This is a genomic window from Rhodococcus erythropolis NBRC 15567 (assembly GCF_001552595.1).
Taxonomy (GTDB): Bacteria; Actinomycetota; Actinomycetes; order Mycobacteriales; family Mycobacteriaceae; genus Rhodococcus_F; species Rhodococcus_F erythropolis.
Map to the genome: position 1 here is coordinate 1 of NZ_BCRM01000003.1, position 115,343 is coordinate 115,343.

At 62.6% G+C, this 115,343-nt stretch carries 89 protein-coding genes, 1 tRNA gene and 1 riboswitch (1 of these 91 running past the window's edge); of the genes, 37 read left to right on the top strand and 53 right to left on the bottom strand.

The window, feature by feature from the left end:
• Positions 1 to 130 precede the first annotated feature (130 nt).
• Positions 131 to 1,444: a sensor histidine kinase gene (locus tag RE4_RS07755; RefSeq protein ID WP_223257921.1), complete on the bottom strand. Its 1,314-nt coding sequence runs from the start codon at positions 1,442 to 1,444 to the stop codon at positions 131 to 133.
• Positions 1,445 to 1,555: 111 nt separating this feature from the next.
• The gene (gene fepB, locus RE4_RS07760) at positions 1,556 to 2,551 is read right to left on the bottom strand and encodes a Fe2+-enterobactin ABC transporter substrate-binding protein (protein ID WP_047889107.1); all 996 of its coding nucleotides are present in this window, start codon (positions 2,549 to 2,551) and stop codon (positions 1,556 to 1,558) included.
• 66 nt (positions 2,552 to 2,617) lie between these two features.
• Between fepB and fes the strand changes: the two genes are divergently transcribed.
• Positions 2,618 to 3,853: an enterochelin esterase gene (fes, locus tag RE4_RS07765; RefSeq protein ID WP_060938450.1), complete on the top strand. Its 1,236-nt coding sequence runs from the start codon at positions 2,618 to 2,620 to the stop codon at positions 3,851 to 3,853.
• 15 nt (positions 3,854 to 3,868) lie between these two features.
• Here fes and RE4_RS07770 read toward each other — a convergent pair whose 3' ends face one another.
• From RE4_RS07770 to RE4_RS07785, 4 genes are all read right to left on the bottom strand, one after another.
• A complete protein-coding gene (locus RE4_RS07770; RefSeq protein ID WP_019747060.1) occupies positions 3,869 to 4,282 on the bottom strand; it encodes an HIT family protein in 414 nt (137 codons plus the stop codon).
• A gap of 66 nt (positions 4,283 to 4,348) precedes the next feature.
• A complete protein-coding gene (gene purB / locus RE4_RS07775) occupies positions 4,349 to 5,770 on the bottom strand; it encodes an adenylosuccinate lyase (RefSeq protein ID WP_019747059.1) in 1,422 nt (473 codons plus the stop codon).
• A 68-nt stretch (positions 5,771 to 5,838) separates the two neighbouring features.
• Positions 5,839 to 6,444 carry a TetR/AcrR family transcriptional regulator gene (locus RE4_RS07780; protein WP_046379784.1) on the bottom strand — a complete coding sequence of 202 codons (606 nt, stop codon included), beginning with the start codon at positions 6,442 to 6,444 and terminating at the stop codon, positions 5,839 to 5,841.
• Between the two features lie 64 nt (positions 6,445 to 6,508).
• The gene (locus RE4_RS07785) at positions 6,509 to 7,624 is read right to left on the bottom strand and encodes a pyridoxal phosphate-dependent aminotransferase (protein WP_179154745.1); all 1,116 of its coding nucleotides are present in this window, start codon (positions 7,622 to 7,624) and stop codon (positions 6,509 to 6,511) included.
• A 207-nt stretch (positions 7,625 to 7,831) separates the two neighbouring features.
• Between RE4_RS07785 and RE4_RS07790 the strand changes: the two genes are divergently transcribed.
• From RE4_RS07790 to RE4_RS07805, 4 genes are all read left to right on the top strand, one after another.
• A complete protein-coding gene (locus RE4_RS07790; RefSeq protein ID WP_020968549.1) occupies positions 7,832 to 9,442 on the top strand; it encodes an ABC transporter substrate-binding protein in 1,611 nt (536 codons plus the stop codon).
• Positions 9,443 to 9,496: 54 nt separating this feature from the next.
• Positions 9,497 to 12,865 (top strand): serine hydrolase, encoded by a 3,369-nt coding sequence (locus RE4_RS07795; protein WP_019747055.1) that lies wholly within the window; start codon positions 9,497 to 9,499, stop codon positions 12,863 to 12,865.
• A gap of 20 nt (positions 12,866 to 12,885) precedes the next feature.
• On the top strand, positions 12,886 to 14,283 hold the full coding sequence (locus RE4_RS07800) for a serine hydrolase domain-containing protein (protein ID WP_021342978.1): 1,398 nt from the start codon (positions 12,886 to 12,888) through the stop codon (positions 14,281 to 14,283).
• Positions 14,284 to 14,389: 106 nt separating this feature from the next.
• Complete coding sequence (locus RE4_RS07805; protein ID WP_060938376.1) at positions 14,390 to 15,778, top strand: sensor histidine kinase; 1,389 nt, start codon at positions 14,390 to 14,392, stop codon at positions 15,776 to 15,778.
• A gap of 3 nt (positions 15,779 to 15,781) precedes the next feature.
• On the opposite strand, the gene RE4_RS07810 is transcribed toward RE4_RS07805, so the two are convergent.
• Positions 15,782 to 16,456, bottom strand: a complete 675-nt coding sequence (locus tag RE4_RS07810) for a response regulator transcription factor (RefSeq protein ID WP_060938451.1) — start codon at positions 16,454 to 16,456, stop codon at positions 15,782 to 15,784.
• Between the two features lie 117 nt (positions 16,457 to 16,573).
• On the opposite strand from RE4_RS07810, the gene RE4_RS07815 reads away from it, so the two are divergent.
• Entirely contained in the window at positions 16,574 to 17,407 is an 834-nt protein-coding gene (locus RE4_RS07815; protein ID WP_238077126.1) for a phosphatase PAP2 family protein, read from the top strand.
• On the opposite strand, the gene RE4_RS07820 is transcribed toward RE4_RS07815, so the two are convergent.
• Positions 17,343 to 18,422: an ABC transporter substrate-binding protein gene (locus RE4_RS07820; RefSeq protein WP_238077127.1), complete on the bottom strand. Its 1,080-nt coding sequence runs from the start codon at positions 18,420 to 18,422 to the stop codon at positions 17,343 to 17,345. The two genes, RE4_RS07815 and RE4_RS07820, sit on opposite strands and share 65 nt — an antisense overlap.
• Positions 18,423 to 18,521: 99 nt before the next feature.
• On the opposite strand from RE4_RS07820, the gene RE4_RS07825 reads away from it, so the two are divergent.
• Entirely contained in the window at positions 18,522 to 18,977 is a 456-nt protein-coding gene (locus RE4_RS07825) for a MarR family winged helix-turn-helix transcriptional regulator (RefSeq protein WP_020968542.1), read from the top strand.
• Positions 18,978 to 18,983: 6 nt separating this feature from the next.
• On the opposite strand, the gene RE4_RS07830 is transcribed toward RE4_RS07825, so the two are convergent.
• From RE4_RS07830 to purD, 4 genes are all read right to left on the bottom strand, one after another.
• On the bottom strand, positions 18,984 to 19,925 hold the full coding sequence (locus RE4_RS07830) for a substrate-binding domain-containing protein (RefSeq protein ID WP_047889098.1): 942 nt from the start codon (positions 19,923 to 19,925) through the stop codon (positions 18,984 to 18,986).
• A gap of 191 nt (positions 19,926 to 20,116) precedes the next feature.
• The gene (locus tag RE4_RS07835; protein ID WP_050768575.1) at positions 20,117 to 20,950 is read right to left on the bottom strand and encodes a helix-turn-helix domain-containing protein; all 834 of its coding nucleotides are present in this window, start codon (positions 20,948 to 20,950) and stop codon (positions 20,117 to 20,119) included.
• A 111-nt stretch (positions 20,951 to 21,061) separates the two neighbouring features.
• On the bottom strand, positions 21,062 to 22,720 hold the full coding sequence (locus RE4_RS07840; protein ID WP_029254543.1) for a GMC oxidoreductase: 1,659 nt from the start codon (positions 22,718 to 22,720) through the stop codon (positions 21,062 to 21,064).
• 152 nt (positions 22,721 to 22,872) lie between these two features.
• Positions 22,873 to 24,129: a phosphoribosylamine--glycine ligase gene (gene purD / locus RE4_RS07845; protein ID WP_020968538.1), complete on the bottom strand. Its 1,257-nt coding sequence runs from the start codon at positions 24,127 to 24,129 to the stop codon at positions 22,873 to 22,875.
• Between the two features lie 171 nt (positions 24,130 to 24,300).
• Here purD and RE4_RS07850 point away from each other — a divergent pair, with 171 nt between their 5' ends.
• The 6 genes from RE4_RS07850 to RE4_RS31840 are packed head-to-tail and all read left to right on the top strand — an operon-like array spanning position 24,301 to position 29,613.
• Entirely contained in the window at positions 24,301 to 25,923 is a 1,623-nt protein-coding gene (locus tag RE4_RS07850) for an ABC transporter substrate-binding protein (protein ID WP_060938378.1), read from the top strand.
• Positions 25,920 to 26,954: an ABC transporter permease gene (locus RE4_RS07855; protein ID WP_031332876.1), complete on the top strand. Its 1,035-nt coding sequence runs from the start codon at positions 25,920 to 25,922 to the stop codon at positions 26,952 to 26,954. The genes RE4_RS07850 and RE4_RS07855 overlap by 4 nt, the downstream gene beginning before the upstream one ends.
• Complete coding sequence (locus RE4_RS07860; RefSeq protein ID WP_020906350.1) at positions 26,947 to 27,768, top strand: ABC transporter permease; 822 nt, start codon at positions 26,947 to 26,949, stop codon at positions 27,766 to 27,768. The genes RE4_RS07855 and RE4_RS07860 overlap by 8 nt, the downstream gene beginning before the upstream one ends.
• A complete protein-coding gene (locus RE4_RS07865; protein WP_021342968.1) occupies positions 27,765 to 28,682 on the top strand; it encodes an ATP-binding cassette domain-containing protein in 918 nt (305 codons plus the stop codon). Before RE4_RS07860 ends, RE4_RS07865 begins: the two co-directional genes overlap by 4 nt.
• Before the next feature lies 1 nt (position 28,683).
• A complete protein-coding gene (locus RE4_RS07870) occupies positions 28,684 to 29,331 on the top strand; it encodes an ABC transporter ATP-binding protein (RefSeq protein WP_060938379.1) in 648 nt (215 codons plus the stop codon).
• A 51-nt stretch (positions 29,332 to 29,382) separates the two neighbouring features.
• Entirely contained in the window at positions 29,383 to 29,613 is a 231-nt protein-coding gene (locus RE4_RS31840; protein WP_080656729.1) for a transposase, read from the top strand.
• On the opposite strand, the gene RE4_RS07875 is transcribed toward RE4_RS31840, so the two are convergent.
• On the bottom strand, positions 29,591 to 29,839 hold the full coding sequence (locus RE4_RS07875; protein ID WP_238077129.1) for a hypothetical protein: 249 nt from the start codon (positions 29,837 to 29,839) through the stop codon (positions 29,591 to 29,593). The two genes, RE4_RS31840 and RE4_RS07875, sit on opposite strands and share 23 nt — an antisense overlap.
• A 200-nt stretch (positions 29,840 to 30,039) precedes the next feature.
• Here RE4_RS07875 and RE4_RS07880 point away from each other — a divergent pair, with 200 nt between their 5' ends.
• A complete protein-coding gene (locus RE4_RS07880) occupies positions 30,040 to 31,344 on the top strand; it encodes an HNH endonuclease signature motif containing protein (RefSeq protein ID WP_060938381.1) in 1,305 nt (434 codons plus the stop codon).
• Positions 31,345 to 31,429: 85 nt separating this feature from the next.
• On the opposite strand, the gene RE4_RS07885 is transcribed toward RE4_RS07880, so the two are convergent.
• Together RE4_RS07885 and RE4_RS07890 are read right to left on the bottom strand one after the other, a co-directional pair.
• Entirely contained in the window at positions 31,430 to 33,580 is a 2,151-nt protein-coding gene (locus tag RE4_RS07885) for a glycosyltransferase family 39 protein (RefSeq protein WP_060938382.1), read from the bottom strand.
• Entirely contained in the window at positions 33,577 to 34,818 is a 1,242-nt protein-coding gene (locus RE4_RS07890; RefSeq protein WP_060938383.1) for a bifunctional glycosyltransferase family 2/GtrA family protein, read from the bottom strand. Before RE4_RS07890 ends, RE4_RS07885 begins: the two co-directional genes overlap by 4 nt.
• Before the next feature lie 87 nt (positions 34,819 to 34,905).
• Here RE4_RS07890 and RE4_RS07895 point away from each other — a divergent pair, with 87 nt between their 5' ends.
• The 3 genes from RE4_RS07895 to RE4_RS07905 all read left to right on the top strand — a co-directional run bounded on the left by RE4_RS07895 (position 34,906) and on the right by RE4_RS07905 (position 37,278).
• Complete coding sequence (locus RE4_RS07895; RefSeq protein WP_046377986.1) at positions 34,906 to 35,334, top strand: HIT family protein; 429 nt, start codon at positions 34,906 to 34,908, stop codon at positions 35,332 to 35,334.
• A 238-nt stretch (positions 35,335 to 35,572) separates the two neighbouring features.
• The gene (locus RE4_RS07900) at positions 35,573 to 36,208 is read left to right on the top strand and encodes a ScbR family autoregulator-binding transcription factor (protein ID WP_019747034.1); all 636 of its coding nucleotides are present in this window, start codon (positions 35,573 to 35,575) and stop codon (positions 36,206 to 36,208) included.
• A gap of 173 nt (positions 36,209 to 36,381) precedes the next feature.
• Entirely contained in the window at positions 36,382 to 37,278 is an 897-nt protein-coding gene (locus tag RE4_RS07905; protein WP_020906342.1) for a serine hydrolase, read from the top strand.
• A 71-nt stretch (positions 37,279 to 37,349) separates the two neighbouring features.
• Here the strand turns inward: RE4_RS07905 and RE4_RS07910 are convergent, their stop codons facing one another.
• The 7 genes from RE4_RS07910 to RE4_RS07940 all read right to left on the bottom strand — a co-directional run bounded on the left by RE4_RS07910 (position 37,350) and on the right by RE4_RS07940 (position 45,531).
• The gene (locus RE4_RS07910) at positions 37,350 to 38,969 is read right to left on the bottom strand and encodes a PucR family transcriptional regulator (protein WP_020968527.1); all 1,620 of its coding nucleotides are present in this window, start codon (positions 38,967 to 38,969) and stop codon (positions 37,350 to 37,352) included.
• 47 nt (positions 38,970 to 39,016) lie between these two features.
• Complete coding sequence (gene menC / locus RE4_RS07915; protein ID WP_060938384.1) at positions 39,017 to 40,132, bottom strand: o-succinylbenzoate synthase; 1,116 nt, start codon at positions 40,130 to 40,132, stop codon at positions 39,017 to 39,019.
• Positions 40,129 to 41,067, bottom strand: coding sequence for a GNAT family N-acetyltransferase (locus RE4_RS07920; RefSeq protein WP_003945514.1), 939 nt, complete (start codon positions 41,065 to 41,067; stop codon positions 40,129 to 40,131). Before RE4_RS07920 ends, menC begins: the two co-directional genes overlap by 4 nt.
• Positions 41,068 to 41,069: 2 nt before the next feature.
• A complete protein-coding gene (locus RE4_RS07925) occupies positions 41,070 to 42,164 on the bottom strand; it encodes a M20 family metallopeptidase (RefSeq protein ID WP_020968524.1) in 1,095 nt (364 codons plus the stop codon).
• Positions 42,165 to 42,324: 160 nt separating this feature from the next.
• Complete coding sequence (locus tag RE4_RS07930; protein ID WP_019747028.1) at positions 42,325 to 43,182, bottom strand: tryptophan 2,3-dioxygenase; 858 nt, start codon at positions 43,180 to 43,182, stop codon at positions 42,325 to 42,327.
• 14 nt (positions 43,183 to 43,196) lie between these two features.
• Complete coding sequence (locus RE4_RS07935) at positions 43,197 to 44,477, bottom strand: MFS transporter (RefSeq protein ID WP_021342959.1); 1,281 nt, start codon at positions 44,475 to 44,477, stop codon at positions 43,197 to 43,199.
• Between the two features lie 208 nt (positions 44,478 to 44,685).
• A complete protein-coding gene (locus RE4_RS07940; protein WP_019747026.1) occupies positions 44,686 to 45,531 on the bottom strand; it encodes a M55 family metallopeptidase in 846 nt (281 codons plus the stop codon).
• Positions 45,532 to 45,734: 203 nt separating this feature from the next.
• Between RE4_RS07940 and RE4_RS07945 the strand changes: the two genes are divergently transcribed.
• On the top strand, positions 45,735 to 47,210 hold the full coding sequence (locus RE4_RS07945) for an amidohydrolase family protein (RefSeq protein WP_019747024.1): 1,476 nt from the start codon (positions 45,735 to 45,737) through the stop codon (positions 47,208 to 47,210).
• Positions 47,211 to 47,296: 86 nt separating this feature from the next.
• Positions 47,297 to 48,568 (top strand): alanine racemase, encoded by a 1,272-nt coding sequence (locus RE4_RS07950; protein ID WP_238077130.1) that lies wholly within the window; start codon positions 47,297 to 47,299, stop codon positions 48,566 to 48,568.
• A 24-nt stretch (positions 48,569 to 48,592) separates the two neighbouring features.
• On the opposite strand, the gene RE4_RS07955 is transcribed toward RE4_RS07950, so the two are convergent.
• Positions 48,593 to 50,044: a sensor histidine kinase gene (locus RE4_RS07955; RefSeq protein WP_060938386.1), complete on the bottom strand. Its 1,452-nt coding sequence runs from the start codon at positions 50,042 to 50,044 to the stop codon at positions 48,593 to 48,595.
• Positions 50,041 to 50,757: a response regulator transcription factor gene (locus RE4_RS07960; RefSeq protein WP_007734368.1), complete on the bottom strand. Its 717-nt coding sequence runs from the start codon at positions 50,755 to 50,757 to the stop codon at positions 50,041 to 50,043. The genes RE4_RS07955 and RE4_RS07960 overlap by 4 nt, the downstream gene beginning before the upstream one ends.
• A gap of 170 nt (positions 50,758 to 50,927) precedes the next feature.
• Here RE4_RS07960 and RE4_RS07965 point away from each other — a divergent pair, with 170 nt between their 5' ends.
• The 5 genes from RE4_RS07965 to RE4_RS07985 all read left to right on the top strand — a co-directional run bounded on the left by RE4_RS07965 (position 50,928) and on the right by RE4_RS07985 (position 55,241).
• Positions 50,928 to 51,404 carry a hypothetical protein gene (locus tag RE4_RS07965; RefSeq protein ID WP_060938387.1) on the top strand — a complete coding sequence of 159 codons (477 nt, stop codon included), beginning with the start codon at positions 50,928 to 50,930 and terminating at the stop codon, positions 51,402 to 51,404.
• Entirely contained in the window at positions 51,391 to 52,665 is a 1,275-nt protein-coding gene (locus RE4_RS07970) for a hypothetical protein (RefSeq protein WP_060938388.1), read from the top strand. The genes RE4_RS07965 and RE4_RS07970 overlap by 14 nt, the downstream gene beginning before the upstream one ends.
• Before the next feature lie 43 nt (positions 52,666 to 52,708).
• Positions 52,709 to 52,774: riboswitch (guanidine-III (ykkC-III) riboswitch) on the top strand.
• Positions 52,775 to 52,788: 14 nt separating this feature from the next.
• On the top strand, positions 52,789 to 53,103 hold the full coding sequence (locus tag RE4_RS07975; RefSeq protein ID WP_020906330.1) for a DMT family transporter: 315 nt from the start codon (positions 52,789 to 52,791) through the stop codon (positions 53,101 to 53,103).
• Positions 53,104 to 53,150: 47 nt separating this feature from the next.
• A complete protein-coding gene (locus RE4_RS07980; protein WP_060938389.1) occupies positions 53,151 to 53,966 on the top strand; it encodes a hypothetical protein in 816 nt (271 codons plus the stop codon).
• A 477-nt stretch (positions 53,967 to 54,443) separates the two neighbouring features.
• The gene (locus tag RE4_RS07985; protein WP_020968516.1) at positions 54,444 to 55,241 is read left to right on the top strand and encodes a GAF and ANTAR domain-containing protein; all 798 of its coding nucleotides are present in this window, start codon (positions 54,444 to 54,446) and stop codon (positions 55,239 to 55,241) included.
• A gap of 89 nt (positions 55,242 to 55,330) precedes the next feature.
• Here RE4_RS07985 and RE4_RS07990 read toward each other — a convergent pair.
• A tRNA-Thr gene (locus tag RE4_RS07990) sits at positions 55,331 to 55,402 on the bottom strand.
• A 122-nt stretch (positions 55,403 to 55,524) separates the two neighbouring features.
• Between RE4_RS07990 and RE4_RS07995 the strand changes: the two genes are divergently transcribed.
• On the top strand, positions 55,525 to 56,952 hold the full coding sequence (locus RE4_RS07995; RefSeq protein WP_019747016.1) for a threonine/serine exporter family protein: 1,428 nt from the start codon (positions 55,525 to 55,527) through the stop codon (positions 56,950 to 56,952).
• A gap of 83 nt (positions 56,953 to 57,035) precedes the next feature.
• Here RE4_RS07995 and RE4_RS08000 read toward each other — a convergent pair whose 3' ends face one another.
• The 4 genes from RE4_RS08000 to RE4_RS08015 all read right to left on the bottom strand — a co-directional run bounded on the left by RE4_RS08000 (position 57,036) and on the right by RE4_RS08015 (position 76,158).
• Positions 57,036 to 57,284 (bottom strand): MbtH family protein, encoded by a 249-nt coding sequence (locus RE4_RS08000; protein WP_003945538.1) that lies wholly within the window; start codon positions 57,282 to 57,284, stop codon positions 57,036 to 57,038.
• A complete protein-coding gene (locus tag RE4_RS08005; protein WP_019747015.1) occupies positions 57,281 to 58,627 on the bottom strand; it encodes a lysine N(6)-hydroxylase/L-ornithine N(5)-oxygenase family protein in 1,347 nt (448 codons plus the stop codon). Before RE4_RS08005 ends, RE4_RS08000 begins: the two co-directional genes overlap by 4 nt.
• Before the next feature lie 150 nt (positions 58,628 to 58,777).
• Entirely contained in the window at positions 58,778 to 75,472 is a 16,695-nt protein-coding gene (locus RE4_RS08010) for a non-ribosomal peptide synthetase (RefSeq protein WP_060938390.1), read from the bottom strand.
• Positions 75,473 to 75,573: 101 nt separating this feature from the next.
• Positions 75,574 to 76,158: a class I SAM-dependent methyltransferase gene (locus RE4_RS08015; protein ID WP_060938453.1), complete on the bottom strand. Its 585-nt coding sequence runs from the start codon at positions 76,156 to 76,158 to the stop codon at positions 75,574 to 75,576.
• Between the two features lie 161 nt (positions 76,159 to 76,319).
• Here RE4_RS08015 and RE4_RS08020 point away from each other — a divergent pair, with 161 nt between their 5' ends.
• The 3 genes from RE4_RS08020 to RE4_RS08030 all read left to right on the top strand — a co-directional run bounded on the left by RE4_RS08020 (position 76,320) and on the right by RE4_RS08030 (position 79,355).
• A complete protein-coding gene (locus RE4_RS08020) occupies positions 76,320 to 78,467 on the top strand; it encodes an MMPL family transporter (RefSeq protein ID WP_081098326.1) in 2,148 nt (715 codons plus the stop codon).
• Between the two features lie 117 nt (positions 78,468 to 78,584).
• Positions 78,585 to 78,995, top strand: coding sequence for a DUF302 domain-containing protein (locus RE4_RS08025; protein ID WP_020968512.1), 411 nt, complete (start codon positions 78,585 to 78,587; stop codon positions 78,993 to 78,995).
• Between the two features lie 90 nt (positions 78,996 to 79,085).
• Positions 79,086 to 79,355, top strand: coding sequence for a metal-sensitive transcriptional regulator (locus tag RE4_RS08030; RefSeq protein WP_007734349.1), 270 nt, complete (start codon positions 79,086 to 79,088; stop codon positions 79,353 to 79,355).
• A 59-nt stretch (positions 79,356 to 79,414) separates the two neighbouring features.
• Here the strand turns inward: RE4_RS08030 and RE4_RS08035 are convergent, their stop codons facing one another.
• Positions 79,415 to 80,218, bottom strand: a complete 804-nt coding sequence (locus RE4_RS08035) for an alpha/beta fold hydrolase (RefSeq protein ID WP_020906324.1) — start codon at positions 80,216 to 80,218, stop codon at positions 79,415 to 79,417.
• A gap of 110 nt (positions 80,219 to 80,328) precedes the next feature.
• Between RE4_RS08035 and RE4_RS08040 the strand changes: the two genes are divergently transcribed.
• Positions 80,329 to 81,264: a methionyl-tRNA formyltransferase gene (locus RE4_RS08040; RefSeq protein WP_020906323.1), complete on the top strand. Its 936-nt coding sequence runs from the start codon at positions 80,329 to 80,331 to the stop codon at positions 81,262 to 81,264.
• 17 nt (positions 81,265 to 81,281) lie between these two features.
• Here the strand turns inward: RE4_RS08040 and RE4_RS08045 are convergent, their stop codons facing one another.
• Together RE4_RS08045 and RE4_RS08050 are read right to left on the bottom strand one after the other, a co-directional pair.
• On the bottom strand, positions 81,282 to 83,069 hold the full coding sequence (locus RE4_RS08045; protein ID WP_370671293.1) for an ABC transporter ATP-binding protein: 1,788 nt from the start codon (positions 83,067 to 83,069) through the stop codon (positions 81,282 to 81,284).
• A gap of 11 nt (positions 83,070 to 83,080) precedes the next feature.
• Positions 83,081 to 84,835: an ABC transporter ATP-binding protein gene (locus tag RE4_RS08050; protein WP_081098327.1), complete on the bottom strand. Its 1,755-nt coding sequence runs from the start codon at positions 84,833 to 84,835 to the stop codon at positions 83,081 to 83,083.
• Positions 84,836 to 84,988: 153 nt separating this feature from the next.
• Between RE4_RS08050 and RE4_RS31260 the strand changes: the two genes are divergently transcribed.
• Positions 84,989 to 85,165, top strand: a complete 177-nt coding sequence (locus tag RE4_RS31260; protein ID WP_019747006.1) for a hypothetical protein — start codon at positions 84,989 to 84,991, stop codon at positions 85,163 to 85,165.
• A 103-nt stretch (positions 85,166 to 85,268) separates the two neighbouring features.
• On the top strand, positions 85,269 to 86,732 hold the full coding sequence (locus RE4_RS08055; RefSeq protein WP_127159967.1) for an alpha,alpha-trehalose-phosphate synthase (UDP-forming): 1,464 nt from the start codon (positions 85,269 to 85,271) through the stop codon (positions 86,730 to 86,732).
• Positions 86,733 to 86,797: 65 nt separating this feature from the next.
• Here RE4_RS08055 and RE4_RS08060 read toward each other — a convergent pair whose 3' ends face one another.
• The 12 genes from RE4_RS08060 to RE4_RS08115 all read right to left on the bottom strand — a co-directional run bounded on the left by RE4_RS08060 (position 86,798) and on the right by RE4_RS08115 (position 98,726).
• Complete coding sequence (locus tag RE4_RS08060; protein WP_019747004.1) at positions 86,798 to 87,331, bottom strand: twin-arginine translocation pathway signal; 534 nt, start codon at positions 87,329 to 87,331, stop codon at positions 86,798 to 86,800.
• A complete protein-coding gene (locus tag RE4_RS31405; protein ID WP_081098328.1) occupies positions 87,328 to 88,116 on the bottom strand; it encodes an Rv1363c family protein in 789 nt (262 codons plus the stop codon). Before RE4_RS31405 ends, RE4_RS08060 begins: the two co-directional genes overlap by 4 nt.
• Positions 88,116 to 89,510: an MCE family protein gene (locus RE4_RS08070; protein ID WP_019747002.1), complete on the bottom strand. Its 1,395-nt coding sequence runs from the start codon at positions 89,508 to 89,510 to the stop codon at positions 88,116 to 88,118. Before RE4_RS08070 ends, RE4_RS31405 begins: the two co-directional genes overlap by 1 nt.
• On the bottom strand, positions 89,507 to 90,754 hold the full coding sequence (locus tag RE4_RS08075) for an MCE family protein (protein WP_019747001.1): 1,248 nt from the start codon (positions 90,752 to 90,754) through the stop codon (positions 89,507 to 89,509). The genes RE4_RS08070 and RE4_RS08075 overlap by 4 nt, the downstream gene beginning before the upstream one ends.
• Entirely contained in the window at positions 90,754 to 92,058 is a 1,305-nt protein-coding gene (locus RE4_RS08080; protein ID WP_019747000.1) for an MCE family protein, read from the bottom strand. The genes RE4_RS08075 and RE4_RS08080 overlap by 1 nt, the downstream gene beginning before the upstream one ends.
• Positions 92,055 to 93,113, bottom strand: coding sequence for an MCE family protein (locus tag RE4_RS08085; RefSeq protein ID WP_021332433.1), 1,059 nt, complete (start codon positions 93,111 to 93,113; stop codon positions 92,055 to 92,057). Before RE4_RS08085 ends, RE4_RS08080 begins: the two co-directional genes overlap by 4 nt.
• Complete coding sequence (locus tag RE4_RS08090) at positions 93,110 to 94,129, bottom strand: MCE family protein (RefSeq protein WP_019746999.1); 1,020 nt, start codon at positions 94,127 to 94,129, stop codon at positions 93,110 to 93,112. The genes RE4_RS08085 and RE4_RS08090 overlap by 4 nt, the downstream gene beginning before the upstream one ends.
• Complete coding sequence (locus tag RE4_RS08095) at positions 94,129 to 95,313, bottom strand: MCE family protein (protein WP_003945815.1); 1,185 nt, start codon at positions 95,311 to 95,313, stop codon at positions 94,129 to 94,131. Before RE4_RS08095 ends, RE4_RS08090 begins: the two co-directional genes overlap by 1 nt.
• Positions 95,314 to 95,324: 11 nt before the next feature.
• The gene (locus RE4_RS08100) at positions 95,325 to 96,176 is read right to left on the bottom strand and encodes an MlaE family ABC transporter permease (RefSeq protein WP_003945759.1); all 852 of its coding nucleotides are present in this window, start codon (positions 96,174 to 96,176) and stop codon (positions 95,325 to 95,327) included.
• A gap of 64 nt (positions 96,177 to 96,240) precedes the next feature.
• Positions 96,241 to 97,005, bottom strand: coding sequence for an MlaE family ABC transporter permease (locus RE4_RS08105; protein ID WP_003945687.1), 765 nt, complete (start codon positions 97,003 to 97,005; stop codon positions 96,241 to 96,243).
• A 502-nt stretch (positions 97,006 to 97,507) separates the two neighbouring features.
• Entirely contained in the window at positions 97,508 to 98,425 is a 918-nt protein-coding gene (locus tag RE4_RS08110) for a 3-oxoacyl-ACP reductase (RefSeq protein ID WP_007734334.1), read from the bottom strand.
• A gap of 109 nt (positions 98,426 to 98,534) precedes the next feature.
• Positions 98,535 to 98,726, bottom strand: coding sequence for a ferredoxin (locus tag RE4_RS08115; RefSeq protein ID WP_007734330.1), 192 nt, complete (start codon positions 98,724 to 98,726; stop codon positions 98,535 to 98,537).
• Positions 98,727 to 98,991: 265 nt separating this feature from the next.
• On the opposite strand from RE4_RS08115, the gene RE4_RS08120 reads away from it, so the two are divergent.
• From RE4_RS08120 to RE4_RS08130, 3 genes are all read left to right on the top strand, one after another.
• Positions 98,992 to 100,173 carry an acyl-CoA dehydrogenase family protein gene (locus tag RE4_RS08120; protein WP_003945878.1) on the top strand — a complete coding sequence of 394 codons (1,182 nt, stop codon included), beginning with the start codon at positions 98,992 to 98,994 and terminating at the stop codon, positions 100,171 to 100,173.
• Positions 100,174 to 100,185: 12 nt separating this feature from the next.
• A complete protein-coding gene (locus RE4_RS08125) occupies positions 100,186 to 101,307 on the top strand; it encodes an acyl-CoA dehydrogenase family protein (RefSeq protein WP_020968503.1) in 1,122 nt (373 codons plus the stop codon).
• 61 nt (positions 101,308 to 101,368) lie between these two features.
• Positions 101,369 to 103,000, top strand: a complete 1,632-nt coding sequence (locus RE4_RS08130; RefSeq protein ID WP_060938393.1) for a long-chain-fatty-acid--CoA ligase — start codon at positions 101,369 to 101,371, stop codon at positions 102,998 to 103,000.
• Positions 103,001 to 103,009: 9 nt separating this feature from the next.
• Here the strand turns inward: RE4_RS08130 and nagB are convergent, their stop codons facing one another.
• The 9 genes from nagB to RE4_RS08175 are packed head-to-tail and all read right to left on the bottom strand — an operon-like array spanning position 103,010 to position 111,387.
• Positions 103,010 to 103,789: a glucosamine-6-phosphate deaminase gene (gene nagB, locus RE4_RS08135; RefSeq protein ID WP_021332431.1), complete on the bottom strand. Its 780-nt coding sequence runs from the start codon at positions 103,787 to 103,789 to the stop codon at positions 103,010 to 103,012.
• Between the two features lie 11 nt (positions 103,790 to 103,800).
• Positions 103,801 to 104,985, bottom strand: coding sequence for an N-acetylglucosamine-6-phosphate deacetylase (locus tag RE4_RS08140; protein ID WP_060938394.1), 1,185 nt, complete (start codon positions 104,983 to 104,985; stop codon positions 103,801 to 103,803).
• Positions 104,982 to 105,674, bottom strand: a complete 693-nt coding sequence (locus tag RE4_RS08145; protein WP_021332429.1) for an SGNH/GDSL hydrolase family protein — start codon at positions 105,672 to 105,674, stop codon at positions 104,982 to 104,984. The genes RE4_RS08140 and RE4_RS08145 overlap by 4 nt, the downstream gene beginning before the upstream one ends.
• Positions 105,671 to 106,378 carry an N-acetylmannosamine-6-phosphate 2-epimerase gene (locus tag RE4_RS08150; RefSeq protein WP_021332428.1) on the bottom strand — a complete coding sequence of 236 codons (708 nt, stop codon included), beginning with the start codon at positions 106,376 to 106,378 and terminating at the stop codon, positions 105,671 to 105,673. Before RE4_RS08150 ends, RE4_RS08145 begins: the two co-directional genes overlap by 4 nt.
• Entirely contained in the window at positions 106,375 to 107,304 is a 930-nt protein-coding gene (locus tag RE4_RS08155; protein ID WP_060938395.1) for an ROK family protein, read from the bottom strand. The genes RE4_RS08150 and RE4_RS08155 overlap by 4 nt, the downstream gene beginning before the upstream one ends.
• A gap of 1 nt (position 107,305) precedes the next feature.
• Positions 107,306 to 108,235, bottom strand: a complete 930-nt coding sequence (locus tag RE4_RS08160; protein WP_007734313.1) for a dihydrodipicolinate synthase family protein — start codon at positions 108,233 to 108,235, stop codon at positions 107,306 to 107,308.
• 46 nt (positions 108,236 to 108,281) lie between these two features.
• Positions 108,282 to 109,340, bottom strand: a complete 1,059-nt coding sequence (locus tag RE4_RS08165) for a Gfo/Idh/MocA family protein (protein ID WP_029254518.1) — start codon at positions 109,338 to 109,340, stop codon at positions 108,282 to 108,284.
• Entirely contained in the window at positions 109,337 to 110,332 is a 996-nt protein-coding gene (locus RE4_RS08170; protein ID WP_060938396.1) for a Gfo/Idh/MocA family protein, read from the bottom strand. The genes RE4_RS08165 and RE4_RS08170 overlap by 4 nt, the downstream gene beginning before the upstream one ends.
• Positions 110,329 to 111,387 (bottom strand): Gfo/Idh/MocA family protein, encoded by a 1,059-nt coding sequence (locus tag RE4_RS08175; RefSeq protein WP_029254516.1) that lies wholly within the window; start codon positions 111,385 to 111,387, stop codon positions 110,329 to 110,331. The genes RE4_RS08170 and RE4_RS08175 overlap by 4 nt, the downstream gene beginning before the upstream one ends.
• Before the next feature lie 274 nt (positions 111,388 to 111,661).
• Here RE4_RS08175 and RE4_RS08180 point away from each other — a divergent pair, with 274 nt between their 5' ends.
• The 3 genes in view from RE4_RS08180 to RE4_RS08190 are tightly spaced (at most 43 nt apart) and all read left to right on the top strand, a layout consistent with a single transcriptional unit that may run on beyond the window.
• Positions 111,662 to 113,287, top strand: coding sequence for an ABC transporter substrate-binding protein (locus RE4_RS08180; RefSeq protein WP_029254515.1), 1,626 nt, complete (start codon positions 111,662 to 111,664; stop codon positions 113,285 to 113,287).
• A gap of 43 nt (positions 113,288 to 113,330) precedes the next feature.
• Positions 113,331 to 114,290 (top strand): ABC transporter permease, encoded by a 960-nt coding sequence (locus RE4_RS08185; RefSeq protein ID WP_029254514.1) that lies wholly within the window; start codon positions 113,331 to 113,333, stop codon positions 114,288 to 114,290.
• Positions 114,290 to 115,343, top strand: partial view of a dipeptide/oligopeptide/nickel ABC transporter permease/ATP-binding protein gene (locus RE4_RS08190; protein ID WP_051636449.1) — the 5' portion only. 1,025 nt of this gene lie beyond the right edge of the window; only the first 1,054 of its 2,079 coding nucleotides appear in the window; it begins with the start codon at positions 114,290 to 114,292; its stop codon lies beyond the right edge, outside the window. Before RE4_RS08185 ends, RE4_RS08190 begins: the two co-directional genes overlap by 1 nt.

The following is a 115,343-nucleotide window of genomic DNA, read 5'->3' on the forward strand; positions in this document are numbered from 1 at the left end:
GCACGCACCTGCTCGTACGCCTCGACTCCCGTCTTGGCATGCCCGACGACGCGAATCTCGGGGTGACCGGAGAGAAACAGTTCGAACCCCTGCCGTACCACCTGCTGGTCGTCTGCAATAAGGACATCGATCATGCGTTGATCCTCCCGTTCACCGGCACCAGTGCCTGCACAGCCCACTCACCTTCCGAATTCGGTCCGGCGTCCAGTTGACCACCCATGAGCGTCGCGCGTTCGCGCATTCCCACAATTCCGAGGTTTTGCCCGTCGGAGGACGGGCGAGCATTCCCGAGCGTATTGATCACCCGGACTCGCACCGCACCGGCTTCTCGGCTCAGACATACCTTGGACTCGCTACCCGGCGCATGGCGAAGGACGTTCGACAACGCCTCCTGCACGATGCGGTAACACGTCAGCTGGACTCCGCTGTCCAGGTCGTCGAAGCGGCCGACCTTCTCGAGCGAGATCGACGAGATGGTGCGCCTGCAGTCGTCCACCAACTCGTCGATGTCGGAGACCATGGGCGTCGGGAAATCGGGGTCTTCCTCACCCAGACGAAGGATCCCCACGATCTGCCGCAAGCTGTTGAGGGCCCGCTGCCCCTGCTCGATGACGCCGCCCAGGAGGGCTTGCGCTTGTTCGGGATTGCTCGAGAAGAACTTGTCGGCGGCACGGGCCTGGATGATCATGCCGGTCATGTGGTGAGCCGCGACGTCGTGCAACTCACGTGCCATGTCCTGCCGTTCGGCGACAACGGCATTCGCGATCTTGCGTTCGCGGTCCCGGTGCAGATCCGCTACCGCCTGACTGTTCTCCATTGCTTGCTTTCGCAGACGCGCGACGATCTTTCCCATGGCGGCGACGACCAGAAAACTCGTGACGGTGTTTGCCGCCGGTTCGAGGAACAGGTGGGGCAACTCCCCCACCTGAACCTCTGCGACCGTCAGCCCGTCCCGCTCGGTGAGATACATCGCCAAGATCACGTCCATCGCCATTCCGAGGACCAGCAGTCCGACCAGGCGCATGCCGCTCACCCGGATGGACACTGCCATGATCGCGAACCAGAAAAGCGGCGTGGCCCCCAGCGATCGACTCCCGAGGAAGAGCATCAATCCGCCGGATCCTGCCAACGTCAGGAGGTAGTACGCGATCGGGTACCGCCGGCGCGCACACGCCACAACGGTCAACACCGTCAGGAAACCCATGATGCCGACGACGGTTCCCGGATCGCTCAGCACTCGATTGCTCGTCTCGGGTTCAGTCTTGAGACTGGCGAGACCGAACACCCACGGCACACTCAGCAGGCCGACGATCACGGCCGCCGTGGCCGGGTTGTTCAGGTTGAAACGTCCCCACCCTCGCGATGCCAGGGCTTGCCCCGAGACATTCTGACCAGCCGAGTCGAACATCCACTCCCCATTCCGCATCCGATGATTGACGTTCATGGTGGCATGCGCGCACCACTTGGTCCCACATTCGACGAACGTGAAGGGAATGTTCGATTCTCGGCTACAACCAAAGGACTAGTTCGGGGTCAAAGCACTAGTACTTATGGATCAGCCGAACTGCTCGACCAACCGGTTCACCATGTTGGTTGCGCTGTAGTAGTCGAGACGGAAGGTATCGAGCCCCACGGCATAGACATGGTGATCACGAATTGCCGGATGCTGCGCCAACAGGGGAAGTGCCTCGACCGCTTTCACCGCACCGTCGTCGGCGCTGACCAGGATCAGGGTGTTGCCCGCGATACCGTCGTAGAGGTTCTCGGCCGAGACCTGAATGATGTCCTTGCGCTTACCCATGGATTCACTGCTCTTCGCAGACTCGGGAATGTCGGCGACCGTGAAACCCATCGCCGTGAGCAACTTCGCCTGCCCGGACTCGTGCGTCCAGATATTGGCGCCGCTGCCGTCCTCGTAGTAGACGAGCGCGGTGGTCGGCTGCGGGGGAAGTGTGATCTCGGCCTTCGCTGCCTCTACTGCGCTGTCGAATTTCGCGACCGTGGCCGCTGCGTTGTCTTCGAGACCTGTCGCTTCACCCAGCACGGCGGCCACTTCCTGCCAACTACTTCCGCCGTAGTCCACCACTATTGTCGGAGCAATGGCCGTGAACTGTTCGTACAGATCGACGACGGAGTCACCTCCAGTCGCCGAGACGACGATGAGGTCCGGGTTCTGGGCCAGAACGGATTCTGCGTTCGCGCCGCCCATCGGCAGCACTGCGAGTCCACGTTCTCGAGCTATGTCGCCCCACTGTGTGAACAACCCCTGCGCATCCGATACGTCGGTGTTCGGTCCCGTCGATGCGGTAGCCACCACCGGAGCATCGATCGACAACAGTGTGCCCGTCAGCGTCACACTGGTCGAGACGATCCTCTCCGGCTTCGACGTGATCTCCACCGGCCCCTTCGACGTTTCCACCGTGCGGGGCCAATTACCCTGCGATGCAGCCGAATCAGCACCGGAATCGGCATCCGCAGAACTACATCCGGCGAGAGCGAACCCTGCCACCAAGACTGCGGAGAGCACCTTCAAGGCGCGCGATTTTTTCATTGTGACGCCCACTGGCGGACCACTCCTCGAATTCAAAAGCCCATGAAATTAGGTTAGGCTGTGCTCATGCTAACTCAGGCGGTGACAGAATGGTCCGCTTCCCTCGCGGCCTCGCCCGACATCGACACCTTCTGGAACCGGATAGTGCAACAAGGCACGCCGATCATCGAAAGTGTTGACACACATACAGTTCGAGTAACTTTCCTCTGGCGACAGCCCGAGGAGACGGAAGTCGAGCGCGTCTACCTCGACGCAAACTCGTTGACCGACCATCACGCGGAACAACTCAGCGTGATGCAACGGATCGGCGAGAGTCCGGTGTGGTTCTACGCCGCCGAAGTCTCGAACACCTGGCGCAGCAGTTACAGCATCATCCCGGCGCCGAAGTCCGTAGTCGACGAATTCGACTATCCGGGAGCAGGCAAGGAAGACACGACCCGCCGCACCCGCTGGTTGGGGTTGCTCGAACACCGAATTGCCGACCCACTCAATTCGCTCTCCGCAGGCGTGGACACAAGGCGTTCCGTCGCCGAGATGCCCTCGGCGCCGGTCCAGTTCGGTTGGGATGCTCCAGTTTTCAGGAAGTCGATACAGCTCACCTGGGCCAGTTCGACGTTGGACGTCGAGCGGCCGGTGTGGATCTACGAGACCGTGGACGACGGATTGACACCGCTCGAAGAACGGCCGCTCGTGATACTTCTCGACGGGCGCCACTGGGCCGAGGTCATGCCAGCAGGTGCCGCCTTCGATCGTGCAGTCCAGACCGGCAAACTGAAGTCCTGCGTTCTGCTGGCCATTGATTCCGTTGACAATCAACGTCGTTCGAAGGAATTGCCGTGCAACCGCGACTACTGGAGTGCAGTCGTCGACGAACTACTTCCGCAGGTGCGCGCCGTCGCACCCTTCTCGTCTGATCGAACGCGAACGGTGGTGTCAGGGCAGAGTTTCGGCGGCCTGGCCTCGATGTTCGCAGCACTCGAATTCCCCGAACACTTCGCGCTGGTCGCCAGCGGGTCCGGTTCATTCTGGTGGCCGACAGGCTTGAAGCGCGGCGAGGACGGTCCGCCGGGTGGAGACATCGCCGCACGCATCGAGCGCGATGGCGTGCCGGACGGTTTACGCGTTGTCCTCGAAGTAGGTAGGCACGAGTCCGACATGGTCGGGCACAGCGCAGCGGTCGCACAGGCGTTGAAGGCTGCCGGAGCGCAAGTGTCGTATCGGATCTTCGACGGCGGCCACGACTGGTTGTGCTGGCGCAGTGTCCTTCTGGACTCCGTTGTCGAACTGATCGGCAGTCCCTGAAAGTGGCCGGTGCCGCTAGTTCAGTGCACCGCGAATGACGGCAGCCGTGCTGTCGAGAATTGCCCGATTGGGCGTGCGAGGTAGCGCACGCAGGCCGAAGCCGTCGCCGCGATTTCGCGGAATGACGTGCAGATGAACATGGAAGACTTCCTGCCCCGCAACAGCTCCGTCAGAGAGATGCAGATTCACTCCGTCGACGGGGAGAGGTCCGGTACGCATCGCTGCGGCGATCTTCTGTGCGACGGAAAAGATCCTGGCACCGTCGTCGGAATCGAGCGTGGACAATCCACTGGCGTGGCGCTTCGGCACGACCAGGAGATGGCCGGATGTGAACGGCCGAATATCCATGAAGGCAAGGACATTCGCGTCGTCGTAGACGACGCTGGCCTCGGCCTCACCGGCGATGATGGAACAGAAGATGCAGTTCATGCTCTTCGACCCTGTGCGCCTTTTCGGTAGTGGTGACTACCGAAAAGGCGCACGGGGGCGTAGCCCTTACAGAATCGGCGACGGCGCATACGCCGCAGCTTCGGGGTTGGCGTCGACAAGCTTCTGCACCTCGGCGACAACGGCGTCGACCTGAGCAGACGCGGCGCCGACAAAGGCCGCCTTGTCGGCCAGTGCCTCGTCGAGTGCGGCGCGGTCGAGCGGCAAACGGTCGTCGGCGGCAAGGCGATCGAGCAGGTCGGGCTCCTTGCCTTCCTCACGCATCGCCAGCGCGACTGCGACGGCGTTCTCCTTGATCGCCTCGTGAGCGGTCTCGCGTCCGACGCCCGCGCGCACCGCTGCCATGAGAACGCGGGTCGTGGCGAGGAACGGCAGGTAGCGCGTCAGTTCCTTCTCGATGACGGCCGGGTACGCGCCCATCTCGATCAGCACGGTCAGGAAGGTCTCGAACATGCCGTCGATCGCGAAGAACGCGTCCGGGAGAGCGACGCGACGCACGACGGAGCAGAAGACGTCGCCTTCGTTCCACTGTGCACCCGCAAGCTCGGCTGCCATGGAGCCGTAGCCGCGCAGGATCACCTGAAGTCCGTTGACTCGCTCGCACGAGCGGGTGTTCATCTTGTGCGGCATCGCCGAGCTGCCGACCTGGCCGGGCTGGAAGCCTTCGGTGACCAGCTCATGGCCGGCCATCAGGCGGATCGTGTGTGCAAACGACGACGGGCCCGCGCCGACCTGGACGAGCGCGGAGATGACGTCGTGGTCGAGGGAACGCGGGTACACCTGGCCGACGCTGGTCAGTACGTGGGCGAATCCGAGGTGCTCCGCGACCTTCGCTTCGAGCTGCTCGAGCTTGGCCGCATCGCCGTCGAGGAGGTCGAGCATGTCCTGAGCGGTACCCATCGGGCCCTTGATCCCACGCAGCGGGTAGCGGTCGATCAGCTGACGCAGACGTGTCAGTGCAACGAGAAGCTCGTCGGCCGCGGAAGCGAAACGCTTGCCCAAGGTGGTGGCCTGAGCTGCGACGTTGTGCGAGCGGCCGGCCATCACGATGGACGAGTACTCGGCAGCGCGCTCACCCAGACGGGCGGCGACGGCGATGCCGTGGTTGTAGACGTGTTCGAGAGAACGCACGATCTGCAGCTGCTCGACGTTCTCGGTGAGGTCACGGCTGGTCATGCCCTTGTGGACCTGCTCGTGTCCGGCGAGTGCATTGAATTCCTCGATGCGTGCCTTCACGTCGTGGCGGGTGACCCGCTCGCGGTCCGCGATGGACGCCAGGTCGACGTTGTCGATGACGCGCTCGTAGTCGTCGATGGCGTCGGCCGGAATGTCGATGCCCAGCTCTGCCTGCGCACGCAACACCGCCACCCACAATTGACGCTCGAGCACGATCTTGTACTCGGGAGACCACAGAGCAACAAGCTCCGGGCTGGCGTATCGGTTGGCAAGGACATTCGGGATGCGGCTCACGAGGCCTCAGTCTAACGGTGGCCGAGCAGTGCTGTTACCCCCGAGCTAGAGCAGCTGTCACCCCCGAGCTAGACCGGCGGCGCCATCACGTCGATCGATTCCAAGAGCATTCCTCTGGCCAACCCGCGTGGATCCGGGTCGTACTCCCCGAGCGCCGTGATCATCGCGCCGTCGACCATCGCGACAAGACGGCGCAATTGCCCCTCGGGAGCCGTTCGGCCCGAGCGTCGAAGCGCATCGGTCAACAGGTCGTCGAGCTGGGCGCGTAGGCGCAACTGCACGTCACGAAGCGCGGGATGACGGGCACACGCCACAAATCGTTCGTAGCGCGAGATCAATCGTTCGCGGCTCTCCGGCCGCTTCTCTTCGTCTCCGAGCAGCAGCTCGACCAAAAGTTCGACGGTTGATTCCGCGCCCCGCCGACGTTGGGTCACCGCAGCCACTCTGGCGCGCATCGCTTCCATGTCGGCGTTGCCGTTGAGCTCGACGGCACACGCGATCAGATCGTCGAGTGAGTCGAAGTAATAGGTCGTCGAAGCCAGAGGAAGGTCGGCCCTGGTTGCCACCGCTCGGTGACGAACGGCGTCGAACCCGCCCTCCAGCAAAAGTTCAGCAGCGGACGCCACCAGAGCTTGGCGACGTCGTTCACCCTTGGGCGTAGCTGCAGAAGACACCACGACATCGTGCCAGCAGAGGGCACCTCCGCATGGCGAAACAGCTCGAAGACCCTGCTGTTTGTTACCCGAGCCACTTCTCGAGGCGGGTCAGCGCCTCCTGGATGTCGGCTGTCGCGCCCGCGAACGAAAGTCTGACCATCCGGTTTCCGTGGACGGTGTCGAAATCGATTCCGGGTGCCAACGCGACCCCGGTATCTGTCAGCAACCGGGCACACCACGCGGTGGCGCCCTCGTCGCCACACAGATGGCCGATATCCGCGTAGACGTAGAACGCACCGTCGGCGGGAGCCAGCTCGGTGATGCCCAGTTTCGGCAACCCGGTCAACAGCAGTTCACGATTGACGGCGTACCGCTGAACGTGCCCGTCCAACTCGACCTTCGCCTCGTCCGAGAACGCCTCGATGGCGGCGTACTGAGAGATCGCGGGCGGACACACCGTCATGTTCGACGCGAGTCTCTGCAGCGGGCGCCGCAGGTACGTCGGCACCAACATCCACCCGAGCCGCCAACCCGTCATCGAGAAGTACTTGGACACCGAGCCGATCACAACGGATTCGCGTGAGGTCTCCCAGGCGCTCGACGTGTGCTGATCGCCGTATCCGATGCCGTGGTAGATCTCGTCCGAGATCAGAAGGGTGCCGTGCTGCTCGCACCACGTCGCCAACGCAGCGAGCTCCTCGGGCGAGATCACCGTGCCCGTCGGATTTGCCGGGCTGGCGACGATCAGACCGGCAGGCGGCGACGGCAAGGCCTCGAGCATGTCCACCGTCGGCTGGTATCGGGTTGCCGGCCCGCAGTCGAGTTCGACGACGTTGCAGCCGAGAGCGGCAAGGGTGTTGCGGTAGGCGGGATATCCGGGGCGAGCGACCACCACGGTGTCGCCCTCGTCGAACGCGGCCAGGAAAAGCAAGGTGAACGCCCCGGACGAACCTGTCGTCACCACCACGTCTTCGGCGTCGACGGCTATTCCCGATCGCTCGCTGTGGTAGCGCGCAATAGCTTCGCGTAGCGGCAGGATCCCGAAAGTCTCGGTATACCCGAGTAGTTCGGTGCCGAGGATCTCGCGCGTCGCACGTAGCACCGGTGCCGGCGCGGGGGTCGACGGTTGACCGGCAGCCAACGTCAGAACGTCACCGTGCGTCCGCTGACGTTCGGTCGCGGCCTTCCATACATCCATGACATGGAAGGTCTGGATATCTGATCGACGAGATTCTGAGCGCACACCCCGACGGTAGCCGAACCACACTTCCGTGAGAAACGACGACCATCCTTTGTGACGATCCGACAGATTCAGGTGCTCAGCATGAGTCGATTCAACGAGACCTGGGCCACGTCCCTCGCGCAGCATTGATCAACGACATCCTTCGATCAAAAGGTGCATCAGATGAAAGCTCGCTCAGTGCCCACCGCGGCTCTGGTCACGATCGGCGTTCTCACGGTTGCCTCGTGCGGAAGCACCTCTGATCCTGGCGGCGGGACCTCCGGGGACTACGCCAAGGACGGGAGTTTCACGACGATCGTGAACACCGACCCCGGCAACCTTCATCCCCTGATCACCAACCTGACTGCCACGCAGGCAATCAACAGCTATACCAACGACTCGTTGTTGGCCATCGACCCCAAAACCCGTGCAGCGGGCTCGTATCTGGCCGAAAAATGGAGCGAGAACGGAACTTCGCTGAACTTCACCCTCAAAAAAGGGATCACGTGTGAAGACGGCACGACGTTCACTGCCCAGACAGCCGCGAACAACATCAACTGGGTCGTCGACAAGACGAACGGCTCGCCGTGGCTGGGAGCGTCGGTACCCGAAACTGCAGTAGCAACCGCCGATGGCGACGAGCTCACGATCAAGACGGCGGAACCTGCGCCCTTCCTGCTCGAGCGCATCGGTGCTCTCAAACTGGCATGCCAGGCGGCACTCGACGACCCCGCCAGTGTTCGCGGCAGCAGCAACGGAACCGGCCTGTTCAAGATCACCGAAGTAGTGGCAAACGATCACGTGACGCTCGAACGCCGCGACGGATACAACTGGGGACCGAACGGCGAAACCACATCGGACACCCTCGGAGTGCCCAAGGCCGTCACGATCAAGATCGTGACCGACGCGGCGACGACGGCGAACCTGGTCCTCACCGGAACGGTGAACGCAGCTCCGGTGGCCGGTGCGGATATCGAACGTGTGGAAGCGTCCGGCCTGGAATCGATGACGTCGAACACCTTGAGCGGGCAGTTCATCTTCAACCACAATGCTGCTCTTCCCACCAAGGACGAAGCGGTGCGCAGCGCGCTCGTGCAGGCAATCGATCTCGACGACTACACGGACATCAACACCGGTGGCAAGGGTTCGCGCGCTACGGCATTGGCCGTTGTCGATCCGCGGGCATGTGACTACGACAGTGTCACCGGTGTAGTTCCGAAGTTCGACATGGCTGCGGCGAAGAAGACCCTCGCCGACGCCGGCTGGAAGCCCGGATCCGACGGCGTTCTGACCAAGGACGGTCAATCGCTGCAATTGACGGTCATCTTTGCCAACTACCGCGATACCACTTCTGCAGCAGCAGAATACGCGATGAAGCAGTGGCAGGAACTCGGCGCGAAGGTAGAGCTTCGCGGTGGTGACAACAATTTCATCATCTCCAATACGTTCGCGGCAAAGGACCTGACATCCTGGTCGATCTCGATCGGTCTGACCGTCCAGAGTGACACTCCCAGCATCTTCGTTCCGTACTTCTCCGGCCCGACCCCTCCGGCGGGCGTCAACTTCGCATCGATCGACAATCCCGAGTACACCGAACTGGCTGCGAAGGCCTCGGTTCTGCCCGGGCAGGAATCCTGCTCGGTGTGGAAGGAAGCGGAACAGGCGCTGTTCACCTCTTCTGACGTCGTTCCGGTATCCACATCGCCGAACTTCATGTTCTTCAACGGTGCGACGTCCCTGTACGCGCCGATTGGTGGAACCCTGGCGGGCCCAGGCATCCGAGTTCTGAAATAAGCCGGAAGACAAAGCTTTACGTCTGCATCTATTTCTCCGATTCGAAGGATCTACATGACTGACCGTCCATTTGTTCTCGACGACCTCCACCGCGTGGTCACACCCACTGAAACCGCAATCTCGCCCGACGGCACCGTGGTCGTCTTCGTTCGCTCGGAAATTGTTGCCGGAAAGGCAACTACATCTCTCTGGGCAGTGTCCCGCGATTCCCAGGCTCGCCGCCTCACTGCGGGGCCCGCCGATTCGGCACCTCGGTTCTCTCCGGACGGAACTTCGATTGCCTTCCTCCGCAAGGTCGGCGACTCCGCGCAGCTGCACCTGATCCCGCTCGCCGGCGGCGAGGCCGAAACCCTCACCACAGCAGCATCACTCCCCCTCGGTGCCGGCGCACCGGTCTGGAGCCCGGACGGAAATGCCATTGCATTCGCCGCTGTGATCTCACGTTCGGACTCCACCGATCCGAATGCGCCCATCGTCACCGACCGACTCGGATACAAGGTGGACGGCGCCGGTTGGCTCGGCACCTTCCGTCGCCACCTGCACACCGTCGATCTGGAGACGAAGGCAGTACGACGCCTCACCGACGGTGATTGGAATGCGGACGTACCGTCCTGGTCGCCCGACGGCACGGCTCTTGCCTTCACCGCGAATCTCGAACCGGACAGCGATCTGAACCTCACGTTCAGCGCTTACCGAATCCTCGTCGACGATCTGTCAGTTCCGCCGCAGCGACTCGGTCACGCCACCGGGGTGCAGGGCTCCACACTGTGGCACCCGCAAGGAGATTCGGTCGTCGCCATCGGCACCCCCGAGGTCCGTGTCGGAACTGCCGACCTGATCCGTCTGTCCGTCCCCGGCCCAACTGAGACACCGGTCGACGTCACCCTCACAGCTCATCTCGATCGCAACGTGATGCCCGGCGCGCCCGGTTACCCCGGTGGCACACCGGCACTGTCGAATACTCGCGACGAAATCGTGTTCTGCCTCCGCGATCGCGGATGGACGCATCTGTATGCAGCCGACATCGAAACCGGCACCTCTCGCTCCCTCGTCGCCAATCCCAACGAGGTCGTCTCGGCGCTCTCCGTTGCCCGTGACGCCCGCGTCGCCTCCGTCATCGTCACCACACAGCAGTCCTTCGGCGAGGTCGCACTCGTCGATCTCGACAGCGGCGCTGTCACCACGCTGACAAAATTCACCGCAGAAGCACTCCCCGAGGTGACCCTGTTTGCCGCCGAGGAGCGCGAATTCACCATCTCCGACGGCCGTACCGTGCATGGTTGGTTGCTGTCCGCTCCCGAAACTGATGGCGCTGCACCTCTTCTGCTCGACATTCACGGCGGACCGCACAACGCGTGGACCGGCGTTGCCGATACCTATCACCCCGCCCACCAGGTTCTCGCAGCGCAGGGCTGGCGCATCCTGACCCTCAATCCACGTGGATCGGACGGGTACGGCGCAGACTTCATGTATGCCGTCAACGGCGCCTGGGGTACCTCGGACCAAGCCGACTTCCTCGAGCCGATCGACGCACTTGTCGCCGAGGGACTTGTCGACGGGGACCGCCTGGCGATCACCGGGTACAGCTACGGCGGATACAGCACCTGCCACCTCACCTCGCAGACCGATCGCTTTGCCGCGGCGGTGGCCGGTGGGCTGATCTGCGATTTCAACGCCATGGCCGGAGTCTGCGATTTCGGTCCGCACCTCGCGTCGCTCGCCACCGGCACCACTGTTCCCGAGAACTCCGCGGGGCTCCTGGCAGCCTCACCGCTCGCCGCCGTGAAGAACGTGGTGACCCCGACGCTGATCCTGCACGGAAAGTCGGACGAGCGGTGCCCGCTGGGTCAGGCCGAGGCCTGGTTCGCCGCACTTCGCCAGCAGCATGTACCCACCCGACTGGTGGCGTATCCCGGTGCAAGCCACGGGTTCCTCGTCAACGGCTCGATCTCGCACCGAATCGACTACAGCACACGGCTCATCGAGTGGGTCAAGCGATACACCTCCGCGAAGCTGCCCAAGACCGGCCTGGCCAACGCATCTGCCGGCGCCGACGCATGGAAGCGCTCACTGGACGTACTGTGTGAGCGTTACGGCGTCACCGGTGCTCAATTCGGTATTCTCACACTCGATTCCAGCGGCAAGGAAATCACCCGTACGACGGTGGCTTCCGGCGTGATCAATGCAGACACCGGGGTCGAGGTATCCACCGACTCCCTGTTCCAGATCGGATCCATCACCAAGGTATGGACCGCGATGCTGGTCATGCAGCTGGTCGACGAAGGCTTGCTCGACCTGGACGCGACCGTCCGGTCGATCCTGCCCGACTTCGCACTGCAGGACGAGGAAACAGCCGCCCGCATCACGGTTCGCGCACTTCTGAACCATCGCAACGGAATCGACGGTGACCTCTTCATCGACAAGGGTCGCGGAGACGACGTCGTCGAACGCTACGTCGAGGGCCTGCGTGACTTCCGTCAGGTTCATCCACTCGAGGACGGCTTCGCGTACTCGAACTCCGCGTACGTCCTTGCAGCTCGTATCGTCGAGGTTCTTCGCGGCGGCATCTGGGACGACATCCTCAAGGAGCGAATCATCGATCCGCTCGGCCTCGCACACACACTCACGTTGACCGGAGATACTCCGAGATACTCTGTGGCAGCCGGTCATACAGGGAACTCCGTCGTGATGCCCGTCTGGCCGATCACGCGCTCGATGGGGCCCGCCGGCTGCATCACTGCCAGCATCGGAGATCTGCTCACGTTCGCGGAACTCGGCCTTCTCGAAGGTCAGAGCGTCGACGGTGTGCGGATCGTGTCGGAAAAATCAGCCGCAGCGATGCGTACACCCGAAATCGATATCAGCGAACTGTTCCCGGACAAGTCGGGCTGGGGTCTGGGTTGGTTCCACGAAACCTGGTCGGGCGAAGAAATTTTCGGCCACGACGGCAGCACCATCGGGCAGCACGCATATCTGCGCATCTTCCCCCGCCACAATGTCGCGATCGCGCTGCTGACCAGCGGCGGCAAAGCAGACGGCCTCTATCGTGATCTCTTCACCGAAGCCGCGGCCGCATTGGTCGGACTCGAACCTCCGCAAGCCCTCGCCCCGAACCCCGCGAGCGTGGAGTCTATTCCGGATTCGGTTCTGGGTAAGTACAGCTCGGGCGGAATAGCAATCGAGTTCCGTCGTGGAGAGTCCGCTGACGAGGCTGTGATCACCGTCATCGGTGACGTCATCCCGAATCCCGAGGAAGACGAAACAGCTCCGAAGAAGCCTGCAGCGGTGGCCACTCTCGTACCGTCGCAGATCCCGGGGACCTGGACCACCCGTCAACCCGGGGCTGCCGGTTGGACGACGGTACGGCCGCACCGCGACGGCGTGTACGTCGGATTCCGCTTCCTACCACGGGTTAACGCGTGACGACGACCGATACACATACGATGACGGAAACACCGAACGCCGAAACACAGAACGCCAGCGAACTCGAGGAATCAAAGATGCAAGAACAGCTTCAGGAACTCGTCGACCAGTGGAGGGTCGAGGCAAACATCCCCGGCGTCTCGGTCGGTATCGTGCACGGCGACAAGGACATCGTCGTCACCAGTGGCATCGAGAGCGTCGAAACCCAGCTCCCGGTCACCGACAAGACGATGTTCATGATCGGTTCCACCACAAAGGTTTTTGCTGCAACAGCCGCGATGGCACTCGTCGAGGACGGCCTACTCGATCTCGACACCCCACTGGTCGAGTACGTCCCCGAACTGATCCTCGCCGACGACGAAGCCACCCGCACAGTCACGATGCGTCATCTTCTGACGCACACCGGCGGGTTCACCGGCGACGCCAGCCTCTCGGCCGGCTGGGGTGAAGACGCCCTGGGTCGATCGATTTCACGGCTGAAGGAACTACGACAGGAATTTCCCGTCGGAGAGGTCTTCTCCTACAGCAACTCCGGATTCGTCCTCGCCGGATACGTCGTAGCCAAGATCAGTGGACTGACCTTCGAAGAGCTGGTCAAGCAGCGCGTTCTGGACCCACTCGAGATGAAGAACTCGGCGTTCCTGCCCTGGGACGTGATGACCCACCGGTTTGCACTCGGCCACTACATCCGCGAGGGTGAGCCGTTCGTGTCCAACGAGACCGGACTGGACCGCGGTATGACGCCCTGCGGTGGAATGTGGTCCTCGGTGCGCGATCAGCTCGTCTGGGCACGCTACGCACTGTCGGGCGAACACCCGGGTGAGGGACAGCCGCTCGACGAGTCCACCCGGTTGCTGATGCAGAAGCCGCAGCGTCCCGCCGCGATGATGTTCGAGGAAGTCGGCATCGGCTGGCTGCTGACTCGATACGGAACCACCCAGGTAGTGCGGCACGGCGGAAACGTCAGCAACCTCCAGGTCTCCGAGTTCTTGACCGTGCCTGAGAAGAACTTCGCCGTCACCGTGCTGACCAACGCACTCGGCGGCGGAATCGGCAAGAAGATCGTCGACTGGTGCATGGCCAACCTCGCAGAGTTGCCCGCGCCGGCATCTCTCGACGTGGTCGAGCCCGAACCCTCTGCCGTCGACGCCGTCCTGGGCAAGTACCAGGCCGGCAACCTGACCATGACCGTCGCCCCCGGTGACGAGGGAATCGGCGTCCGCATGGGCAGCGCGCAGGACCTCGGCGAATACGAGGACATCGTCTGGCCACCGGCGATCCCGATCGCCTTCGTCAACGATCTCGACTTCGCTGCTCGCGCCGACACCACGCGGACGCTGGGGCGCTTCGTCACCGATGACACCGGACGCGCCGTGATGCTCGAATTCGGCGGCCGAACCGCCAAGCGAGTGGCTTGATCCTCTAGACGGGTGACGCGGTCCGATTACGAGGCCGCGTCACCCGTCTTTGTATATGCACAGCCTTTGTATATATGCACAGCCGCGAAGGTACAGACTGGACGCCATGAACGTCATCGGCGAGTCGATTCTGCACCCGTCCCGGTGGAGCGTGCGCGCCCGGACGACCGTGGCATCGACCCTCGTGATCGCCTTCTGCTTGGTGATCGCCGGGCTTGCACTGGTTTTCGTACTGGCGAACTCCCTGCACCTGTCCGCACTGAACAGCTCCGAGGCCCGTGCCGCACAGTTGGTCCAGCAACTCACCGGGAAGGGCCCAGCCGATCTCGACCCTTCGCTTCTGTCCACCGACAGCCAGATCGGAATCGTGCAGATCGTCGACGCCGATCACCGAATAGTCGCCCAATCGCCTGGAACTGACAGCGACCTACTGTCCGAACGCATTCTCGGCCCTGACGAATCGGACACCTATGGAAGGGTCAAGAAGTCCGACAACGAGGACTACTGGCTGATCGGACAAGGCGCTCAGACGCCGGCCGGACCGGTCACCGTTTTCGTCGGCGCCGACCGTGAACCGGTTGAAACCGTGGTGACCACCGTTGCCGTTCTGCTCGCCATCGCCGGGCCCCTGGTTCTTGGACTGGCCGCGTTTGCCACTTACCGCCTGGTGGGTTCGGCTCTCGCTCCCGTGGAACGCATCCGCGCTCGGGTTGCCTCGATTTCGAGTGGCCGTCAAGGTGAACGAGTCCCCGTCCCGTCCGGGAACGACGAGATAGCCCGACTGGCAACAACAATGAACGACATGCTGGCGCGCCTCGACGAAGGCGCACTTGCTCAACAACGATTCGTCAGCGATGCCTCCCACGAATTACGTAGTCCACTGTCCACGATCACTACGGCTCTCGAACTGGCACACCGACGCCCGGATCTCCTCGACGACGCACTGATCGAAGACGCGCTACTTCCCGAGGCGCGACGGATGCGGCAGTTGATCGAGGATCTGTTGATTCTCGCGCGCTCGGACGAAAGCGAACTCGAATCCATCGGTACCGTCGTCGACGTCGACCTCGACGACATTCTGTTCGCCGAGCAGAAGCGGATCGACGGTATCTCCGAGATCGCGGTCACCGCCACCGTTGCTCCGGTTCGCGTGTCCGGAGACCCGAGGGCGTTGGCGCGCATGGTGCGAAACCTGGTCGACAACGCAGTGCGGCACTCCGAGACCCTCGTGCATCTCGAGTGTTCCGAAGCCGGCCACGAAGCCCATATCGTGATCGAGGACGACGGGCCCGGAATCCCTGCAGCAGAACGCGAACGAATCTTCGGACGCTTCGTCCGCCTAGACCAGCCGCGGTCGAGGCAGGGAGGTGGCTCCGGACTCGGACTCGCCATCGCGTCGGAAATCGTTGCGGCGCATCACGGAACCATTTCCGTCAGCGAGAGGGTAGGCGGTGGAAGTCGATTCGAGGTGACAATTCCGCTACCGACCGACTGAAGATCAGGCAGTGCCGACAAAGCGGTACCCGATGCCTCGAATGGTTTCGATGCTGTGGGTTCCGAACGGGAGGTCGACCTTCTTACGTAGGTAACCGATGTAGACCTCGACGATGTTCTCGTCACCTTCGTAGTTGGTGTCCCAGACCGAGCGAACGATCTCGGTCTTCGTGACCACAACTCCGTTGTTGCGCATCAGGAACTCGAGAACGCTGTATTCACGTGGCGTCAGCGTCAATTCGATTCCCGCTCTGAGCACCTGATGTTTGGCGGGGTCGAGGGACAGGTCTCCCACGGTGAGTATCGATGGACGCTGGGGAGCGCCACGCCGCACCAGTGCACGAAGCCGCGCCAGGAATACAACAAACGAGAAGGGCTTGACCAGGTAGTCGTCGGCACCGAGATCGAAAGCATCAGCGAGGTCGTATTCGCCGTCCTTCGCCGAAAGCATGAGGATCGGCGTCCACACCTCCCGGGCGCGTAGGTCCCGCACGATGTCGTAACCGTGTTTGCCCGGCAACATGATGTCGAGAACGATCACGTCGAATTCGTCGCTGCAGGCAATCGCGAATCCGTCGTCCCCGTTGAGTTCCACGGCGGTCACGAATCCCTCGGCTACCAATCCCCGCCGGATCGTCTCGGCCAGGCGTACTTCGTCTTCGACAACCAGTACTCGCACCACCGGCCCCGTTTCGTCGACACGCAGTTGTTCGGATGCACCCAGTAGAGCAGACGGTGGGCCCATGACCGAGTTACGTTCAGCGTTTCTTCAGCTTCTGATCGTCACACTGCATTCATGCCAGCAACTGTGTCGACCGTGCGAAACGTGGTCACCGAAGTCTTGACCGAGAGCACCACCGCAGAAATTGCGGTTGCCGCAATCGTGGTGGCAGCCGCGCTGTTCGCATTCGGTTCGATCTACCGGGCCTCCAGCGTTCGGTCAACAGCGCTACGCGCGTCCGGGCTCGCCCTCGCCCTGGTGACGCTCTCGATCCAGGTATATCGAAACGGGTGGTTGACGAGCTTCGACGGGCCGGTGACCGACTGGATGGTCGATCATCGGAGCGGCGCCCTCAACCAGATCGCGGTCGCCGTCACAGATCTCGGTAGCCCGGTCGCCACCGCGCTGCTCGGGATCACCTGCGGAGTGCTCATATCGTGGCGAGCGCGTTCGGTTGTTCCAGGTTTGATCGTGATCGGAACCGTTGGCGGTGCGGCAGTCGCCAGCACGGTAATCAAAGCGCTCGTCGGTCGCGAACGTCCGCCGACCAACATCCAAGTTCTTCTCGAGACCGGCCACTCGTTCCCGTCCGGTCACGTCACGGGCACAGCAGCGCTGTTCGGCATTGCGGTTCTCGTTGTGAGCGTCGACCGAACACCGGCCGTCAAACAACTTCTGATGCTGCTCGCCGTGACGGTCACCGTTGTCGTCGCGCTCACTCGCCTCTACTTGGGAGCTCACTGGCTCACCGACGTCGTTGCCGGAGCTGTCCTCGCGACGCTTGCCGTCACTGCGGGTGGAGCAGTCTTCCGGTTCGTCGGCACGCACAACCAGTCCGAATCAACTACTGCTGCAGTGCGCTCTGCAGAACCTTCAGCACTTCACGAGCCGCAGTCGGCCCGGTATTGAGGTAGAAGACGTCGTCGTCGACAGCAACGGCATGGTTGGCAATCACCCCACGTAACTGCGCCCACAACGGCGCGTTGGTCAACGTCGCCGGGTCCCCGCCTTGCACTCCGTAGAAGATCCAATCAGCGTCCGCGACGTTCAACTCTTCCTCACTGATGTCTCGGGAGGTGTCGTCGAATTGCTGCGACTCCGGACGCGTCAGGCCGGCATCCTGGGCGATACTGCCGGTGAACGAAGGAATGCCGAAGATGCGCAAGCGATTTCCGTTCTGGCGGGTGAACGACACTGTCGGCGGCGACGAAAGGGACGCACCCAAGGCCGCGGCGTCGGCGTTGAACGTATCCAGCAGTGCCGTCGCCTGCTGCGTCTTACCTACCCCGTCGGCAACCAGCAGGAAGTCCTGCTTCCAGTTGACGCCGGTCCCCTGCGTTGCCACGGTGGGCGCAATTGCCGAAAGCTGGTCGTACAGCGAATCAGCATCCTTCCCTGCAACATTCATCAAGATCAGGTCAGGATCGAGCTTGACGATCGCTTCGAAGTTCGGTGTGAAGCGCCCACCTGCGTCGGCGACATCACCTAGCTGGGTGCGGAATTCGGGGTATGCGGCCAACAGGTACGGCGGCACCAGGTCCGCACCGTCACCACGAGTCGAAGCCGCAGGAACGACGCCGAGAGATAAAAGCGCATCTGCTTGCCCGGTCGAAATGACGACAACCTTTTCGGGCTGCGATTCGATCGTGGTGTCACCTTTGAAGTGTGAAACGGTACGAGGGAATTCGCCGTCCGACTTTCCGCTCCCCATTCCAGCCGGGACTTCTCGCGGAGCGACAAACGCAGAGTCCGCCGGAGTCGACGCACTGATGTCAGTGTCCGTGGGCGAGGCGTCGCTCGAGCAGCCACTGAGAGCTGCCACCAATGTCAGTGCGCCGATCAGCATTACACTGCGTGACTTCTGTCCAAAATTCATGATCGTGTCCCGTACGTCGTGAAGCATGACAGCTTCATCTACCGTCATGGTTAGGTGACCCTACCCTTTGAGGAACTGTAAACTATATCTGTGTCAGATACAGTTTTGGGGCGTGGATCACACGAGGTCGATCGCTACTCTGATCGCGTGCCCACTGCGGAAGAAGCATCGAGATCACTCATCGCTGCGGCGTTCGAATTGCGTCGAGCGCTGCGTGAATACATGGATACGTCGGGTACCGACGCGACTTTGCCAGAGGCACAATCCGAGGTACTTCACGATGTCGCGCACCATCCCGGCACTCGCATCGGGGCCGTGGCCGATCGCCTCTCCAGACGCCCGAACACCGTCAGCACGCTGGTGCGCATCCTCTCCGACAAGGACCTGATCGAGCGGCGACCCGATCCCACAGACGGCCGGGTGAGCACGCTTTTCGTGAAGGACGAGCGAAGCGCGCGCCGGGACCGTCGGTCCGAACTACGCATCGGCGTCCTGGCCCAAGAACTGACAGCCCTCGACGAACGTGACCTCGACACATTGACCACTGCCATCGGCATCCTCGACCGAGTCAATCGATCACTGCGAGTTCACGCACCGCGATGATGCCACTCAGGTGACTTTCCCACTCTTCTCGTAGACGTCGGCAAAACGCCTCATCTGCTCCGTGATGCCCGTCAGGCTGTACCCCGTACGCAGTTCTACCGAGGCAACCTGGCCCGAAACCACAGCCGGAAGCCTGGTGAACGTCGGCGAATTGAGCTCCGGCGCGGCAGACCACGTCGGCGGAATCAGGAGGAGATCGGCCGGAAAGACGCCCGGCTCTTCCCAACTCGCTGATGCCCAGAAACCGTCCTCACTGTCCAGCTTCGCGAATTCGACGCCCATCGTTTCGAGAATACTTCCGAGCGGAGTCCATCCCGGCACCGCGTAGTCAAGGCTCGACTCCAACGGAATCACGTATGCAACAGAGATATTCGTTCGCGATGTGGCCAATTCACGCACCCGGTCACCGAGCGCACTCAACTCTTCCCGTTTTGCCGCGTAGACCGGCGAGGTGTCGGTGCCGCCGATACCCTGAACCAACGAACTGAAGCTGTCCAACGCCGCTTGCGCCCCGTCGGTGATCTTGACACCTGCAATGGGAGCAACCTCTTCGACGCGAGCGATATCGTCGCCCCAGATGCTGCCGAAGTTTCCGCCGTTGTACGAACTCCAGATGTCGATGACCAGATCCGGGTCCACTGCCAGGAGTTTCTCGGCACTGATATCTGTGTCGGTCTCGCTGACATGGGCAATTCCACTGAAGTCGAATGCATTCAACGTGGATTCGTCGAGCCTGGAAAAGCCGATGATACCGACTGGAACGACCCCGTATTCGAGTAGCACCGGCGCGGTGTCCGCCGTCGCCACAATGCGTTCGGGGATCTTGTCGAGTGAAATCTGCTGACCACGCGCATCGACATACGTCCACGCATCACCGTCGGACTTCGCGTCGGTCGTCGAGGTGCCACATGCTGCCAGCACCGTCGAAAGTGCCACTGCCACAGCCATGAAGATGGCCCTGCTACCGCGTTTCGAACGCGGCGCAACAAAATCGATCACTTCTGCCCCATGCTGTCGAGCGAGTTTCGGGAAACTCCCGAACCCGGAAAGTAAAGTAAGCCTCGCCTACATGGCTAACGGTAGAGCGGATCAGGGGATGACGCAATCGCGGAGTTTTGTCAAAGAATGTCGAAATCGGATCAACGATCCGCGTTCTTTCGAAATGCCATCGGCGTGACACCGGTGGACTGTTTGAAAGCGGCGACGAAACTACTGGGCGTCGAGTATCCGATCTGCTCGGCCACGTCGGCGACCGCAACACCTTGGCCGAGTAGGGACATCGCCACGTTCATCCGAAGCAGCACTCGCCACTGGCCGAAACTCACGCCGGTGTCCACCTTGAACCGACGAGCCAAAGTGCTGGTGCTGACGCCGATCTCGTTCGCCCAGTCTCCGAAACTGCGTGGGTCCTCCGGATGAGACAACAGGTCGCGTGCAATCCGCCCGACCGGGCCCGAATCGGGGATCTTCATCGCTCCGCGCTCGTCGCCGGGAACGACGAGGTCGAAGAACACTCGCTCGGCGCGGCGCCTCGCGTCGTCCGACATCTCGCGAGCACTCAGATGCAGAAACAACTCGTAGAGTAGCGGCGTGCCGTGTACCGCAACCGGGTGATCACCGAGCGAAGGCCCCTGCCCTACAGCGCAATACACCGTCAGGAACTGCGCACCCGCGGCAACGCGCACCGAGTGTCGATGCAGTGCCGGTATCCACAGCCCTCGTCCCGGCAACAATGTCCACATCTGGGCGCCCGAGCGAACAACCACAATGCCGGAACGAGGGAACAGAATCTCGTTCGATCGGTGCGCGTGGGTTTCCCATGTCACCGGTTGATCAGCACTCGACGCACCACCCCACAGAACCAAATCTTCGGGCTCGTCGTCTAATTCGTGTTCGGATACCACCAGCTCGTCGCTCGACGGCACGCCCCACCGGAGCCAATCACCGTCGACCTCGGATTTTGTCCGCCTCACGTCTACATCCCTGGATCGACCGTCGTCTGTCCAGGTGACTGTAACCGCTGCCCACGCAGAGCAGGTGCGGCAGGAAGTTGATCCCACCGCACCTGACCCCGAGTCGCCGCTCTAGTTCATGTCGTTCGCAATGATGTTCTCGATGTTCCGTTCGGCCAGAGCGGTGATGGTGACAAACGGATTGACTCCGACATTGCCCGGAACGAGGGATCCGTCCATGACATACAGTCCCGGGTACTCCGGCAGACGACCGTAGCCGTCGGTCGCCTTGCCAAGCACACAACCGCCGAGGGGGTGGTACGTCAACTGGTCGCCCCACGTCTGCACCGGACCGAAGAGGTCGGTCCGGTAGATCGTGCCTTCCTTCTTGTTGATCTTGTCGAAGAGTTTCTTCGCCATGTCGATCGACGGCTGGTTCTGCGAGCGCTGCCAATTCAAACCGACTTTGCCTGTTGCCGAGTTGAATTGGAACTGAGCACGTTGCGGATTCTTGGCAATCGCCAAGTACAGGCTGACCCACAGTTCGGTACCGGCTGGGAAGGGCGCGATTTCCGCGAACACAGGAGCAGATGCGTCGGCCCAGTTGTCGATACCCATCACGGGGATCGCCGACTGCTTCGCGCCGGTGGCGTCCCACATGTGATTGGCGCGACCCACCATCACGTTGCCGTTGTGCCCCCATTCCTGCCCAACCGCACCCGGCAAATTCGCCAGCTGCCCTTGTGCTTTCATCGCGACCAGGAGCTTACTGGTACCGATACTGCCGGCCGCGAAGAAGACCTTGTCCGCGGTCACCGTCTTGGTGCCGACGGTGTTGCCCTGCTCGTTGATCTGGTTCATCACCACTTGATATCCACCACCGGTCGCGGCCGGCGCAACCGAGGTCACGACGTGCAGCGCCGAGATCGTGAGCTTGCCGGTGGCGGATGCCGCAGCGAGGTACGTCTTGTCCAGAGACTTCTTTCCCGCGTTGTTGCCGTAGATGACCTCACTCACCAGGGCAGACTTGGTGACCTGACCAGCAGCTTCCTGCTTCATGTAGTTGAAGTCGTAAACATTCGGCACGAATGTTGTTGTGTAACCGGATCTCTCAGCGGTCTTTCGCCCGGTTCGTGCAAACTTGTAGTACTCGGTCGACTCGAACCAGGCCGGGTCGATGTTGTTGACTCCGAGCGCAGCGTTGGCCCGCGGGAAGTACGTCGAGTACATCTCGTTGGAATCGACCCCGGGCAGGATCTCTTCGAAGTAGTTGCGCTTGGGTGTGACGGCCATGCCGCCGTTGACCAGCGACCCGCCGCCGACCCCTCGGCCTTGGTAGACCTTGATCCCGCCGAAGTCCTCGGCGTCGAGAACGCCGACGTAGCGGCTGATGTTCTTGTCCACCGAGCCGCCGGAGAAGTGTGAAACCGGTTGAACTGTACGGTCTCTGAGCCAGAAGGAACGTCCGTCCGGTGAGAGCATCGGGCAGAAGACCTTGCCGTCGGACCCCGGTGTGGTCCACGACTTCCCCATCTCGACCATGTGTGTGTCGATGCCGGCCTGCGTCAGCCGAAGAGCCGCAACGGCTCCGCCGTATCCGCTGCCGATCACGAGCGCAGGGACACGGTCTCCGTCGCTCAATGCTCGCCTGGGCGCAGCGGCGGCCGTAGTCCACGAGGACGAGAGCGCAGCGGCGCCCACAGCTAATCCTGTTGCTGCCAAGAAGTTTCTACGCGAGAGCGTGGAATTGGTACGTGCGTGCCGTTCGTTGGATCCAGCGCGAATGCTCAAGTGTGCCCTTCTCTTTCCGTGACCCCCGCGCTGAGATATACCGGGAGAAACCGAACGAGAAGTCCATACTCGTGGGTAACTTCGAGGAACCGTTGATTTTCCATGAAAAGGGCCGATGAACAGAAAGTTCACCGGCCCTCCGAAAGAACGAGTCAGGGAAGAGAGATGCGCCCTTCGACGGCGCCGAGTCCGATGTCCGTGCGGAAATGACCGCCGGGAAGCTTGACGTCGGCGATCTTTGCGTAGGCGTCGTCACGCGCTTCGGTCAGATCCTTGCCCACTCCGACAACACTCAGCACACGCCCGCCGGCCGAGACGACGGCTCCGTCTTCACGCTTTTTGGTACCGGCATGCAGGACTCCGTCGGCGTCGGCTCCGGTGATCACGTCGCCGGTGCGGGGGGTCGCCGGGTAGTTCTCGGCAGCAATCACGACCGTGACAGCGGAACCGTCGCGCCACTGCAACGGACCGACCGAATCGAGTGTTCCGTTCGATGCCGCATTGAGTAGACCGCCCAGCGGCGTTTCGAGGAGAGCAAGCACGGCCTGAGTTTCGGGGTCACCGAATCGGCAGTTGAATTCGACGACGGCCGGGCCGTCGACACCGATCGCGAGACCGGCGTAGAGAAGGCCGGAGAAACTGCTACCGCGTGCGACCAACTCGGCAGCGACGGGCTTGACGACGTCGTCGACGATCTGCGTGACCATCTCGTCGGGCAGCCACGGCAAGGGTGTGTACGCGCCCATGCCGCCGGTGTTGGGTCCGGAGTCTCCGTCGCCGACGCGCTTGTGGTCCTGAGCCGGGAGCAGTGGGATCACAGTTTCACCGTCGACGAGGCAGAAGAGCGAAACTTCGGGACCGTCGAGGAAGGATTCGAGAAGAACCGGGTGCCCGGTCTCGAGCAGTTCAGCGGCATGATCGCGCGCGGCGAGACGATCCGTCGTGACGACTACGCCCTTGCCCGCGGCCAGTCCGTCGTCCTTGACCACCCAGTTGGGACCGAAGCGGTCGAGTGCTTCGTCGAGCTTGGCCGGATTGTCGACGATCTCGCTGTGAGCGGTCTTGACGCCGGCGACAGCCATCACGTCCTTGGCGAAAGCCTTCGATCCCTCGATGCGGGCGGCGTCGGCCGAAGGCCCGAAGCAGGCAATACCTGCTGCGCGCACCGCGTCCGCGACGCCGAGGACCAGCGGAACCTCGGGTCCGATGACGACGAGGTCGGCTTCGACCTTCTGGGCCAGCGCGGTAACCGCGTCACCAGAAGCTACGTCGACGGGGTGCTGCTCGGCGATTTTTGCGATCCCGGCATTGCCAGGCGCGCAGATCAGGGCCGTGACACCTGGATCGCGAGCAAGAGAGAGAAGGAGGGCATGTTCACGGGCTCCGGAGCCGATTACTAGTACGCGCACGGGGAACAGACTACGGCCTGCGATAACAGCGCTCTCGGAGTGCCACTGACGGGGCCAAGGTCCCAGCGTTCGACCTTTGTGCGAAATATCCGTTTCGAGATGAGATCATATGAATACCTGAATAGGTGAACAGATGTTTTCGGACACCTGTCCACCAAGGAAAGGACACCCGTGAAACTCCACAAACCCGGCGTTCTGACGCTCACCGCAACCGCCGCAATCGGCGCACTTCTGATCACGTCGTGCAGTAGCCCGACTGGCACCGGCTCCTCGGGCAACAACGACGGCCTGGTCTTGGCCGACGGCTACGAACTGGGCGGCTACAACCCGGTCGCAGGCTTCGGCGCTGCCGGTGAGGCCAAGATGTACGACGGTCTCGTCCGGCTCACCGGAGGCACCGGTATGCCGGGATTCGAGCCGTCTCTGGCCGCGGAGATGCCCACTGCCAACGCCGACGCGACAGTCTGGACGGTCAAACTCCGCGACGGGGTCACCTTCTCCGACGGATCGACCTTCGACGCCGCCGACGTGGTTGCCACGTACAAGGCGATCCTCGATCCCGCTTCCGCCTCCGAAGCGCGGTCGTCGTACGACATGATCAGCGACGTCGTGGCCGTCGACGACAGCACAGTCGAGTTCCGCCTCGCCTACTCGTATGCCCCACTGCTGACGAAGATGCTGATCGGCATGGTTCCGTCGGAGTCCCTCGCGACACCCGGACTTGCCGCCGAATCGCCGTTGAACACCGCACCGGTTGGTACGGGTCCGTACACACTCGTCGACCTCTCACCGGATCGAGCGGTCTTCGAGGCGAACGAGAACTACTGGGACGGTGCGCCGGAGGTCAAGAAGCTGACTCTCCTCTACGTTCCTGACGACAACACCCGCGCCCAACGTATGGTGTCCGGCGAGATCGACGGAACCAATCTCCCTCCACTGCTTGCCAATACGTTCTCAGGCAAGGACAACATGTCCGTGACGGCTCATCAGTCAGCAGACTGGCGCGGGCTCTCACTCCCGACGAACAATCCCGTGGCAGGCGACAAAGCCGTGCGGATGGCGCTCAACCTCGCCGCCAATCGCCAGTCGATGATCGACAACGTCCTGGGCGGACACGGCCGCGTCGCCGCCACTCCGATCCCCGAGGTCTACGGCGATTCGTACAACCCGAACGCAACCTTCGCCTACGACCCGACCCAGGCCGAGCGAATACTCACCGAAGCGGGCTGGATCGAAGGTGCCGACGGAATCCGTTCGAAAGACGGTCAGCGGGCGCAGTTCACGATCATGTACAACTCCGTCGACACCGTTCGACGCGATCTCGCTCAGGCATTTACCTCCGACGCTCTCGCTGTCGGCATCGAAGTGGACCTCGAAGCACTCTCCTGGGACCGCATAGACCCTCGCATCAACCAGGATTCGACGCTTCTCGGTGGCGGCGACGAACCTTTCGACCCCGACACACAGGCGTACGACGCGCTGAACTCGAAGTACATCGCGCCCGGGGTCGGCAGCATCTACGACAACGCCAGTGACTACTCCAATCCAGCAGTCGACGCCGGCTTGGAAGTAGGACGCCGCAGCCTGGATCAGGCAACGCGTGATGCCGCGTATCGCGACGTACAGCAGGCGTACGTCGAAGATCCCGGATTTGTCATCCTCGTGTTCCTCGACCATACGTACGTGTCGAAGGATTCCGACTGGCAGATGTCCGGACCGGTACTCGAACCACACTCACACGGTGTGACCTGGGGTCCATGGTGGTCACTGCAGACGTGGGCCCGAGGGCAATGACAGCGGTCGACGTTCGGCCAGACGCGGGGCCGACACGGGGCCACCGTGACAACTCCCGCCGAAAGGCCATCCTCACGATGGTCGGTCGGCGGGTGTTGTTCATCGTGCCGGTCATCGCCGTGGTGTCCGCGGGACTCTTTGCAGCCGCCGCGATCTCACCGTTCGATCCACTGGTCGGCTACCTCGGCACGCGATACATGACGACAAGCGATGCGGACAAAGCGTTGATCGCCGACCAGATGGGTTTCGACAACCCCTGGTACAGCACGTACTGGAATTGGCTCCAGGGTGTGCTCACCGGCGATCTCGGGATCTCCAGATCGTTCAATCAGCCTGTTTCCCAAGTCATCTTCGAACGTCTGCCATGGACCTTGCTGCTGGTCGGGATCTCACTCCTCATCGCGATTCTCGCCTCGCTGACACTCGGTGTTCTCGCCGGAATCCGCAGTGGAGGATTCCTGGACAAGACCGTGTCCGGGCTGAGCGTCGTGGTCCAAGGACTTCCGCCGTTTGTCCTGTCGCTGGGTGCCATCGCGCTCTTCGCGTTGACTCTCGGCTGGCTCCCGGTCGCCGGACTGACCGACGGGGGCGCCGATCCCACACCGGCACAGGTCATCCGGCACTTGGTCCTACCGGTGACGGTGCTCGCCATTTCGCAAATGCCGTGGCTCCTACTTGCGGTCCGAGAGTCCGTCGTGGGTTCGAAAAGTGAGGGATTTGTCGCGGGCGCCGTAGCACGCGGAATCCCGACGCCGACCATCACGAAACGCCACATACTGCCGACCTCACTGGCGCCTTTCGTCAACATCGTCGGCGTGCGACTGCCCGAGCTGATAGTCGGGGCAGTGCTGGTGGAAGAGGTCTTCAGTTGGCCAGGGATCGCCGGCGCCATCGTCTCGTCAGCCCGTGACCTCGACATGGCACTGCTCGCGTTCCTCACCGTCGGTACGACATTGACGGTCATGCTCGGCTCACTGCTTGCCGACGTGCTGGTTGCAGTGCTCGACCCGAGAGTAGGTACCGATGGCTGAACGACGCTTCAAGATCGCCCTCGGCGTGCTGATCCTCGTTGCGCTGTACGCGGCGTTGGTCCCATGGTTGGCCGACGTCGACGACCGAGTCACAGACTTCTCGGCGGCTCGCCTGGCTCCGTCGTTCGATCACCCGTTCGGAACCGACTCGGCGGGCCGAGACCTATTCGTGCGCATAGCTGCAGGCATCAGAACCTCACTGCTGATCGCACTCGCCTGCGCGTTGCTCGCCACGGTGATCGGCGTCGCCGTCGGCACTACGGCCGGACTGGTCGGCGGCTGGGTGGACAGGTTCGTCATGCGCGGCACCGATGCCGTCAACGCACTCCCCCACCTGTTGCTCGGCATCGTCATCGTCGCGATGTTCCGTGGAAGCATTGCCGCCATCGTGCTTTCGATCGCACTGACCCACTGGACCCAAGTGGCCCGGATCATCCGCTCAGAGATCTTGAGTCTGCGCGAGCGTCCCTATATCGATGCCGCCATTCTCGCGGGAGCAAGTCGACGTCACGTGATCATGCGCCACCTCGTGCCGGCGACGGCGCCACAGGCCTTGATCGCAGTCGTTCTCCTGCTGCCCCATGCCGTCTGGCACGAATCAACATTGTCCTTCCTGGGTTTCGGTCTTCCTCCGCACAAACCCAGTCTCGGGACGCTTCTCGAAGAGGCACGCAGTTCTCTACTCCTCGGCGGTTGGTGGACGCTTGCATTCCCCGCCGCAGTCCTCGTGATCGCCACCGTCGCTGTTGCAGTTGCCGGTTCGGCCCTGCGGTCGATGCTCACGCCCCCTCGACCTTCGGAGCTACGACTGTGAAACGCGGCCTACGCATCGAATCCCTCACCGTCAGGATCCCTTTGCCCGGAGGATCCGTAGTCCACGCTGCGAGCGACATCGACCTCGACGTTCCAGCCGGCACGGTGACCGCGCTTGTCGGCGAATCCGGGTGTGGCAAGTCGATCATCGCCACCTCGGTCATGAACATGTTGCCGCCGAATGCTTCTCGAACCGGAACGGTCACCGTCGGTACAGCGGACCTCGAGATCGACGTCTTCTCCGGCACCGCGTTCCGTGGGCGGCACGTGGCTCTCGTTCCACAATCCGCCGCAACACATCTCACCCCCGTCCGGACTGCGCGATCGCAGCTACAGGAGACGATCGACGCACTCGGCAGCGACCACACTTGCGACGCCTTGGCACTTCGCGTCGGACTCGAACCGTCGGCCCTGGACTGTTACCCGCACGAACTGTCGGGCGGCATGGCGCAACGCGTTGCCATTGCCGGTGCGCTGGCCGGGAATCCATCGGTGATCGTCGCAGACGAACCCACCGCCAACCTCGACCGCGAACTCACCGACCACGTCATGGGATTACTTCGAGAGTGCGCTGACTCCGGGGCGGCTGTCCTGCTCATCACCCATGACCTTGCATCACTCACCCGCAGCGATGTCGCGGATCGACTTGCCGTCATGTACGCATCACGCATCATGGAAACCGGTCCGGCGGCTCTGGTGTTCCAAGATCCGCTTCACGACTACACCCGAGACCTGCTCGGCGCCTTGCCATCCCGAGGCTTGAATCCCATGCCCGGATCACCACCGCAACTCACCGATCTCCCCGACGACTGCGTCTATCACCTACGACGCCCGGAGTCGAAACAATCCGGTGGCCCGACCGAACTGGTCACACTGGGTGACCGCACGTACCGAACGCTGCGGAAGGTGGGCTGACATGAGTTTGCAAGCTCTGGGAATTACCAGCGGTTACCACCGGAACCGACCGGTGCTCGAGAACGTCTCGCTCGAAATTCCGCCGGGAAGGCTGATCGGCCTGACCGGGCCTTCTGGCACCGGAAAATCAACACTTGCAAGGATTCTCGCCTCGTTGGATGCACCGTGGTCAGGTGAGGTGCGAATCGACGGATCACCCGTCGTGGGTACCAAATTCTCGGTACCCGCGACACTGCGCGGGACGGTGTCCATGCTGTTTCAGTCACCTCGCGCATCGACCGACCCTCGGCAGACGCTCGCCTCGATCATCGGTCAACCCGGCGATATTGCCGGTAGGACAATCGATGTGGTCGCACTGGCAGCAGAAGTGGGCCTCACTCCCGATCTCTTGTCCCGTAGACCCCACCAGGTGAGCGACGGCCAACTGCAGCGCGCCTGTCTAGCGAGATCGCTGGCGCAACAACCGAAATACCTCATCTGTGACGAAGCGACGGCGATGCTCGACGCCGCCACGACGGCCGCGCTCATTCGGTTGATCGAGAGTCGCGCCACCGAAACCGGCGTCGGCGTATTACTCATCAGCCATGATCGCGAATTGCTCGGCGCCTGCTGCGACGTGGTCCACGACCTCGACGGCATTCGCGCTTAGAGCGTGTTGCCAATCCTGATCCGGTAGTTCACGGGCGAGTGTTTATGCGTTTTGCGTGATGCGATTTCGGATGAGGCGTGGGAGGTGATCGGTCCGTTGCTCCCGAAGGTGAAGGCGACCGGTCAACCGCCCGTAGATCGGCGCACGGTGTTCGAACCGACTGCGTGGCGGTTCCGGACGGGAGCGCGCTCCACCGACTCTCCTGCAACACTCGCAACTCTGCCTGGGATCTTCCTTGCCGCCTGCACCAACGAGGCGCTTACTGATCAAACGGCGCCGTGAACGACACTGGTTTGCCGGTGGCGCGCGCGTACGCGATCTCTCGGCGCATGGACTCGCCAATGTATCCGCGTGGGTTGACGACCAGCACCCGATCAGCCAGGTCGATCTTGCGCAGGTGAAGCGCGTCGAGCAGCGTTTTCTGCTCGACAGAGATCGCCTCGTCTGCTTCGCCCGGCGCGACGACGATCACGCCTGCGAACGTCAGGTCGCGGTTCGCCTCCCGCATCTCTTCAGCGAATCGCACAGAGCCGCAAATACAGACAATCTCAGGTCGATCAGGCACGCTTCATTCTCTCATCGACCCGAGGACGCACGGCCATACCAGTCTCATCTGCCACCTCGAGCAACACACCCCAGCCCAACAAAATTGACGCTTGACTCGAACGCGTGTTCGAGTATTGTTTTGGGTGGGGATCGGGGGATTCAATGAGTGTCTATCTGTCGGAAGTGGTTTCGGGTTCTGCGGTGGGGTTGCGCGGACGCCTGTGGCAGCTGTCTGCTTCTGAGTTGCGTGCTGCCGCTATCGAGGCGAGTGCGGAGATTCTTCGTCTCGAGGCTGTGCGGGTGGCGGTGGTGGACGAACTCTCGATGCGTCTTGATGATCAGGTGATTGCCAGCCGCGGGGTGGGTTGCTGGTTGGCGGCGAACACGATGCTGCAGGTTCGGGACGGGAAGAAGATCGCCGCCCTCGGTGCAGCGCTACGCCCGTTTCCGGCAGTGGCGGCCCGATTCGATGACGGGGACTGCTCCTTCGATCATGCCGTGTTGATCGTGGCGTTCTGCGAATCACCACCAAAGGGCATGCCTGACGAAGCGCTACCGAGGTGCATCGATTTATTGTTGGCTGCCGCTTCCGGAGTGGAGGCGACGACCACGAAGGTGCGGAGTGTTATCGCGACCTTGGAGCGAATCTTCGAGTCCGATGAGATTCCACCCGCCGAGGATGTGGATCGGAACGAGTTGCGGATCGCGTCGACATTGAACGGTCGGGTGGTGGTGCGCGGGGATTTCGACGCTCTCACCGGCGAAATGTTGTTGTCGGCGTTGTCGAATCTGACGATGCCCACCCCGGCACCGGATGGAACCCCGGATTCTCGGTCGGCGGCGAAACGCACGGCGGATGGGTTCACCGAACTGATCCGCCGCTATCTGGACTGCGCGAAGACCGGTACGGATGGTGGTCAGCGTCCGCACGTGAACGTGCACATCAACGCCCGCGACCTCGCTGAGCATCGGGACTGCGCAGCCGCACCCGCTACTTCTGGTAGTGGAGTGGCTGTGTCGGATCTTGATGTCGGGCACATGCCCTGGCTGGGGCCACTGTCCGTCTCGCAGACGAGACTCCTCGGCTGCGATTGTTTCCTCTCCACCGTACTGCTCGACGACCACGGCGCACCGCTCGATGCGAAACCCGGAAAGCGATTAGTGTCCGCCGAACAGCGAGTGGCGCTGATCGCCCGAGACAAAGGCTGCGCCTTCCCCGGCTGCACATGTGTACCGGCCTGGACCGACGCACACCACATCCGGCACTGGGCCAACGGCGGCCCGACCGTGATGAACAACCTTGTCCTACTGTGCCGTTCACATCACCGGCTGATGCACCGGAAATCGGGTTTCGTCGGAAAATGGGAAATCCGCATCGGCGTCGACAACAAGCCCTGGTTCATCCCACCACCGTCGATCGACCCGCAGCAGCACCCGCGGCCGGCGAACACCACCTTCAAAACCTGAGGACGAACCTCAGACATACAACTTCACGCCAGGTCCGCATCGGGGGGAGCACCTCCGATGCGGACCTGGCGTGCGTTCATGTTGGTCAGCCCCCAACCGTCAAGTCGTAGAGGGTTACTCCGTCCACCGTTGTGGCGGTGAAGTTTTCGGTCACCCACGTCGAGATGGCGGTAGCGGTGCCTTCGGCGTTCATACCGCCACCCATCCCACCGCCGGCGATGAAGAAGTGAATCTTGCCCTCTGACACGTACTGCTGGAACTGCGCGAGTGTCGGGGACGGATCACTCCCGTTGAACCCTCCGATAGCCATGACCGGTGACTGCGTCGCAAGCTGATAACCCGATGCGCTGTTGGACCCGATTGCCGCGGCTACCCACGTGAACTGGTCGGAGTTCTCTTCGAGTGTGGACACGACCGCGGCTCCCGGTGTGCTGCCCTGAAGCAAACCACCGGCTGCGCCGCCGCCCATTGCACCCCGCGTTCCGTCGGTGGTCGATGTGGTGGTACCCGGAGCTGTTGCACCACCGGGCATCTGACCCATTCCGGCAGGGGGCGTTCCCGGCGTTCCGGTCCCTGCCCCGTCAGTCCGACGGTTACCGCCGTCAGCCATGCCGCCAAATCCTCCGAATCCTCCGCGGCCACCGCCCGGCCCGCCCATTCCACCTTCGACGCTCGGTCCGGCCGAAACTATGGAACCGGTATGCGGAGTGTTGATCGTGTCGATCGCGTACGCAGTCGGACCCGCCAGGCCGGTGAAGATCGCCGCGAGGATCACTGCCACAGCCAATCGACCTCGCGTCGCTGCCGGAATCAGCACTGCCACGGCAGTGACGATGCCGACGACCAGAATCGCCCAGCGAAGCCACGGTACGAACGAAGGCGAGCGTCCGAGCAGTACCCACGCCATCGCGACGGTTGCCGCCAACGACACCGCCAGAACGAGGCGAACCCAGAGGACGTCACGATGACGCCAAGCGAATACGGATCCTGAACCGATCAGTGCGGCGATCGCCGGCGCCAGCGCAACGGTGTAGTAAGCGTGGAAGATTCCCGCCATGAAACTGAAGGTCAGACCGGTCACCAACAGCCACAGTCCCCAGACGATGAATGACGCGCGCTGTGTGTCAGCGCGGGGAGCCCTGCCTCGCAGCACGATTCCAGCCACCAGAAGTATCAGTGCAGCAGGAATCAACCAGGCAATCTGTCCGCCCTGGGCAGATTCGAACAGTCGGGTAATGCCGGTACTCCCCCACATGCCGCCACCGGCGCCACCACCTGGTGCCATGCCTCCCGCTGCCATACCGCCTGCGGCCTCGCCCATTCCGGGGAAGCCTCCCGCAGCAGCACCGGCCGCAGCATCACCAGCACCGCGCATTCCGCCGCCGCCGACGCTTCCGGTCTCGTTGCCGCTCAAGCGTCCGAGCCCGTTGTAGCCGAGCGTCAGTTCGAGAATCGAATTGTTCTGCGAACCACCGATCCACGGACGCGAGTCGGCCGGCCACAGTTCGACGATTGCCAACCACCATCCGGCGGAGACGATCAGTCCGCCCAGCGCCGCGAACAGTTGGAGTACGCGCTTACCCAGTTTCGGCGGTCCGGCGATCAGATAGGTGAGCGCCAGCGGTGGAACTACCAACATGACCTGCAATTGCTTTGTCAGGAAACCGAATCCGCAGAAGATACCGACCAACACCAGCCAGCGGGTGCGACCGTCCTGCACGGCGCGCATCATCGCCCACACTGCTGCGATCATCAGGAGCACCAGCAGGGCATCCGGGTTGTTGAACCGGAACATCAGCGCCGCTACGGGTGTGAGCGCAAGTACCAAGCCGGCGAGGAGGCCGGCGGCCGCACCGAAATACCGTCGAACCGTTCCCCACAACAGCGCAACCGATCCGACCCCGAGGAGTGCCTGCGGCACCAACATCGCCCAGGAATTGAGTCCGAAGATGCGAACCGACAGCGACATCAACCACAGGGACATCGGCGGCTTGTCGACGGTGATCGAGTTGGCAGCATCCGAGGAACCGAAGAAGAAGGCCTTCCACGACACCGAACCTGCCTGTACTGCAGCAGCATAGAACGAGTTGGCCCATCCGGACGCGCCCAGGCCCCAGATGTAGGCGACTCCGGTGCCCACCAACAACACTCCGAGCCCCCAAGGTTCCCAGCGCACCTGACGCTGCGGTTCCGGCGCCGGCAGCGGCGCGGCGAGTGTCTCTGCAGTGGCGGTCATCGATTGGCTCCTACGGATTGTGCAGTGCGAAAAACCCAGCGCAGCGCGACGAATCGGCTCACTGTGGCAACAAGATTGGCAATGACGAGTACGGCAAGCTCCACGTGCTTGGACGCGTCGGGCGCCATGACGTCGAGAACGAACAACGATCCGCTGGTGAGCAGTAGACCGAACCCGAACACGAGCAGGCCCTGCATCTGGTGACGGGCGGATCCTTCCGACCCGCGGATCCCGAAGGTGAAGGCTCGATTGGCGGCGGTGTTGAATACCGCGGTCACCAGCAATGCGACGGCGTTGGCCCACTGCGCCCCCATCACCGAGTGCAGTGCGAGGTAGAGCAGCGCGTACGCGAGCGTCGAAATGACTCCCACCACGGCAAAGCGCGAGAGCTGCCCGACCATTCCTCGAGGGACTCCGGGAACCAGTGGTTCACGTCCGAAACTCGCCCTGAGCTCAGCCAAGGGAAGGGAACCGGTCGACAGTGCTCGCCCGACGCGGACCACACCTTTGAGGTCGGCAACTGCGGTGGCAATGATGTCCACCCGACTGTCCGGATCGTCCACCCAGTCGACGGGGACCTCGTGAATCCGCATGCCCGCTCGCTCGGCCAGCACGAGCAATTCGGTATCGAAGAACCACCCGGTGTCCTCCACCAGCGGAAGTAGTTGCCGCGCAACATCGACTCGCATGGCTTTGAATCCGCACTGAGCGTCGGAGAAGCGAGCATGCAGTGCGCTTCGGAGGATGAGGTTGTAGCTACGTGAGATGAACTCGCGTTTGGGGCCGCGTACCACGCGCGACGAACGTGCCAACCGGGAACCGATGGCGATGTCCGAGTGGCCGGAGAGCAGCGGAGCAATCAACGGCATCAGGGCATTGAGATCGGTGGAGAGGTCGACGTCCATGTACGCGACCACGTCGGCATCGGAGTCGCTCCACACCTGCCGCAGTGCTCGACCACGGCCCTTCGCATCCAGGTGGACGACCCGGACGTCGTCGAATTCTTCGGCGAGGGAACGTGCGAGTGCCAACGTGCCGTCGACACTGGCGTTGTCCGCGATGGTAATTCGTGCAGAGAATGGCACCTGTGTGCGTAAATGCCGGCGCAGGCGCCGCACGCACATCTCCAGGCCGGCCTCTTCGTTGTATACCGGGACGACCACGTCCAGCACTACAGTCGTCGCGGAAAGCTCCCCTGCGTCCGTGCTGCCCGCGGTCTGCATGGCTTCTGTCGTCATGCGTCCTAGATTTGTCGGGCCGGCTCCGACGAACCTGCGTCCAGCCTGGGAGTTTCCTGGCAACCGGACGCGGGCTAATCTCGTGGTATGCCTTCAGTCTTCAGCGCCATCATCAACGGAGATCTACCAGGACGTTTCGTGTGGGAGGACGACGACGTTGTCGCGTTCCTGACCATCGCGCCGGTAACGCAGGGCCACGTACTCGTGGTACCGCGAGCCGAGGTCGATCAGTGGCAGGACGTGGATCCTGAACTCTTTGCCAAGGTCACCGCGGTTGCCCGCACCCTGGGTCAGGCTGTGAGGAAGGCGTTCGACGCGCCTCGGGCGGGCCTCCTCGTCGCAGGTCTGGAAGTTCCGCATCTTCACGTTCACGTCTTCCCCGCATACGACATGGGGAACTTCGACATCAGTGGCGCCGATACTTCGCCGTCACCCGAATCTCTCGACGAGGCGCAGACCAAACTCAAGTCGGCGCTACGCGACCTCGGCTTCGAGTCAACTGTCTCGACTCGTTGATCGCGTACCTTCGACCGAATTTCGCTGGCCGATAACTGGACTCCCCGCCGCAGCCTCCAACGGAGGTTGCGGCGGTCGCATTTGTCACTCCTACCGACCGTGACCTGCGATTGCACACCGAACAGTCCGTTTCGCGCTGTCGCGCGAGCACGAGATTCGCTGCTACCGTGGGGCGCTGGTCCGGGACCTAGGGCCCTAAAACTGGTTCACGTGTTAACAGTCGGAGGACAAGGGAGCAATGCAGGAACGTGCCAAGATCAGTCGCCGACAGATTCTTCAAGGCGCTGCTGATCGGTTCGAAGTCACGGGGTACGGCAGCACGAGCATGAATGACATCGTGTCCGCGGCGCAGATGACCAAGGGCGCGGTCTATTTCCACTTCTCGTCCAAAGACGAATTGGCTCAGGCGGTCATCGAAGAACAGCACCAGATGTCGATCACTGCCTTCACCGCAGTTGCAGCCACGGGCGCACCGGCACTGGAGCAGCTCGTCATGGTGTGCCACGAGATGGGCCGCCAACTCGTCGCGGACCCGATTGTTCGTGCGGGAGTCCGACTTACCCTCGAATTGGCCTCTGCCGACGGTTCGCAAGGCCCGTACGTCGTGTGGATCCGCGAGCTTCGAAAACTGGCCGAGGCCGCGAAGCTCGAAGGCGATATCCGCGACGACGTGGAGCCGGAATCGGTGGGTCGCGTGGCGATCTCGGCATTCACCGGCGTTCAACTGGTTTCGAACGTGCTCACCAGACGAAGCGATTTGAACGACCGTATCGACGAATTGTTCACCATCCTGTTGGCAGGCGTGGTCTCGGACAAGCGTCGGACCGACGTCGCCGAACTGGTCGGACGTCGCCTCGAAACTTATGCGTCCTGACCCCCGGAACACCCCTGCCCCCGGAACACCCTGACAATCGGTTGATTCGGCGTATCAGCACCGAACCGTGCGCCAACCTTCGTCGATTCGTACAAGACCCCCCGGCGTCGACTCACTATCGTCAGATCCACGAATAACCCAGATATACGGATACCGACGAAAGGGCTTCTCGAATGACCGAAACCGCCACGTACGTTGAGAGCGCACAGCAGGAGATCGCTGCTGTACTCGCCGAAGCGAAGACCGATGCGTTCGTCCACGCACGCGACATCGATTCCGGCGAAGAGTTCGGCTACGGCGCTGACGAAGGTGTCATCCTCGCCTCCGTTTTCAAGATTCCTGTCGTACTGCAGTACGCCCGTGAAGTTGCGGCCGGAACCCTCGATCCGACCGAGCACGCCACGGTGACCGCCGAGTTCCGCTCCGGCGGCATCGGTATCGGCGGCTGCGCCGACGACGTCACCGCAAGCTGGCGAGACCTCGCTCTGCTCATGATGAGCTTCAGCGACAACGCCGCCACGGATTTCCTGTACGAACGCCTCGGACTCGACAACATCGTCGCAACGCTGCGCGGGCTCGGTTTGGAGAAGACCAACTTGGTCCGTGACTGCCGTGGTCTGTTCAAATCGGTCTACGACGACCTCGGTGTCGACAAGGGCACCTTGCTGGAAATGCCGCCCATCGAAATTCTTCGGACAATTTCCGTCATGGATCCGGCCCGCTCCAACTCCAGCACTCCTCGTGAGATCACAATGTTGCTGGCTGCAATCTGGAGGGACGAAGCCGGCCCCGCATCAGCCTGTGAAGAAGTCCGAACCATCATGAGCAAGCAGGTCTGGCCGCACCGCCTTTCGTCCGGGTTCCCCGACGAGGTCACTGTCGCCGCCAAGACCGGAACGCTGGGATTGGTACGAAACGAAGCCGGCGTCGTGGCGTACCCGGACGGCAAGCGTTACGCCGTCGGTGTCTTCACCAAGTCCCACGAGCTCACCCACCGCGCCCCGAAGATCGACGCCTCCATCGGAACCGTCGGCCGCATCGCTGTCGAAGCACTTCGCAACAACAGCTGATCTGAACCCACTGACGAAGAATGCGGGTCGCGCTGAGAAATCAGTGCGACCCGCATTTTTCGGCTTTCGAGCTAGCGTGGACCGCGCAGACGAAGATGCACCATCAACCGGAAGCGGACGTTGGGATCGTCCAGATCCAACGCGGCCATACCCTTCAACTTGCTGAGACGATACCGAAAGGTGTTGGGGTGTACGTGCAATGACGCCGCGGCGTCACCGACGTCACCGAAGGCGTTGAGCCACGCATCGAGGGTGTCGACGAACGAGGTCGCGTGAGCTGCGTCGTGGCTGGCGATCGCCTCGATGGGTCCGAGGTCCGAGAACCCTTCGGCTGCAGCTTCCGACGCGATCTCCAACAGGATGGCATCGACGTGGACGCTACTGAAGGTGGCGACGCTGCCCGACGCTCGTCCCGCCAACAACACTTCGAGGGCATGTTCGGCGTCGCGCTTCGATCGGCTCAGCTGCGCCGGTCTGGTCACGACCCGGCCGATCCCGATGATCGTGTCGCCGGACGCTCCGGTTCGGTCCAGGAAGTCCGAGGCCACACGGAACGCCTGTAGCTCGGCTTCTGCCGGGGAATGCCCTCGCACTGACAGCACCGCGTAGCCGGTTCCGTTGACCAGAGCAGCAGCCGACTGCGAATGGACCGCGCCCAGGTGCATGGCCAGAGCGTCGGTCAGCCGCACCACATGGGCTGCGTCGTCCGGCTTCGACGATCCTTCGAAAGACCTGCGGCCCAATGCCATCACGAGTGCGGGACCGGTCCCGAGGCCGAGGCGATTCATCGCGTCGACCGCACCGGATCCACCGTCGAGAAGGGTTGCGATCAGGTCTGCGCGCAGTCGACGCTCGGCGTCGGCGCCGCCGCGCAACCGCAACATCTGCAGTGCAATCAACCCGGCCGAATCGCGCAGTGCACGCATCCGGTCCTCGGACATCGGCTCACCGGTTGCCACCCACATGGAGCCGAGGAACTCGTCGCCGGCTCTGATGGACACGGCGATACGACCCATTTTTGTACCGAGGGTCTCGGCCGAAACCCACACCGGATCATCGCTGCGATAGAGCCGGTCGAAGACTCCCGCTTCTTCGAGCACTCGAATGTACTGGTCAGGAACTTGGCGCTCCAGAACGGTCGCGATACGTGGACCGTCACCTTCTTCCTGACGTCCGGAGAAGGCGATGACCCGTGAGCTTCGGTCCTCGATCGTGATCGGCGCATCCAGAAGTGCGCTGACGGCGTTGGCGAAAGCGAACAGATCGCCGGCCGGTCCACCTCCGCGCGAGTGGATGTGCCCGACTTCGTTCCGTGCCGAGAGCACCGAATGAAGCAGGCTTGTGAGCTGAACCCACGAAACTCCACGCGCCAAGGTCAATACGACAACGCCGGAGGAGATGATGGATTCACGGTCGGCATCGCTGACCTCGGTGGTCACTCGCGCGACCACCACGCGTACTCCGCGCTCGGCCAGGCCGGCCACGGACTCCGCGATACGTTCGCCTCCGGTGATGCCGACGAGCAGCACCATGGAGTCCGGTGTCGAGGGTGAGTCGTCGTCGGGGTCGTGAATGACCACCGAGGCGATCTCCTGGACCGCCTCCGGGTCGCCGACAACCGGGTTCAGCACCGTAGTTCCCACGTCTTCGAGAAGCCGCACCAAACTGATGCGAGGTCGTACGGTGCCCACGTCTATCACTCCTTCGTCCTGTGAACGAAGTGTGTCATAGTGATTCGTCAAAGCCGATCCATGCCGATCCATTCGACCGACGTGGTGATTGCTTCGAGCAGGTCAGGGATCGGTTCGACGCCGATGCCCGGCCCTTCCGGAACCTTCACGTAACCGTTGTCGAGTACGAACGGCTCGGTGATGTCTTCGGCGAAGTACCGGTCGGAAGCCGACGTATCGCCTGGTAGGACAAATCCGGGGAGCGCGGCAAGGGCGACGTTGGCAGCCCTGCCGATTCCGGTCTCGAGCATTCCGCCGCACCACACGGCAATTCCGTTGGCCTTGCAGACGTCGTGGATACGACGCGATTCCAGATAACCGCCCACACGTCCCGGTTTGATGTTCACCACGCTGCACGCACCGATTGCCAGAGCGTCGGCAGTGACCTTCGCGGAGGTGATCGACTCGTCGAGGCAGACCGGCGTCCGCATCATCTCGGCCAGCCTGGCGTGGCCACGCAGTTCCTCTTCGGGAAGCGGCTGCTCGATCAGCAGGAGGTCGAAGTCGTCGAGCCGCTGGAGATGGCGCGCGTCAGCCAGGGTGTACGCCGTGTTCGCGTCGACCTGGAGGAGTACGTCGTCGCCGAACCTCTCGCGGACTGCGCGAACCGGCTCGATGTCCCAGCCCGGTTCGATCTTCAGTTTGATGCGCAGGTATCCGGCGTCGAGGAACCCGCCTACCTCTTCGAGCAGTTCGTCGATCGAATTCTTGATACCCACCGAAACACCCGCGGGTACGCGATCGACTACTGCACCCAGGTACGAAGACATGCTCGTCCCGGCGGCCCGTAACTCGGCGTCGAGAAATGCGGTTTCCAGTGCCGCTTTGGCCATGGGGTGTCCGGCGAACTGTTCCATCGCCGCGCTCAGGGCATGCACGTCGGGATCGGTGAGTTCGCCCAGAGACGGAATCAGGAACTTACGAAGGACTTCGGCGGCGCCGTCCGTGTATTCGGAGCAGTAGCGAGGCTCGGACATCGCAACGCACTCGCCCCAGCCCGCCGACTCCGAGGTGACCACCTTGACGAACAACACGTCCTTGGTGGTCTCCGTGCCGAACGAGGTTCGGAACGGCGCCTTCAACGGCATTGCTGCCCGGCGTAATTCAACTCCGTCGATCTTCACGATGTAACCTCCGCTGTTGTCCTGCCTGCCTGTGTTCCCGGCGCACGGTCCAGTACATATTTTCCGGTCCTGGTGACTGCGAGAACCACTCCGTTCTCGGCGAGCACACCCCCGAGAGTCTCGCGGACTGCCAGGCGCCAGTCGTTCGCTGCCGCCGGGTCCGACTTACGCAGTGTGTACACGTCATTCGGTGTAGCCACCGTGACGAAACGATTCTTGGTCGACTTCAACACGGGCAGGCCGGCTTCGGAGATCGACAACAGTTCGCTCGCTCCCAACGACTCGGGAGTCGGGACCTCTCCCGAACCGGCGACGACGTCGGAAACCTTGCTGCTACCGATTTCCCAGTCGATCAGCAATCGGTCGCTGTCTGCGCCGCCGTTGAGACTGTCGTTCATCGGCGCGTAGAAACGCGGCAGATACTGGATCGGGAACGCACCGAGTTTCGAGACGTTGAAGTAGGCATTGCGAGCGACGAGCGGGTCGAAAGTCCACCGCACGTGGAGAATTCCTCGTTCCAGTGCCCACGCTCGCTGGAACAGTTTCAACGCGAGGCCGATGTGCCCGTTCTGCACGTTCGGCAGGATCCCCGTGATGTGTGAATGCAACGAACGATGTTGCGGTTCCTCGAAGAATGCAACCGAGCCGCCGATCAGATCTCCGCCACGAAAAGCGCCGGCGACGTAGTTACCGGAGTGCGCGAGCGCTTTCATCATGTCCCGATGGACGGGAGGGTTACCGCTCTCCGGCTGCCATACCTTCTCGAACAGACCGAATACCTGTTCCAACTCGGCATGCCCGGTGACGGTTTCGATAGTCACACATGCAAGCAGGGCGGCTTGCTCGGCCTGGCTGATTGCTTGCCGCATCCGTGAAGGCGATACACCTCCGAATGGTTGAACGGTCTTGCGTTGGACATTGTTCGGCGACGTCATCGTCACAGTCCTCCCTCCAGGATTCGAGTCACCAGACCGGCCAACAAGGTGGCGCGCGGGATCATCTGATCTATCTCTACGTGTTCTGTCGCTGCGTGGGCACCACCGCCGACGGCACCGAGGCCGTCCAACGTGGGAGTTCCGACTGCGGCAGTGAAATTTCCGTCCGACGCACCGCCGACTGCGCAGTCGCGAAGCATTCCCAACCCGCTCTCACTGCTGACCTGGTGAGCGAGAAAGTACAGCTTCTCCGAAGACACTGATTCCAGTGGTCCGCGGTTGGGTCCTCCGGACACCGAGATTCGGCTTTCGGCCAGCGCCGGTGTCAGCGCACGGATCGAACGGTCGATGCGTTCCTGTTCCTTCGCGGACCACATGCGAACGTCACACCACAGTTGCGCTTGCGCTGCAACGGTATTGGTCGTGGTTCCGCCACTGATCACGGACGGCACCACCGACGTTCCCGCCGCCGGGTCCGCGAGCTCCACCACGGCCTGAATCTGATGTGCGAGCTCAACTACGGCGTTCACACCTCGCTCCGGTTCCAGTCCGGCGTGTGCAGCGCGTCCCTCGATGTCGACGCAGTACAGCGACATACCCTTGCGCGCGGTCTTCACCGCGCCGTCGGCGGCGGCCTCGAGTACCAGCACAGCGTCGACCTGACGGGCTTGCTCCTCGATCAGTGCGCGCGAAGTCGGGGAGCCGATTTCCTCGTCGGAATTGAGGAGCACGACCACCCCGTCGAGCGACGGAAGCGATGCGAGCGCATGGAAGAGCTGGACGATGCCGGCCTTCATGTCGAAGACTCCGGGTCCGGTGGCGATGTTGTCGGTGACCGACCAGGGCAACTCCGCGAGCGTTCCGAGCGGCCAGACGGTGTCGAAATGGCCCAGGAGCATCACCTTCGGCTCCGCGCCGAACGACCAACGCAAGTGCTGGCGTCCGTCGATACGGATACGTTCGGGGGCGCTTCCGAGATGGCGTTCGCCGATGTCGGCCACCACGTCCGCACATGCATCGACTGCGCCGAGGTCGGAACTGGGCGACTCGGCGGTTACCAGCGCCGCCAGGTCCGCCACCATTGATTTCTTGTCCACTCCGACGCTCTCCTGTCACCGACTTGCAACTTCGCAGTCAAGCTTGGTCGAAGCGACCCTGTCGGATCTTGTCCAAGACTCCTGTCCTTCGGGCTCGGATTCGTCGTGTGTCACGAACAGCTGGGTGTGACAAGCAACTGTGTGTCATCAAGCAGGTGTGTCAGGTACCGATCTCTGTTCGGGCGGCAAACAGCTCGGGGAAGAAGCTCAACTCCAGCGCACGTTGCAGGAACCCGGCACCACCACTCGAACCGCCGGTCCCCTTCTTCATGCCGATCACCCGCAGCACCGTCCGAAGGTGCCGGAACCGCCACAGCTGAAAGCTCTCCTCGAGGTCGACCAACTCCTCGAATGCCTCGTACGCCGTCCAGTGCTGTTCGACGTTCTCGTAGATTGCCTTGACCAGCGGAATCAGCTCGTCGTTGCGCACATAGGGCGCGCTGACGTCTCGTTCGAGAGCAGACGCCGGAACGTCGTAACCCTGCCTGGACAGGTACCGCCAGAACTCGTCGTACAGCGTCGGCTCTCCGAGCAGGGTCTCCAACAATCGATGGGCGGACGGATCCGATTCGAACACCTTCAGCATGCCGGCGTTCTTGTTTCCGAGCACGAATTCCACGGCGCGGTACTGGTACGACTGGAACCCCGACGAGTTGCCGAGAACGCCCCTGAACTCCGCATACTCCGCCGGCGTCAGTGTCGCCAACACGGACCACTGTTCGGTCAGAGTGGCCTGGATGTGTTTGACGCGTGCGATCCGCTTGAATGCGACCCGAATGTCGTCGGCAGCGATCGCTGCTCTGGCCGCCCGTATCTCGTGGAGAAACAGCTTGAGCCACAACTCGCTGGTCTGGTGCTGAATGATGAACAAGAGTTCGTCGTGGTGTTCCGGCTCGCTCACCGGATGCTGCGAATCCAGGAGGGTATCGAGTCCGAGGTAGGCCCCGTAACTCATCTTCTCGGAAAAATCGGTGACGACGTCGTCTTCGATCTTCCGTGTGCCGTCCGTTGCCGACATCTTCAGTCTCCTTCTCAGAATTTCGCCGGGGTCTGCGGAACGATCATGGCCACCAATGCGGCAGCGCTCGTCGCTCCGACCAGGACTCCGAATGCAGCCATGTACGAGAACTGGTCCACCATCCATCCCATCACGAGCGGGGTGATGAAACCGGCGAACTGACCACAACCGTTGATCAAACCCATTCCGGAACCGAGGAATTCGGAAGGAAGTGCCCGCAACGGCATCGCGAAGATCGACATCGAACACAGACCGCTGATGCCTAGAGCCAACGTCTCGTAGAACGTGAACATCGCGACGGTGTCAGCGGTGGTCATCAGGAACAACAGGACTGCCGACGTGGCCATACACGGAACCAGAAGAATCCGAGCCCGGTCGTGGAAGTACTTGTCCACCAACCGCCCGCCCACAATCGTGGCCAGCGCCGTGACGATGAAGGGGATCGCGGCAAAGATTCCCGTGTCGATCAGCGAGAGTCCCTTGTCGTTGAGCAGATAACTCGGCACCCAGGTCATCAGACCGTACGCGGACATGTTGGCCAGGCAGAACAGAATTGCGAACTTCCACACCGACGCGGACTTGAACACCGCGGCGCGAGAGTGCTCGCTCGCCAGAGGTTGCAGCGCAGCCTCAGGATCTTCCGAGATGTCCGTGTCCAACGGTGCCGGCAGCACCAACCACACCACCGTGCCGATCACAGCGCCGACGATGGCCACCAGCCAGAACGCGTCACGCCACCCCACGGCCATGAGGACCGGCGCGATGATCAGCGGTGCGACGCCGGGGCCGAGGTTGTTGGCGCCGAGCATGAAACCCATCGCGGTCGCTCTGGTTTTCGGACGCGTCCGCTCAGCCAAAGCCTTGAACGACGCCGCCGGAAAGAGCCCCTGGCTGATACCGAACATCGCACGCATGACCATCAGCGAGATGAGACCCCACGCGAACCCGGTCAACGCGGTGAACACCGACCACAGGATCAACGCCACGATCAACAGTGGCCTGGGTCCGAAGCGGTCGGCCAACATTCCGCCGGGGACCTGCCCGAGCATGTAGAAGATCGCGAAGACCGAAACCACACCACCCAACTGCGTACTGCTGAGCGAGAATTCGTCGCCGATCATCGGAAGCGCAAGCCCGATCATGACGCGATCCACCATGTCGATCAACCAGATAGTACTGAGCAGCCCCACCGTAACGGTGGTTGTGCGACGAATCGACCTGTTGTCCAACATGTTTCGAACCGAACCGCCGGTCCCCCGCGATGATTCTTCCACTGTGACGCGTTCCGCCTTCATCAAGCCTCCCGAATTGTCTTGTGCCGCATGGACTAGAACATTGAAAAGACTGATGAAGTGTGACAGCGAACACGTCTACCGCATTGGTCCGTTTCACCAATACCTGAAGCAACGTTTGGTCGGTCGGAACATGTTCTGCCCCAGTAGATGACAAATGCCGCCGACGCACACGGCGTCGGCGGCATTTCGCGATGGAGTCGCTACTTCATCACGTGCGATTGGCGACTGCCACGATCGTCGAGACGCCTGCGGCTGCAAGCCGAGCATTGACAGTGATCAGGCCGAGAATGTCGTCGACGCTGCCGAGTGTGTGCGAAATCGTACGATCCGAAATCCGTCGTGAGCCGGGAACAGCCTCGGCGAGTTCAGCTCCCGTAGTGGTGGGGTGAACGATCTCGAGGGTCCATTCGTCACGCAGCTCGACCGGCTTCAGTGTGTCGGCCTTGCGCACTGCGCGCTCGGCGCCTGCTCGGATCTGCTCGCACGCCAGCGACGGCGGCAGCGAATTGGTTGCCGACCATCCGTGTGCCTTCTTGACCTCGACGGTCTCGGTTGTCGGCGAGGCCGCGTCCACCAAGCCACAGATGATGTCGTCACCCGTCACGAGACCGACGGGAACGCCCTGGGTGGCAGCGTAGAGGGTGTTGACGTCGGTCTCGGAGACGGACTTGCCGTCGAGGCGGACGTCGGCGAACAAACTCGAGAACGTGTGCGCCAGGACGCCGGGTCCACCAGCTGGTGCGTGATAGCCGACAAACAGGGCGACGTCGTGATCCGACGTCATTCCCTCGGCCATGCACTGCATCTTGGGTGATCCGAAGATCAGGCGCGCCCGTGGATCCAGATCGGCGTGAAGCAGGTTGTCCATCGTTCCGTGGCTGTCGTTGACCAGGACACTCGTCGCACCGGCGTCGAACGCACCGGCGATCGCAGCATTGGTCTCGGCGGTCATGAGCATCTGCGCACGGTGGTAGCCGCCACCGCCGCGGATCGTCTGATCGAGCGTCGCGATACCCGCGATACCCTCCATGTCCACCGAAATATAGACGTGCATTCCTGTCCTCCATCGATCTCAATCGGCTGAATTGATAACTTCGCTTTCACCTTCACACTCGACTGCATTCGTTTCTTGTCCGGTCGAACGGTGAGTCGGCCTCCATTTGGGACGTTCACACCAGAATCCGATACCCGAGCCGTGAAACCATCGGGACATTCGCCGGGCCAGGCGGTTCGACCAACGACAGGAGTGCAGCGCTGATGCAGGTCCACGACATCGTGTTCACCGGCGGCCGCGTCGTCGATCCCGCATCGGGGACCGACGAGGTTCGGGGCATCGCGATCACCGACGGCAAGGTCTCGGCGTGGGGTCACGACGCGATCGAGGCTCGGCAGACGATCGACGTGACCGGTCAGGTGATCTGCCCCGGATTCATCGACCTGCACAGCCACGGACAGGAAATCGCCGAGCAGCGACTTCAGGCGTTGGACGGAGTGACGACGGCCCTCGAACTGGAGGCAGGCGTCATTCCTGTTGCGAAGGCATATGCGCGTGCCGGTGCCGAGGGGCGCCCGATCAACTACGGCTACGCGACGTCGTGGGCGCACGCACGCATGATCGAACTCTCGGGCGCCGATCCCGATGGCGACATCAGGACTCTCTTGCACCATGTCGGTTCCCCGAGCTGGCAGGGCGAACCCACTGCCTCCCAGCGCGCCCACATTCTCGAACTCCTCGAAAACGATCTCGCTGCAGGCGCTCTCGGCATCGGCGTGGTGGTCGGATACGCCCCGAAATCCGATCCGGCCGAGTACCTGCAGGTGGCGGATCTCGCGGCCCGAGCCGGAGTTCCCACTTACACCCATGCGCGCCCACTCATCTCGGCCGATCCGTCGAGCCCGGTGGACGGCGCCGTCGAAATCGCCCGTGCAGCAGCCGAAACCGGCGCGCACATGCACTACTGCCACGTCAACAGCACCTCGGGAATGCACGTCGACCATGCACTGTCCGTGGTGGCTCAGGTCCAGGCAGCCGGATCTCGCGTCACGACCGAGGCGTATCCGTACGGGTCAGGCTCGACGGCCGTCGGAGCTGCGTTTCTCGATCCAGACAAGCTGCATCTGATGAATCTGACACCACGATCGCTGACTTTCGTGCCCACCGGTGAACGTATCGCCGACCGCAAGCAGCTGGAACATCTTCGGGCAACGGACCCCGGCGGACTGGTACTGGTGGAGTTCCTCGACGAGAACGACACCGTGCAGCGCGAGTTCCTCGAACGCGCGATGACTTTCGACCGTGCCGCCATCGCGAGCGACGCGATGCCACTGACCTGGCCAGGCCGTACCGCTGCCGATGCGTTGCAGTGGCCATTGCCGGAGAAGGCACTCGGCCACCCACGCGGCGCCGGCACCTATGCGCGAGCGATTCGTACGCTGTACCGCGAGCGTCAACTGCTGTCGCTGTCGGAGATCATCGCGCGCTGCTCGTTGATCCCCGCGCAGATTCTGGAGGAGTCGGTTCCCTCGATGGCGACGAAAGGTCGGATCAGCCCCGGTAGCGACGCGGACATCCTCGTTTTCGACCCCGAGCGAATCACCGACAACGCCACCTACATCGACGGCATCCGTCCCTCCACCGGAATCAGCCGCGTGCTGGTCGGCGGCGTACCCGTCGTCGAAGGCGGTGCCGTGGTCCAGGACGCGTTGCCCGGTCGCCCGGTACGCCGCTCATAGCCGGATCTCGTTCTGACCTGCATAGTTCTGACAGAAAGTCACCACACATGAACACATCGTCTGCAATCAACGGCACAATCGATGCCATGACGGATTTCGCGAACCCCCCGATCGGTTGGCAGCACAAGGCATTCGGCACCGACCTCGAAGGTCGCGACGGCTCCGACCTGGAGCCACTGGGGATCTCTGCGCTCGACGGCAACCTCCTGCTACCCGTGATGACACTCGATCGTGCAGCGATCGCGCACAATGTCGACCTCATGGCGCAGTTCTGCTCCGATCACGATGTGGATCTGGCGCCCCACGCGAAGACCACGATGAGCCCCGAACTGGTTCGTCGGCAACTCGACGCCGGGGCTTGGGCGATGACGGCGGCAACCGTTGCGCAGGCACGCATTCTGCGTGAGTTCGGTGTGGACACCATCATCATCGCCAGTCAGGTGCTCGATCCCGCCGGCATTCGGTGGATCTGCGACGCCCAGGCCACCGACCCCGATTTCTTCGTCACCACCCTCGTGGACTCGGTCGAGAGCGTCCGCCTGATGGAACAGTTGATCGCGAAAGTCTCACCAGCCAGCCGTATCCGGGTTCTCGTCGAACTCGGCTACGACAGCGGACGCGCGGGCGCTCGCACTGTCGAGCAAGCACTCGACGTCGCACGCGCAGCGTCGCAGGCTCCTTCGTTGATTCTCACCGGAGTCGAGGGTTTCGAGGGCATGATGCCAGGAGCCTCGGTAGCCGCCCGCCGTATTTCCGTCGATTCGTATCTCAAATCCGCGCGGGTGTTCACGGAAATCTGTGTGGCCGAGAACCTCTTCGAGAACAATTCTCCGAAGGCTCCCCGGCCGCTGGTCACTTTCGGCGGCAGTGCGTTTCACGATCTCGTTGTACGCGAACTGGCCGGACGGTGGGCAGTGGACAACGGTGTACGCGTCGTGCTGCGCAGCGGTTGCTACATCACTCACGATCACGGTCTCTATGCCGAGACTTCGCCGTGGGCTGACGGTCCGCGAACTCTGCAGGGAGCCGCAGAGGTCTGGGGCGTAGTGCTCTCAATACCTGAACCCGGACGGGTGATCCTGGGCTTCGGCCGCCGCGATGTCGGTTCCGACGCAGGCTTTCCCATAGTCCTGTGGCGCCGACGCGACGGATCCAACCGATCAGCGCGAGAGCTGACGATCACCGCACTCAACGACCAGCACGCGTACGTCGACGTTCCGGCTGACTTCGACGTGAAGGTCGGCGATCTGCTCGGTTGCGGAATCTCGCATCCCTGCACCACGTTCGACAAGTGGTCACTGATTCCCGAGGTCGATTCGGATTACCGCGTCGTCGGCACGGTGCACACCTACTTCTGAGGGGCCGGTTGCGGTAATCCGGCGTCAGTCGTCCTTCGGGTCACGCGGCAATTCGACGCGGAACGTCGTCCCCTGCCCGAGGGCAGTCTCGACGCTGACGGTTCCGTCGTGCGCTGCAACCAAAGCCGAAACGATGGACAGGCCGAGACCGGCGCCCCCGGTCTCACGGGTGCGAGAGGTGTCGGCGCGGTAGAAACGCTCGAAGATCCGCGCGGCATCCTCGTCACTCAAACCCTGACCGGTATCCGAAACCTCGACCACCGCGGAGTTCTCGGTCGTACCGACACGAACGGTGACCTGCGCATCCGGCGGAGTGTGTTTGATCGCGTTGCCCACCAGATTGGCGACTACCTGACGCAGCCTGGCCTCGTCACCCTGCACTTCGGGCAGGCCCGGGCCGCCGGTCATCTGAAGTTCGACAGTTCGATCCGGTGCGATCGCTCGTGCCGCCTGTACCGAATCCGCCGCAACTGCAAGCAGATCCACCGGCTTGTTCTCGAGTGGACGCTGTTCGTCGAGTCTTGCCAGCATGAGCAGATCTTCGACCAGAAGTCCCATCCTCGACGCCTCGCCCTCGATCCGGTTCATCAGCGTTTCCGTATCCGTCATGGCGCCTTGGCGATACAACTCGGCGAACCCACGAATAGTCGTCAAGGGTGTGCGCAACTCGTGGCTCGCGTCGCCGACAAACCTACGCATCTTCTCCTCGGAACGCCGTGCTGATTCCTCCGAAGCCTCGGTCGCGGCAAATGCGTGTTGAATCTGCGCGAGCATTCCGTTGAGCGCCACCGACAATCGGCCGACCTCGGTGCGGTCGTCACGCTCCGGGACCCGTCGATGAAGGTCGCCGGCGGCAATGGCAGCGGCAGTTTCCTCAACCTCGACCAGCGGACGAAGGCTCCGACGAACCACGAAATACGCTCCGCCGCCCAAGATCAGCAGGACAACCAGGCCGATGCCGAGTTGCAGGCCGACCAGGTCGTCGACGGTCTGTTCGATATCCGTCAGTCGCACACCGATAGTCGTGGTCGTGCCGTCGCGAACCGTCGTGAGCACGCGCCAGTTCACGTCCGAACCGTCGCTCGATCCGACGGTGATCGGGCCGTCGGTGGAATCTTTCGACAGGTCGGGTTCGGTCGTCGTCGACTTGTCGTTGAGAGTGAACACCTTCCCGTCCGCGGTCACCGTCCGAACGAAGAAGGGACTGGGCGGACGAGTTTGCGGACCGACATCGCTGGGTGGCTGCAAATCTCTGGTGTGCGGCTTTGCCCAGCCGTCGACCGCCTCGTACAGCGTTTTGTCGGTTCGCTGGGTCAGTGAATTCTCGAGAGCCGAAGTGACCGCGACGCCAGACGCCAACAGACCCAGCGCCGCCAACACCAGCAAGGCCGCAACCAGGGTGAAGCGCAGCGGCAGTGAATGGAGACGGAAACGACCCCGCTTCGGAAGCTGATCGTTTTCCGCGGCGGCGATCATTGCCGCGGTTCACGCATCACGTAGCCGACCCCACGCAAGGTGTGAATCAGCGGTGTCTCCCCCGTATCCACCTTGCGCCGCAGGTAGGACACGTAGGACTCGACAACTCCGACCTCCCCGCCGAAGTCGTAGTTCCAGACGTGGTCGAGAATTCGAGGCTTACTGAGAACCGTCCCGGCATTGACCATGAAGTATCGGAGCAGTGTGAACTCGGTGGGTGAGAGTGCAACCAACTCGCCCTTCTTCCAGACCTCGCGGGTGTCGTCGTCGAGTTCGATGTCGGCGAACTTCACCCGCGGCGACTGCTCCGGTGCGACCCCGCGGCCGGCGCGGCGCAGGATGACCCGCAACCTCGTCACGACCTCTTCGAGGCTGAACGGCTTGGTCACGTAGTCGTCCGCGCCGAGGGTCAGGCCGCTGATCTTGTCGTCGAGCGAATCCTTCGCCGTCAGAAACAGGACCGGTGCGTCCACACCGTCGGCACGGAGGCGTCGAAGCAGACCGAAGCCGTCCATCCCGGGCATCATGACGTCGAGAACAATCGCGTCGGGACGGAATGTCCGCGCGACGTCCAGGCCTTGGGCTCCGCTCGAAGCAGTCGCCACCTCGAAACCCTGGAATCGGAGGCTCACGGAGAGCAACTCCACGATGGTGGGTTCGTCGTCGACGACGAGGATGCGGGCTTCGGGGGTCTTGTCGGTCACGAGAACCATCTTCTCCCCTGCCACTGGATTCTCGCTGTATGTTCCCTGGGAGCTTCCTGTGAACGGCTGAGTGCAGGTGAAAAGCTGAGTGCAGGTGAAAAGCTGGGGTACAGGCCCACGAACCGGAAGGATGCGGCATGTCACTACCTCCACTGTGGAACATGGAATGACTGTGGAACATGGAATGCTTGACCTGGCGTATTCCTCTGTTCACCAACAACTCCGATCCCGGCGAGGATCCCGGCTTCGCGCCACCGGAGTCTTGGGCACGAGCACTCGCAGCTGTTGCCCAAGATCTGCGTTGCCTGCGATTCGGACCTGAAGTTGTTGTCGACCGTCTGATCTGGGAATTTTCGATCAACAGCGACTACAACGTCACGATCGGCTGGCAAGGCGCACGTGACATCGGCGGATTCAGCCACTTCAACGCATTGTCGATGGATACTGCATTCGCGGACGCTGCGGTGTGGGTCGCCGATATCGTTCAGACCAAATTGGCCGGGTACGACTTCGTTCAGTGGCCGAGCCGAGGGCGCCATCTGCTTGTCCCTCGACTTCGAGACGGGGAACCGGTGTGGATGGATCCGCACGGCGATGTGACGATCAGTCGTATCGGCGAGTTGTGCAAAAATTCGACGAATTATGCAGCAACGTAGCCCAGTTCAAATCGCTCAGCTCTACGGTTCGGTGGCGTCCGCGCTGGTCGGCGGTGTGGTGGCCGCGTACGCAGTGGCCGAGTCTCGAGTTGACGACTTCTCGTTCTCCGACGACGGCCTCACCTCGGTGGTGATCACACCGCAGTGGGCGGGAGCAACTGCCGCTGTGGTTGCGGCGGTCGGTGTTGCGCTACTACATCGCTGGGGACGTGGCGGACTCGCGAGTGTCTTCGCTGCCGTTGGCGCCCTAGTCATCGCGTTACCAGCATTCGTCCCTGTCTCCGCCTCGATATCGGTGACCCTGAACGCAATGGGAGCCGGCACTTTCCTCGCGGCGGCGGCATATCCGACGAAGAGTCACCGCGCAGCACAAATTGCTCTCGCACTCGGGGTGACCGCGACGACCCTGTACTTCGGCGGCGCAGACTTGTGGCGCGATCGCGTCGCAAGGTGGTCGCTCACACTTCCGGGCGATACCTACCCCGTGCCGTCCACGGTTCCCGTCTGGATACTGCTCGCTGCAACTCTTCTGGTAGCCGGAGTCGCCTTGGTCGCACGATCAGGTCAAGAGACGGACGACGTCGACACACGCCTGGTGACTTTGGGAGTTGTTCTGCCCCTGGCATTCACGGCCCTGTATGCGTGGTTGGGCTCGATGTCGACAGCGCCTGGGTCCTGGGTGACGGCGGTGGTGATCGCGGTTGCCGTTACCGTCGCACTGGCTTGGCGTTTGCCGCAACACGACGCCCGCTTCATACTCGCCGGACTCGCAATCGGCACGGTTTCGATCAGCTCGATTTCCTTTTCATCCGACTGGACTTGGGCGGTGCCCGCGGTGGGTGCTGCGCTGGCGCTGGGCGTCGCCGTCGGCTGGAAAAGACCAATGCCCCAACTCGGGCTGGGACTGCTTGCCGTGACCGCACTCTCGGAATTGCTGGATGCCGCCCTGACCACGGTCGCCTACGTCTTCGTCCTCCCACTTGCGCTGGGACTGGCCGTCGCGTCATGCATGCCTGTTGCCGTCGGAGCAGTCGCGAGCGGGTCGGTACTTCCCTTCACTCTTACCTTGTTCTCGGTTTCAGCGACCTTCCTGGACCCTGCCTCGCAGGAATTCGGGTGGTCGACCGCTCCGCTCGAGGAACACGGTCCGGCCGCCGTGACCACGCCGATTCCATTGACTGTTCTCGCTGCGACGGCGACGATCGTGGTGGCCATGTCGACCATCCATCTGAAGAGAGTTCGAACGGCTGTGGTGACCTAAATCGCCAGCTGATCGGGTCGGAACGCAGAATTCTGTTGCTATGGTTGGGTGGTCAACGACGACATCCGGACGAGCGCACCGTACCCGGCCAGCGAAAAGACGGTGCCTTGGGAGTTGTTCACCATGGCATGGATCGTGCTCGTCATTTCCGGACTTTTCGAAGCTGTCTGGGCTACCGCGCTGGGTAAGTCCGACGGATTCAGCAAGATGTCACCCACCGTTGTCTTCATCCTCGGCCTGATCGTCAGTATGGCCGGCCTCGCGTATGCAATGCGCACCCTTCCCATCGGAACTGCGTACGCGGTCTGGGTCGGCATCGGCGCCGCCCTGACCGTCGGATACGCGATGATCACCGGTGCGGAGTCCACGTCGGTCGTCAAGATTCTGCTGATCCTCGGCATCGTCGGTTGTGTGGTCGGTCTGAAGGTCCTTCACTGACCGGCGATCCTGGTGAGTGTTTGTGTGTTACCGGTTACAGTTAACGCATGAAACTGCTGGAGATGCTCACGCTTCCCCTACGCGCGGGCATTGCAGCCGCAGAGATCAGTTTGGGTATCGCCGAACTGACGGTCACGACAGTTCGTATCGCCGTCGGTAATACCGGTGCCGTGACGGCGGGTGCTGCAGGCCTGGCCAGCCCCCGCGGACCCATGCAGATGATCCAGCAGTTGTCATCGCTTACTGCAGACGATCGGCCCATCGGGCAGGCCTTGGCCCCCGGTGGGCCGCTCGATCGACTTCTCGCACCCGGCGGCCCGGTCGACAAACTGACCGCACCCGACGGCACTCTCGAACGACTACTCGCTCCCGGCGGGCCACTCGAAAGACTTCTTGCCCCCGGCGGACCGCTGGATCGGGTGCTCGCCGAGAACGGCGCCTTGGAACGGTTGCTCGCCCCGGACGGTCTCCTCGACCGAATGATGGCGGAGGACGGTCCGCTGGAACGCCTGACCGCACAGGACGGTGCTGTCGAACGCCTGACTGCCAAGGACGGTGTCATCGATCGCGCACTGGCCGAGAACGGCATCCTCGAAACACTCTTGGCGGAGAACGGCGCCTTCGAACGGCTCATCGCCGAAGGCGGCCCGCTTGACCAGATCGTTGCACTGTCCGATACCTTGACTTCGCTCGCCCCCAACCTCGAGAGAATGAGCGCCAGCATCGAGGTACTGCAGGAAACAGTCGGAATCCTCAGTGCTGCAGTCGGTCCACTCGGAGAACTGGCCGGCAAGCTTCCCAATCGCTGGCTCAAGAGCAAGGGCGAGCGCCCAGGGCCGGACCTTCCGATCGAATCGGCATAACAAACGGTTACTCGCCGATTACGCGGTCAGTTGTTGATCACGATGTTGAGATTGATGATGATTCCGCCGAAAGTCAGAATCGTGTTGGCCAAGCCAACGGTCATTCCACTGTTCAGAGCCGCGATCAGTCCGTTCATCGTCGTATCCCCTTCACTGTCTGCGGGTTACGCGTACAAGATTGTGCGCTGGCGCTGACAATAGGCCAAGTTCGCGACCTGCGCGCCATTGCGGAGAAAACTTGTACCGCGGTCGCAGTTTCCGCGTTAACTGTTGCAGGACAACGCAATTCCATACTCGGCGCACTACCCGCAAATGACTGAACCAAACATCACGATTAGGCATACGTATCCCACCCGCATAACCGTCTGCCCCACCAGACACTTGTCCACCCAAACAGAGTGCACAACAGTTAGTCCGGTGCAACAATAAGACGAATCGGACATGCCTGCGACGTGATGGGGAAGGGTGGTTGAGACAATGACGGCGCCGCGCATTGCCAGAGAACACCGCGGCCCTACCGGGGGCCGAAATTCTGCGTCGCAGGACAGCCTGGACGCCGCCTCGGACGCCCTGCAATCGCTGTACGCGCACCTCGATCCACATGCCCAGGCCGAGCAATTTCTCGAACAGGTCTGCAAACACGCCGTCGATCTCATCGCCGACGCCGACATGGCCGGAATTACCATCGGCGGTTCGGATTCGACATTCCGAACCGTAGCCGCCACCCACCAACTCGTTCGCACCGTCGACTCGATCCAATTCCGACTGGACTACGGACCGAGTGTGACGTCGTCACGCACGGGCACGGTTGTACGTGCGCATGCCAGCGAAGCCCACAGCCGGTGGCCTCAATTCGCAAGCGCGGCAAAAGCAGTCGGCGCCGTCAGCTTTCTGTCGATGCCATTGCCCGGTAGAGATCGCCCGCTGGGAACCCTCAACCTCTACAGCCACGACCTCCGAGGTTTCACCGGCGCCGACGTGGCATTGCTCCAACTGTTCGCCGTCACCTCGTCCTACGCACTGCACAGCTCGCAACGCCTCGACATCGCCAGAAAGCACGCGATGGACCTCGAGCGTGCACTCGAATCGAGAGGCGTCATCGAACAAGCCAAGGGCATCATCATGGGCACCCACCGCGTCGACGCCGACCGCGCCTTCCGCATCCTCATCCAGGACTCACAGCGCAGCAACGTCAAACTGCGAGTGATCGCCCAGCAGTACATCGACGGCGCGATCGATCCGCGCCAGGCCACGAACAAGCCTGAGACCAACTGAACCCGGCAAACACTGCATCTCGGCAACCACAGCGCTTTGGCAAACACAGAGGCACCCACCAGAATCTAGGTGAGTGCCTCTACTTTCGGAGCCTCCTGTCGGGATTGAACCGACGACCTTTCGCTTACAAGGCGAGTGCTCTACCACTGAGCTAAGGAGGCGAAGACCGACGCGTTGCCGCGACTGACTTTGCGGAGCCATCATATCCAAGCCGTCACGGTGGCCGCGCCCGGGTCACGTTAGATAGCGTGGGCCCCATGCGCAACTCCCACTCCGCCCCCTGATGGCGAAATTCACCGAAGCACTCACACGCCTGACGGGAAACCGCCAAGCCACCGTCGACACGGTCACGTCGGCTCCCGCGCCGCTACAACCGATCGACCTCACCGACGACGCCGTCGTCGCAGAAGTTCTGGACCTGGCGGTTCGGGTCGGCGAAGTCCTCCTCGCCTCTGGGACCGCGGCCATGGACACGGCGGAGCAGGTGCAGTTCATCGCCGCCACCTACGGCCTTGCTCAGTGTGACGTCGACGTCACTTACAACTCGATTGTGCTCTCTGCCTATCGCGGCCCGACGCGACCGCCGGCGAGCACGATGCGCATCGTCCACTACCGCTCGATGGACTTCACGCGACTGGCGGCTGTCGACCGTCTGACGCGTCGTATCCGCCGTGAGGCGATCACACCGGACCAAGCGCACGACGCACTCACAGCCATCACGACGGCGCCGCACCCGTACAACCGATGGACCGCAACCATGGCCTGGGCAGCGATGGCGGCTTCGGTCTCCGTCCTGCTCGGCGGCGGGTTCCTTGTTGCCACAGTCGCGTTTCTGACGACGATGGTTATCGATCGGGTCAACCGCGTACTGAACCGGTTCGGGTTGCCGTTCTTCTTCCAGCAGGTTGTCGGTGGTCTCATCGCGGCTGCGCCCGCCGCGACGCTCTATACCTTTCAGGATCAGCTGGGGATCAGTATCCGGCCGTCGCTGGTGATCGCGGCCGGAGTGGTCGTTCTGCTGTCCGGGCTGTCGCTGGTGGGCTCGGTCCAGGACGCGATCATGGGTGCGCCCATCACGGCCGTCGCGCGATTCTTCGAAGTGGTGATGATGACGGGCGGCATCATCGCGGGTGTCGCAATCTCACTGCGAATGACCGGAATGTTGGGTTCGACGCTTCCACCGATCAACGTGGAAGTATCGACCATCACCCAGTTGCCGATCCTCATGCTCTCCGGCGCGTGTGCGTCGGTCTTCTACGCTCTGGCCTGCTACGCCGAGCGGCGTGCACTCACCGCGGCATTCCTGGGCGGCGCGGCAGGCAGCGGTGTGTCGATCTTCGTGCAAACACTCGACGTCGGCCCCGTGATCGCCGCAGCGATCGCGGCGACCGTCGTCGGTCTTGCCGGTGGTCTGATGGCTCGCCGCGCCCTGACGCCTCCGCTGGTCGTCGCGGTCGCAGGCATCACTCCCCTACTCCCCGGTCTGTCGCTGTACCGAGGCCTGTACGCGCTGCTCAACGACCAGGTACTGATCGGTCTGACTGCTTTGCTGTCGGCATTCGGTATCGGCTGCGCCCTGGCTGCTGGCGTGACGCTCGGCGAATGGGGAGCACGAACACTGCGTCGTCCACGAATCCTGATGCGCGTGGACTCGCTACGCCGACCGATGGTCCGCAAGCGCAAACGCCGCGTTCCCGTCACCGAGAAGTAAGAGAGATTCAAGCAGAAAGAGCTGGGCACCTGACGGTGCCCAGCTCTTTCGGTTCACTCGGGGGTTTCCGAGCAGTGAGAGAATCAGCTCTCGACTGCGTGCTTTCCGCCGGCAGCCTGATCAGCTTCCATTGCCTCGCGCAGGCTCTTCGGACGCATGTCGGTCCAGTTCGCCTCGACGTATTCGAGGCACGCCTTGCGGCTGTCTTCACCGAACACCACGCGCCAGCCGGCGGGGACCTCGGAAAACGTGGGCCACAGCGAGTGCTGGTCCTCGTCGTTCACCAGCACGTAGAAGCGGCCGTCTTCGTCATCGAAAGGGTTAGTGCTCATCTCGCCTCACTCGTTACGTACGTGTCTTGTGCGCCCAGACTAGCAAGCGCACCAGTTCGGTTCTGGTGGCTCAGCACCGACGCCAGAATCTCCCCCGCCCGCACTGCCACGTTCGACAGCAGCGACGACGTCAATCCGTGAGTCTGTTCTGTCCCACCCTGCAGATAGATACCGCCTGTCACGTCCTCCGTTACAGCCAGTCGATAATCCCGACTGACGTTACGCGGAACGGACGAATCCGGCACGAGTTCACCCAACAAATTGTCCAGCGGCGCCGGGGTGAAACCCGTGGCCAGAATGAGTGCGTCGCACGACAGCGTGTCGGTCAAGCCGTCGAGGTTGCTGCGGACGGCCAGTTCGATGCCGGATTCGGTCTCTACGGCACTCGTGATCTCCGAGGCCCGACGCATGAACAGTCGCCGCGGCCCACGAACCATCTCCTGATACTCGGTGGCATAGAGCTTGTTGATCAGTTCGATGTCGACGACCGAGTAATTGGTACTGCGGTGCAGATCGAGAAGTCGACGTCGTTCCGCGGCGTCGGCGCCGTGCAGTTGATCGACGGCTTCGGGATCGAAGATGCGATTTGCGTACGGGCTGTCGTCTGCGGGGCTGTAGCCGTAGCGGGCAAAAACACTGTGGACTTCGGCGTTCGGGTAGTTCGCGTGCAGGTAGTCGACGATCTCCGCGGCACTCTGACCGGCACCGAGAACAACGAACCTGTTGTGCACGGGCTCAGGCATCGCTTCGAGGTGGAAGAGGAACTGGTGGTTGTGGAAGCACCGGGACGACGGCGTTGCCCACTCCGGAATCCGCTCTTTCAGTCCGGCTCCGACGACGATGTTGCGCGCGATCACCGTCTCACCGTCGGCTGTGCGGACCGCAAAGCGATCGACCACACCGTCGGAGTTCTTGATGCCCTCGACCCCGTCGACGGTTGTACCGAACTGCACATCCGCGTCGACTCGTCGAGCTGCCCAGCACAGGTAGTCGTTGAACTCGTGGCGCGTGGGAAAGAAGGTCTGGTGGTTGACGAAGTCGACCAGCCGCCCCTGCTCGAACAGATACGAGAAGAAGCTGTATCCGCTCTGTGGGTTACGGAACGTCACCAGGTCCTTCGGAAACGCGATCTGCATGGTGGCACCGTCGAGCAGCATCCCGGGATGCCACGCGAACTGAGACTGCTTTTCGAAGAACCGCGCATTCACCCGATCAACGGCTGCACAATTTGCATTGTGTTCTTCGACAGCAATGGCCAACGCGAGGTTGGCCGGACCGAACCCGACGCCGACGATGTCGACCACGGCGGGTTCGGCGCTGGAGTCTCTCGGTGATTCACTCATTACAGGTAGTCCATCCCCGACGGGACGACCTGATAAGGTCGCCAATCGATGTCCCGAAGTAAGTAGCAAAGGCTACCCTTAATGAGGTGAGGGTATCAATACTGTGAGCCCCCGTATAGCGGTCGACCCCGCGGAGCGATGCGACGTATGTCATAGTTTCGCCCCTTCACTCACGTCATCCCCTTCGGCGATGGCCGCAGCCTCGATCACGTCGACCAGCTGACCTGCCCATTCACGGACCGCGCCCGCATCGACGCGGTCGGCACGGAACCCGAGCGTTGCAAAAACAGGCCCTTCGCCCACCGGCTCGTAAAAACTCAACGTCAAATCCGCATCGGGCACTCCCACCGGAATCGGTACGAGAGAACCGAAGTCGCCGAGCCCGTCCAAATCCGCCTGTTGGTGATGGATCACCATCACCTGAGGTCTCATGGACGCCGGATTACCCAGAGCCTGCTCGACATACACATATGAGACGTCCTGATTGCTCAGCGCTTCCAGGTTGCCTTCCCTCACCCGACCGAGCAATTCTGCAAACGTCGGACTACCGGACGTATCCGTGCGCAGGAGAACAACATTGAAGAAGGATCCGATCATCGGTTCGAGACGGGGATCCGACCTGCCCGCAACCAATGAACCGATCGGAAGATCGGTACCCGCCCCGGCCTTCGTGAGAACGGCGGCCAGCGCAGCCTGAAGAACCATGAACATGCTCGTCCCGGTGCGCGCAGCCAGCGCGTCGATTCTGGCGTGCAGATCCGCGTCGATGTCGACGGAGACCACGTCACCCCGAGGTTCCGAGTCATCTTCCGGCAACGGAAGATTCACACTGGTCGGTATTCCGTCGAGCGCATCCTGCCAGTACGCAAGCTGCTTCGAGGCACGGCTGTCGACGTCCAGGGGGTCGCCCAACAGCTCGTCCGACCACACGGTGTAGTCGGCGTACGTCAACGCAAGCTCGTCCCAGATCGGTTGATCTCCCTGCGACCTGGCTGCATAAGCAGAGACCAGATCTCCCAGCAGCGGCACTACGGACCACTCGTCGACGGCGATGTAGTGCATGACGAGAAGCAGTGTCCGAGAGCCGTCTTCACCGAGAACCAGATGAACCCGCAACGGCGATTGCTCACGCAGATCCATCGGAAGTTGAGCGAGTTCGAACACCACTCGACCCACATCGCCGGCGCCGACATCGACCACATCGACAGTCGGCCGCACCGATTCTCTTGCCACGACGATGCCGTCGACCTCGACGAAGGTGGTCCGCAGGGGTTCGTGGCGCGACGTCACGTCATCCAAGGCGTGCCCGAGAATCTCCGGATCGATCTTCGATTTCAGGGTCAGTGCCAGAGCGTGGCTCGCTTGCGGATTCGCACCGGCCGAGCGGAACAACTCCCACTGACGACGTTGCGGCGCAGACAGACCCATGGTCTCCGGACGCCTCGCCGCCGGCGCCAGGACCGGGCGTCCACCCTCCGAACGCGCAACGACTGCCGCCAACTCCGCAACGCTCGGTGCGTCGAACACGTCTCGAATACTGACGTCCACGCCGAACGCTTCACGAATGCGACCGACCAGTTTCATCGAAGCCATCGAATGTCCACCGAGTTCGAAGAAACTGTCGTGGACTCCGACGCTCGGGAGTTGCAATATCTCCGCGAAGGCAACTGCAACCGTGGACTCCACGGCAGAGCGAGGAGCAACATCACCCGCCAACTCCGACCAGTCCGGAGCGGGCAACGCCTTGCGGTCGAGCTTTCCGTTGGGCGTCAACGGGAGCGGACCATCGAGAGCGACAACCATGGTCGGGACCATGTAATCGGGCAACGACATTGCAGCGAGATTTCGCACTGCCGTCGTGTCCACCACAGCACCGGGTTCGGGTGACACGTAACCGACCAGGCGCGTGATTTCGCCCTGCCGATCCGCGACGACCGTTGCCTGCTTCACCGAAGGATGGGCACTGAGAGCTCCGATGATTTCACCCAATTCGATTCGGAAACCGCGAATCTTGACCTGATCGTCCACGCGGCCGAGGAAGTCGATGTTCCCGTCCGAGCGCCACCGCGCTCGATCGCCGGTGCGATACATGCGATCGCCCGCGGTGAAGGGATCGGCGATGAATCTCTGTGCCGTCAGATCGAATCGGCCCAGGTAGCCTCTCGCCAGGCCGCGTCCCGCGATGTACAGCTCGCCGGATACTCCCGGCGGAACCGGACGCAGTTGATCGTCGAGCACGTACGCCTGTTCGTTGGGGTCTGGGACTCCGATGGGCACAGCACCGTTCCAACCGGGTTCCGCCTGCCACAGTGTGTTGTTCACCGTGGCTTCGGTGAGTCCGTACGCGGCAAGCAAATTCAGCCGCTCCGCCCATCGCCCGATCAGCTCGGGCGGAACCGTCTCGGTTCCGACCAACACCGTGCAACCCTGCGGTACTTCACATCCCGCCGGCAGGGCGGCCAGCAACGAGGGAGGGATGATTGCATGAGTCACGCGATTGCTCGTCATGAAATCGGTCAACGCCGGGCCGGCCACTCGTGCGCTCTGCGGCACGATCACCAGGGTGCTGCTCGTGCACAGAGCCATCGCCAATTCGAATACCGCAACGTCGAAGCCGACCGAAGCGAACTGCATCACCACCGAACCCGGTACCAGTCGCATCCGAACCTCGGCTGTCGCAACAAGACTCGGAATACCGTCATGAGAAAGGACAGCGCCCTTCGGCTTGCCGGTCGATCCCGAAGTGTAGATGACATAGGCCGCGTGGTTGACGCCAACTGGTGGCCTGGGAGTTTCGACGATCACTGCCTCGTCCAGTTCCGCACGTATCAGCGGATCGTCCAAGAGGATTCGCTCGACGCCGACCACATCCTCGATCCGCGAGCTTTCCTCCGAGGTGGACAGTAGTACCGACGTGCGAGAATCGGTGAGCATGTAGGCGATGCGCTCGCTCGGGTGGCTCAGATCCAGGGGTAGATACGCTGCCCCCAGCTTGAGCACGGCGAGGACCGACGCGACCATCTCCACCGAACGCGGGACGGCAAGTCCCACCACGTCTTCGACCGAGACCCCGCGCCGATACAGCACGCCGGCTATCCGATCACATTGCTCGGAGAGCTCGCGGTACGTGGCCTGCCCCGCCTCGTCGCGCACCGCGATCGCCTCGGGTGTAGCAGCGACCCCACGCGCGAAGGCGTCGTAGAACGTTTCCTCCGGCACGTCGACGGCGGTGTCGTTGAACGAGGTGACAACCTGTTCGAGTTCGCCGGGCAAGAAGATGTCGATGTCGCCGATCTCAATGTCGGCCGATTCCACGACTGCCGCGATCACCGATTCCAATCGGTTCGAAATTCGCTGTGCTGTTTCGCGATCGAAGAGGTCGCTGCCGTATTCGAGTCGGACGTCGATGCAGCCTTCGTCGCCGAGGTACTCGGTGAAGTTGAACACCAGATCGAACTTGGCCGTGTACTCCTCGAGTTCGAACGGATCCCCGCCCATCTCCTCGCGGCTGTGATAGCCGACCATGACCTGGAACAGCGGGTTGCGTGCCAAGGTGCGCGACGGATTGAGGCGTTCCACCACAGTTTCGAAGGGAACATCGGCGTTGGCGAAGGCCTCGAGGTCTCCCTCGCGAATGCGATCCACCAACTCCCGGAACGTCGGGTTACCCGACGTATCCGTGCGCAGCACAATCGTATTGACGAAGAAGCCGACCAAGTCGTCGAGCCCCTGTTCACTACGTCCGGCCACGGGAGCGCCGAGGGGAAGGTCCTCACCCGCTCCGAGCGCAGTCAGCAACGCCGCCGACGCCGCGTGCAGGACCATGAACATCGAACTCTGGCTCTCGCGCGCCAGATCTCGCAGTGCGGCAGTTGTGTCCACACCCAACCGTGTTACCACTGCGCCACCGGAGAAACTCGGTCTGGCCGGTCGGCTCCGGTCGGTGGGAAGCAGCAGTTCTTCGGGGGCTCCGTCCAAACTCTTCGCCCAGAAGTCCAACTGCGTTCTCAGGACACTCGACGGATCGTCGGCGCTGCCGAGTAATTCCCGTTGCCACAGGGTGTAGTCCGCATACTGAACCGGTAGCGGTTCGAACGCTGGCTCCTCGCCCTGAATCCGAGAGGAGTAGGCAGACATCAGATCGCGCAGGAACGGCCGATCGGACCATTCGTCCGTTGTGATGTGATGCAGGACGATCACGACGATTACGGCACCGTCTACTCGGATCAGACGGGCGCGGATCGGAATCTCGTTCGAAAGGTCGAACGGACGGCCCACTGCCACTGCAACTTCGCCGGCGACACCGGATTCCCGTGAATGAACTGTCTCGACCGGAACCTTCGCCGATTCGAGAATTATCTGTTGCGGTGTTCCGTCCACCAACCGGAACACCGTACGCAAGGATTCGTGTCGTCCAACGACGTCACCCAGCGCCGCGGCGAAGACGTCCGCGTCCAATGCACTGTCCAAGCGGAGCACGATCGGGAAGTTGTAGGCCGCGGAGTTCTCTTCCATCTGTCCGATCAGCCACAAACGCTGTTGAGCGGCAGAAAGTGGAAGGTGGTCCGGCCGCGGCTTCGCTACCAGCATCGGTCGCGTCGATCCCTGCTCGACCACAATGCGTTCCGCGAGTTCCGCGACGGTCGGCGCTTCGAAGAGATCACGCATGGTCAGACTGTTCGGAATGGCGATCCGAGCTCGACTGATCAGTTTGGTGGCCAGAAGCGAGTGCCCACCGAGGTCGAAGAAGTTGTCGTCGACACCGATGTCGTCCACATCGAGTACGTCGGAGAAGAGCTCACAGAGAACCTCTTCCGTGTGGTTCCGCGGTGCAATCGACTCCCCACTCCGCTCCCCCAGCACCGAATCGGCCGTGGGCAGTGCCTTGACGTCGAGCTTGCCGTTGACGGTCATCGGTAGTGACTCCACCTCGATCACCACGGCCGGAACCATGTAGTCGGGTAGGCGAACTCGCGCCTGCGCGCGGTAGTCGTGCGCGGCGCCGAGCTGCACGGGTGTCACGTAGCCGACGAGTCTCTTGACTCCGCCCGCCCCGACGTCGACCACGACCGCTGCTTGCCGCACGTGCTCGTCGGATTCGAGAACGGAGACGATTTCGCTCGGCTCGATGCGGTGACCTCTGATCTTCACCTGGTCGTCGGTGCGGCCCAGGAAGTCCAGGTTGCCGTCAGCGCGTCGCCGCACCAGATCCCCGGTGCGGTACATACGTTCTCCGGTCCCGGCCGGATCTGCGACAAAGCGCTCGGACGTGAGCGCAAAGCGTCCGAGGTAGCCGCGAGCCAAACCGGCTCCGGCAATGTACAGTTCGCCGGCAACTCCATCGGGGACCGGTCGCAGCCAGCCGTCGAGAATGTGCGCGGCGGTGTTCCAGATCGGCTTGCCGACCGTCGGGGTGTCACTGTCGGTCGTTCCGCCGCCGAGAGTGTTGATCGTGTATTCCGTCGGACCATAGAGGTTGTAGCCCACGGTTCCCTCGGTCTCGCGCAGCCTGTTCCACACCGAATCCGGAACGGCTTCACCGCCGAGTAGGACCAGCGGAGGACGGTGTTGTCCCACACCGTCGTCGAGCAACCCGCTGTCGATCAGGTGCGTCGCGTAGGTCGGTGTCACGTTGACGACGTCGATTTCCTGTGCGTCGCAGTATGCAACGAGCGCCTCGGCATCACGACGCAGATCCTCGTCACAGATGTGGACCTCGTGACCTTCCACGAGCCACAGAAGTTCCTCCCACGACATGTCGAAGGCGAAGGACACGGTGTGCGCGATCCGCAGGCGCCGGCCCGTCGCGGCGATCACCGGTTCGAAGATCGCCTCGCGGTGGTTGAACTGCATGTTCGTCAAGCCGCGGTAACCGGTGACCACGCCCTTGGGCTTGCCGGTCGAACCGGAGGTGTAGATGACGTACGCGGGGTGGTCGAGCCGATGCGGTGCTCCCGGGGCGAATGCTCCGAGTTCCGCCGCGGAGAGTGCCCGCGCCGAGATCGTCAGTCGCCTTGCCGCAGTGTCCGGCTCGTCGAGCACGATGGTCCGAATGTCCGCAGTGCGGACGTCCGCGCCTTCGAATTTCGGTGCGGCGGCGACAGTCGTCAGCAACACGACCGGATCCGCGTCGTCGATCATCACGGCCAACCGTTCGGCCGGATGGTCGAGTTCGAGAGGTAAATAGGCAGCGCCCGTGCGCAATACGGCGAAGAGCGCGACGACCATGTCCACCGAGCGCGGCAGACCAAGAGCCACGATCTTTTCCGGCCCGGCGCCGTAGTTGATCAGCAACCGCGCCATCCGATTGATCTCGCCGTCGAGATCGGCGTAGGTCATCCGACGCTTCCCGAACACGAGTGCCGTGTCGTTCGGTTGCGCCGACGCCACCTCTTCGAACAGGTCGGCAATGGTGCGCTCCGGCAACTCTCGGATCTGCGTCTGCTGCGCTACCGCGGGAATCGGCGTCGCAACGACCGAACCTGTCATATCCTGCGACCAACTCTGGAGCAGGTCGACGAAGTGACCGAGCAGGTCCTCGGCTCGGCGCGCGGTCACCAGATGCGGATGGAACTCGAACTTGACGTTGACGGTGGTACCCGGGGTGACAACCACGGTCAGCGGATAGTGCGTGTGATCGATACTGTCGCTGCCGCTCACGTCGTGTGCGGCATTGAGTGCGTCGACTTGCTTCTCGTCCACGAAGTTCTGCAGGACCATCAGCACGTCGAACAGTTGACGATGCTCGGATACACGCTGGATCGAGGCCAATCCGAGATAGTCGAACGGCATCAGCGAAAGTCGATCCGCCTGAGTGCGACGAAGAAGTTCCTCGACGCTCTCGTTCGGATCCAGTTGCAGCCGAACGGGAACGGTGTTGAGGAACATGCCCACCACGGTGTCGATTCCCGGTACCTCCGGCGGCCTTCCGGCAACCGTGGAGCCGAAGACGACGTCCTGTCGACCGGTGGCCGACGCCAGCACCATAGCCAGCGCTGCGTTGAGTACCGTGTTGAACGTGACGCCGGATGCGGCAGCGCGCTCACGCAATGCACGCGAAAGCGGTTCCGACAGAACCGCATCGCGGCGATCCGGAAGCTGAGGTTCGACGCCGGGCGCAGGCTCGGCAACAAGCGTCGGCTCCTCGAGTCCTGCGAGCGCTCCGCGCCACCCCGCGTCAGCGGCTGCACCGTCGCGGTCGGCCAACCAGGCGAGGTAGGCCTCGAACGACCCCTCGGGTTCGCCGAATGCGCTGTCATCCCCGCCGGTGTCGTACAGCGCCAGAAGCTGGCTGACGACAAGGCCGTTGGACCAGCCGTCCCACAACAGGAACTGCCTGTTGATCACCAGTCGATCATGTCCGCCGGGCAGATACAGCACGCTCATACGCCACAGCGGCGGCGCGGTCAGGTCGAATGGAGTCACTCTGTCTTGGGCGGCGACGGCCTCGGCGCGCTCACGAGCAGCCGAGTCGTCGAGTTGACGGAGATCGTGGACGGCGACGGGAACATCGAGTCCCGCACTGAAGAACTGCACGGGCTCGTTCAGTCCTTCGCTCACGAACCCCGCTCGCAACGTGGGATTTCGTCGTTGAAGTGTCCGGGCGGCCGCAGCCAACTTGTCGACATCGAGGGTGTGCCCGAAGTCCATCGAGAACTGTGCCGTGTAGATGTCTCCACCACTACTGCTGTCGCTGCTGCCTGCGTAGCCGGCTTGGAAGTACAGGCCTTCCTGCAACGGTGAGAGTGGGAGGATGCTGCTGACACCGGCCGGGCTCGCGTCGGCTATCGCGTCGATCTCGGCCTGACTCAGGTCGAGCAACGGCACATCGGACGGGGTCAGGATGGGAGGCCCGTCATGCTCCGCGGCCGCAGCCGCCAGATCGCCGAGCGCCGAAACCCAGCCGTCGGAGAGTGACTGCGCATCCACCTCGGACAAATCTTCACTTGCCCAAGCGAAGTCGGCACGGAGTTCCGAATCCACGCTGACGACATTCACGATCAGCCGATACGGACCTCCCATGTCTGCGTCGGGATCGGTGGACATGGCTTCGGATTCCGCTGCCAGGGACCATGCTGTCGATCCAGCTGTCGTCGTACGTCCGAGATAATTGAACAGGATCTGAGATTCGGAGCGCCCCGCCAATCTCGATGCCGTACGTGCATTCACGTACCGCAACATCCCGTAGCCGATACCGCCGTCCGGAGCCGCCCGCAGGCTCTCCTTCACCTCGCGCAGCGTGTCCACCGGGTCGGTTCCGCCGAGCAGTCGCATCGGGGCAATCGTGGTGAACCAGCCGACTGTTCGCGACAGATCGGTCCCGGGTACCAACTCCTCGCGGCCGTGCCTTTCGAGATCGACCAGCAGTTCGCGCTCACTGCGACCGGTGGAACGACGCCAGCGATCGACCGACATCGCCAACGCAGCCAACAGAACATCCGTTCCCTCAGCACCCAGCATGGCCGGAACCGTTCCGAGTGCTGCCTCGGAGATTGCTCCGTCCACCGTGACCGTGCGCCTCGAGCCTCCGGATACAACGGCATAGCTCGCGGTACCGGGGATCAACTCCGCGCCCGGAGCGGTCACGGTCAACCAGTGATCGAGTTCGGCAAATCGATGAGCACTGTATGCGTGTTCGGCCACCGTGCGGGAGAAGGTACGCAGCGAAGTGCCGACGGCATCCAATGCTGCGGGCTCTCCGGCCTCCACCGCCACCCAGGCCATCGCGAGATCCTCGAGCAGGGTTCCCCACGAAACCCCGTCCACGACCAGGTGGTGCGCGACTATCGCGAGTCGGCCCAGATTCTCAGCGCCGCAATCGAACCAGACCACCGAGACCATCCGTCCTGCAGACGGATCCAATCGACTGGTCGCCCACTCGGAACGTTCGGTGATGAGCGTCCGCAACTCGGCGTCATCCAGTCCCCGAGCATCAACGCGTACGACAAGGTTCGCTGCCCGGATACTGCCGGGTTCCTCGATCCGCGCCGACCACATTCCGCGGTCATGCCGGATCAAGGTTTGGCGAAGTCCGTCGTGGTGATCGAGCACGGCCTGCAATGCACCGGTGATCGAATCGAGAGATGTTGCCGGAGAGTGGATCAGAACTGCCTGGTTGAAGCGATCGGTACCACCCGTCCATTCGGACAAGCGGTGCACCACCGGCAGCGGAACCAGCTCACCCACGCCGATGTCGGCCGTGACGGTGGCAACCGACGTGGCGACATCACCCACCGCTGCGGCGATCGCAGCGGGAGTGCGCAATTCGAAGATCTGACGCGGGGTCAGTACTACCGAATCACGACGAGCCAGGTTGACCAGTCGGATCGCCAGGATACTGTCGCCGCCGAGAGTGAAGAAGTCGTCGCGTGCCCCGACGCGTGGCAGGCCGAGAACTGTCGCGAAATGCCTGGCGAGCAGGTCTGCAACGCCCGAGGAAACTACTCCCGTCGTTTCGCCCACCTGTGCCGCGAAATCCGGTGCCGGTAGGGCTTTTCGGTCGAGCTTGCCGCTCGGGCTCAGCGGCAGCGACTCGAGCCGCACGAACGCGCTTGGCACCATGAACTCCGGCAGCACCGACAACAACTGCCCTCGAACCGCAGCGTCATCAGCATCTCCGACCAGATAGGCGACCACCTGTGCGCGGTCACTCGGACCGTCGGTTCGGACGATCACGGCACTTGCCGAGACTCCGGGGCACAATGCCAACTGCGCTTCGATTTCACCGAGCTCGATGCGGAATCCACGAACCTTCACCTGCTCGTCGACACGGCCGAGGTACTCGAGAACACCGTCGCCATTCCACCGCACGATGTCACCGGTCCGGTACATCCGCGAGCCGCCGTCGCTGTACGGATTCGCCACAAATCTTTCGGAGGTCAATCCCCCACGTCCGTGGTAACCACGCGCCAGTTGTGGTCCAGCCAGATACAGCTCACCGGTGGCACCGGCCGGAACGTTCTGCAGATACGGATCGAGAACGAACAGGCCGGTATTGACGGCGGGTGCGCCGATCGGGACACTCACCGCGTCTGCCGGAGTGTCCTGCACCGATGGCTGCCAACTGACGTCGACGGCAGCCTCGGTGGGGCCGTAGAGGTTGTCCACCAGAACGTTCGGCAGGATCTCGGCAACCTTGCGCGCAACGTGAACGGGCAGTGCCTCACCGCTGCAGTTGACGATCTCGAGGGAAGAGCACAGTGCTGCTTTCGGCTCCGCAAGAAACACTTCGAGCATCGACGGAACAAAATGCACTCGGGTTACGGAATGTTCGACGATGACGTCGGCCAGATAGCCCGGATCCTTGTGCCCGTCCGGCTCGGCCATCACCAGAGTTGCCCCCACCAGGAACGGCCAGAAGAATTCGGGGACGGAGACGTCGAAACTCGACGGGGTCTTCTGCAGCATCCGGTCGGAGAAGTCCAGCGGACGTATCTGCTGCGCCCAGAGCAATCGGTTGACCACACCCTCGTTGGTGACCACAACGCCTTTGGGACGACCGGTCGAACCCGAGGTGTAGATCATGTACGCGGCATCCGCGGGCGATCCTGGGACACTCAGCGGTTCGGCTGGGAACTGCGCGGACTCCGATACCGTCACCCGCGGAACCGAACCCGAATCGAGTGAAGAATCTTCCGACACCACGACGCACACCGGATCGGCGTCGTCGAGCATGTACGTCAGCCGCTCCGCCGGATAGCCGGTGTCGAGCGGAACGTATGCTCCCCCGGCCTTCCCGATGCCGAGTATCGCAACCATCAGATCGACCGAGCGCGGCAAGGCAACCGCTACCAACGATTCGCGTCCGACGCCACGTTCGTGCAGCAGATGCGCAAAACGATCAGCGCGAGAGTGAAGTTCGGCGTAGGTCAACGACTCTTCACGGAAGATCACTGCGGTGGCTTCGGGCGTACGCCCGGCTTGATCCTGCAGCAACTCGGTCAGCGTTGCGCGCGGCCGATCCAAGGCCGTGCCGATGCTACCCGGCTGTGCGGGTGCCAGCGCGATCCGGCCGATGACCTGGTCGAGATCGCGAGAGAGCTCGGTGAGTACGACTGCGAGAGCTTCGGCCAGCGACGCAGCGGCATCGCAGTCCACCTGAGCAGCGTCGTACTTCAATTCCAACGCCAATTGATCGCCGGGGACGACGATCAGGGTCAGCGGGTAGGCCGGTCGCTCGTCGAATCGAATTCCCGTCAGTCGCACCGAGTTCGTCGGATCAGCGATTGCCGTGTCACCGAGTGGATAGTTCTCGAACACGACCAGTGATTCGAAGTTCTGCTCCAGTCCGCCGGTCCGCCGCAGTTCCGGTAGCCCCAGGTACTGATGGTCGAGTAGTTCCGATTGTTCCCTCTGCCAACGAGAAAGTGCTTGCGCAGCTGTCTCTGCCGGGTCGAACCGCAACCGAGCCGGCACAGTGTTGATGAACAAGCCCACCATGGACTCGATGCCGGGCAGGTCTCCACCGCGTCCCGATACGGTTGATCCGAACAGCACGTCTGTTCGGCCGGTCATTCGGCCGAGCACCAGTCCCCAGGCGCCGTGCACGAGCGTGCTCAGCGTCAAACCGTGGGAGCGTCCGGTGGTCGACAGCGCGCGAGTATCACTGTCGGACAGCCCGACTCGGGTAGCATGGACACCGCTGCTGCCCGCGCTCGGCGCGGGAAGTTCGACCGCGGGCCCGGGAGAGTTCAGTGCTTTTCTCCACACCGCTGCCGAAGCCTCGTGATCGTGGCCGGCCAACCATTCGAGGTAGCTGCGGTACGGCGCCGGACTCGGGAGCACCACGCCGGAATCGCCAACGCTGTACGACGCCATCAGCTCCCGCAGCATCACCGGGACCGACCATCCGTCTGCAACCGCATGGTGAATCGACTGCAGCAGAAGGTACTTCTCAGAAGAGGCACGGAGCAGTGTGTAACGGACGAGCGGCGGCTGCGCGAGGTCGAACCCGCGCGCGCGGTCGGCGGAAAGCAGTTCATCCACGTCGGCGCCGGCATCCGTGACTACTGCCATCTCCACGACGACGCTCGGGTGCACCACCTGCACGACCCGGCCGTCGCCCAGGACCGAGAATCCGGTGCGCAGCGCCTCGTGTCGATCCACGACGGATTGCAGCGCACGGCGCAGAGTCGCGCTGTCCACGGCGCCGGTCAGCTCCACGACCTGTTGCACGACATACTGATCAGCCCCCGGATCGGCAAAAGCCGAATGGAAGTAGATCCCTTCCTGCAACGGAGTGAGCGGGAGAATCTCTTCTGCCTTCGGCAACCCGTCCACATCCGCCTGAGTGAGCGCCACCAGAGGGTAGTCGGACGGTGTCGCGCCGCCGAAGGCTGCGAGCCCGGACACGGCCTTGAGCGAGTCCAGCCACAACCGCGCAAACCTGTCGATGTCGCTACGCAGGAAGATATTCGACGCCCAGGTCAGAGTGGCCCTCAGTCGTGGCCCACCGGCCGTTTCCTCGGCTACGACGTCGACAGACAACGCGTGACCCAACGGCATGGACGGATCGGCAGCGCCGTCCATCGACACCGGGAACCAGTCCCCCTCTGCAACTGCAGTGCGCCCCAGATAGTTGAGCACCACCTCGGGTGCTGCGACGCTACGCAACTGATCCGAGCTGCCGAGGTATCGCAATGCGCCGTACCCGAAGCCTGCGTTCGGGACGCGTCGAAGTTGCTCCTTGACGCTCTTGAGAACCACCGCCAACTCACCGCTCGCTTCGAGATCCGGAGCGGCTGTATCGATTTCGAGTGCAACCGGGAATACCGTGGTGAACCATCCGACAGTACGTGTCAGGTCGACGTGCGCAGCGCCGTCACCGCGAACGATGTCTTCGTCGCGTCCGTGCCCTTCCAAGTCGATCGTCACCGATGCGGCACCGCTCCACTTGGTCAGCGCAACGGCCAATGCGGTGATCAGCACTTCGCTCACGTCGGCCCCGAATGCCCGTGGGACACTGCCCAACAACCGATCGGCGAATTCCGGAGGCAGGGTGATCGATCGCGCCGCGGCGGTGCGCGCGAGGTCAACTGTCGGGTCGAGTGCCCGACGGCCGAGAGGTGACTGTTGTGCGGAAGTCACCGAGTCCCAGAACTCGATCTCCGAGTCCAGTCGCGCGGCTCCGACCGCCTCCGAAACGAGTTCGGCGTACCTTCTCACCGACGTGCCGACCGGAGCGAGTGAGGGTTCGTCGCCCTGTATCGCTGCGATACCCGCGCGCGCAAGGTCTTCGAGGATGATGCGCCAGGAGACACCGTCGACGACCGCGTGGTGGATGACAAGCAACAGTCTTCCGGGACCGGTCGCAGTGGTGAAAAGAACAGCACTGACCATCGTGCCGTCTGCCGGGTTCAGACGCCTGACGGCTCGCTCGGTCTCGGCGACGATCAGCGGTCCGCATTCTTCGAGCGGCACCGGTAATGCACGGGTCTCGAAGACCACAGACAATTCGTTGGTGGCCGGAACAAGCAGCGATCCTTCGGAAGTCAACTTCGCACGAAGTCCATCGTGGCGTGCCACCAGGGCATCGAGCGCCGCCTCGACATGCTCGGACGTCAAGGCTGACGGAGTCTGAATCAGCGCTCGCTGATGGAAGGTTCGTGCTACGTCCGGCGTCCCGAGGGCCCTGGCAGCGATGGGCGTCGTGGCTACGTGACCGATCGGTTCGTCCGAATGATCGACGATCTCAGCCGTTCGGCCGGATTGGGCGCGCGCCATCGCCTCGGCGGTGCGCAGCTGAAACACCTCGCGTGGACTGATCGACAAACCGGCTGCACGAGCCGCGGTCACGAGCGAGATCGCGACGATGCTGTCACCGCCCAGTGCAAAGAAATCGTCGGTCACGCCAACCGATTCGAGACCTACCGCCGACGCGATCAAGTTGCAGAATTGTTGTTCGACTTCGTTTCTCGCGGCGACGTGTGCACTCAGTTCGGCGAGATCGGGCTCAGGTAGCGCTCGACGGTCGAGCTTGCCGTTGGCCGTGAGCGGAAACTCGTCGAGGACAGTGACGGTGGTCGGGACCATGTAGTCGGGCAGCTTGCTCGCCGCCCACTCGCGAATGTCCTGTGAGTCGACCGCAAGGTTCGTCCCCGACGCTGCACTCACGTACGCGGCGAGATACTTTGCACCTGTGGGTGCTTGACGCACCAGAACTGCCACGTGGCGCACTCCGGGGTGTGAGATCACGGCGGCTTCGACGTCTTCGAGTTCGAGACGCATGCCACGAATCTTCACCTGATTGTCCGTGCGCCCCAGGAAGTCGAGGGTGCCGTCGGCGGTCCATCGAGCCAAGTCACCGGTGCGATACATCCGGGATCCGGCCAAATCACCGGAAACAAAGGGATCTGCGAGAAAACGAGACGCGGTCAACGCCGACGCGCCCACATATCCGCGCCCCAGTAAGAAGCCCGCTGCGTAGAGTTCGCCGCCGGTGCCGACCGGAACCGGCTGCAGGTCGCCGTCCAACACGTACAGGCGAGTGTTGGGGTTCGGGCGCCCGATGGATGTGGCAATTCGTTCCGCGTCCTCGCGGTAGATCACATGGGAGACACCGATAGTCGCTTCCGCCGGCCCGTAGCCGTGATACAGCGTCGTGGACAGTTGGGCACGGAACCGATCGAAGAGTTCAGGCGTGAGAACCTCACCGCCGCACCACACGTGCTTCAACGAATCGAGCTGATCGGTCCCGTTCGCCAGATCCAGAAGGATGTCGAGCATCGACGAAACCAAGTAGACAAAAGTGACCGATTCTCCGGCGATCAGGTCGAGCAGGTATTGCGGGTCGCGTTCCCCCTCTGGCTTCGCGATCACCAATCGACCGCCGGAGACGAGCGGGAGCAGGATCTCGTTGATCGAGATGTCGAACGAGAGTGGGGCTTTGAACAGAGAGGCATCGCCGGACCCGAACCCGAGAATCCGCTCCCGCTGCCACAGCAACCTTGCGCAGATTGCCTCGTGGCGGATCATGGCGCCCTTCGGACGTCCGGTCGAACCGGACGTGAAGATGACGTACGCGAGTTGGGCACCGTGAATACGAATGCCAGAGGTCATTATCTCGGACAGGTCCGAAGGCCCGTCCTCGTATGCCCACGCGGAGAGATCGACCAATACGGAGTCGTCTACGCCGTCCGAGGTGAGCACCAATGTGGCACCGGCATCGGCGAGGACCGATTCGCGGCGCTCTGCGGGCCAGGACGGATCCAGTGGCACGAAGGCGCCGCCGGCGCACATGACGGCCAACAACCCCACCACCATCTCGGCGGATCTCGGAAGGCCGATCGCCACAACGGTTTCGGATGCGACACCGCGCGAGATCAAGTGCGCGGCGAGCTGCGATACCCGACTTTCGAGCTCGCCGTAGGTCAGCCGAACGTTGCCGTCGACCACGGCGACAGCGCCCCGATCGGCCGAGAAGCTGCTGCGCAACAAATCCGGCACCGTCGTCACGGGCTGCGGTTCTGCGGTGTCGTTCCACCCGTGGAGCACGAGTTCACGCTCCGCGAGCGACATGGGGTCGAGTGCCGAGATCGGAAGCTGCGGCTCGGCCACGAATCGATCGAGGAACTGTTCGATTCTGGCGGTGTGATCGGCCAACTCCCTGTCGAATCCGGCCGGGGCGCGGACGTCGATCTCGATCGGTTCCCCGTCCTGACCACCGCGCACACTCAGATCCAGGTCACTGACTCGACCGGTCACCGAATTACGCACGCGCACCGGGCAGCCGCCGAAGGTGAGTGTGTGTTCGAACATCATCGAGTTGATGCCGGGACCGAAGACCTGGCGGTCGGGATCGATTGCTCGCACGTCGCGTGCGAGATCCTCTCCCCGGTACCGCCCGTGCTTGAGTATCGAGATCAAGGCGGTGTCGAGACGAGTTGCCAACTGGCCGATGGTTTCCGAGCGTTCGACCCGAATACCGAGCGGCAGAATCGTCGACGCCATCGAGGGAGTGCGCCGCATGTCGCGACCCACCCGAGCGGCCATCGGCACCGAGACGACAACGTCGTGCTGTCCGGTGGTTCGTGCAATGTACGCGATCAGCGCAGCCATGGGCAGGCGAGTTCGCCGAATCCCGGCGTCGGCGGCATAGCGATAGAGCTGCGCTGCACGATCGACGTCGAGCGTGAGCATCGCCGCGATCGGCGGCAGCGAATCATCCACCTGCCCATGCAAAATCCGCGTCGCTTCCGGTCCTGATTCAACTCGTTCGACCCAGTACTGACGGTCGAGCAGGAACCGCGGAGAGTTCCGGTATTCCAGATCGGCCGCCACCACCGCATCGAGCGACCACACCGGCGCCGCAGTCTCGAGGTCCGGATCGTCGTACCGCTCGGCGACGTCGGCGACGATGAGCGAGATGCCGTACCCGTCGACCACGCTGTGGTGATAGCGCTGATACCAGATGACTCGGTCGTCAGCAGTTCGCAGAAGCACCTGGCGGAACAGCAGATCGTCCGCACCGAAGACCCGAGCCATGTCGGTGTCCATCCACGACTGCGCAGTCGAATCGGGATCCGCCTCGGCGCGAAGGTCGAGAATTTCCACATCCCAGCGCGCATCCGGAATCGGCACCTGGATCAGCTGGTTGTCAGCATTCGCCCGAAAGTGCACGAACAGCGCTTCGACGCGCCCGACTGTGGCCTTGATCGCCGCTGCCGCGCGCTCGACGTCGATCGTCCCGTCGACCTCGACGACAAGTCCGATGTTGTACACCGGACTGCTCGGATCGACGTTCTGAGCAACCCACACCTCACGCTGAGCGGCCGTCGCCGGGAGCGTTGCGTCCAGATCGCCACCGCCCGATACAGACGGGTGAGCTACCTGAGAGTGGTCAGACATCGAGAAATCCGATCATCGTCGTTCATGCTCATCGAACGACGAACACCCTCGCAAGTTTAGGGTAGGCTACCCAGGAACGTGAAGGTGCGCTGCCGCCCTGGTCAGACCTGTTCCCATGGACCGAATTCGAGCAAAACGTCGATTGCCGTCTTACCGTCCTGCGGCCGGACGACATGTTCGAGGGCGTAGACCCTCGATCCCTCCGCGGCGCGAGCGAGATCGGAAATACCGGGCAGAATGGTCGGTTCGGGTGGTCCGCCCACACCACGGTGGAAGTTCTCGATCGAATGCCCCAAATAGAGGACGCGCCCGCCTGGCGTCAGCCACTCCCCGACGCGTTTGAGCGTGTCGGCCAACTCGTCGACCTCGAGGTGAAGAAAGCTGACCAACACCAGGTCAACTACCCCTTCCGGTTGCCACGTGGTCGCGTCGCCGACCTGCCAGTCGACAGCCTTGTCCAAGTCACTCGCCCGTGCCAGATCGATCGCCACCGACGAGTAGTCGACGGCAGTCACCGACCACCCTTGCCCGGCCATCCACCGCGCGTGACGGCCGTCGCCGCAGGCCAGATCGATCGCAGTGCCCGGTTGCAGGTCGGCAATTCGTGTTGCGACGGTTCCCGCCGGGTCGATTCCCCACGGCTCCGTCACCGCTCGGTATCGCTCGTCCCAGTCGTGTGCGTCCATGATCACTGCTCCTCGTGGTTCGTTTCACCGCGGTTCGTTCCACTGTCTCCGATCAGACGGTGCAACGAGCAGCATAGAGAACCCTCAAACGTGACAGATACATACCCCTGGGGGTATACAGGTGACGGTCAGGAATACCCCCACCCGTATCAGGAGCGAAGATGTCAGCGACCAGAACAGTCACCGCGGACCCACCCGCCCAATCCGACGGCATACTCGCGCGCCTCGGTCGATCGATGGGGGCGCACACCCGCCTCGTCATCGGCGTCTGGTTGATCGCGTTGGTCGCACTCGGCGCCGCAGCACCCAGCGTCTTCACCTCCCTGGCCGGCGCAGGTTGGCAGGCAAACGGATCCGAATCAGTGCAGGTTCGCGAGTTGGCCGAGCAGCATTTCGGTGGAAACTCCTCCGCTGCAGTGCAGGTGGTCGTTCACTCGGATTCTGTGCCCATCACCGATCCGTCGATGCAGCAAACGCTGGCGGCGGCAACGGAAATCTTTTTCGCGGACCCTCGTTTCGGCGAAGTGGTCGCCCCGCAGACCGGCATGACCATCAGCCCGGACGGACATACCGGCATCATGATCGCGGGCGCCAACGCAAGTACCGACGAGATGGTCAGTGCGGTAGACGAACTCGGCAAGGAACTCACTGCATTGTCCACGGACACCATCGAGGTGTACCCCACCGGCGCGTCGGCTTTGTGGAGCGATTTCAACAAGGCCAATCACGAAGCGATGATCAAGGCCGAAATGATGTCGTGGCCCGTCACTCTCGCGATCATGGTGTTGGCCTTCGGCTCCCTGGTTGCCGCAGGACTCCCACTGCTTCTGACACTCGCAGGTCTGGTCGCCTCGGCGGGCGGGCTTGTGATCCTCAACGAGATCACGCCGATTTCCGTGTGGGCCATGAACTTCGCGATGATGTTCGCTCTCGCACTCGGCATCGACTACGCACTCTTCCTCGTCGCCAGGTTCCGGGAAGCACTGCGAACCGATCCGGATCCGCGGGCCGCCGTGGCTCAAACGATGGACACCGCCGGCAAAGCTGTTGTCCTCTCCGGCCTCACAGTTCTGGTCAGCTTGTCTGCGGTGCTCATCGTTCCAGCCCCGGCCGTACGCACGATGGCTGTCGGAATCATGCTCGCTGTGATCTTCGTTCTCGCCGCAACACTCACCCTGCTACCTGCCGTGCTCGGCCGGATCGGCGCCAAGGTCAACGGCGGTTCACTACCGTATGCAAAGCGCCAGCAGCACCGCTCCCCGATGTTCGCAGCTTGGGCATCACTGCTGCACAAGCACCCGTGGCCTTTCGGCATCGGCGCCGTGATCGTCCTTATCGCCCTCGTCGTTCCGGTCTTCGGACTGAAGGTTGCAATGCCCTCCATCGCCGTGGTTCCCGAGGACGCCCCGGTTCGACAGGGATACGAATTGGTGCAGCAGCAGTTCGGTGACGGGGCACCCGGAATGCTGCAGATCGTCACGTCCGCCGACGATGCAGCCGACACCTCGCGTCTTGCCATGAGCGTGGATGGCGTCGCAATGATCACCCCGACGCAACAAGCGGCCGACGGATCCGATCTGGTTATGCTGCAAGCAGTTCCCACCGTCGACCCGTCAGATCCTGCGATGGAAACCATCCTTGCCGACCTTCGGTCGCAACTGCCGGAATCGGCGCTCGTCGGCGGCGCTCCGGCTGAAAATCTCGACCTTCAGAAGGCGCTCGACGACTACCTTCCCTTCGTGGTGGTCGTGATTCTGACGCTCGGATTCCTGTTGCTGCTGATCGCCCTCCAGGCACCTTTGATCGCCTTGATCGGCACGCTGGTCAGCCTGCTGTCCACTGGGGCCGCATTCGGAATCGCGAAGTTGATTTTCCAGGACGGCCACGGAGCAGGCCTGCTCGGCTTCGATCCCCAGGGGTTTCTCAACGGGTGGGGTCCGGTCTTCTTCTTCGCCATGATCTTTGCCATCGCGATGGACTACACCGTGTTCCTGCTCTCGAGCGCCAAGGAGCACTACGAACGCACAGGTGACCCCGAGACCGCACACATCGACGGCCTCGCACATTCGGGTCGGGTCATTGCGGCGGCAGCAGCGGTGATGGTTGCGGTCTTCTTCACTTTTGCGCTCGCAGATCCCTTGCCACCCAAGGAAATGGGCATCATTCTCGGTGTAGCTGTCCTCCTGGACGCAGTGCTCGTCCGCTTGGTGCTGCTGCCCGTTCTCCTGCGCCTCAGCGGCAGGGCGGCCTGGTGGGCGCCGGCATGGTTACGACGCGTCCTGCCGAACATCAGCTTCTCGCATGGCTGACCGTGTACCCGACATCACTGTCCTCTTGATACCCCCAGGGGTATGATGGAGACAAGAGAAATCGAAGCCAACGACATCGAAGCCAATGGCACCGAAGCCGACGACAAGGAGCGGGCAATGACAACACCCACAGAACCGATAGCGATCGCAACCAAGGTCACCGGAACTTTCGACGACGTCGTCACCCGAACTCGTGCTGCTCTCGCCGAGCAGGGCTTCGGCATCCTGACCGAGATCGACATGCAGGCAACACTCAAGGCGAAGCTGGACGAGGACATGGAAAAGTACCTGATCCTGGGTGCCTGTAACCCGCCGTTGGCCCATCGGGCAGTTTCGGTGGATCGTCAGATCGGCCTCCTGCTGCCGTGCAACGTTGTCGTCCGCGAAGATACGACTACCGAGAATTCGTTCTTCGTCGAAGCGATGAATCCCGCTCTCATGGTTCAGGTTTCCGGCGAACCAGGCCTGGAGTCCGTGGCGGCCGACGCCGCCGTCAAGTTGCGGGCAGCCGTCGACTCGTTGATCTGACACCGCAGCCGGATCAAACACTGGATCAAGCAGTGACATGCCCCCAGGGGTACCCTCGGTCGCAGCACGAACACTCGAGAAGGGGCCACCATGACCGGCGACGAAGAGAGCATTGCGCTCGTACTGAACAGACTGCGGCGTGCTCACGGCCAACTTGCCGGGGTCATCTCGATGATCGAGAACGGCCGCGACTGCAAGGACGTCGTGACGCAGCTCGCAGCCGTGTCGAAGGCGCTGGACCGAGCAGGGTTCAAGATCGTCGCTTCCGGGCTGCGTGAATGCCTGAGCGGTGACAGCGCGGAAGGTCAGGAACCGATGACCGAGGCCGAACTCGAGAAGCTGTTCCTGGCACTGGCCTGAAATATGAGAAGGGCCTGACCTGCAGTCAGCAGGTCAGGCCCTTTCTCGCATGCGGAAAACTACTTCGCCAGGAAGTCGATCAGCACCTTGTTCACGGCCTCCGGACGCTCGAGGTACCCGTAGTGTCCGGCGTCGGGAATCTCTTCGAACGACGCCGTCGCGATGCAGTCCGCCACCTCGCGGGAGAGGTAGGGCGGGATCATGCGGTCGTCGGCGAAAGCGACGGACAGGCAGGGGCGCATGATCGACTTGTACGCGCCCCGTCGATCGAAGGCGCGGTCCATACCGAGCTGCGCGCGAACACCCGGTGACGTTGCGCCGCCGGTGAACTCGAAGATATCCATCCAGTCGCGCGCGGAGTGATCGTCTGCCAGCGTGGCCGGCGAAAGGTTCATCACCGCGGTCACTGCGGCACGGTATTTGGCCGGCAGAGCGACGCCACTGTCGAACAACTGGCGCTCACCCTCGGTCAGGACCTGCTGGAAATGATCCATCCGGGCGTGGCCGGCGAGGAACACTGCTTTGCGAACCAGATCGGGCCTGGCGAGCGTCAGTTCCTGCGCCACCCGGGCGCCCATCGAGGTTCCGATGACATGGGCGGGGCCGCCACCGAGGTGCTCGATCAGTCCGGCGGTGTCCGCAACCATGTCGGGCATCGTGATGCCGCCGAGGCTCTCGCCGGACGGTGCGATTCCGCGGTTGTCGAAGGTGCAGACTCGGTAGCCGGCGGCCACCAGCGCCGGGGTCTGGTGCAGATCCCAGACGCGGCCGGGGCTGCCGGTCCCCATGATGAGCACCACCAGATCTCCATCACCCTTGACCTGGTAATTGATGGGGATTCCGTTGATTGTGGCGACCGTCATGTCAGCCTTCCTCCTCGTACGTGTGATCAACAATTTTGGTTGGATAGCCTAAGCTGATGGGCGGTCGTGTGACCGCAACCCCAGCCCATGCTCGTCCAGGAGGACCCCCGTTGAGAGTCGCTACGCTCGGATACCAAACCTGGGGCCACCGTACCCTGCAGGCCTTGATCGACTCCGATCACGAGGTCGTGCTGGCAATCACACACCCGAAGAGTGAGCACGTCTACGAACAGATGTGGGCGGACTCGGTTGCAGATCTGGCGGCCGAGAACGGTGTACCCGTTCACGTGGCGAACAAGCCTGACGACGCCTTCAAGGCCGCGCTGGCCGAAGCAGCTCCCGACATCATCGTCGCCAACAACTGGCGTACCTGGCTGCCTGCGGAGGTCTTCGACGCACCTAAGTACGGCACCCTCAACATCCACGATTCGCTGCTGCCCAAGTACACGGGATTCTCCCCGCTCATCTGGGCTCTGATCAACGGCGAAGAAGAAGTCGGCCTCACGGCGCACCTGATGGACGAGGAACTCGATGCGGGCGACATCGTGCTGCAGCGATCGACAACGGTCGGCCCGACCGACACCGTCACCGATCTGTTCCACCGCACGATCGACATGATCGGCCCCATCACACTCGACGCCCTGGATCTGATCGCGTCCGGGCGGACCGACTGGACGCCGCAGGACCGATCGCAGGCCACGTTCTTCCACAAGCGTGCACCGCAGGACAGCCACGTCGACTGGTCCTGGCCGGCCGAGGTCATCGAGCGTTTCGTCCGGGCACAGTCCGATCCGTACCCCAACGCTTTCGCGGAGTTCAAGGGCCGGCGCATCCGCATCCTGAAGGCGTCCGTCTCACGCGGGCACTACGGAGGAACCCCCGGCCGCGTGTTCATCCAGGAAGACGACGGCATGGTGATCGTCGCGGGCCCCGACGCATGGTCGGGCAAGAACAAGGGACTGCGGATCGAGCGCGTCCGACTCGACGACGGCAGCGAGTACACCGCCGCCGAGTTCTTCCCCCACGGCGGCGGGTACCTCACCTGATCGTCTGAACAAACCCCTCAGTCGCGACCTTCCCAGGCCGCCCACAGTTGTGCGTAACGCCCGCCCGCGGACACCAGTTCGCGGTGCGGGCCTTCTTCTACGATCTGTCCGTGTTCGAGCACGATCACTCGGTCGGCGCCCGCAGCCTGTGTAAGCCGGTGTGCAACAACCAGAGTGGTGCGACCCTCCGTAGCGGCTTCGGCAGTCGCTTCCAGTTCCCGTGCTCCGGCGCTGCCCGCCTCCGCTGTTGCTTCGTCCAGTACAGCGACGGCCGGGTCGGCCAACACCAGTCGCGCCAAAGCCAACTGCTGCGCCTGTGCCGCCGTCATCTCGTGCCCGCCTTCGCCCACGACGGTCAGCATTCCCTCGTCGAGAGCCTCCACCCACTCGTACGCGCCGACCGTCCGCAGCGCCGCGGCTACGTCCTCGTCCGAGGATTCGGGAGCGGCCAACCTCAGATCCTCGATCAGGGGCCCGGCAAAAACATGGACCTCCTGACTCACGATCGCGATGTGGCGTCGTAGGTCGTCGAGGTCGGCAAGCGGGACACCACCGATCGACACCCGCCCCGACGTCGGAGTGATCGAACCGGCAGCGATCGCCGCAAGCGTCGTTTTTCCGGCTCCGGTCGAACCGACGAGCGCCACGCGCTCCCCCGCTCGCAAGGTGAGGCTCACTCCGTGGAGAACCTCATGGCCGCCGTCGTAGCTGTGCCGAATGTCGTCCAGACGCAGCGAACCGTCGGCCGGAACGGAACCTGCATCCGTCGAAGGCTCCGTTTCCTCGATCTCGACGACGCCGACCAGTCGCGCGAGGCTGGCGCCGGCCGACTGCACTTCGTCGAAGGTGTAGAGCAGCGAGCCGATCGGGTTGAACAGGCGATGGAACAGCAGAGCAGCAGTCGTCGTCTGGCCTACTGTCACGACGTCCTCACGGACCAGTAGGAATCCGACGACGAGAATCATGGACAAGCCCACGAATTCGGCGCGGTTACCGCGACCGGCGAACCTCGTGAACAGGCCGAACACACCGACGGCCAGATCACGCGCTTTTGCCGACGCCGTATCTATCTGACCGAGGTGTTCCTTCTCGAGGCTGTACGCGCGGACCGTCTTGGCACCCTGGAGGCTGCTGATGAGCGCTTGAGAACGAGCGCCCATCGCTACCCGCTCGGCAGCGTAAATGGGAGCCGATCGCGGCAGGTACCACTTGAGCGCCAGCGCGTACATCGGCAGCGCGACCATTCCGGCGAGGCCGAGGCGCCAGTCGAGTCCCAGCATGGTCACCATGCTCAGAGCCACGAGCAGAACTGCTGCGATCATGCCGGGAACCACGTCGGACACGGCCTTGGCGATCACCGACACGTCGTCGCCGACTCGTGAGAGCAGATCGCCCTTGCCGACCTTCTCGACGGTCTGGATCGGCAGGCGCAGTGCCCGGTCCACGGTTCGCTCGCGCAGGTCCGCCAGAATCGTCTCGCCGAGTCGCTTGATCAGATAGGCGGCCACACCGGTGAACACACCGCCCACGATTGCGGCGGCGGCGATGATCACGACCACCCCGACGATCGTCGACGTGGGCGCGTTGTCCCGGACCCGGTCGACCAGGACACCGAATACGTAAATCGGCACCAAGGCCATCGCCGACGCCGAAGCCGCGACGATCAGGACCAACAGGCTCTGCATCCGGTGTTCGGCCAGCGCTGCTCGCAACCACTTCCAGGTCTGTCGACCACCCGCGATCGGCAACAGTTCGCGCTCGGTCACCTTCTCCGCGTTCTCCCCGGCCGGCATATCGGTTGTCATGTCCGTGGCCGTCACCGCAGCACCGCTCCTCGGTAGTTCGCGTCCCCGCGAGAGAGTTCGGAATGTGTGCCGATCGAGGCAATCACTCCGTCGTTCAAGACGATCACTCGATCCGTCACAGCCAACAAGGCGGGGCTGCTGGTGATCAATACCGTCGTGTGGATGCCACCGGCACCCTCGTGCCGCAGTTCTGCGATTCCTTCGGCGATCGACGCCTCGGTCACCGCGTCCACTGCCGTAGTCGGATCGTGCAGGACCATCACGGGTGCCTGTGCCACCAAGGCGCGCGCGAGGGCGACGCGTTGTCGCTGACCTCCCGACAAACTGGCGCCTCGATCGGTCACTTCGAGGTCGAGACCGTCCGGATGTGCGTCGACGACATCCGCCGCTGCCGACGCCGCCAGAGCACTCTGGATGTCGAGAGCAGCGGCGTCACCGGCGCCCGCAGTGACGTTCGAGGCGAGGGACCCGGAGAACAGATCGGTGATGTGCGGCTCCACCAACACCGTCCGACGCGCCAATCGCAAGTCCATGTCGGACAGGCTGATTCCGCCAACCCTCACCACTCCGCGATACGAACCCTGCGCCAGCTGACCGGACAGGACCGCGACAAGAGCGTCGGCGTCCTGCGGCTGGTAAGCCACGACGCCCAGCAGTTCTCCGGCAGGCAGGTGCAGGTCGATGCCCTTGAGCGACTTGTACTCGACGCCGTCGAGGGTCAGGTCGGTGCCTTCGAGTTCGGTCTGCGAACCCGCGCCCCGCAGTGGCTCCGCGTCCAAGACCAATGCCAGTCGATCCGACGACGCCCGCGCCACCGCGAAGTATCCGGGAATGGACGCAAGCAATCCGAGCGGTTCGATGATGAACTGCGCAAGCCCCACCACGGTGATCAGTTCACCGACCGTGATCCGGCCCTGCAACGCGAAGTACCCGGCGAAGCCCGCAACACCGACCGCGAGCAACGCACTGACGGTCGCGGCAACGCCGGTGTAGATACCGGTCGCCTTGGCCGTGCCGATCGTCGACGCGAGCGCCTGACGGCTGACTGTGCGATAGCGAGCCGACGCGGTCTTCTCACCACCGATACCGCGCAGTGGACGCAATCCGCTGACCAGATCCGTAGCCATCGCCGACGCCCGCGCGATCGACGCCTGCTGACCGGTGGCCCTCGACGTGATGAGCGGCGCCGCCAATTGCAGCAGACCGAGAATGACCGGCGTTCCGATCAGAACGGCCAATCCCAGCCAGAGGTCGATCCACACCAACGCCACGGCCGACGCGACCGCAGCCGTCAGGGCCGCAGCCGCGCGCGGGACGATGTCCGCGATCCACGAAGTCTGCTCGGCGTCCGATGTCGAAACAGTCAGCAGTTCACCTGAACGCAGATCGGTGCGCACCCCACGCGGATCGAGGACGCGGTGCGCCACCTCGAGCCGGAGGCGATGAGCCTCCTGCTGCATCGCGGTGACGATGAAGCGTGCACCGAAGCGCCACGCGGCCGTCAGAACGAGAAACAGAGCCGCGAGACCGACGATGGAGACGATCAGGGCCGTGGTGTCCGAAGTCTCCACGGCACGGTCGATGATCACACCGATGGAGATCGGCACCGCCGTCTCGGTCAGTTGGTGCAGACAGACCAGAACCGTGCCGATAGCGAGCGGGCGACGGTTGCGGACGAGGACGCGTCGCAAAATCGCAGCACCACTGTGATTGCCACTATCGGGCTCGTCCGAGTCGACGGTCACACTCGAGGGGGTCGAACTCATGGAACTCCAAGCATCGATGGAAGCGATAAAGTTGAGTACAGAGATAAGTAAGTCGACCCTAATACATGAGCAACTAGCGTCGACACGCCCAGTTCTCATAGAGTCGCGAGTAAGAAACATTGCTTGCGCCGTGCAGGCAAGCACGAGAGGAACATGATGGCTGAGAACACGACCGTCGAAACCGAGATCGCGGACGAGGAAATCGAGACCGTCGCCGAGGAAACAGCGCGCATGGCGCAGCACGTTGTCGCTGCATACGCGGAGGATGCCGACGAGTGCAGGATGCTGCTCTCGATGCTCGGTATCTCTCCCGCCGCCAAGCTCGACTGAATCTTTCCCTCACCGACCGAGAAGGAACCACGTGCCTGTCAGTCCGGATTCGACCAGTTCAACCCTTTCTGACAGCGCACTTGCTTCTTCGACCGGTGACACCGTGTCCGGGCAGGCTGAGTTCGTCGTCGTAGCGAACCGCCTGCCCGTCGACTTGGAACGGCTTCCCGACGGCACCACCCGCTGGAAGCGAAGCCCCGGTGGACTGGTCACCGCTCTCGAGCCGATCCTGCGCAGCAATCAGGGCGCGTGGGTGGGCTGGGCGGGCGTGCCCGACGCCGATCTCGACCCCATCGTCGAAGACGGACTCGAGCTCTACCCCGTGCCGCTGAGCGCCGAGGAGATCAACGAGTACTACGAGGGGTTCTCCAACGCCACCCTCTGGCCGCTCTATCACGACGTCATCGTCAAACCCGAGTACCACCGCGAATGGTGGAACGCCTACGTCGAGGTGAATCGGCGGTTCGCCGAAGCCACTTCCAAGGCAGCGGCTCAGGGCGCGACCGTCTGGATCCAGGACTACCAGCTGCAGTTGGTACCGAAGATGCTGCGGATGCTGCGCCCCGACCTCACCATCGGATTCTTCCTGCACATTCCGTTTCCCCCGGTCGAGCTGTTCATGCAGATGCCGTGGCGCACCGAGATCGTCGAGGGCCTCCTCGGCGCCGACCTCATCGGCTTCCACCTTCCGGGTGGCGCACAGAACTTCCTCTACCTGGCCAGACGCCTTGCCGGACAGCAGACTTCACGCGGAACAGTCGGCGTCCGCTCCAAACTCGGTGTGGTGCAAGTAGGTTTCCGTAGCGTCCGCGTCGGTGCATTCCCCATCTCCATCGACTCCGGCAAGCTCGACGAACTCTCGCGCACCAAGGCAATTCGAGACCGCGCCAAGCAGATTCGCAAAGAACTCGGGAACCCCAAGCACATCATGCTGGGCGTGGACCGCCTCGACTACACCAAGGGCATCGACGTCAGGCTCGCCGCACTCCACGAACTTCTCATGGAGAAGCGCATCGATCCCGCCGACACGGTCATGGTGCAGTTGGCGACCCCGAGCCGCGAACGTGTCGAAAGCTACGTGCAGATGCGCGGAGACATCGAGCAGAAGGTCTCCCGGATCAACGGCGAGTTCAGCGAAGTCGGTCGCCCCGTCGTCCACTACATCCATCGGCCGATCCCCCGCGACGAACTGGTCGCGTTCTTCGTCGCTGCCGACCTCATGCTGGTCACACCGCTGCGTGACGGTATGAACCTGGTCGCCAAGGAGTACGTCGCCTGCCGCAGTGATCTGGGTGGCGCATTGCTGCTCAGCGAATTCACCGGCGCTGCATCAGAACTCCGTCAGGCTTTCCTGTGCAATCCCCACGACCTCGACGACGTCAAGGATTCGATGGAGAAGGCCCTCAATCAACCGCGAGAGGACGGCCGACGCCACATGCGTGCGCTACGTCGTCAGGTCCTGACCCACGACGTCGACCGCTGGGCACGCTCGTTCCTCGACGCGCTCGCGCACGGCGGTGCCGCAGGTCCGGCGCTGATCGCCCCGGCCGAAGCACAAGACCACTGAGGACAGTGCACAAAGGCTGGGGCCGCGGAGAGTGAATCTCCGCGGCCCCAGCCTGTTTCAGATAATCAGAAGGGTTGGACGTTGTTCACGAGCCAACGCCCGTCCTGCTTCTCCAGACTCATCTTGACGCGACTACCACTGGCGACGGCTTCGGGTGATTCCGAAGACGTAGTGATCTGATTGAGGAACAGCATCGTCGTCGCGCTGTCCGCCTCCGCGTCGAGAACCGCGGCACCCTGGACGACTACCTGAACGGTCAGCGACTTTTCCTTGGCTCCCGGAATGATCACCGATTCGATCAGGTTGGTGAACGTGCCCTGGAAATCGCCCGTCAAACCGTCTGTGGCCGCGTGCAACTGCTGGTCGACGTTGTTGTAGTCGTACTGGAACATCGCAACCGCCTGATCGGAAGAGGCCTGTGCCACTTCGTCTCTGGTCTGATCGATCGCCGCAATGTCACGCGTTCCACCCGGACCGAAGTAGAGATACGCCGACACTGCCGCCAACGCGATGGCCACTGCACTGATGACGCACAGAACGATGGCGAGCGGTGAGACGCGCTTGGGCTTGGACGTCTCGGGGATTACTTCTGGGGTCATGGCACAAACTCCACATTCGAGGCAAGCAACTGCCCGTCGACGTCGCACATGGTGATTCGGAGTCGGTAGTTGCGTTCAGCGGGCGCTTCGTCGCCGTTCTTCTGCATCGCACGCACCGCGACCAATGAAGTCCCGCAATCGCCGTCGGACTTCTCGAACCCGGCTTCGAGTACCTCGCCGTCGGTCTGAACTCCGGCCTGCCCGAGGACGTTGACAAACGAATCCTTGCGTCCGTCGAACTGCGACTTGAACTCGTCGGTGGTGCCGGCGAGGAACTTGTCGAGGTCGGCAGCCGCTGTATCCGCGTGCAGTGTCGTCAGATTCAGTGCGGTGGTCCGGGCACCGGCCACGTAGCGCGCTCGGTCCTCGTCGGCATTGGACGCCTTGTTCCGGTCGACGAGAAGAAACACCGTCAGGGCCGTAAGAGCAACAGCGATCACCGAAGCAACGGCGATCCCGACTACCAGCCCGGCCTTGGGCTTCGAACGAACAGGGGTGTCCACAGCAGTTTCTGCGGGGGTTTCGGTGGTACCGGTCGGCTCAGCCTTGGTCGCGACCTGATCACCGCTGACGACCTTCTCAGGTGGAGTATCGGGCTTGCCCAAAGCAACTGGCGCCGCCACCTTCTGCTCAGCCGCCTTCTGCTCAGCTGGCTTCTGTTCGGCCGACTTCTTTTCGGTGGGCACTACTACCGCGGCAGCGTCTGCATCCGCACCCGTGGGTCCGGCGCTGCGGGACGCGCGACGGCGCACCCGCTGCCCGGCCTGTGGATCTTCGTCTGTCATCAACCCTGCTGACCCTTCATGAACTGTTCGAGACTGACGTCGCCGCCACCGAGGTTCGGTTGCGAGTACGTCCTTCCGTCCGGCCCGATGTACGTGCCTGTAATCGGATCGTACCGACGAGCCGAGACCGAAGGCGTCGACGTGTACGAGCTCGGGGTCGCGGTAATCGGTTCCGGAGGCCCGGATTGCGGGTTCGTGCCCATCGGTACGTAGCCGGAACGGCACTGTTCGACCGTCGGCGCACGACGTCCCGGATACTCCTCGCAGGGAAGGTTTCTCGCGCCGCGCACGGCGATCGGTGAATCCTGGGCAACCTGGCAGAAGAGATCCGACGGCGTCTCGATCGGTGATTCGTCCTTCGGACTGCGCCACTGCTCTGCGGGCAGGAATCCTGTAGTGCACGGCGGCGGGTCGTTGACCTCCATGTGGAAGTCCACCAGTGCACCATCCGCAGCCGGGCCGGAGCCTGCCACCGTGACCAGCGCTGCGGCCAGCGGCGGGTAGATGACCAGAATCTGCTCGATCGCGTTGTTGTAGATCACGCCGACCTGTCCGACGGACACGAGGTTCGCCAGAAGAATCGGCAATGTCGGCTGCATGTCTTGCAGAAGAGCATTCGCCTCCGCCGCTGCGGCCGGACCCTTCTGGATGACGGCACGCAGATCAGGGTCGCTGGCTCGGAGCTGGTCGGTGAACGTCACCAGATTGCTTGTCCAGGAACGGATGGCGTCGCTGCTGACCACCTGAGTGTCCAGGAGTGGACCGGCCTGCTCGATCAGCGTCTTGGTCGCGTCGGAGTTGTTGTTCGCCTCCTCGACGAACAGCCGAGCCGAGTCGATCAGCTTCTGCAGATCCGGGCCGGCACCGTTGAACGCCTTGAAGGATTCGTCGATGACGGTCTTGAGCTTGGTGTCGGAAATGCTCTGCAGCAACAGATCTGCCTGATCGAGCATCGCGCCGACATCCTGCGGAATGCTGGTTCGGTCTTCGGGAATCACCGATCCGTTTTCCAGATGCCCGTCGACCACGATCGCTCCGGAGCTGTCGGTGTGCGGAATCAGGTCGACGAACTGCTCGCCGATCGCCGACACACTCTTGACCGCAGCATCGACGTCCGACGGAACCTTGACGCCACTCTCGAGAGACAGTCGCGCATTCACACCCGTCTCCGAGAGCTCCACCGCGTTCACGACACCGATGGTCTGACCGCGGTAGGTGACGTTCGAGTTCTTGTACAGCCCACCGGTGGCGGGCAATTCGACAGTGACGTCGTAACGGCCGATACCGACCATCGCCGGAACACGCACGTACTGAGTGGCCATCACGATCAAACCGACGACCGTCAAGACGGCGAAGATGGTGAGCTGGATACGGACGAACTTTGTGAGCATCATGGTGCCGGTGCCCCCTGAGGAAGTCCTGGAATGTTGATCGGCGGAAGTCCCGGAATCTGAATGGTATTCGGATCCGCTGCCGGGGCCTGCGCAGCGGGAGCCTGTCCGGCGGGAGCCTGGGCCGGCGGTGCGGCAGGCTTGAGCGGATCGCTCAACGGGTTGCCTGTCTGTCCGGCGAGCCCGGCCTGCTTACCCAACACACCTTCCGGGCCGGAGAGTGTTCCGGCCAACGGAGTTCCGGTGAGGAAGTTCGCGTCGAGTCGGGGCAGCGAGATGTCGATGGTCATTGCCAGGTTGGCGTAGTCACCGCGGATGACGTTGTCGATTCCGTTCTGTGGGAACGGGAACGTCAAGAGGACTCCGAGAACTTGAGTGAGAGCGTTACCCGAATCCGCCAAGGCCTTCAGAGTCGGCGAAAGAGCCCGAACGTTGGTCGCGAAATCGTCGCCGCTCTCCTGGATGACACGGCTCGCCACCTCGCTGAGACCACCGAGGGAGGTCAACGCGGTGGTGATGTCCTGACGCTGAGCGACAAGAATCTCGAGTGCCGGCGGAATACCTTCGAGCGCTTTGTTCAAGGTGTCGTGCTGTGCCTGGACGGTCGAGGACAGTCGATCGAGTCCTTCCATCGCCGAAACGATGTCGCCTCGTTGCTTGTCCAGACTTCCGACCAGCTGATCGAGCTGAGGCAGGAGGTCTCGAACGGAATCTTCACGCCCACCGAGAGCGGCATTGAGTTCCTTCGTGATGTCCTGAACCTGAGCGAGACCGCCGCCGTTGAGAACAACGGACAGAGACGACAGCGTCTGTTCCGTCGTCGGGTAAGCGCCCGCCCGCTCGATGGGAATCAAGTCACCGGCTTCGAGTCGGCCCTCGGGCTCTTCTCCAACCGGCGGCGCCAACTCGATGTGCTGAGAGCCGAGCAAGCTGGTCTGGCCGATTTTTGCCGTCGCGTTGGCAGGCAACTGAACCTCGGGATTCAGCGACACCGTCACCAGAGCGTGCCAGCCCTGAACCTCGATGTTCGAAACGCTTCCCACTGCAACGTCATCCACCCGGACGGGCGAATTCTGCGACAGCGTAGTCACGTTCGGCATCTCGATCTGGACCTCGTATGCGCCTTCGCCCCGGCCCTGAGTTCCTGGCATCGGCACAGAGTTGAGACCGTTCCATTCACAACCGCTGGCGCCGAGTGCCACTGCCGTGGCCAACACGGCAACCGTGGTCTTGCGAGCTACCCGCATCAGTTCCCTCCGCCCATGTTGAAGAGTTCGGCGAGATCCTTGGGAACACTCGTCATGGGAGCACCTGACATCGGTCCTGCGACGGTTTCCGGCTGATTCTGACTTGCCGCTTCCAATCCCGGTTCGGTGTAGACGATCTGATCCGGGAAAGCCTGCACGCCCGCGACCGGGTTGAACAGGAATCCGGGGTAGTTGCCGATCATCGTGCTGAGCACCGGCCCGAGGTATTGCTTACACAGGTCGGCACTGTTCTGGGAGTTACCACTGTCGATGCCTTCGATGGAACCACAGATCCACTGGATCGGATTCTTGAAGTTACTCAGTGCGATTGCGCCGGTCATGCTGCCCTGAGCCGGTTTGTAGATCTGATAGAAGTTGGCAAGCGACGTCGGTCCGGAGTGCAGAACCTGCTCGATCTCCGGGCGCTTGTCCGTCAGTACCTGGGTGGCATCGGCCAGACGCGCGACCGATTCGCTCAGTCCCTCGCTGTTGTCCTTGACGAACCGCTGAACGTCGCCCACCGCCAGGTCGAGATCGCTGAGGGCGGTACCCAACTCGTCGGAGCTGCTTGCGAGAACGCTTGTCACCGAAGCGAGGTGACCGCTGAACTGCACGATCTGCTCGTTGCTCGAGGACAACGCAGTGACAAACGCCTGCAGGTTCCGAATGGTGGAGAACAAATCGGTCCGGCCTTCGGACAGCGTGTGCATCGTGGCCGAGAGTTCGCGCAACGTCGACCGAATGGACTCACCGTTACCGTCGAGGTTCGTTCCCACGGTGTCGATGAATCGGCCGAGGGAACCCTGATCGTCCAGACCCTCCGGTCCGAGTGCGTCAGACAGTTTGGTCAGTTCGGTCTTGATCTCGTCCCACTCCACCGGAACGGCGGTGCGCTCGATCGGGATCTCGCCGCCATTGGGCATCTGTTCCCCGCCGGAGTACACGGGGGTCAATTGCACGAAGCGTGCGGACACGAGGCTTTGAGCAACGATGAGCGCCTTGGCATCTGCCGGAACGTCGACGCTCGAGTCGATCTTCATCTCGACGTACGTGTCCCGATCACGCGGTTCGATCTTCGTCACCTTGCCGACGTTGACACCGAGCACTCGCACGACGTCGCCCTCGTAGAGACCTGTCGTCGAGACGAAGTGCGCGGAGATCTTGGTCTTGCCCAGGCCAGGGATGAAGAGGTAGGCCGCACCCGCCACGAGCAGCGCGACCAGCACACCCGCTCCGATCAGCACCCACTTCTTGCGTGGGTTGGTGGAGCCCTGTGAATCCTGTGAAGTCATGGTCTCGGTCATTCTCCCGGCCCCCTGATCGTCGGTGGAATGCCGGGGAAGAAGTCTTCCAGGTCGCCCGGAACCTGCTCGGGCGCGACGCTGGTGTCCACCAAAGTCTTCCACCAGTTACTCGGCAGAATGTTGATGATGAAGGCATCGAAGAACGGGCCGCTGGCCACGGTCTCGCCGAGCGCGGTGATGTACGGTCCGAGGCCGTCGAGCGCCCCGGCGATGTTGTCCTTGTTCTGCTGAAGAACCTCGGCGACCGAATTCAGCTTCTCGAGGGTCGGCCCCATCTGAGCCTCGTTCTCCTGCACAAGCGCTGACAGTTGACGTGAGACTGCGCCGGTGTTGACGATCAGTTCGCTGATCGCGTCACGCCGCAAGCTCAGTTCGGCAAACAGCTTGTTGCCGTCAACCAGCAACGAATCGATCTGACCGCTTCTGTCGGAGAGGATCTTGGTGACATCTTCGGCCCGCGAGAGCAATTGGAGCAGGCTCTCGTCGCGTGAGTTGATGCTCTGCGAAAGCCGCGTCATTCCGTCCAACGCGGTGCGCAGTTCGGGCGGAGTATCGGCCAGCGTGTCCGAGATAGCGTTGAGCGAATCGTTGATCTGGTCCGTGTCGAGTTCGGACACCGTGGTACCGAGGTCGCCGAGCGCGTCGTTGAGCGAGTACGGGGAGTTGGTGCGCTCGATAGGAATCGGCGTGTCCGTGCGCAGCAGTCCGGATCCTTCCGGCCGCACCGCCAACGACTTTCGGCCGAGAACCGTGTTGGTCTTGATGTCGGCCGCGGTCTGCTCGCCCAGGGCGACGCCGTCCTGAACGGTGAAGGTGACCAGAACCTTCTGGTCGTCGAGCTCGACGTCGCTGACCTTGCCGACATTCACTCCGGCCATGGTCACATTGTCGCCGGCGACCAGGCCGCCGGCATCTTGGAAATACGCCGAGTAGCGAATGCCGCCGTTGATGAACTGGAGTTGATCGTATTGAAGCGTGGCACCCACGGTTGCCACCGCCAGGACGAGACCGATGACACCGATCTGTACCGGATTGCGTTCACGGGTAGGGGTCATGAGACTTTTGCGCACCTTCCCGTGTCCTGGACTGCCGTGGGCAAGATGATCGTCGTTCCGTCAGGTCCGGAGAACTTGAAAGTGTTGGCGCACAGATAGAACTGGAAGAACGCTCCGTACGTGCCCACTCGGATCAGCTTCCGGTAGTCGGACGGCAGACGACCGAGCGCGGTATTGATGTCGTCCTTGCCCAGGTCCAGCTGCGTCATCGTTCGGTTGGTCTCCCCGATCAGGGTCTGGATGTCCGGACGTGTCGCCTGCAGCAGCGATGCGAGATCTCCGGTCGCGCCGGCGATCTCGGTGATCGAATTACCGATCGGGCCACTGTCCTTCGCCAATCCACTGACCAACTGCTGGAGCTGATCGATCGTGGTGGAGAACTGATCACCCTTGTCGTTGATCGTGCCGAGTACGTCGTTGAGGTTGGTGATGACGTCCCCGATCAGCTGATCTCGGTCCGCCAACGTGCTGGTGAACGAACTGGTGTTTCCCAGAAGCGAAACCAATGTTCCACCCTGACCTTGGAGTACCTGGAGCAGGGCCCCGGAGAGGTCGTTGACCTGCTGGGGGTCGAGAGAGCGAAGCAGCGGCTTGAATCCGCCGAGCAGCAGATCCAGATCGAGCGCGGGCGACGTCTGGTCGACTGGAATCGATCCACCTGACGAAAGCGTCTCGGTGGAACCAGCGCCCTCGAGCAGTTCCATGTAGCGGTCGCCCACCAGGTTCTCGTAGCGCACAGTCGCTTTGGTGCTCTTCATCAGTGAGTACTTGGTATCGACGTCGAACTCGACCTCGGCCTGGTTGGAGTCACCGATGGACACTCCGGTGACCGACCCGACCGGAACACCGGCGATACGTACCTTGTCGCCGGACTTGAGTCCCGAGACGTCCGAGAACGTGGCGTGAAATCCGTTGCTGCTGCTGAAGCGCACCTGACTGAAGACGATCGCCAGTCCGGCGAAGATGACCGCCATGACGACGGTGAAAATCAGCAGCTTGACCGTGGTCGGTCTCATCACTTCCCGTCTTCCTGCTCGTAGGAGTCACCGAAGAGATACTGGAAAATGGTCGGCACGGTGACGCGCAGTTCGGTGTTGGGAACGAAAGGCACGTTGCCGGTGTTGGTGACTGCGAACGGGGCATGCCCGTCGACCTTCGGATCGAATTCGGGCAGACCATAACAATTGGGTCCACCGGAGGCCGCGACCTTGGGGAGAGATTGCGGGTTCTGGTACGCCTCGGCGCCGTACATGAAGCTCGCACTCAGCATCAGTGCAGCCTTGTCCCCGGTGCCTGCCAGTGGCTCGAACTTGATCCGGCCGTCGTTCAACCCGACGATGAAGCACGTCAGACCCGACGAGTACTTGTCGAGCAGGGTCGTCGTCGCGGTCAGAGTGTCGAGGGCGGTGGTCAGGTTCTGCTCGTTGTCGGTCAACAACGCGTTGCCGGTGTCCGCGAGGCCGGTGACGTTCAGCAACAGCAGGTCGAGGTTTGCCTGCTCCGCCACGATCGATCCGCTTGTCGCGGTGGCGTTGTCGAGGATGCGCATCAGATCCGGTGCCACGTCGGCGTACAGGTTGGTGACATCGGCGGCGCCGACCAAGTCTTCCTGGAGCTGCGGCAGAACCGGATTCATCTTCTTCAGATAGGTGTCACCGAGCTCGAGAACCTCACCCAGCGACTCGCCGCGCCCGTTGAGTGCAGTGGAGATCGCGCCGAGTGTGGCGTTGAGCTTTTCCGGTTCGATCTTCGCGAGTACGTCCGAAAGATGTTCGAAGACACTGTTGAACTCGACGGTGACGCTGTCCGAGGCGATGACAGCACCCTCCTGGATCGGCTGGGTCGACGGATCGTCGGGAATCACGATGTTGACGTACTTCGCACCGAACACCGTGGTGGTCTTGATTTCCACCCGGGCGTTCGACGGAATCTTCGACATCTGGCCCGGATCCATCGCCAACTTCAGGTTTGCCTGGTCGCCGACGAGGGAGATCGATTCGACGCGGCCGACCTGCACTCCGCGCAGCTTCACCTTGGCATTCGGTTCCATGACCAGGCCGGCACGCGTGGACGTCACGGTGATGGGCGTGCTCTTGGTGAACCCACCCGAGAACATGGTGAGAGCAACGGCGACGATCGCCACGAGTCCGAGGACCAGGCCGGCTGCGGCCAACTTCTTGTGCCATCTGGGTACGGTCATCGCTTGCCCGCCTATCCCGACAGGTTGAAGTTGCCGGACCCGCCGTAGATGGCGAGTGAGATGAGCAGGGTGACCGTGACGACCGCGATCAACGAGGCGCGCACTGCGTTACCCACCGCGACACCGACGCCGACCGGGCCACCGGTTGCGTTGAAGCCGTAGTAGGTGTGGATGAGCATGACGGCCAGCGCCATGACTATCGCCTGGGCGAACGACCACAGTATGTCCGTGGGTATCAGGAAGGTCGTGAAGTAGTGGTCGTACACGCCGCCGGACTGGTTGTAGAGGAACACCGTCGCAAAGCGGCTGGCGACGAACGACGCGATCACCGCCAGGGAGTACAGCGGGATGATCGCGATCATGCCGGCCATGACGCGGGTGCTGACCAGATACGGAATCGACGGGATCGCCATCGTCTCCAGGGCGTCGATCTCTTCGGAGACGCGCATCGCACCGAGCTGCGCGGTGGAGCCGGCGCCGATGGTCGCGGCGAGGCCGATTCCGGCGATGACCGGCGCTGCGATGCGAACGTTGATGAAGGCGGCGAAGAAGCCCGTCAGTGCTTCGACACCGATGTTGCCCAGCGAGCTGTAGCCCTGAACGGCGATGGTGCCACCGGTGAACAGTGTCAGGAATCCGACGATCACGACGGTGCCACCGATGACGGCGAGCGCACCGGTGCCCATGCTGATCTCGGCGATCAGTCGCAGAGTTTCACGCGGATAACGCATCAGCGCCTTGGGAGCGTGACCGAGAGCCTTCGCGAAGAACAGCGCTTGATCACCGATGCTGTCGATACTGCGAGAGATCGAGCCGATCTGTCGACGTGTGCGCGGGAAGCGTCCCGCTGCGGCCAACGCCATCAGATCTCCTCCCGTCCGTCGTTCGTCGTTCTGTTCACTTCGATCTCTCCGACTGCCGTGTGCCTCATCCGGCCGTCAACTTGATACCGATGGTCGTGATGAGCACGTTGACGACGAAGAGCGCCATGAACGCGAACACGACGGTCTGGTTGACCGCGTCACCGACGCTCTTGGCGCCGCCCTTGACGTTGAGTCCGAGGTAGGCCGCAACCAGGCCGGCGATCATGCCGAACAGTCCTGCTTTGACCATGGAGAGCATGAGCTCACCGAATCCGGTGAGCAGTGTGATGCCGTTGACGAAGGCGCCGGGATTCACGTCCTGGATGAACACGGAGAAGACGAAACCGCCGAGGATGCCGATGGTGCAGACCAGTCCGTTGAGGAGCAGCGCCACTCCCGTCGACGCGAGCACCCGGGGAACGACCAACCGGTGGATCGGATTGATACCGAGCACCTTCATGGCGTCGATCTCTTCGCGAATGGTTCTGGCCGAGAGGTCCGCGCAGATGGCGGTTGCGCCGGCGCCGGCGACGATCAGCACGGTGACGATGGGGCCGACCTGTGTGACGGTACCGAGCGCAGCTCCGGCACCGCTGAGGTCGGCTGCACCGATCTCGCGCAAGAGAATGTTGATGGTGAAGCTGACCAGCACCGTGAACGGGATTGCGACCAGCACCGTCGGCACCATCGAGACTCGCGCCACGAACCAGGCCTGATCGATGAACTCTTGACGCTGGAAGGGGCGGGAGAAGACTGCCCTCAAGGTTTGGGCGGACATCTGAAAGAAGCCACCGACCGCTCGTAATGGCACCTCGACGAGGTCTACCATTCGCCCTCCTCGTCCTTGGTTGCCGCAGTACTGTCTGTTCTCATAGTCCAGCCCCCGACAGCTTGTGACTCAGGTCATATTAACTAGAACGTGTTCACCTGTCAAAAACAAGTGTCCAACTCTAAGAATTAGCCTCACGGCGACGATCCGAAACCCGAAGGTTCGGGCCATGGGAAGCATCCCTTTTCGGTGCGAATTTCGCCGAAATATCCTGGAAATTAATACTTTTGAATGATCAGCGCTTCTCGGCGCCGGATCGAGACCCTGCTACCGCGCCAGCCTTGACCGGGCACGTCGATCGAATATCGCATCGTTCACAGGAATGCAAAATTGGAACACAGTCTAGTTTTTTCGAGACCGTTGGTCTCGTTGCAGAACGCAGGCAGAGTGCCGCGCCCACCGACTCGTGAACACGCTATTTCTACCAGGAAGTGGACACGTAGACCGTCTAAGTGTGAACAACGGTTCTACGTGTCGCGCACCTGAGAATCAGACCCGTCGATCAGCCCAACGCGCGCAGGGCCGCCGATGCCGAGAACATCTTTGCCGGGTCACGGTCAGCGAAGTAGTCACCCATCACCGCGGACAGCGTTTCCGGCGACCAGGAATCTCCCTCGGCGTCGAACCGCTGCTCGACGACGGGCGCCGCCATCAGCGCAACCATCGGTCCGTACACCACGAATACCTGACCGTTGACGGCGTCGGCCGCCGGTGACGCCAGGTACGAGACGAGCGATGCCACATGCTCGGGCGAGAGCGGATCGATGCCGTCGGCCGGCGCGTCACCGAACACACCTTCGGTCATCGACGTCCGTGCCCGCGGGCAGATCGCGTTGGCCCGAACGCCATAACGCGAGAGCCCACGTGCGGCCGACAACGTCAGCGCCGTGATTCCGGCTTTTGCAGCGCCGTAGTTGGGCTGCCCTTCCGGTCCGAGAAGGCCCGCCTCCGAAGAAGTGTTGACGATGCGCCCGTACACCGGCGCCCCGGCTTCCTTGGATTTCGCTCGCCAGTAGGCAGCGGCGTTGCGGCACAGGAGGAAATGGCCGCGAAGATGAACTTCGAGGACCAGATCCCAGTCTTCGTCGGACATGTTGAACAGCATCCGGTCGCGCACGACGCCGGCATTGTTGACGACAATGTCGACACTGCCGAACTGCCCCTGCGCTGCTTCCATCAGTGCGTCGGCGGTAGAACGCTCACCGACGTTGCCTGCCACGAATTCGACTTTGGCGCCGAGACCGCGGATCTCCTCGAGCGTTGCTTCGACGGCCTCGTTCGGGGCCAGATCGTTGACGACCAACGACGCACCGGCCTTCGCCAGACCAATGGCCTCGAACTTTCCGAGCCCCGATCCGGCACCGGTCACGATGGCGACCTTGCCCTCGAGACTGGTTTCTGGGCTGTTCACAGCATTCATCGAAGCGCTCTCCCGGTTCTCTGCGGTCGTGTGTCGAGTTACCCGGCTCGATTGCCGTGACCCACGAGTTCGCAACTTTAGAACGTGTTCTTGTTTTGGGCAACCATCGTCAGGGATGTTCGGTCAGCGCCGCACGCGGGCATTGAGCGATCGCGGAACGGACATCTTCCCAGCGATCCTCCGGCGGACGCACGGAACTGATCACGAGCTCCTCGTTGTCGTCGAGGTCGAAAATATCGGGTGCGATCCCTACACACACACCGTTTGCCTCGCAACGGTCCAGATCAACCCTGACCTCCATGGCGATTCCTCTTCTCTACTCACTGCTACTGGCGCGAACACGGATACGAAACGAGTGCCGCAGGGCTGTGCCGCACACCGTTCCTGGCGATAACACTAGAACCTGTTTCAGTCGTGTGCAATGATTCGAAAAAGTACCGAGAACGGACGTCGAACGATCCGCCGGAGACGGCGAGAGCGTCCCTTGTCGCCGATGTACGCATCGATAGAACCTGTGTCAATCGAATGGTTGGCGCTTTGATTCGTATCTCTATGGAGAGGTAACCATGCACATCACCTACACCCCTGAGCAGCAACAGCTCCAGGAGGAGTTGCGTGCCTACTTCGCACAACTGATGACTCCCGAGCGGCGTGAAGCACTCGCTGCCACGACGGGTGAGTACGGCGAAGGCAATGTGTACCGCGAAGTCGTCGCGCAGATGGGCCAGGACGGCTGGCTCACGCTGGGTTGGCCGAAAGAGTACGGCGGACAGGAACGCTCCGCGATGGACCAGCTGATCTTCACCGACGAAGCTGCCATTGCCGGTGCGCCCGTGCCGTTCCTGACGATCAATTCCGTAGCGCCGACAATCATGCATTTCGGGACGGACGAGCAGAAGGCCTTCTTCCTGCCCAAGATCTCCCGCGGTGAGCTCCACTTCGCGATCGGTTACTCCGAGCCCGAGGCCGGCACCGACCTGGCGTCTCTGCGCACGTCGGCCGTCCGTGACGGTGACGATTACGTCATCAACGGGCAGAAGATGTGGACGAGCCTGATCCAGTACGCCGACTACGTGTGGTTGGCGTGCCGCACCGATCCGGAAGCCAAGAAGCACAAGGGAATCAGCATGCTGATCGTCCCGACCACCGCAGAAGGCTTCTCCTACACCCCGGTTCACACCATGGCCGGCCCCGACACCAGCGCCACTTACTACCAGGACGTACGGGTCCCGGCGTCGTCGATAGTCGGCCAGGAACACGGCGGCTGGGCACTGATCACCAATCAGCTCAACCACGAGCGTGTTGCCCTCACCTCGGCCGGACCGATTCTGACCGCGCAGCGTGAGGTCCGCGAGTGGGCACAGAACACCAAGCTGCCCGACGGCCGACGCATGATCGACCAGGAATGGGTGCAGATCAATCTGGCTCGCGTGCATGCCAAGGCCGAGTACCTGAAGTTGATGAACTGGGAAATCGCCTCCGCAACCGATCACGCTCCAGGTCCCGAAGCGGCGTCGGCCAACAAGGTGTTCGGTACCGAATTCGCCACCGAGGCTTACCGCTTGCTGATGGAGATCCTCGGATCCTCCGCCACGATCAGGCAGAACTCCCCCGGCGCTCTTCTACGCGGACGCATCGAACGCATGCATCGTTCTTCGCTGATCCTGACGTTCGGCGGCGGTACCAACGAAGTGCAACGCGACATCATCGGCATGACAGCTCTGCGGCTTCCCGCATCGAAGCGATAAGGACCAACGATCATGGAATTCACCCTTACCGAGGCCCAGCAGGACCTGTCCGGACTGACACGATCCGTCGTCACCGAACTGGTCACCAACGACCGCCTTCGTGAACTCGACGCCGCCGAAGACCGTTTCGACGCCCTCTTGTGGAACGCTCTGGCTTCGGCCGGCGTTCTCGGTGCGGCCCTTCCGGAATCGGTGGGCGGCGACGGATTCGGTGTCCTCGAGCAGTGCAGCATCCTGGCCGAACTCGGCCGCGGCGTCGCAGCTGTTCCGTTCCTGACGTCCATCGTCGGGTCCGCCGCAGCGATAGCCGAATTCGGCTCGGACAAGCAGCGCGACGACTGGGCAAGCGCTGCCGCTGCCGGTGAGAAGATACTCACCGCGGCCCTCGCCGAGGAATACAACGACGACCCGGCGCACCCGATCACGCGTGCCGAGAAGACCGCCGATGGTTGGCGCATCGACGGAGCAAAGATCACCGTCGACAGTGCTCCGCTCGCAGATCTGTTCCTCGTCCCCGCCATCACCGAGGACGGTGTTGCGGTCTTCCTCGTCGAACCGTCGGACGCGGGCGTGAGCATTACCAGGCAATCGACCACGGATTTCTCGAGTGCGGCCCTGGTCGAGTTCGATTCGGTGCAGATCCCGGCCGATCGTGTTCTCGGCTCGGTTGCCCAAGGATCCGACATCGCGGCGTGGATCGTCGAACGAATTCAGCTCGGTTCCAGCGCCTACCAGTACGGGGTGCTCGATCAAGCGCTGAAGCTGACCGCCGAATACGCCACCGAGCGTGTGCAGTTCGGCCGTCCGATCGGTAGTTTCCAGGCCGTGGCCCAGCGCCTCGCCGACGGATACATCGATGTCAAGGGCGTTCGCCTGACTCTCTGGGCCGCAGCGTGGCGTCTGAGCGAAGGACTTCCGTCCGACGGGGCCGTGCAGACGGCCAAGTTCTGGGCTGCAGATGCGGGACACCGCGTCGGGCACACCGCTGTTCACGTTCACGGCGGTGTTGGTCTGGACGAGGACCATCCGGTTCACCGCTACTTCCTCGCGGCCAAGCATCACGAGTTCCTGCTCGGCAACGCAACAGATCAGCTTCGCGCACTGGGCAAGGAACTTGCCGCAGTTCCTGCCTGAGTGCGTCCCACCGAGTGGAAATCCATGACCTGGTCCGAGACGAATCGATGATGATGCAGCTATGAGTCAGAGCCCCACTGTTTCCGATCTACTCCTCGGAGTCAGCGAGATCGACGACCGCGGTATCCGTTTCGAGGACCAGGTCATCACCTGGCGCGAGCACATTCAAGGCTCGTTCGAACGAGCAGCGCTGCTGGACACGCTGCTCGATCGAACGCGCCCCCGGCATTTCGGTCTTCTGATGGAGAACGTCCCCGAATTCTCACTACTGCTCGGCGCAGCATCGTTCTCGGGTTCGGTTGCTGCCGGACTGAACACGACCAGGCGCGGCCCGGCATTGGCGCGAGACATCCAACTCTCCGACTGTCAGGTCATCTTCACCGAGAACAACCAGGCACATCTACTCGACGACGTCGATCTCGGTGACGTCCGGGTGATCAACGTGGATTCTCCGGCCTGGACGCAATTGTTGGCGCCCTTCGCCGATACGCCGACCTACGCGTCGACGGCGCAGCCCGACGATCTGTTGATGCTCATTTTCACTTCCGGAACAAGCGGTGATCCCAAAGCGGTTCGGTGCACGCACCACAAGTTGGCCTCTCCCGGAGTCATGCTTGCCGATCGTTTCGGGCTCGGCGCCGACGACGTCGTCTACATGGCGATGCCCATGTTCCATTCCAACGCCATGATGGCGGCATGGACGGTCGCGCTGCACGCTCGTGCGGGAATTGCCATGCGCCGCAAGTTCTCCGCTTCGGGCTTTCTGCCCGACGTTCACAAGTACGGAATCACGTACTCCAACTACGTCGGAAAGCCGTTGTCGTTCATCGCTTCCACCCCCGAGGTGCCGAACGAGCGGGACAACACCTTGAAGATCATGTACGGCAACGAGGGTTCGGCGCCCGCCGTCGCCACCTTCGTCCGGCGCTTCGATGCCCGCGTCATCGACGGGTTCGGTTCCACCGAGGGCGGCATTTCGATTTCCGCGGCGCCGGTGCCGCGGACCGGCGCCCTCGGACTTCTCCCGGACGGGGTCAAGATCCTCGATCCCGAGACCGGAGCCCCATGCCCGCCTGCAGTCTTCGACGCTGACGGCCGGATCACCAATGCCGACGAGGCAACCGGTGAACTGGTCAACGTCACCGGCCCAGGCACATTCGCCGGGTACTACAAGAACCCGGAAGCCGACGCCGAGCGAATGCGCAACGGCCAGTACTGGAGCGGCGATCTGGCGTACACCGACGTCGACGGCTACGTCTACTTCGCGGGACGCAGTTCCGGTTGGCTACGAGTGGACGGCGAGAACATCGGCGCCGCACCCATCGAACGCTCGCTCGTCGGTTACCCGGGCTTCGCGCAGGTGTCCGTGTACGCAGTCCCCGACAGCGATGTCGGCGACCGCGTCATGGCGTCGGTGATTCCGGTCGGCGACGTCGACAACTTCGACCCGGTAGCCGTAGCCGAATACATCGATTCCCGGCCGGAACTCGGGCCGAAGCAGAAGCCGACCTTGATCCGCGTGTGCAGTGAGTTCCCGAGAACGGCGACGTTCAAGGTGGTCACTCGAACGCAGAGCGCCGAACGCTGGAACACATCCGATCCGGTGTGGATCCGCCGGCGCGGAGAATCCGACTTCCAATTACTCACTCCCGAAATGGCACTCGGCCTCGAGAAGACGCGAGAGCCCGTCTAGCCCGATATCTCAGTAGTGCTGAGCAAGCGGTTTGTGCGCAGACACCGTTTTGTAGAACTCGGTGAGCCGAAGCTGTGATGCCGCTGCATCGTCGATCACCACCGTCGCGTGTGGATGCAGTTGGAGGACCGATGCCGGGCACACCGCGGCCAGCGGCCCCTCGACGGCAGCGGCAACCGCAGCGGCCTTGCGCTCGCCGGTTGCGATCATCACCAGATGATTTGCTTCGCAGATAGTTCCGAGGCCCTGGGTGATCACGTGCCGTGGTACCTCGTCCGGACTCTCGAAGAATCGGGCGTTGTCGGTTCGAGTCTGTTCCGTCAGCGTCTTGACCCGGGTCCTCGAATTCAGCGAGGACGTCGGTTCGTTGAAACCGATGTGACCGTTGCCGCCGATGCCCAGAAGTTGTACGTCCACCGGACCATTCGACGCAATCGCCCGGTCGTAGGCTGCCGCGGCGGCAAATGGATCCGGCGCGGTGCCGTCGGGGCTGAATACCCTTGCCGCGTCCAGGTCCAGGTGATTCACCAGTTCGGTGCGGATCACCTGGGCATACGACTCCGGGTGGCCTTCCGGCAGGCCTACGTATTCGTCCAACAGGAACGCCTGCACGCCGGCAAAACTCAACCCGTCCTCGCGGTGACGGCGCGCGAGTTCGCGGTAGACAGAGAGCGGTGAAGATCCTGTCGCCAGGCCCAAAGTCCGTGCACCTGAATGCACCGCGTGTTCGAAGATGTCGGCAACAACGGTGCCGGCCGCCTCCGCACTGTCGACAATGACAATTTCCATCGGTTGATTCCTCAGCTTTCGGTGTAGTTCATGAGCCAGTTCCCAGCGGCCATGACGGCGCGGGTTTCGAGTTCTGGACCGGTGACGATCAGATCGGCGCGGCAACCCGGCACGAGATCGCCGACCATTCCGGCCAGCCCCATCAGCGAAGCAGGCGTTGCTGTCGCTGCGATGACAACCGAAAGCAGATCGACGCCGGCGTGATTGACAGCCCGGCGGACTATGTCCATCAACCGACTCGTCCCGCCGGCAATGGCCGTTTCCCCCTGGCCGGCCAATCGCGCCACGCCACCGACCACGTCGACGTCGAGAGGCCCGAGTGGGTAACGGCCGTCGGGCATTCCGGCGGCAGCCATCGCGTCGGAGACCAACGCGATCTGATGCGGACCGACAAGATCGAACACCGTCGCTACCGTCTCGTCGGCCAGATGTACTCCGTCCCCGACCAACTCGACCACCATCTGTCCTTTCGCAGCCGCGGCAAGACATGCCGCCACTGCGCCGGGAGCACGGTGATGCATCGGAGCCATACCGTTGAACAGGTGAGTGGCACTGAGCGGTGCATGCGCCGAGTGTGCGATCGAACGTGTCGCAATCGGGTTGGACGCATCGGTGTGTCCGATACTCACGACGGCACCGTGACGCTCCAGCAATGAGGCAAGTTCGTCGAAGTGTGCTGTCTCCGGAGCGATCGTCATCGAGCGAATGTGCCCACGACCGGCTTCCAGCAGCGACTCGAGCAGAGCCGGGTCGCCGTCGAGAATGCTGTCGGGATCCTGGGCGCCACAACGGAGTACCGAAAGGAATGGACCTTCCAGGTGAATTCCGGCCAGCGTGCCCTCGTCCACCAGTCCTGCCAGGAGCTCGATGCGACTGCGCAGGATCTGCGGCGGCGCGGAGACGAGCGAGCCGATCACCGAGGTCGTGCCGTTCGTCCGATGGTGATCGGCAGCCACGGTTGATCCGAACCCGTCTGCCTCGGGGAAACCGAATCCGCCGGCGCCGTGGCAGTGAACGTCCACCAAACCCGGAATGATCGTTGTTCCCGCAGCTGCCCGTTCGGGTAACGGGTCGGTTCGCTGCGACGCGGGTCCGGCCCACACCACACGATCACCGGAGATCTCGACAACCCCGTCCGAGAGCAATCGACCACCGGTCACCAATTGTCCACGCAGAATTTGTCCACGAAGTATCACGACATCACCTGCGGTACAACGGGAACTTCGGTATCCGCGATCGACAACTCACGGAGCACGGCGTCCGCGAGCACGTAGTGCCCTTGTTCGTTCGGATGGAACGCGTCAGCCAGGAGAGCCGGCGGTGGGCCCTCGGGAGAATGGGCCGTCCACTGCGCGTAGTGGTCGACGAACACAACGCGCGTCGAGGCGGCAACCTGCCGCACGACCTCGACGTACTGAACCAATCCCGCTCTGGTGGGCGCATTCTCGACGTCGATCGGTGGCGGCGTCTGGAGGATCGGCACCGCACCGATCGCTCGCGTCCGGAAAATCATGTCCGAGAGGTCGTCTCGAAACCGCTCCAGTCCTTCTTCGCCATCCAATGCGTCATTCGTACCGAGCATGATCAACACCACCGAGGGTTCGAACACTTCGATGCGGTGTGCGAAACCCGCACGCACATCGGAGGATCGATTGCCGCTCACCCCGGTGTTGACAAGGACGTGGTTGAACAAGGAAAGTTCACCACGGACGCGCTCGGCGCAGTGTTCGACGTAACTTCGATGACCGTCGGTGTGCGTCAATCCCTGAGTGATGCTGTCGCCGGTGAAGACCCACCGGATCGGCGTCGACGAGTCTACGAGCAAAGTCTCCAGTCGAATCCGTTCAGCAGTCTTGGACTTCAAAGCCTTCGACGTCGGGGTCACACCCTCTGCCTTTCGGCGCCCGATACTGCGGCTGCAAATTTCGACGTGATGAACGCCGGATCCGTGATTGCGGTTCCGACAACCACCGAGTCTGCACCCAGGGCGATGGCGCGTGCCGCATCCTCCGGGCTGTGGTATCGCCCCTCGGCGATGAGGACTACATCTGGAAGTGCCTGCCGCAGTTCCGAAACCAGCTCCAGGTCCGGGCCTGCCAGCCGTCGGCTGTTCTCGGTATATCCCGCCAGTGTGCTGGAGATGATGTCGGCACCCGCCGCGGCGGCAGCGATGCCGTCCTCGAGTGTTCCACAATCAGCCATGACGAGGCCGCCGCGATCATGGACCGCGTCGACGGTGTCGGCAAAGGTCAGCCCGTCCGGACGCGGTCGCAGCGTGGCATCGGCAGCCACGATCTGCGCACCCGAATCCACGACTTCGAGGGCTGATTCCCTTGTCGGCGTGATGAACACGACCTCCGAGCCGATCTTCGTCAAACCGATCACCGGTACCTTCACTGCCGACACGACTGCGGCGACATCCGGGGTTCCGCCCACACCGCCGCAGCGGATCGCCACTGCACCGCCGTCGACCGCGGCGCGGGCCATCCTCTCGATGGTCCCGGTGTCGCGCAAGGCATGGCCGTGTCCGGCCTGACAGGACACGATCAGCTTCCCGCTGATGATCGTGAGCAGTTCTTCGACAGTCACGGTGTTACCTCGATTCGTGTTGCGGCGGCCAGGAGCGCAGCTCCGACGAGCGGCGCATCGGTGCCCAAACGGGCAGGAAGAATGGCGGTTTCGGCAATCGGACCCATCGCTTCCACCCGGAAAGCGGACGTCAGCGGCGACAAGAGGTCGGCTCCGATCTGGGCTGCGCCGCCGCCGATGACGATCACCTCGGGATCGAATGCGGTGGCGACGCCGCCCAGGACTCGGCCGAGCAGAGTACCGGCGTCGGTGACCACGGCACGGGCGATCGGATCGCCGGAGCGCATGAGTGCCACCACCTTCTGCAACGGTTGAGTGGGCACACCCGCCCGCGCTGCGTACTCGGCCGCCATCGCCGGGCCAGAGGCGACTGCCTCGAGGTGATCGGTTCTACCGCAACCGCAACCTATCGCCCCGGAGACCGGAACCAGCAGATGCGCGAGCTCGCCGGCTGTTCCGTGGGCGCCGTGATACAGCTGTCCGCCCACGGTCAACGCGCCACCGATTCCAGTACCGACCGAGACGAACAGTGCAGAGCTTCGACCGCGACCGGCGCCGATCATGTTCTCGCCGTGGGCCATCGCGCGCACGTCGTTGTCCACCGTCACCGGTAGACCCGAGTGCGCCTCGAGTTCCCCGCGAACCTCGGCGCCACTCCATCCGGACAGAATGTCGGAGGCGAAGACGACGCGGCCACGCACCCGATCGATGATTCCCGGTGCACCGACTCCGATTCCGGCTACCGGGTGATCCGCCCTCAAACGGTCGACCAACGCGGTGGCGGTCTCGAGAACAGCCTCCCTACCGGCCGTCGGTGTTGCCGCACGAACGGTGTCGATCACGTCTCCGTCGGACGTCACCACCGCGGCAGCCACTTTGGTGCCGCCGATGTCGATGCCGATCCATCGCTTCTGCCCAGGTGTCATGTCAGAGGAGCCCGGCCTGTTCCAGAACGACCTTGATCGTTGCGGTCTCGGACTCGTCGAGCGAGAGCATCGGGGCGCACATCGTGTTGCCGGTGATGACGCCGCGCAGGGCCAGAGCCGTCTTGAATGCGCCCAGACCCGCGGCACCGGCACTGACGCGACCCGGTGTCGGTGCCTCGACGATGGAGAACAGATCGGTGAGTCGATCCTGCTCGGCCTTCGCCGCCGCCCAGTCTCCTGCCTGCGCAGCGCGCCACAGTCGCACGTAACCGTGGGGGTCCACGTTGGCCAGGCCGGGCACAGCGCCCGAAGCACCCATCAGCAGGCATCCGTCGACGACTACCTCGTGCCCGGTGAAGACGGCGAAGTTTTCGAGCCCGGCCGACTGACGGAGCAACATACGGAAACTGACGTCGTCGCCGCTCGAATCCTTCACGCCGGCGATGACTCCCTCGCGACCGAGCTCGACCAGCATTGCCGGGCTGAGCTTGCTGTGGACACGAACCGGGACGTCGTAGGCGAACAACGGAAGATCCACTGCGGCGTGGATGGAGCGGAAATGCGTTGCCGTCTCGGCTGCGTCGGTGATCGCGTAGAACGGCGCCGTCGCGACGATGGCATCCGCACCCGCTTCACGCGCCTGCTCGGCGACGGCGATGACCCGGTTGGTGGTCATGTCGTTCACGCCGACGAGGACCGGTACCTGGCCGCCGACGTGACCGATGGCCGTCTGCACCACCTGGGCGCGCTGAGCGTCGGTGAGGTAACCGACCTCACCCGAGGAACCGAGGACGAACAAGCCGTCGACTCCGGCTTCGATCTGCAGTGAGAGCAGGCGTTCGAGCGACGTGGTGTCGACCTCGCCCTCGAGCGTCAGTGGTGTGACGATCGGCGGGACGATTCCGCTGAAGGTGGTGGTTTCCGTGCTCATGGGGTCTCCATATGTTGGTTGTCGGATTGAGTTGTGGGTGCGGCTGTCAGGGAGAGACGGAGACCGGCTGACCGCTCGAGGCGGACAGATAGGCAGCATCGATCACGCGCATCGACGCGCGGGCGTCTGCCACGGTGTAGTCGGGTTCGGTCCGTGTGGGAAGTCGATCGAGCACGTGAGAGAGAAAGCTCGACACCGCGTTGTCCGAACCGAAGCCGCCGATGGGTAGTGCGGTCACGTCTCCCGAGGATGCGAAGTGGGTCACCGCGGGTTTGTCGTCGTCGGAACTCGCGTATCCGTGGGAGCCGAGGACCCGAAGCGTCGCGGTATTCGCGCCGAAACCCGGTGCTGCGGGGATTCTTCCGACGGTCACCGTCGCGGTGACGCCGTTTTCCAGGGCGAGCGAGATCAACGCCGTGTCTTCGACTCCGAACTGCTGGTGGGCCCCGCCGTAGAGTGTGCTCGTCTCGGCGTACACCTCGGCGACGTCTAGGCCGGTGAGGTATCTGAGGTAGTCGGCGGCGTAACCGGCGAAGTTCACTACTTCTCCCCCGCCGGAAAGCGCGGGATCCACCACCAGTTCGGGACGCTCGACGGACGTCGCGAAATGTGTTCCGCTTGCAAGGAACTCGATGTCCACGTGGCGCGGCAGTCCGAGGTTTCCGGCATCGATCCAGCGGCGCAGTCGCCGGAGCGCAGGTGAATGAGTGCGGTTCACCACCGTACAGATTCGCCCGTTCGACCGTGCCGCTTCCTCGACCGCCGCGGCCTCCGACTCGTCGATACCCACCGGCTTGTCCACCAGGACGTCGAGTCCCGCGTTCAGTGCGGCAATCGCAAGCCGTGCATGCCTGGTCGGCTCACTGCAGATGATCGCCAGGTCTATCCGTTCGGGGTCGAGCAGCTCGCCGAGTTCGTCGATCCACTCGATGTCTGCGGCCTTTGCCATCGCGATTCCGTCCTCACGAATCCAATCGGGGACCGAGGATTCGTCGGAGGCCCCGATCAAGCTCACTCGAGGATCGGAGCGCAACAGGTCCGCATAGGAGCCGGCATGCCTTACGCCGCTGACAAATCCGACGCGGATCGAACCGGTGCCGGTCATCGGTGTTCTCCGATCGAAATCGCGCGGCCGGTGTCGAGTGACTGTTGTGCAGCGATGGCAGTCGCGAGAGCTGCACGTACCTGCCAGTTCTCGACTATCGGGGTCGCGGAACCGTCGAGAGTGGCGATCCAGTGGCGCATCTGATGCGCCATCGCATCTTCGATCGACGACGGCGGCGCGTTTGTCGTATCCGTCATCAGGCCTGGGTCGTCGCCGGTGTCGTGCGCGAGCGTGCCGGATGTCCCCGACACCACGATCCGGCGCACCATCTTTCCCGATTGCGGCAGTGCGTAAGCCAATTCGATGAGCGCCAGCGATCCGTCCTCGAAGCGAACGGTCAGATGGAAGCTGTCGTGCACGGGCATCCCCGCCGCGAAGGTGGGGAAACTACGAGCGAACACACGGATCGGACGACGACCGATCAGCCACGTCACCAGATCGAGAGCGTGGGTTCCGTTGTGAACGGGGTGACCACCCGAGCGGTCCTTGTCGTGTTGCCAGCCTCGCCAGCCCCCTGGCCAGACGTGGCCGGTGTACCAACTGAGGTGGATCAGCCGGGGGTCGCCGATGGCGCCTTGTGCAACCGAGTTTCCGATCGAGGAGATCGACGGCTGGAATCGTACGGTCTGTCCGACCATCAGTGAGGCGCCGCCACCTTCGGTGGCCTCGACCATCGCGTCGAAGTCCGCGACTGTCAGCGCGGCCGGCTTCTCCACGTGCACATGCTTTCCCGCGCGGCCTGCGGCTATCGTCACGGGCGCGTGGTCCGGAGTGGCCCCCACGACGTTGACCGCGTGCACGCTCGGGTCTGCGAGAATCTTTGCCAGATCGGTACTGGCCTTCGCACCCGGCGTCAATGCCGCAACCGATGCGGCACGGTCCAAGTCACTGCCGAATACGTAGACGACTTCGACCGACGGGATGCGCGCCAAAGCGCTGACGTGGTCCCGCGCGATTGCGCCGCTGCCGATGACGGCTACACGCACGGTCACTTCGCACTTCCCGACAGCGCCGCCGGTTCTCCGCCACCGAGTCGCACCTGCTCGGCGACGACGAGTGCGCGTTCACGTGCGTATGTCAACGGTGAGCCGGAGTCAGCCTTGCCGTCGAGAACTGCTGCCATCTCGTCGATTTCGTGGCGAATCGCAGCCTGCATCCACAGCGGGGATCCTCCGTTCCCCGAGTTGTACTTCTGCGTCCTGCTCGCAGAGTCGATCAACGATTGGTTCTCGGCGTCGACGTCGAAGATCGGCCACGACTCTTCGACCCGTCCCCCGCGCAGTCGGCTGACCCGGCCGGTGTGGAAGTCCGCGTGGACCGAGCCTTCGGCGGCATCGACCGTCAGCTCCCACGAAGAAGTGTGTGAACGCGTCGAGATGGTGTGCCTGCCGATCGCGCCGCCGGCGAACGACACCACTGTGTTGCGGAAGCCGTCGTCTGCGGTGGCGATGCTCGACACGGCAGTCACCTCGCCGCCGAGCCAGCACATCAGGTCCAGTTCGTGAATCTCGTGAGTCAGTTCTCCACCCGTTCGGCTCTTGTCGAGCTTCCACCACTGTGGATCTGCGCCGTCGGTGTCGATCCAGCGTGAGCGAGACGTTTCGATCGCAGCGACCTCGCCGAGCTCCCCCGACGCCAGCAGGTCCGCCAGACGTCGTACACCCGGCATCATCCGCATGATGTGCCCGACCATCAACGGCGAACCGCTCGCGTCGGCGCTCGCGATCATGTTCTGCGCATCGACCAGTTCGACGGCGAGTGGCTTCTCGACAAAAACTGCCTTGCCGTGTTCGAGCGCCGCGATGGCAGGTTCGGCGTGCGCGTGATTGGGCGTCGCGACGACAACGAGGGCCAACTCCGGGTGAGCGGCCACCCCGTCGTGATCGTCTGTCGGGGTTGCCGAGAACTCTGCGGCGACGTCCTTGGCCCGCTCGAAGTCACGGTCGCACAGCATCGCCAGTTCGAAACGTGGATGGGCAGCCAGCTCGCGAGCGAGGGAACTACCGAAGAATCCGCAACCGACCACACCGACTTTGTATCGGGTCATGAAGTCTCCAAAGATTGGATGAGGGATGTCCTATGTTATACGGCCAGCGTCATCGGTCGTCAATTCGACGTCGGTAACACAGTCTTCATCTATGCAGGTGAGAGCACTATTTTTGGTTCGAAACCGACGAAACGTCGAAGTTCAACACCGCCAGTTCCAAAGATTCTCTAGACGCTTTCTGATCCACAATGTAAGTTACGCAACATCGGACGTCGAACATAGGACATCCCCTATCCACTCCCTTGATGTCCCGCTCCCCGCCTTGGAGGCCGCCTTGAAGAACGAACGACCGCTGAGCTCCGCGTTCACACGCCGAGACCTGTTTCGGTACACCGGGCTACTGGGAGCTGCAGCAGGTATCACCGCGACTCTCGCGGCCTGCGGCGGCGGCCCGTCGTCGACCTCGGTTGTCGGCGGTTCCGCGAGCACCGGTGATCTGACCACCGCCATCGGATACGGCAACGACCAGAGCTTCGACCCGATGCAGACTGCATCCGGTTTCCTCATGGCAGCGGTCAACCACGTCTACGAGGGACTGCTCGAAAACGATCCAGACACCGGTGAGACGTATGCGGCGCTCGCACAGGCCGTCCCGACCGACGCCACCGCCTCGAGCTGGACCATGAAAATCCGCGAGGGAGCAACCTGGCACGACGGCACTCCGGTCACCTCGGACGACGTCGTCTTCACCTTCGATCGCATCCTCGATCCACAGCAGAACGTACTGATCCGCTCCTTCTTCTCCTCCTGGTTGCAGTCCGTCACCAAGGTCGACGACCAAACGGTGACCCTGAACTTCAACTACCCGTTCAGCGCTGCCGCACAGCGTCTCTCGATCGCCAAGATCATGCCCAAGCACGTCTTCGACGGCCACTGGGACGAGGCCAAGTCCGGAGCGCTGGTCGTCGGTTCCGGTCCGTACAAGCTCAAGAGCCACACCCCCAAGAGCAACACAGCTTTCGAGGCGTTCGAGGCGTACAACGGGCCGCGTCCGGCCAACTTCGCGACCATGAACTGGCTCTCCATCGTCGACACCTCCTCACGCATCGCGCGCGTCTCGGGCAACAATGCCGGTGCACAACTCGCCGACAACATCCCCGTCGCCAACGTCCCCACCCTCACCTCCGGTGGGCGCACCGTCGAGGGCAACCCGGGCATGAACCTCATGTACCTGCTCTTCGACACCACTCAGGCACCGTTCGACGACGTTCGTGTTCGCCAGGCGATGTTCTATGCGATCAACACCCCGAAGATGATCGAGATCGCCCTCGGCGGCAAGGCAGCACCGGCCACGAGCTACCTGTACGAGCGCAACCCCGACTACGCGCGAGCGTCCACCGTCTACTCGTACGATCCGGACAAGGCCCGCTCGCTTCTCGCTGCCGCCGGTGTAAGTGGCCTCGACCTGACGCTGCTCTCCACCAACGTCAGCTGGTTGGCCGACTGCTTGCCGACCATCAAAGAGTCTTGGGACGCAGTCGGATTCAACACGACGCTCGAACCGCAGGACACCAGCGCCATGGTGAGCAAGCTCAACAGCGGCCAGAAGTTCCAGATCGCTGCGGGTACGTCCAACCCACAGGCGTTCGGCAGCGACGTCGACCTCCTCGTGCGCTACACGTACAGCAAGGGCGGCCTGTGGACGAAGACCTACGCCAAGTGGGACGACACCCCCGAGGCACAGAAGATCTACGCCACCATGGACGAGGCCACCCGCGAGACAGACCCGGCAAAGCGCAGCACCCTTGTGCAGTCGTACCTGAACCAGATCGCCGAAAACGCTGTCTACTATCCGGTTCTCCATCAGGAACTCCTGACTGCGTGGGATCCGAAGAAGATCGCCGACGTCACTCCGCTGCCGTACCCCGGCGTCAACCTGCTTCAGGCGAAGCCGGCCTGATACCCGCCCGCTCGGCCGTTTCCCACAACTGAGAGATTCCCCGATGGCAAGAGTCCTCCCCATGCTGATCAGGCGATTACTGATACTGATCCCCCTGATCCTCGGCATCATCGCGTTCGTCTTCATCGTGATGCAGTTCGCGCCCACCGATCCCGCAACGGCGGCGTTCAACGGCGGCAACCCGACTGCGGAACAGTTGCAGCAGTTCAAGGAAGAGAACGGACTGCTCGATCCGCTTCCGCTGCAATACGTTCACTTCGTGACCGATCTGGTCAGCGGCAATATGGGTGACAGTCTGATTTCCGGTACCCCGGTGTTGGATTCGATCTCCACCGCTCTGCCACTGACCATTCAGCTCACGGTTCTCGGACTGGTGATCGCCATCGTGCTCTCGCTGATCTTCGGTGTCACCAGCGCACTGTTCCGCGATCGTTGGCCGGATCAGGTCATCCGAGTGATCTCCCTCGGCGGTGTGGCAGCACCGTCATTCTGGTTGGCACTGCTGATGATTCAGTACCTTGCTGTCCAACTCGGATGGTTCCCTACCGGTGGCTACGTCAATCCGAGCGACTCCGTCGGCGACTGGCTCTGGTACATGGCGCTCCCGGCACTGTCTCTGTCACTGCCCGTCGCGGCACAACTGACGCGAATCATCCGCACGTCCATGGTCGAGGAGTTGGACAAGGACTACGTCCGTACCGCGATCGGCAGCGGCCTGCCCTATCACGTGGTGATCGGACGGAATGTGTTGCGTAACGCGCTGATCAACCCGCTCACCGTTCTGGGCCTGCGTGTCGGTTACCTACTCGGCGGCGCCGTGGTCATCGAGCAGATCTTCGGTCTTCCCGGAATGGGTCAGCTCATGATCAACGGCGTCACCAACGGTGACCCCGCAGTCGTTCAGGGTGTTGTCATCGTGATCGCGGTCGGCTTCGTCGTCGTCAACCTCGCCGTCGACATCCTCTACCTGCTCGTCAATCCACGACTTCGGAGCGCAGCATGATGAGAAGAAAACTCACCGAGAAGCTTTCGCGACCCGGTATCACCTTTTCTCGCTTCCCCCTCTCGGCCTGGCTGTCGATGGCGGTTCTCGCGATCATCGTGCTCGCCTGCCTCTTCGCGCCGCTGATCACGCAGTACACCCCACTCGAACAGGCGGTCGGTACCGCGGGCCCCAGCGCCGAGCACTGGTTCGGTCAGGACAGTCTCGGCCGAGATCTGTTCAGCCGCTTGCTCTACGGCGGACGCTGGTCGTTGACCATCGGTCTCGGGTCCACCTTCCTTGCATTGTGCGCTGGTGCTCTCATCGGGTCGGTCGCCGCAACGAGCCGAAAAGGCGTCGACGAGACCATCATGCGAGTGCTCGACGTGGTCATGGCGTTCCCGGGCATCGCGCTCGCTGCCGTACTCGTCGCAGCCTTCGGTGGTTCGATTCCGGTTCTGATCGTCACCATCGCGTTCCTCTACACACCGATGGTCGCCCGCGTCGTTCGCGCGAACGTTCTCGCTCAGTACGGTGAGGACTACGTCGCGGCCGAAAAGGTCATCGGCGCAAGAACTTCACACATCGTCGTCAAGCACGTCGTAGCCAACTGTGCTGCGCCCGTTCTCGTCTTCTGCACTGTCATGGTCGCCGACGCCATCGTGCTGGAAGCCAGCCTGTCGTTCATCGGAGCAGGTGTCCGTCCCCCGGATCCGTCGTGGGGATCGGTGATCGCCGACGGCAAGAACATGGTCCTTCTCGGTGGTTGGTGGGCAACGGTGTTCCCCGGTCTGCTGATTCTTCTGACGGTGCTCTCCCTCAACGTGCTCGCCGAGGGCCTGACCGACGCGATGGCAGATCCGAGTCTGAAGAAAACCAAGAAGACGCCCTCCGCATTGGAAGCAGCGCAGACTGCCGCAGCGGAGGAGACCTCCAACGAGCTCATTCTGGAGGACGAAGCCGCATCGGTCGCCAACACTCCGGAGTTGATCGACGACTTCGCCGACCCGAGCGTCGTGAAAGATGTCCTGAAGCCGGCGGCCGAGCCGACTCCTCTCGAAACTCACCTGAAAA

Coding starts and splice junctions, on each gene's coding strand:
- RE4_RS07755 (WP_223257921.1), bottom strand. CDS start 1,444: ATGAACGTCAATCATCGGATGCGGAATGGGGAGTGGATGTTCGACTCG.
- fepB (WP_047889107.1), bottom strand. CDS start 2,551: ATGAAAAAATCGCGCGCCTTGAAGGTGCTCTCCGCAGTCTTGGTGGCA.
- fes (WP_060938450.1), top strand. CDS start 2,618: ATGCTAACTCAGGCGGTGACAGAATGGTCCGCTTCCCTCGCGGCCTCG.
- RE4_RS07770 (WP_019747060.1), bottom strand. CDS start 4,282: ATGAACTGCATCTTCTGTTCCATCATCGCCGGTGAGGCCGAGGCCAGC.
- RE4_RS07785 (WP_179154745.1), bottom strand. CDS start 7,624: ATGGATGTATGGAAGGCCGCGACCGAACGTCAGCGGACGCACGGTGAC.
- RE4_RS07790 (WP_020968549.1), top strand. CDS start 7,832: ATGAAAGCTCGCTCAGTGCCCACCGCGGCTCTGGTCACGATCGGCGTT.
- RE4_RS07795 (WP_019747055.1), top strand. CDS start 9,497: ATGACTGACCGTCCATTTGTTCTCGACGACCTCCACCGCGTGGTCACA.
- RE4_RS07800 (WP_021342978.1), top strand. CDS start 12,886: ATGACGGAAACACCGAACGCCGAAACACAGAACGCCAGCGAACTCGAG.
- RE4_RS07805 (WP_060938376.1), top strand. CDS start 14,390: ATGAACGTCATCGGCGAGTCGATTCTGCACCCGTCCCGGTGGAGCGTG.
- RE4_RS07815 (WP_238077126.1), top strand. CDS start 16,574: ATGCCAGCAACTGTGTCGACCGTGCGAAACGTGGTCACCGAAGTCTTG.
- RE4_RS07820 (WP_238077127.1), bottom strand. CDS start 18,422: ATGACGGTAGATGAAGCTGTCATGCTTCACGACGTACGGGACACGATC.
- RE4_RS07830 (WP_047889098.1), bottom strand. CDS start 19,925: ATGGCTGTGGCAGTGGCACTTTCGACGGTGCTGGCAGCATGTGGCACC.
- RE4_RS07855 (WP_031332876.1), top strand. CDS start 25,920: ATGACAGCGGTCGACGTTCGGCCAGACGCGGGGCCGACACGGGGCCAC.
- RE4_RS07860 (WP_020906350.1), top strand. CDS start 26,947: ATGGCTGAACGACGCTTCAAGATCGCCCTCGGCGTGCTGATCCTCGTT.
- RE4_RS07870 (WP_060938379.1), top strand. CDS start 28,684: ATGAGTTTGCAAGCTCTGGGAATTACCAGCGGTTACCACCGGAACCGA.
- RE4_RS07875 (WP_238077129.1), bottom strand. CDS start 29,839: ATGCGGGAGGCGAACCGCGACCTGACGTTCGCAGGCGTGATCGTCGTC.
- RE4_RS07880 (WP_060938381.1), top strand. CDS start 30,040: ATGAGTGTCTATCTGTCGGAAGTGGTTTCGGGTTCTGCGGTGGGGTTG.
- RE4_RS07885 (WP_060938382.1), bottom strand. CDS start 33,580: ATGACCGCCACTGCAGAGACACTCGCCGCGCCGCTGCCGGCGCCGGAA.
- RE4_RS07890 (WP_060938383.1), bottom strand. CDS start 34,818: ATGACGACAGAAGCCATGCAGACCGCGGGCAGCACGGACGCAGGGGAG.
- RE4_RS07895 (WP_046377986.1), top strand. CDS start 34,906: ATGCCTTCAGTCTTCAGCGCCATCATCAACGGAGATCTACCAGGACGT.
- RE4_RS07900 (WP_019747034.1), top strand. CDS start 35,573: ATGCAGGAACGTGCCAAGATCAGTCGCCGACAGATTCTTCAAGGCGCT.
- RE4_RS07905 (WP_020906342.1), top strand. CDS start 36,382: ATGACCGAAACCGCCACGTACGTTGAGAGCGCACAGCAGGAGATCGCT.
- RE4_RS07920 (WP_003945514.1), bottom strand. CDS start 41,067: ATGACGTCGCCGAACAATGTCCAACGCAAGACCGTTCAACCATTCGGA.
- RE4_RS07930 (WP_019747028.1), bottom strand. CDS start 43,182: ATGTCGGCAACGGACGGCACACGGAAGATCGAAGACGACGTCGTCACC.
- RE4_RS07935 (WP_021342959.1), bottom strand. CDS start 44,477: ATGAAGGCGGAACGCGTCACAGTGGAAGAATCATCGCGGGGGACCGGC.
- RE4_RS07940 (WP_019747026.1), bottom strand. CDS start 45,531: ATGCACGTCTATATTTCGGTGGACATGGAGGGTATCGCGGGTATCGCG.
- RE4_RS07945 (WP_019747024.1), top strand. CDS start 45,735: ATGCAGGTCCACGACATCGTGTTCACCGGCGGCCGCGTCGTCGATCCC.
- RE4_RS07950 (WP_238077130.1), top strand. CDS start 47,297: ATGACGGATTTCGCGAACCCCCCGATCGGTTGGCAGCACAAGGCATTC.
- RE4_RS07955 (WP_060938386.1), bottom strand. CDS start 50,044: ATGATCGCCGCCGCGGAAAACGATCAGCTTCCGAAGCGGGGTCGTTTC.
- RE4_RS07960 (WP_007734368.1), bottom strand. CDS start 50,757: ATGGTTCTCGTGACCGACAAGACCCCCGAAGCCCGCATCCTCGTCGTC.
- RE4_RS07965 (WP_060938387.1), top strand. CDS start 50,928: ATGGAATGCTTGACCTGGCGTATTCCTCTGTTCACCAACAACTCCGAT.
- RE4_RS07970 (WP_060938388.1), top strand. CDS start 51,391: ATGCAGCAACGTAGCCCAGTTCAAATCGCTCAGCTCTACGGTTCGGTG.
- RE4_RS07975 (WP_020906330.1), top strand. CDS start 52,789: ATGGCATGGATCGTGCTCGTCATTTCCGGACTTTTCGAAGCTGTCTGG.
- RE4_RS07980 (WP_060938389.1), top strand. CDS start 53,151: ATGAAACTGCTGGAGATGCTCACGCTTCCCCTACGCGCGGGCATTGCA.
- RE4_RS07985 (WP_020968516.1), top strand. CDS start 54,444: ATGACGGCGCCGCGCATTGCCAGAGAACACCGCGGCCCTACCGGGGGC.
- RE4_RS07995 (WP_019747016.1), top strand. CDS start 55,525: ATGGCGAAATTCACCGAAGCACTCACACGCCTGACGGGAAACCGCCAA.
- RE4_RS08000 (WP_003945538.1), bottom strand. CDS start 57,284: ATGAGCACTAACCCTTTCGATGACGAAGACGGCCGCTTCTACGTGCTG.
- RE4_RS08005 (WP_019747015.1), bottom strand. CDS start 58,627: ATGAGTGAATCACCGAGAGACTCCAGCGCCGAACCCGCCGTGGTCGAC.
- RE4_RS08010 (WP_060938390.1), bottom strand. CDS start 75,472: ATGTCTGACCACTCTCAGGTAGCTCACCCGTCTGTATCGGGCGGTGGC.
- RE4_RS08015 (WP_060938453.1), bottom strand. CDS start 76,158: ATGGACGCACACGACTGGGACGAGCGATACCGAGCGGTGACGGAGCCG.
- RE4_RS08020 (WP_081098326.1), top strand. CDS start 76,320: ATGTCAGCGACCAGAACAGTCACCGCGGACCCACCCGCCCAATCCGAC.
- RE4_RS08025 (WP_020968512.1), top strand. CDS start 78,585: ATGACAACACCCACAGAACCGATAGCGATCGCAACCAAGGTCACCGGA.
- RE4_RS08030 (WP_007734349.1), top strand. CDS start 79,086: ATGACCGGCGACGAAGAGAGCATTGCGCTCGTACTGAACAGACTGCGG.
- RE4_RS08035 (WP_020906324.1), bottom strand. CDS start 80,218: ATGACGGTCGCCACAATCAACGGAATCCCCATCAATTACCAGGTCAAG.
- RE4_RS08045 (WP_370671293.1), bottom strand. CDS start 83,069: ATGACAACCGATATGCCGGCCGGGGAGAACGCGGAGAAGGTGACCGAG.
- RE4_RS08050 (WP_081098327.1), bottom strand. CDS start 84,835: ATGAGTTCGACCCCCTCGAGTGTGACCGTCGACTCGGACGAGCCCGAT.
- RE4_RS31260 (WP_019747006.1), top strand. CDS start 84,989: ATGATGGCTGAGAACACGACCGTCGAAACCGAGATCGCGGACGAGGAA.
- RE4_RS08060 (WP_019747004.1), bottom strand. CDS start 87,331: ATGACCCCAGAAGTAATCCCCGAGACGTCCAAGCCCAAGCGCGTCTCA.
- RE4_RS31405 (WP_081098328.1), bottom strand. CDS start 88,116: ATGACAGACGAAGATCCACAGGCCGGGCAGCGGGTGCGCCGTCGCGCG.
- RE4_RS08070 (WP_019747002.1), bottom strand. CDS start 89,510: ATGATGCTCACAAAGTTCGTCCGTATCCAGCTCACCATCTTCGCCGTC.
- RE4_RS08075 (WP_019747001.1), bottom strand. CDS start 90,754: ATGCGGGTAGCTCGCAAGACCACGGTTGCCGTGTTGGCCACGGCAGTG.
- RE4_RS08080 (WP_019747000.1), bottom strand. CDS start 92,058: ATGACCGAGACCATGACTTCACAGGATTCACAGGGCTCCACCAACCCA.
- RE4_RS08085 (WP_021332433.1), bottom strand. CDS start 93,113: ATGACCCCTACCCGTGAACGCAATCCGGTACAGATCGGTGTCATCGGT.
- RE4_RS08090 (WP_019746999.1), bottom strand. CDS start 94,129: ATGAGACCGACCACGGTCAAGCTGCTGATTTTCACCGTCGTCATGGCG.
- RE4_RS08095 (WP_003945815.1), bottom strand. CDS start 95,313: ATGACCGTACCCAGATGGCACAAGAAGTTGGCCGCAGCCGGCCTGGTC.
- RE4_RS08100 (WP_003945759.1), bottom strand. CDS start 96,176: ATGGCGTTGGCCGCAGCGGGACGCTTCCCGCGCACACGTCGACAGATC.
- RE4_RS08105 (WP_003945687.1), bottom strand. CDS start 97,005: ATGGTAGACCTCGTCGAGGTGCCATTACGAGCGGTCGGTGGCTTCTTT.
- RE4_RS08110 (WP_007734334.1), bottom strand. CDS start 98,425: ATGAATGCTGTGAACAGCCCAGAAACCAGTCTCGAGGGCAAGGTCGCC.
- RE4_RS08115 (WP_007734330.1), bottom strand. CDS start 98,726: ATGGAGGTCAGGGTTGATCTGGACCGTTGCGAGGCAAACGGTGTGTGT.
- RE4_RS08120 (WP_003945878.1), top strand. CDS start 98,992: ATGCACATCACCTACACCCCTGAGCAGCAACAGCTCCAGGAGGAGTTG.
- RE4_RS08125 (WP_020968503.1), top strand. CDS start 100,186: ATGGAATTCACCCTTACCGAGGCCCAGCAGGACCTGTCCGGACTGACA.
- RE4_RS08130 (WP_060938393.1), top strand. CDS start 101,369: ATGAGTCAGAGCCCCACTGTTTCCGATCTACTCCTCGGAGTCAGCGAG.
- nagB (WP_021332431.1), bottom strand. CDS start 103,789: ATGGAAATTGTCATTGTCGACAGTGCGGAGGCGGCCGGCACCGTTGTT.
- RE4_RS08155 (WP_060938395.1), bottom strand. CDS start 107,304: ATGACACCTGGGCAGAAGCGATGGATCGGCATCGACATCGGCGGCACC.
- RE4_RS08160 (WP_007734313.1), bottom strand. CDS start 108,235: ATGAGCACGGAAACCACCACCTTCAGCGGAATCGTCCCGCCGATCGTC.
- RE4_RS08165 (WP_029254518.1), bottom strand. CDS start 109,340: ATGACCGGCACCGGTTCGATCCGCGTCGGATTTGTCAGCGGCGTAAGG.
- RE4_RS08175 (WP_029254516.1), bottom strand. CDS start 111,387: ATGACCCGATACAAAGTCGGTGTGGTCGGTTGCGGATTCTTCGGTAGT.
- RE4_RS08185 (WP_029254514.1), top strand. CDS start 113,331: ATGGCAAGAGTCCTCCCCATGCTGATCAGGCGATTACTGATACTGATC.